At 64.3% G+C, this 111,963-nt stretch carries 106 protein-coding genes; 42 read left to right on the top strand and 64 right to left on the bottom strand.

The annotated features are described in order from the left end of the window. The coding region (locus BN1233_RS49475; RefSeq protein WP_046862522.1) for an alpha/beta fold hydrolase at positions 1 to 844 on the top strand (844 nt) is incomplete at its 5' end. 63 nt (positions 845 to 907) lie between these two features. Here BN1233_RS49475 and BN1233_RS03285 read toward each other — a convergent pair. The 4 genes from BN1233_RS03285 to BN1233_RS03300 form a co-directional block, all read right to left on the bottom strand. Then, a complete protein-coding gene (locus BN1233_RS03285; protein WP_063776678.1) occupies positions 908 to 1,453 on the bottom strand; it encodes a YkgJ family cysteine cluster protein in 546 nt (181 codons plus the stop codon). Between the two features lie 101 nt (positions 1,454 to 1,554). Beyond that, complete coding sequence (locus BN1233_RS03290; RefSeq protein ID WP_046861986.1) at positions 1,555 to 2,379, bottom strand: MipA/OmpV family protein; 825 nt, start codon at positions 2,377 to 2,379, stop codon at positions 1,555 to 1,557. Between the two features lie 217 nt (positions 2,380 to 2,596). Further along, positions 2,597 to 4,705, bottom strand: coding sequence for an ATP-binding protein (locus BN1233_RS03295; protein WP_052763684.1), 2,109 nt, complete (start codon positions 4,703 to 4,705; stop codon positions 2,597 to 2,599). A gap of 188 nt (positions 4,706 to 4,893) precedes the next feature. Then, positions 4,894 to 5,406, bottom strand: a complete 513-nt coding sequence (locus BN1233_RS03300) for a putative pterin-binding protein (protein ID WP_046861987.1) — start codon at positions 5,404 to 5,406, stop codon at positions 4,894 to 4,896. A 188-nt stretch (positions 5,407 to 5,594) separates the two neighbouring features. Here BN1233_RS03300 and BN1233_RS03305 point away from each other — a divergent pair, with 188 nt between their 5' ends. Next, a complete protein-coding gene (locus tag BN1233_RS03305) occupies positions 5,595 to 5,990 on the top strand; it encodes a 6-carboxytetrahydropterin synthase (RefSeq protein WP_046861988.1) in 396 nt (131 codons plus the stop codon). A gap of 17 nt (positions 5,991 to 6,007) precedes the next feature. Continuing rightward, positions 6,008 to 6,649, top strand: a complete 642-nt coding sequence (gene folE / locus BN1233_RS03310) for a GTP cyclohydrolase I FolE (RefSeq protein ID WP_046861989.1) — start codon at positions 6,008 to 6,010, stop codon at positions 6,647 to 6,649. Positions 6,650 to 6,786: 137 nt separating this feature from the next. Here the strand turns inward: folE and BN1233_RS03315 are convergent, their stop codons facing one another. Then, positions 6,787 to 7,725 (bottom strand): arginase family protein, encoded by a 939-nt coding sequence (locus BN1233_RS03315; RefSeq protein WP_046862442.1) that lies wholly within the window; start codon positions 7,723 to 7,725, stop codon positions 6,787 to 6,789. A gap of 525 nt (positions 7,726 to 8,250) precedes the next feature. On the opposite strand from BN1233_RS03315, the gene BN1233_RS03320 reads away from it, so the two are divergent. Then, entirely contained in the window at positions 8,251 to 9,768 is a 1,518-nt protein-coding gene (locus tag BN1233_RS03320) for a UxaA family hydrolase (protein WP_046861990.1), read from the top strand. Between the two features lie 275 nt (positions 9,769 to 10,043). Continuing rightward, on the top strand, positions 10,044 to 12,131 hold the full coding sequence (locus BN1233_RS03325; protein ID WP_048708826.1) for a PAS domain-containing sensor histidine kinase: 2,088 nt from the start codon (positions 10,044 to 10,046) through the stop codon (positions 12,129 to 12,131). Positions 12,132 to 12,138: 7 nt separating this feature from the next. Here the strand turns inward: BN1233_RS03325 and BN1233_RS03330 are convergent, their stop codons facing one another. Continuing rightward, entirely contained in the window at positions 12,139 to 12,915 is a 777-nt protein-coding gene (locus BN1233_RS03330) for an LOG family protein (RefSeq protein WP_046861991.1), read from the bottom strand. 283 nt (positions 12,916 to 13,198) lie between these two features. Continuing rightward, complete coding sequence (locus tag BN1233_RS03335; protein ID WP_046861992.1) at positions 13,199 to 13,627, bottom strand: hypothetical protein; 429 nt, start codon at positions 13,625 to 13,627, stop codon at positions 13,199 to 13,201. A gap of 376 nt (positions 13,628 to 14,003) precedes the next feature. Here BN1233_RS03335 and BN1233_RS03340 point away from each other — a divergent pair, with 376 nt between their 5' ends. From BN1233_RS03340 to BN1233_RS03365, 6 genes are read left to right on the top strand one after another with little or no spacing between them, the layout of a single operon-like run. Then, positions 14,004 to 15,149, top strand: coding sequence for an ABC transporter substrate-binding protein (locus tag BN1233_RS03340; RefSeq protein ID WP_197094576.1), 1,146 nt, complete (start codon positions 14,004 to 14,006; stop codon positions 15,147 to 15,149). Positions 15,150 to 15,205: 56 nt separating this feature from the next. Then, complete coding sequence (locus BN1233_RS03345; protein ID WP_046861993.1) at positions 15,206 to 16,060, top strand: branched-chain amino acid ABC transporter permease; 855 nt, start codon at positions 15,206 to 15,208, stop codon at positions 16,058 to 16,060. Between the two features lie 14 nt (positions 16,061 to 16,074). Continuing rightward, complete coding sequence (locus BN1233_RS03350; RefSeq protein ID WP_046861994.1) at positions 16,075 to 17,109, top strand: branched-chain amino acid ABC transporter permease; 1,035 nt, start codon at positions 16,075 to 16,077, stop codon at positions 17,107 to 17,109. After that, the gene (locus tag BN1233_RS03355) at positions 17,106 to 17,858 is read left to right on the top strand and encodes an ABC transporter ATP-binding protein (RefSeq protein WP_046861995.1); all 753 of its coding nucleotides are present in this window, start codon (positions 17,106 to 17,108) and stop codon (positions 17,856 to 17,858) included. Before BN1233_RS03350 ends, BN1233_RS03355 begins: the two co-directional genes overlap by 4 nt. Beyond that, positions 17,851 to 18,603: an ABC transporter ATP-binding protein gene (locus BN1233_RS03360; RefSeq protein WP_046861996.1), complete on the top strand. Its 753-nt coding sequence runs from the start codon at positions 17,851 to 17,853 to the stop codon at positions 18,601 to 18,603. Before BN1233_RS03355 ends, BN1233_RS03360 begins: the two co-directional genes overlap by 8 nt. Before the next feature lie 20 nt (positions 18,604 to 18,623). Then, the gene (locus BN1233_RS03365; protein ID WP_046862445.1) at positions 18,624 to 19,760 is read left to right on the top strand and encodes a 5-methyltetrahydropteroyltriglutamate--homocysteine S-methyltransferase; all 1,137 of its coding nucleotides are present in this window, start codon (positions 18,624 to 18,626) and stop codon (positions 19,758 to 19,760) included. A gap of 417 nt (positions 19,761 to 20,177) precedes the next feature. Here BN1233_RS03365 and BN1233_RS03370 read toward each other — a convergent pair whose 3' ends face one another. Continuing rightward, complete coding sequence (locus tag BN1233_RS03370) at positions 20,178 to 20,723, bottom strand: iron transporter (RefSeq protein WP_147706935.1); 546 nt, start codon at positions 20,721 to 20,723, stop codon at positions 20,178 to 20,180. A 240-nt stretch (positions 20,724 to 20,963) separates the two neighbouring features. On the opposite strand from BN1233_RS03370, the gene pcaF reads away from it, so the two are divergent. Both pcaF and BN1233_RS03380 read left to right on the top strand, forming a co-directional pair. Beyond that, entirely contained in the window at positions 20,964 to 22,169 is a 1,206-nt protein-coding gene (gene pcaF / locus BN1233_RS03375) for a 3-oxoadipyl-CoA thiolase (protein WP_046861998.1), read from the top strand. A gap of 139 nt (positions 22,170 to 22,308) precedes the next feature. After that, on the top strand, positions 22,309 to 23,412 hold the full coding sequence (locus BN1233_RS03380) for an AbrB family transcriptional regulator (RefSeq protein WP_210168209.1): 1,104 nt from the start codon (positions 22,309 to 22,311) through the stop codon (positions 23,410 to 23,412). Positions 23,413 to 23,460: 48 nt separating this feature from the next. On the opposite strand, the gene BN1233_RS46605 is transcribed toward BN1233_RS03380, so the two are convergent. Then, positions 23,461 to 23,610, bottom strand: coding sequence for a hypothetical protein (locus BN1233_RS46605; protein WP_154678248.1), 150 nt, complete (start codon positions 23,608 to 23,610; stop codon positions 23,461 to 23,463). 127 nt (positions 23,611 to 23,737) lie between these two features. Between BN1233_RS46605 and BN1233_RS03385 the strand changes: the two genes are divergently transcribed. Then, complete coding sequence (locus tag BN1233_RS03385; protein ID WP_082145166.1) at positions 23,738 to 24,571, top strand: aldo/keto reductase; 834 nt, start codon at positions 23,738 to 23,740, stop codon at positions 24,569 to 24,571. A 272-nt stretch (positions 24,572 to 24,843) separates the two neighbouring features. Here BN1233_RS03385 and BN1233_RS03390 read toward each other — a convergent pair whose 3' ends face one another. From BN1233_RS03390 to BN1233_RS03415, 6 genes are all read right to left on the bottom strand, one after another. Further along, positions 24,844 to 25,578 carry an ABC transporter ATP-binding protein gene (locus BN1233_RS03390; protein ID WP_046862000.1) on the bottom strand — a complete coding sequence of 245 codons (735 nt, stop codon included), beginning with the start codon at positions 25,576 to 25,578 and terminating at the stop codon, positions 24,844 to 24,846. After that, positions 25,575 to 26,333: an ABC transporter ATP-binding protein gene (locus tag BN1233_RS03395; protein ID WP_046862001.1), complete on the bottom strand. Its 759-nt coding sequence runs from the start codon at positions 26,331 to 26,333 to the stop codon at positions 25,575 to 25,577. The genes BN1233_RS03390 and BN1233_RS03395 overlap by 4 nt, the downstream gene beginning before the upstream one ends. Next, entirely contained in the window at positions 26,330 to 27,214 is an 885-nt protein-coding gene (locus BN1233_RS03400) for a branched-chain amino acid ABC transporter permease (protein ID WP_046862002.1), read from the bottom strand. Before BN1233_RS03400 ends, BN1233_RS03395 begins: the two co-directional genes overlap by 4 nt. Continuing rightward, positions 27,214 to 28,077, bottom strand: a complete 864-nt coding sequence (locus BN1233_RS03405) for a branched-chain amino acid ABC transporter permease (RefSeq protein WP_046862003.1) — start codon at positions 28,075 to 28,077, stop codon at positions 27,214 to 27,216. Before BN1233_RS03405 ends, BN1233_RS03400 begins: the two co-directional genes overlap by 1 nt. 102 nt (positions 28,078 to 28,179) lie before the next feature. Further along, positions 28,180 to 29,400: an ABC transporter substrate-binding protein gene (locus BN1233_RS03410; RefSeq protein ID WP_046862004.1), complete on the bottom strand. Its 1,221-nt coding sequence runs from the start codon at positions 29,398 to 29,400 to the stop codon at positions 28,180 to 28,182. Positions 29,401 to 29,421: 21 nt separating this feature from the next. Further along, complete coding sequence (locus tag BN1233_RS03415; RefSeq protein ID WP_046862005.1) at positions 29,422 to 30,660, bottom strand: metal-dependent hydrolase family protein; 1,239 nt, start codon at positions 30,658 to 30,660, stop codon at positions 29,422 to 29,424. 352 nt (positions 30,661 to 31,012) lie between these two features. Here BN1233_RS03415 and pcaD point away from each other — a divergent pair, with 352 nt between their 5' ends. The 3 genes from pcaD to BN1233_RS50465 all read left to right on the top strand — a co-directional run bounded on the left by pcaD (position 31,013) and on the right by BN1233_RS50465 (position 33,540). Continuing rightward, complete coding sequence (gene pcaD, locus BN1233_RS03420) at positions 31,013 to 31,789, top strand: 3-oxoadipate enol-lactonase (protein ID WP_046862006.1); 777 nt, start codon at positions 31,013 to 31,015, stop codon at positions 31,787 to 31,789. Positions 31,790 to 32,104: 315 nt separating this feature from the next. Beyond that, positions 32,105 to 33,328: a Zn-dependent hydrolase gene (locus BN1233_RS03425; RefSeq protein ID WP_244470836.1), complete on the top strand. Its 1,224-nt coding sequence runs from the start codon at positions 32,105 to 32,107 to the stop codon at positions 33,326 to 33,328. 89 nt (positions 33,329 to 33,417) lie between these two features. Then, on the top strand, positions 33,418 to 33,540 hold the full coding sequence (locus BN1233_RS50465) for a hypothetical protein (protein WP_280139425.1): 123 nt from the start codon (positions 33,418 to 33,420) through the stop codon (positions 33,538 to 33,540). 138 nt (positions 33,541 to 33,678) lie between these two features. Here BN1233_RS50465 and BN1233_RS03430 read toward each other — a convergent pair whose 3' ends face one another. The 9 genes from BN1233_RS03430 to BN1233_RS03470 all read right to left on the bottom strand — a co-directional run bounded on the left by BN1233_RS03430 (position 33,679) and on the right by BN1233_RS03470 (position 40,958). After that, the gene (locus BN1233_RS03430; protein ID WP_046862447.1) at positions 33,679 to 34,140 is read right to left on the bottom strand and encodes an RES family NAD+ phosphorylase; all 462 of its coding nucleotides are present in this window, start codon (positions 34,138 to 34,140) and stop codon (positions 33,679 to 33,681) included. Then, positions 34,140 to 34,577 (bottom strand): type II RES/Xre toxin-antitoxin system antitoxin, encoded by a 438-nt coding sequence (parS, locus tag BN1233_RS03435; protein WP_046862448.1) that lies wholly within the window; start codon positions 34,575 to 34,577, stop codon positions 34,140 to 34,142. Before parS ends, BN1233_RS03430 begins: the two co-directional genes overlap by 1 nt. Positions 34,578 to 34,669: 92 nt before the next feature. Next, entirely contained in the window at positions 34,670 to 35,074 is a 405-nt protein-coding gene (locus BN1233_RS03440) for a carboxymuconolactone decarboxylase family protein (protein WP_046862449.1), read from the bottom strand. A gap of 67 nt (positions 35,075 to 35,141) precedes the next feature. Then, positions 35,142 to 35,957: a cyclase family protein gene (locus tag BN1233_RS03445; RefSeq protein WP_046862008.1), complete on the bottom strand. Its 816-nt coding sequence runs from the start codon at positions 35,955 to 35,957 to the stop codon at positions 35,142 to 35,144. A 97-nt stretch (positions 35,958 to 36,054) separates the two neighbouring features. Continuing rightward, positions 36,055 to 36,966: a methylisocitrate lyase gene (gene prpB, locus BN1233_RS03450; protein ID WP_046862009.1), complete on the bottom strand. Its 912-nt coding sequence runs from the start codon at positions 36,964 to 36,966 to the stop codon at positions 36,055 to 36,057. A gap of 33 nt (positions 36,967 to 36,999) precedes the next feature. Beyond that, a complete protein-coding gene (locus BN1233_RS03455) occupies positions 37,000 to 38,532 on the bottom strand; it encodes a tripartite tricarboxylate transporter permease (RefSeq protein ID WP_046862010.1) in 1,533 nt (510 codons plus the stop codon). Next, on the bottom strand, positions 38,533 to 38,961 hold the full coding sequence (locus BN1233_RS03460; protein ID WP_046862011.1) for a tripartite tricarboxylate transporter TctB family protein: 429 nt from the start codon (positions 38,959 to 38,961) through the stop codon (positions 38,533 to 38,535). Positions 38,962 to 39,007: 46 nt separating this feature from the next. Then, positions 39,008 to 39,994: a Bug family tripartite tricarboxylate transporter substrate binding protein gene (locus BN1233_RS03465; RefSeq protein ID WP_046862012.1), complete on the bottom strand. Its 987-nt coding sequence runs from the start codon at positions 39,992 to 39,994 to the stop codon at positions 39,008 to 39,010. A gap of 190 nt (positions 39,995 to 40,184) precedes the next feature. Further along, positions 40,185 to 40,958: a ferredoxin--NADP reductase gene (locus BN1233_RS03470; protein ID WP_046862013.1), complete on the bottom strand. Its 774-nt coding sequence runs from the start codon at positions 40,956 to 40,958 to the stop codon at positions 40,185 to 40,187. Between the two features lie 215 nt (positions 40,959 to 41,173). Here BN1233_RS03470 and BN1233_RS03475 point away from each other — a divergent pair, with 215 nt between their 5' ends. From BN1233_RS03475 to BN1233_RS03505, 7 genes are all read left to right on the top strand, one after another. Then, positions 41,174 to 42,373 (top strand): amidohydrolase family protein, encoded by a 1,200-nt coding sequence (locus BN1233_RS03475; RefSeq protein WP_046862014.1) that lies wholly within the window; start codon positions 41,174 to 41,176, stop codon positions 42,371 to 42,373. 355 nt (positions 42,374 to 42,728) lie between these two features. Continuing rightward, the gene (locus tag BN1233_RS03480) at positions 42,729 to 43,388 is read left to right on the top strand and encodes a GntR family transcriptional regulator (protein WP_046862015.1); all 660 of its coding nucleotides are present in this window, start codon (positions 42,729 to 42,731) and stop codon (positions 43,386 to 43,388) included. Positions 43,389 to 43,450: 62 nt separating this feature from the next. After that, positions 43,451 to 44,449 carry a TRAP transporter substrate-binding protein gene (locus tag BN1233_RS03485; RefSeq protein ID WP_046862016.1) on the top strand — a complete coding sequence of 333 codons (999 nt, stop codon included), beginning with the start codon at positions 43,451 to 43,453 and terminating at the stop codon, positions 44,447 to 44,449. A gap of 10 nt (positions 44,450 to 44,459) precedes the next feature. Continuing rightward, the gene (locus BN1233_RS03490; RefSeq protein ID WP_048708820.1) at positions 44,460 to 44,984 is read left to right on the top strand and encodes a TRAP transporter small permease; all 525 of its coding nucleotides are present in this window, start codon (positions 44,460 to 44,462) and stop codon (positions 44,982 to 44,984) included. After that, a complete protein-coding gene (locus BN1233_RS03495; RefSeq protein WP_046862017.1) occupies positions 44,984 to 46,255 on the top strand; it encodes a TRAP transporter large permease in 1,272 nt (423 codons plus the stop codon). The genes BN1233_RS03490 and BN1233_RS03495 overlap by 1 nt, the downstream gene beginning before the upstream one ends. A gap of 84 nt (positions 46,256 to 46,339) precedes the next feature. Next, entirely contained in the window at positions 46,340 to 47,506 is a 1,167-nt protein-coding gene (locus BN1233_RS03500; RefSeq protein WP_197094574.1) for an enolase C-terminal domain-like protein, read from the top strand. Positions 47,507 to 47,523: 17 nt separating this feature from the next. After that, positions 47,524 to 48,423 (top strand): NAD(P)-dependent oxidoreductase, encoded by a 900-nt coding sequence (locus BN1233_RS03505; protein ID WP_048708819.1) that lies wholly within the window; start codon positions 47,524 to 47,526, stop codon positions 48,421 to 48,423. A 134-nt stretch (positions 48,424 to 48,557) separates the two neighbouring features. Here BN1233_RS03505 and BN1233_RS03510 read toward each other — a convergent pair whose 3' ends face one another. The 20 genes from BN1233_RS03510 to BN1233_RS44100 form a co-directional block, all read right to left on the bottom strand. Further along, complete coding sequence (locus BN1233_RS03510; RefSeq protein WP_082145123.1) at positions 48,558 to 49,079, bottom strand: MarR family winged helix-turn-helix transcriptional regulator; 522 nt, start codon at positions 49,077 to 49,079, stop codon at positions 48,558 to 48,560. After that, the gene (locus BN1233_RS03515; protein WP_046862020.1) at positions 49,060 to 49,764 is read right to left on the bottom strand and encodes an ABC transporter ATP-binding protein; all 705 of its coding nucleotides are present in this window, start codon (positions 49,762 to 49,764) and stop codon (positions 49,060 to 49,062) included. Before BN1233_RS03515 ends, BN1233_RS03510 begins: the two co-directional genes overlap by 20 nt. A gap of 61 nt (positions 49,765 to 49,825) precedes the next feature. After that, entirely contained in the window at positions 49,826 to 50,620 is a 795-nt protein-coding gene (locus BN1233_RS03520; RefSeq protein WP_046862021.1) for an ABC transporter ATP-binding protein, read from the bottom strand. Beyond that, positions 50,617 to 52,503, bottom strand: coding sequence for an ABC transporter permease (locus BN1233_RS03525; RefSeq protein ID WP_046862452.1), 1,887 nt, complete (start codon positions 52,501 to 52,503; stop codon positions 50,617 to 50,619). The genes BN1233_RS03520 and BN1233_RS03525 overlap by 4 nt, the downstream gene beginning before the upstream one ends. Before the next feature lie 175 nt (positions 52,504 to 52,678). Further along, the gene (locus tag BN1233_RS03530; RefSeq protein ID WP_046862022.1) at positions 52,679 to 53,881 is read right to left on the bottom strand and encodes an ABC transporter substrate-binding protein; all 1,203 of its coding nucleotides are present in this window, start codon (positions 53,879 to 53,881) and stop codon (positions 52,679 to 52,681) included. Positions 53,882 to 54,026: 145 nt separating this feature from the next. After that, positions 54,027 to 54,611 carry an amino acid synthesis family protein gene (locus BN1233_RS03535; RefSeq protein ID WP_046862023.1) on the bottom strand — a complete coding sequence of 195 codons (585 nt, stop codon included), beginning with the start codon at positions 54,609 to 54,611 and terminating at the stop codon, positions 54,027 to 54,029. Continuing rightward, positions 54,608 to 55,192 (bottom strand): amino acid synthesis family protein, encoded by a 585-nt coding sequence (locus tag BN1233_RS03540; protein ID WP_046862024.1) that lies wholly within the window; start codon positions 55,190 to 55,192, stop codon positions 54,608 to 54,610. The genes BN1233_RS03535 and BN1233_RS03540 overlap by 4 nt, the downstream gene beginning before the upstream one ends. 80 nt (positions 55,193 to 55,272) lie before the next feature. Beyond that, the gene (locus BN1233_RS03545) at positions 55,273 to 56,166 is read right to left on the bottom strand and encodes a UPF0280 family protein (protein ID WP_046862025.1); all 894 of its coding nucleotides are present in this window, start codon (positions 56,164 to 56,166) and stop codon (positions 55,273 to 55,275) included. Continuing rightward, positions 56,163 to 57,662 carry a 6-hydroxynicotinate reductase gene (locus BN1233_RS03550; protein ID WP_046862026.1) on the bottom strand — a complete coding sequence of 500 codons (1,500 nt, stop codon included), beginning with the start codon at positions 57,660 to 57,662 and terminating at the stop codon, positions 56,163 to 56,165. The genes BN1233_RS03545 and BN1233_RS03550 overlap by 4 nt, the downstream gene beginning before the upstream one ends. Continuing rightward, positions 57,652 to 60,441 (bottom strand): molybdopterin-dependent oxidoreductase, encoded by a 2,790-nt coding sequence (locus BN1233_RS03555; RefSeq protein WP_046862027.1) that lies wholly within the window; start codon positions 60,439 to 60,441, stop codon positions 57,652 to 57,654. Before BN1233_RS03555 ends, BN1233_RS03550 begins: the two co-directional genes overlap by 11 nt. Positions 60,442 to 60,444: 3 nt before the next feature. Then, complete coding sequence (locus tag BN1233_RS03560) at positions 60,445 to 61,278, bottom strand: FAD binding domain-containing protein (RefSeq protein ID WP_046862028.1); 834 nt, start codon at positions 61,276 to 61,278, stop codon at positions 60,445 to 60,447. 282 nt (positions 61,279 to 61,560) lie between these two features. Continuing rightward, entirely contained in the window at positions 61,561 to 61,758 is a 198-nt protein-coding gene (locus tag BN1233_RS03565; RefSeq protein WP_046862029.1) for a hypothetical protein, read from the bottom strand. Positions 61,759 to 61,968: 210 nt separating this feature from the next. After that, the gene (locus BN1233_RS03570; RefSeq protein ID WP_046862030.1) at positions 61,969 to 62,343 is read right to left on the bottom strand and encodes a DUF6481 family protein; all 375 of its coding nucleotides are present in this window, start codon (positions 62,341 to 62,343) and stop codon (positions 61,969 to 61,971) included. A 37-nt stretch (positions 62,344 to 62,380) separates the two neighbouring features. Continuing rightward, positions 62,381 to 62,581 (bottom strand): hypothetical protein, encoded by a 201-nt coding sequence (locus BN1233_RS46610; protein WP_048708817.1) that lies wholly within the window; start codon positions 62,579 to 62,581, stop codon positions 62,381 to 62,383. A gap of 188 nt (positions 62,582 to 62,769) precedes the next feature. Further along, positions 62,770 to 62,979 (bottom strand): cold-shock protein, encoded by a 210-nt coding sequence (locus BN1233_RS03575; protein WP_046862031.1) that lies wholly within the window; start codon positions 62,977 to 62,979, stop codon positions 62,770 to 62,772. A 721-nt stretch (positions 62,980 to 63,700) separates the two neighbouring features. Further along, positions 63,701 to 64,051: a hypothetical protein gene (locus tag BN1233_RS03580; RefSeq protein WP_046862032.1), complete on the bottom strand. Its 351-nt coding sequence runs from the start codon at positions 64,049 to 64,051 to the stop codon at positions 63,701 to 63,703. 140 nt (positions 64,052 to 64,191) lie between these two features. Beyond that, positions 64,192 to 64,764: a transglycosylase SLT domain-containing protein gene (locus tag BN1233_RS03585; RefSeq protein ID WP_425311672.1), complete on the bottom strand. Its 573-nt coding sequence runs from the start codon at positions 64,762 to 64,764 to the stop codon at positions 64,192 to 64,194. A gap of 698 nt (positions 64,765 to 65,462) precedes the next feature. Next, on the bottom strand, positions 65,463 to 66,485 hold the full coding sequence (locus BN1233_RS03590) for a Hint domain-containing protein (RefSeq protein ID WP_342341635.1): 1,023 nt from the start codon (positions 66,483 to 66,485) through the stop codon (positions 65,463 to 65,465). Between the two features lie 109 nt (positions 66,486 to 66,594). Then, entirely contained in the window at positions 66,595 to 67,056 is a 462-nt protein-coding gene (locus BN1233_RS03595) for an opioid growth factor receptor-related protein (RefSeq protein ID WP_046862034.1), read from the bottom strand. Positions 67,057 to 67,205: 149 nt separating this feature from the next. Continuing rightward, entirely contained in the window at positions 67,206 to 69,131 is a 1,926-nt protein-coding gene (locus tag BN1233_RS44100; RefSeq protein ID WP_063776679.1) for an OmpA family protein, read from the bottom strand. A 198-nt stretch (positions 69,132 to 69,329) separates the two neighbouring features. On the opposite strand from BN1233_RS44100, the gene BN1233_RS03605 reads away from it, so the two are divergent. Further along, positions 69,330 to 70,154 (top strand): beta-keto acid cleavage family enzyme, encoded by an 825-nt coding sequence (locus BN1233_RS03605; RefSeq protein ID WP_046862454.1) that lies wholly within the window; start codon positions 69,330 to 69,332, stop codon positions 70,152 to 70,154. Positions 70,155 to 70,322: 168 nt separating this feature from the next. Here the strand turns inward: BN1233_RS03605 and BN1233_RS03610 are convergent, their stop codons facing one another. The 5 genes from BN1233_RS03610 to corA form a co-directional block, all read right to left on the bottom strand. Further along, positions 70,323 to 72,998 (bottom strand): TRAP transporter permease, encoded by a 2,676-nt coding sequence (locus tag BN1233_RS03610; protein WP_048708814.1) that lies wholly within the window; start codon positions 72,996 to 72,998, stop codon positions 70,323 to 70,325. Between the two features lie 69 nt (positions 72,999 to 73,067). Then, positions 73,068 to 74,042 (bottom strand): TAXI family TRAP transporter solute-binding subunit, encoded by a 975-nt coding sequence (locus tag BN1233_RS03615; protein WP_046862036.1) that lies wholly within the window; start codon positions 74,040 to 74,042, stop codon positions 73,068 to 73,070. Between the two features lie 439 nt (positions 74,043 to 74,481). Beyond that, the gene (locus tag BN1233_RS03620) at positions 74,482 to 75,342 is read right to left on the bottom strand and encodes an alpha/beta hydrolase (RefSeq protein WP_147706943.1); all 861 of its coding nucleotides are present in this window, start codon (positions 75,340 to 75,342) and stop codon (positions 74,482 to 74,484) included. Further along, positions 75,320 to 76,186 carry a YihY/virulence factor BrkB family protein gene (locus tag BN1233_RS03625; protein WP_046862037.1) on the bottom strand — a complete coding sequence of 289 codons (867 nt, stop codon included), beginning with the start codon at positions 76,184 to 76,186 and terminating at the stop codon, positions 75,320 to 75,322. Before BN1233_RS03625 ends, BN1233_RS03620 begins: the two co-directional genes overlap by 23 nt. A gap of 632 nt (positions 76,187 to 76,818) precedes the next feature. Next, entirely contained in the window at positions 76,819 to 77,832 is a 1,014-nt protein-coding gene (gene corA / locus BN1233_RS03630; protein WP_046862038.1) for a magnesium/cobalt transporter CorA, read from the bottom strand. A gap of 407 nt (positions 77,833 to 78,239) precedes the next feature. Between corA and BN1233_RS03635 the strand changes: the two genes are divergently transcribed. The 12 genes from BN1233_RS03635 to BN1233_RS03690 all read left to right on the top strand — a co-directional run bounded on the left by BN1233_RS03635 (position 78,240) and on the right by BN1233_RS03690 (position 90,226). After that, the gene (locus BN1233_RS03635; RefSeq protein WP_048708809.1) at positions 78,240 to 78,554 is read left to right on the top strand and encodes a DUF6894 family protein; all 315 of its coding nucleotides are present in this window, start codon (positions 78,240 to 78,242) and stop codon (positions 78,552 to 78,554) included. Between the two features lie 327 nt (positions 78,555 to 78,881). Next, positions 78,882 to 79,190 (top strand): hypothetical protein, encoded by a 309-nt coding sequence (locus BN1233_RS03640; protein WP_046862039.1) that lies wholly within the window; start codon positions 78,882 to 78,884, stop codon positions 79,188 to 79,190. Positions 79,191 to 79,312: 122 nt separating this feature from the next. After that, positions 79,313 to 79,936, top strand: coding sequence for a PRC-barrel domain-containing protein (locus BN1233_RS03645; protein WP_046862040.1), 624 nt, complete (start codon positions 79,313 to 79,315; stop codon positions 79,934 to 79,936). Between the two features lie 32 nt (positions 79,937 to 79,968). Beyond that, on the top strand, positions 79,969 to 80,331 hold the full coding sequence (locus BN1233_RS03650; RefSeq protein WP_425311673.1) for a hypothetical protein: 363 nt from the start codon (positions 79,969 to 79,971) through the stop codon (positions 80,329 to 80,331). A gap of 297 nt (positions 80,332 to 80,628) precedes the next feature. Continuing rightward, positions 80,629 to 80,919 (top strand): hypothetical protein, encoded by a 291-nt coding sequence (locus BN1233_RS03655; RefSeq protein WP_048708828.1) that lies wholly within the window; start codon positions 80,629 to 80,631, stop codon positions 80,917 to 80,919. 432 nt (positions 80,920 to 81,351) lie between these two features. Continuing rightward, positions 81,352 to 83,085 (top strand): C1 family peptidase, encoded by a 1,734-nt coding sequence (locus BN1233_RS03660; protein ID WP_425311677.1) that lies wholly within the window; start codon positions 81,352 to 81,354, stop codon positions 83,083 to 83,085. 93 nt (positions 83,086 to 83,178) lie between these two features. Next, positions 83,179 to 83,469: a hypothetical protein gene (locus BN1233_RS03665; RefSeq protein WP_046862041.1), complete on the top strand. Its 291-nt coding sequence runs from the start codon at positions 83,179 to 83,181 to the stop codon at positions 83,467 to 83,469. 260 nt (positions 83,470 to 83,729) lie between these two features. Beyond that, a complete protein-coding gene (locus BN1233_RS03670) occupies positions 83,730 to 84,416 on the top strand; it encodes a hypothetical protein (protein ID WP_063776677.1) in 687 nt (228 codons plus the stop codon). A gap of 28 nt (positions 84,417 to 84,444) precedes the next feature. Further along, positions 84,445 to 84,909, top strand: coding sequence for a YbhB/YbcL family Raf kinase inhibitor-like protein (locus BN1233_RS03675; RefSeq protein ID WP_046862042.1), 465 nt, complete (start codon positions 84,445 to 84,447; stop codon positions 84,907 to 84,909). Positions 84,910 to 85,527: 618 nt separating this feature from the next. Continuing rightward, positions 85,528 to 85,947 (top strand): hypothetical protein, encoded by a 420-nt coding sequence (locus tag BN1233_RS03680; RefSeq protein WP_046862043.1) that lies wholly within the window; start codon positions 85,528 to 85,530, stop codon positions 85,945 to 85,947. 470 nt (positions 85,948 to 86,417) lie between these two features. Further along, the gene (locus tag BN1233_RS03685; protein ID WP_052763686.1) at positions 86,418 to 86,789 is read left to right on the top strand and encodes a YybH family protein; all 372 of its coding nucleotides are present in this window, start codon (positions 86,418 to 86,420) and stop codon (positions 86,787 to 86,789) included. A 32-nt stretch (positions 86,790 to 86,821) separates the two neighbouring features. After that, a complete protein-coding gene (locus BN1233_RS03690; RefSeq protein WP_046862044.1) occupies positions 86,822 to 90,226 on the top strand; it encodes an adenylate/guanylate cyclase domain-containing protein in 3,405 nt (1,134 codons plus the stop codon). Between the two features lie 382 nt (positions 90,227 to 90,608). Here BN1233_RS03690 and BN1233_RS03695 read toward each other — a convergent pair whose 3' ends face one another. Continuing rightward, positions 90,609 to 91,592: a LysR substrate-binding domain-containing protein gene (locus BN1233_RS03695; protein WP_046862045.1), complete on the bottom strand. Its 984-nt coding sequence runs from the start codon at positions 91,590 to 91,592 to the stop codon at positions 90,609 to 90,611. 157 nt (positions 91,593 to 91,749) lie between these two features. Between BN1233_RS03695 and BN1233_RS03700 the strand changes: the two genes are divergently transcribed. Both BN1233_RS03700 and BN1233_RS03705 read left to right on the top strand, forming a co-directional pair. After that, the gene (locus BN1233_RS03700) at positions 91,750 to 92,787 is read left to right on the top strand and encodes an aromatic ring-hydroxylating dioxygenase subunit alpha (RefSeq protein ID WP_046862046.1); all 1,038 of its coding nucleotides are present in this window, start codon (positions 91,750 to 91,752) and stop codon (positions 92,785 to 92,787) included. A gap of 72 nt (positions 92,788 to 92,859) precedes the next feature. After that, positions 92,860 to 93,984 (top strand): FAD-binding oxidoreductase, encoded by a 1,125-nt coding sequence (locus BN1233_RS03705; protein WP_342341636.1) that lies wholly within the window; start codon positions 92,860 to 92,862, stop codon positions 93,982 to 93,984. Between the two features lie 329 nt (positions 93,985 to 94,313). Here BN1233_RS03705 and BN1233_RS03710 read toward each other — a convergent pair whose 3' ends face one another. The 5 genes from BN1233_RS03710 to BN1233_RS03730 form a co-directional block, all read right to left on the bottom strand. Further along, on the bottom strand, positions 94,314 to 95,711 hold the full coding sequence (locus tag BN1233_RS03710; RefSeq protein ID WP_046862047.1) for an FAD-binding oxidoreductase: 1,398 nt from the start codon (positions 95,709 to 95,711) through the stop codon (positions 94,314 to 94,316). After that, entirely contained in the window at positions 95,711 to 96,532 is an 822-nt protein-coding gene (locus tag BN1233_RS03715; protein WP_046862048.1) for an amino acid ABC transporter ATP-binding protein, read from the bottom strand. The genes BN1233_RS03710 and BN1233_RS03715 overlap by 1 nt, the downstream gene beginning before the upstream one ends. 26 nt (positions 96,533 to 96,558) lie before the next feature. Next, positions 96,559 to 97,230, bottom strand: coding sequence for an amino acid ABC transporter permease (locus BN1233_RS03720; RefSeq protein WP_046862049.1), 672 nt, complete (start codon positions 97,228 to 97,230; stop codon positions 96,559 to 96,561). Beyond that, positions 97,227 to 97,886: an amino acid ABC transporter permease gene (locus BN1233_RS03725; protein ID WP_046862050.1), complete on the bottom strand. Its 660-nt coding sequence runs from the start codon at positions 97,884 to 97,886 to the stop codon at positions 97,227 to 97,229. Before BN1233_RS03725 ends, BN1233_RS03720 begins: the two co-directional genes overlap by 4 nt. Before the next feature lie 61 nt (positions 97,887 to 97,947). After that, positions 97,948 to 98,790, bottom strand: a complete 843-nt coding sequence (locus tag BN1233_RS03730) for a transporter substrate-binding domain-containing protein (RefSeq protein WP_046862051.1) — start codon at positions 98,788 to 98,790, stop codon at positions 97,948 to 97,950. Between the two features lie 134 nt (positions 98,791 to 98,924). Here BN1233_RS03730 and hisC point away from each other — a divergent pair, with 134 nt between their 5' ends. Beyond that, entirely contained in the window at positions 98,925 to 100,028 is a 1,104-nt protein-coding gene (gene hisC / locus BN1233_RS03735; RefSeq protein WP_046862052.1) for a histidinol-phosphate transaminase, read from the top strand. Positions 100,029 to 100,039: 11 nt separating this feature from the next. Here hisC and BN1233_RS03740 read toward each other — a convergent pair whose 3' ends face one another. From BN1233_RS03740 to hutI, 7 genes are all read right to left on the bottom strand, one after another. Continuing rightward, positions 100,040 to 100,648, bottom strand: coding sequence for a HutD/Ves family protein (locus BN1233_RS03740; RefSeq protein ID WP_046862053.1), 609 nt, complete (start codon positions 100,646 to 100,648; stop codon positions 100,040 to 100,042). A 73-nt stretch (positions 100,649 to 100,721) separates the two neighbouring features. Continuing rightward, entirely contained in the window at positions 100,722 to 101,849 is a 1,128-nt protein-coding gene (locus BN1233_RS03745; protein WP_046862054.1) for an acyl-CoA dehydrogenase family protein, read from the bottom strand. A gap of 2 nt (positions 101,850 to 101,851) precedes the next feature. Next, positions 101,852 to 103,003, bottom strand: a complete 1,152-nt coding sequence (locus BN1233_RS03750; protein ID WP_046862464.1) for a CaiB/BaiF CoA transferase family protein — start codon at positions 103,001 to 103,003, stop codon at positions 101,852 to 101,854. A gap of 27 nt (positions 103,004 to 103,030) precedes the next feature. Next, positions 103,031 to 104,695, bottom strand: coding sequence for a urocanate hydratase (gene hutU / locus BN1233_RS03755; protein WP_046862055.1), 1,665 nt, complete (start codon positions 104,693 to 104,695; stop codon positions 103,031 to 103,033). A gap of 14 nt (positions 104,696 to 104,709) precedes the next feature. Next, positions 104,710 to 105,540, bottom strand: a complete 831-nt coding sequence (gene hutG / locus BN1233_RS03760) for an N-formylglutamate deformylase (protein ID WP_046862056.1) — start codon at positions 105,538 to 105,540, stop codon at positions 104,710 to 104,712. Beyond that, a complete protein-coding gene (hutH, locus tag BN1233_RS03765; protein ID WP_046862057.1) occupies positions 105,537 to 107,084 on the bottom strand; it encodes a histidine ammonia-lyase in 1,548 nt (515 codons plus the stop codon). The genes hutG and hutH overlap by 4 nt, the downstream gene beginning before the upstream one ends. After that, positions 107,081 to 108,289: an imidazolonepropionase gene (hutI, locus tag BN1233_RS03770; RefSeq protein WP_046862058.1), complete on the bottom strand. Its 1,209-nt coding sequence runs from the start codon at positions 108,287 to 108,289 to the stop codon at positions 107,081 to 107,083. The genes hutH and hutI overlap by 4 nt, the downstream gene beginning before the upstream one ends. A 195-nt stretch (positions 108,290 to 108,484) precedes the next feature. On the opposite strand from hutI, the gene BN1233_RS03775 reads away from it, so the two are divergent. Together BN1233_RS03775 and hutC are read left to right on the top strand one after the other, a co-directional pair. Further along, positions 108,485 to 109,843, top strand: coding sequence for a formimidoylglutamate deiminase (locus BN1233_RS03775; protein WP_046862465.1), 1,359 nt, complete (start codon positions 108,485 to 108,487; stop codon positions 109,841 to 109,843). Positions 109,844 to 109,868: 25 nt separating this feature from the next. Further along, positions 109,869 to 110,606, top strand: coding sequence for a histidine utilization transcriptional repressor HutC (hutC, locus tag BN1233_RS03780; protein ID WP_046862059.1), 738 nt, complete (start codon positions 109,869 to 109,871; stop codon positions 110,604 to 110,606). 140 nt (positions 110,607 to 110,746) lie between these two features. Here the strand turns inward: hutC and BN1233_RS03785 are convergent, their stop codons facing one another. Beyond that, entirely contained in the window at positions 110,747 to 111,691 is a 945-nt protein-coding gene (locus BN1233_RS03785; protein ID WP_046862060.1) for a hypothetical protein, read from the bottom strand. A gap of 90 nt (positions 111,692 to 111,781) precedes the next feature. After that, positions 111,782 to 111,963 (bottom strand): hypothetical protein (locus BN1233_RS49050; protein WP_048708806.1); only part of this gene is annotated, 182 nt, incomplete at its 5' end.

A 111,963-nucleotide genomic window follows, 5' to 3' on the forward strand; every position in this document is an offset into this window, starting at 1 on the left:
CGCAGCCGTCGAGGAGGCGACCGGGGAATCCTCGGTGAACGCCATCGGGTATTGCGTCGGCGGTACGCTTCTGGCCGCGACCTTGGCCTATATGGCGGCGACCGGCGACGACCGAATCAAGACGGCTACCTTCTTCACTACCCAGGTCGACTTCAAGCAAGCCGGCGACCTGAAGGTTTTCTCGGACGAGGATCAGATCCGCGCCATCGAGCGTGAGATGGCGCAGCGCGGCTATCTCGACAGCAGCAAGATGGCGACGATCTTCAACCTGCTTCGCTCCAATGATCTGATCTGGCCGTATATCGTCAATGTCTACATGAAGGGTCAGGAGCCGCTGCCGTTCGACCTCCTGTACTGGAATTCCGACTCCACCCGTATGCCGGCGGCGAACCACAGCTTCTATCTCCGCCACTGCTATCTGCAGAACGATCTCTCCGAAGGGCGGATGGAATTCGGAGGGACGAAGCTCGACCTCTCGAAGGTGAAGGTCCCCATTTATCACCTCGCGGCCCGCGAGGATCACATTGCACCGCCCCGGTCCGTCTTCGTCGGGTCGCGATGCTTCGGCGGCCCGGTGAAATTCGTCCTAGCGGGATCCGGACACATCGCCGGAGTCGTCAATCCGCCGGCGAAAGGCCGCTATCAGCACTGGACGGATGGTTCGCCGGAAGGATCGCTCGAGCAGTGGATCGAAACCGCGAAGGAGCATCCCGGATCCTGGTGGCCCGACTGGCAGGCCTGGATCGAGGCGCAGGACAGTGAGCGCGTTCCGGCCCGGCGAATCGGAAGCGCGAAACTCAAGCCGATCGAGGATGCGCCGGGCCGCTACGTCCGGGCGCCCTGACATCCCGGCGCTCTTCCTAGAGCAAGACTCCAGGAGAGCGCGAGCTTGGCTGCCGCCGCTGCGTCAGGTCTCTTCTGCCGAACCGTTCGAGCGCTTCTTGCGGATTTTTCCGGCTGGCCCGCCCGTGCCACGCCGGCGGCCGGACTTCTCCCAGGTCAGGATCGGCTCCGAACCATCCTCGTCGCTGACCGTCGCGTCCTGAGTGTCCCGGAAGGTGATGCGAATCACGGGCAGCACGCTCTCGTCGCCCTGCTGCTTCCGCTCGAACTGTAGGAGGTCGTAATAGGCGCAGCGACGGGTGGGCGGATATCCGCGGCAAACCTCGGGGCGCGCCTCATAGATCGTGCATCCACGCGTCTTCTGATCAAGAAACGTGCAGGTCTCCTCGAAGAGACTGTCGGGGACGCGTTTCAGCACGCGCTCTCCGTCATGCTCCCGGGTATAGCGCCGCTCGGCTACCTCCTCGCTGACGCCGAAATGGCGCGCGAGGCGCCTGATATCCCTCCGGTTGACCTTGACGCGCTCGTAGATCGAGCAACAGAAAGCCGGGCACTTGCTGCAATTGAACAAGGCGCGGGGCTGCTCATCCTTGATGACCCGTTCCGCCATGCCACTTCCTCGAAATTCTACCTGCTCGCAACGAGCGGGTTCATGCGAATGTCTGCCTCATACGGGACATTCAAATCGGCTGGCCCGCAGCCGGGCGGAGGTCACCAGCCGCTGGTCTGGAACGAGTAGGAGACGCTGGCGCCGAACGTGAACTGGTTCTCCGACCCGAAGCGCGTCACGATCGGGCTGTCCGCAGCGTCCCCGACGAGCCGGGCATACGACACCGAGACCGTCGTTGACCAAGCCGGAGACCAATCGTAGCTCAGTGCCGTCGAGACGCCAACCGAGTACAGTCCCCCTGAAGGTTTGTAGGGCGGCACCAGTCCGTTGATGGCGGCTTCAAAGGGACGGACGCCGAAGTAGGTCTCCGTGAAGTCGGCGTCGCCGAGGCTCAGCCGAGGCCCGGCTGCAAGAGTCCACGGGCCGATGCGCGACACGATATCAAGGCCGAGATCACCGACGAAGCCGTGATACCCGTGCACCCCATGACGCAGCTCGCCGCGCAGGCGGATCATGTCCAGGGGCCACCACTCCAGAAACACTCCGGGCTCCACCGCCCATTGCACGTCTTTGAAACCGAAGAGGCGGGGGTCGGTCTCGAGATATCGGCCGCCCCGGAAACGCCCTGCAATGCCAAAGCGGATCGCAGACGTATCGTAGAGCGGGAGGCTAAAGCCATCGTCTGGGGAGCTGAAACGTTTAGGCTCGCCCACACGGCGGAGGCTGAACGACGGGAAGACGATTGCGCTGAATTCATCGGAACCGGGGAAGGAGGGCCCGATCTTGCCGTTAGCCGTCGCGGTCACGATCCAGCCCGACGAGGCGACCGGCTGCGGCGAGAACAGCAGATCCGCCGCCTGAACCGTAGCCGGGAGGAGCATTCCGGCAACAAGTGCCGGGGCGAGGAGGCGGAAGCGTGAAGACATACTTTTCCCTAGAGCAATTTCTCGATGAAGGGGATCCGTCAAATCCGAAAAGGTTCGGTAAACGCGAGCCGTGGCAGAAACCTCACACTGTCGCATCCGAGCGCGGCGAAGCGACGGCCTCACGCGAGGGGCGCAGCTCCATTGCACAGATGAAGCGCGGGCTTTTCCTGCATCTCATCCTGAAGGGGCGGCGAGATCCCGCTCTCATGGGCCGGGCTCAGGCCGCCGTCCTGAGCTCCGCGATTTCGCTGAGCACCCGGCGTCCGCCATTCTCCACTTTCACAAGAGCGGCCGTGATGTCGGAGCCCGCATGGCAGGCCTGTTCGAGCTCGCGGCAGGCTTCGGACAGCTCATGGAATCCCAGTTGGCCGGCGGTGGAAATCAATGCGTGAGCGTCTTTCGCCAGACTGTCCCGGTCGGCGGCCGAAGGGCCGTTCACCTTGGCGCTGCAGCGGGCGATCTGTTGAGCCAGCCGGTCCAGGAGGCGGATCATTCCTTCGCGTCCGATGGCCTGCAGGACCTCTCCATAGACCTCCCGGTCCAGCGACAGGCTCTGGGGCCGGCCGGCGGGGAGCCACTGCCGGATGGTGGCGAGCAGTTCCTCCCGCTTGAACGGCTTGCCGATATGGGCATTCATCCCGGCCGCCAGAAAGCTTGCGACCTGTTCCCGGTAGACGTTCGCCGTCATGGCGATGATCGGAATGTCCCTCAGCGGCGGATCGAGAGCCCGGATCAGGCGGGTGGCAGTGACGCCGTCGACGACCGGCATCTGGATGTCCATGAGGACGAGGTCGTATCGGCCAGTCTTCACGGCCTCCAGAGCGGCGGCGCCGTCGGCGACGATATCGACAGCGAGCCCGGCGCTTTCGAGCACGGCGCGCGCGATCTCCTGATTGATCTCCACGTCCTCGGCGAGCAGCAGACGGGCTGGTCCGATCTCACCGATGGGCTCTTCCGGCGCCGGAGCGGTCGCCGGGAGGACCTCGGCACAGGCCGGGAGGGGCAGGGAGAACCAGAAAGTCGATCCCTTGCCTTCCTCGCTCGAGAAGCCGATCTCTCCACCCATGAGCTCCACCAGGGAGCGCGAGATCGCGAGGCCGAGGCCCGTGCCGCCGAACTTGCGCGTGGCCGACGCATCGACCTGACTGAACCGCTGAAAGAGGCGGTCGCGCTTCTCCGTGGGAATGCCGATCCCGGTATCCTCGATCGAGAAGTGGATCCGTCCCTCGTCCTCCTGGTAATCCACGGTCAGGCTGACGGAGCCGCGGTGCGTGAACTTGATCGCGTTGTTGAGCAGATTCAGCAGGATCTGACGGAGCCGTGGCTCGTCGCCGACCACGAGCCGGGGCAAGGGCAAGCGCCGCACGACTCTCAGGTCGAGATCTTTGCTCGCGGCGAGCTCGCGGCTGATCGCGCAGCAAGTCTCGATCAACTCATCCAGATTGAAAGGCTGGCAATCGATCTCGACCGCACCGGCCTCGATCTTCGAGAAGTCGAGCACGTCGTTCACGACCGTCAGAAGGGCAGTGCCAGAGGTTCGGATGCCTTCTACGGATCGTCTAATGTCGCGCGACAAGTCCCTGCGATTCAGGATCAGGTCCGTGAAGCCCATGATGCCGTGCAGGGGCGTGCGGATCTCATGGCTCATGACGGCCAGGAACTCGGTCTTCGCGCGACTGCCGCTCTCCGCAAGAGCCTGCGCGGCCTCGGCCTCCTTCCGGGTGCGCACGAGTGTCTGGTTCTGTCGTTGCAGAGAGAACAGCAGAACGAGGCCGCTCAGGACCAGCAGGAATGTGAGACCCGAATAGGTCCAGTGCAGGCGAATCAGTTCCTGGTAGTCGGCGTAAACCTTCTCACCGCCGCTGTGGTTGGCCGCAGAGGCCAGCGCGGCCGCCAGTGTCGTGATCTCCTGCACGATCGCGAAGGCCTGCTCGGCATTTCCGGGCATCTCGATGTCGGCGACGAGCGGCGTTATAGCCTCTGTCGCCTGTTTCATCTTCTCCATGACTTCGGCATGCTCAGGCTTCTCTTCCCTGAAGCGCGTGAAGGACGCGCTGTCGAGGAGGTCGATCCGGCTCAGGAACAGCTCAAAGCGAAGCCTGACGTCTTCGGCGCTCGCGAGCCCCTCATGGACCGCGAAGGCAGCAACGACCTGGCCGAAACGGGCGAGCTCGACCGTGGTCTGCGCGGCCGTCCACGACAGGTCGTAACGGGAGGCCTTGCTCAGGGTATCCTGCCGACGGTCGATGAGGACAGACAGGTAAAGAGCCGCGAGCGCGAACAGGAGCGCGACGCCGGCGAGGACGTGTCGGATGTTGATTTTCATCGCACGGCGCACGAAAAACCCAGCCTTCCAACTTGCCTCAGGCGACAAAGCCTCTTTCCGCCTTCACGGAAAAAATCCCCAACCGGATCCGCTTGGCCTGGAAACGGTCTGGTATCCCATTTCTTTCAGGGCACGAACCCGAACCCGAGAATCGGGCCATGGCGCGTACCCTCTCGCGAGACCGGGCGCTAGGGCTGCACCTCGATCCGTTTTACCTGCCAGGCAGATCGCGCATAGTACAATTGCTGCTTCAATTCGGCATCGCTGTCGTAAGGGTAGATCACGAAGAGCGGGCCCTTGTCGCGGATCGACATGTACTTCCCGTCCCGCTTCATGGCCAGAATGACACCGTGCCGCGCGAAGTCGTCCATCGGGATCGTGACGGAATAGTCGTTCAGGGCCACGACGCGGACCGAACTGCCGTTGGCCTCGACGCTGCGGAGGAGCTTGGCAATCGACGGGCCCTCGAATGTCACCGTACCCTTGTGCCAGGGCGTCGTCGTGACGATCTTCTCCATGCCGATCGCCTCCAGCATCGCCCTGTCGAAAACTGCGGCTCCCGGCCTGTTCGTGACGCCGATCTGGCCGGTAATCTCGAGGATCGGGTCGCCCTTTGGCTGGGCGAGAGCAAGCGCCGCCACCGGCGCGAGAATCAGAGTCCAGAGCGCAAGGACGCGAATGAGCAAGGGGGTGTTTCTCATGTTTGTTTCTGTTGGATTGCCTTAGTCCTCGGCGCGGGTCGAGCCTCACTGGGATTGCGGCGGAGGTTAGTGTATAGGGCTTTCGCCGGTCCGATTAACCAATCCGTAACCTTATATTTTCACACCGTTTCGGCGGGCGTTAAAGACTGGTAAATATGTCTCTGGGTCAGGGTAGGGGAAGTCGATAAATGAAGACTTACTGCGAATTCACCTTCGAAGCGGCGCATTCGGTGCCGCCATATTCGAGGCTTCACGGCCATACCTTCGTGGTTAAACTTACCTTTGGGGGCGATCTCGACGAGACGTACGGCTGGCCGGTCAATCTCTACGAAGTCGAGAACTTCATCAGCGAGTTGAAAGGTGATCATCATCGGCCGGGCCTCGACCATTCGAACCTGGACGAGAATCCTGACATCGGGGTGGCCTCTCTCGAGAATATCAGCATGTATCTCTGGGGAGTGTTCAAGGATCGCTTCCCCGGGCTCGACGAGGTCGAGCTGAAGCGGGGCTTCCCGGGCAGTACGGAGGGTTGCATCTATCGCGGCGAGCGACACGCCTCCGCGGCCATCGACCTCGCGGCGTGACATCAGAGGTAGGGGCCATGAATGCCGTGACACTCGTCGCCGGGCGCGCCCGCCCGCCGGCCGAGCCATCGCGCCCGAGCCGGGCCGAAGCTGAATCCGCCGTCAGGACTCTCCTCGCCTTCATCGGTGAGGATCCGGATCGCGAGGGACTCCGGGACACGCCCAAGCGGGTCGTCAAGGCCTATGCCGAACTCTTCGCGGGCTATGAGCAGGACCCTGAGGAGGTGCTCGATCGAGTCTTTTCCGAGGTCGAAGGTTACCGGGATCTCGTCCTGGTCAAGGACATCCCGTTCCACTCCCATTGCGAGCACCACATGGTGCCGTTCGTCGGAAAGGCGCATATCGCCTACTACCCGAAGGGCGGGGTCGTGGGCCTGTCGAAGCTTGCGCGTCTCGTCGACCTCTACGGGCGGCGGCTGCAGACACAGGAGACGATGACGGCGCAGATCTGTACGGCGCTCGAGAGGAGTCTCGACCCGCGAGGCATCGCGGTTCTCGTCGAGGCCGAGCATATGTGCATGTCGATGCGCGGGGTCTTCAAGCAGGGGGCGTCGACGATCACCACCGAGTATCGCGGTATCTTCCGGGACGACCCGACCGAACAGGCCAAGTTCCTCTCGCTTGTCGGTGTCGGCCGAAGCTCGATCCGGTGTGCCTGACGAGCCGGCGGCCAATCCAGCCGCCGCGCCCGGGCCGTCGAATCCGGAGTGCGCGGGAGAGGACGGATGCCCGCAATGGGCACTCATCCGGTGATCGGATGCGTTCCGGATATCGACCTTGTGGTGCACCAGCCGCCTCAAGCCCGCATCAGCGTTCGCACATGGGCGGCCACGGAGCGGGCGAGGGCGTCGAGGTCGTAGCCGCCTTCCAGCAGAGAGACGATCTTCCCGCCCGTGTGGCGGTCGGCAATGCCCAGGAGCTCCTGGGTGATCCAGACGAAATCCGCCACGTCGAGGCGAATATGGGCGAGCGGATCGGCCCTATGCGCATCGAAGCCGGCGGAAACGATCAGAAGATCGGGTCGGAAATTGTCGATTGCCGGCAGAATGGTGCCGGCCCAGGCTTCGCGGAACTCCTCTGAGGTGGTTCCGGGCTGCAGCATGACGTTAACGACGTTCCCTGCGACCCCGCGTTCGGTCGGGAAGCCTGTTCCGGGATAAAGCGGATACTGGTGCGACGACCCGTAGAAGTAGTCCGGGTCCTTCTCGAGGCAGGCCTGTGTGCCCTGCCCGTGGTGAACGTCGAAGTCGGCAATCGCGATCCGCTTCACATTCCAGTGGGCCCGCGCGTGGGCCGCCGCGATGGCGGCATTGCTGAACAGGCAGAAGCCCCCGGGCGTCGAAGGTTCCGCGTGATGCCCTGGAGGACGCGTGGCTGCGAAAGCCGCGCGCGCCCAGCCTTCCATGACTGCATCGACCGCCATTACGGCGGCTCCGGCCGCACGGAGGGCTGCCTCCGCGCTCCCGTCGCTCACGACGGTCGAAGGGTCCAGGTCGATGAGCTTGCCAGGGCCGGGTTTGATCGAGAGGATCTCGTTCACATAGGAGGCGGGATGAACCCGGGTCAGCTGCTCCATCGTGGCTTCCGGAGCCTGCTCCCGGATCAGACCCGAAAACGCCTCATCCTCGAGCGCATGCAGGACGGCCCGGAGCCGCTCCGGGCGCTCGGGATGTCCGTCGCCCGTCAAATGATCCAGACATGCGAGGTGGGTAATAACGGCAGTTCGCAAGGGCATCTCGACCTCGTCGTTCAATTACATGCTGCGCTAGGGCGGTACGGCAAGGCTTCCGCCCGTTATCGGAGCAGGGCAATGCCGCGCTCCGTTCGCCGGGCAAGGCGGCGAGCCGCGGCGTGAAGAGCTCCCGGCCCGCAGGTCGGAGCAGGAGCTGCTCTTCGCGTAGTCGTATGTCTCATGCAGCCGGCTGAGTTCCTGCTCGTTCATCTCGACTCGATGGATTGAGGGCCGGAGCTGTCGAGGATGATGCAGGCCTGCCGCCGAGCCTCGGACAGGCACGATTTGCTGCAATCTTCCATGCTCCCCGGTTTGACGCAACGTCGGGCTTGGTTCCGCGTCCGGGCAGAGGCATGTCGAACGGTGCTCCGGCACGGGCGTGAGCTCGGTCCGATCGGAGGAGATCGGGGCATCGTTCGCGTCCGCACAACTCCGGAACGGCGGAAAACCTCATCACCTCCGACCGCCGGATTGTGCTATGGCTCGGGTCTCAGCTGCTGGTCACGGCCTCTCGAAGAGCACACATCCATGACGTCTCCCCGCTCCATCCGCCTTCACCCCGAAGACAATGTCGCCGTCGCGATCGATCAGATCGCGCAAGGCGACACCACGGCCGGCTTGACGGCCCGCGAACGGATCCTGCGGGGCCACAAGATGGCACTGGTCCCGATCCCGGAGGGACAGCCGATCCGCAAGTTCGGCCAGATCATCGGCTTCGCGACGCGCCACATCGCACCCGGAGAATGGGTGCACGAGCACAATGTCGGGCTCCACGAATTCGACCGGGACTACCGATTCTGTGAGGATGCGCGCGAGGATGATCTTCTGCCCGACGCGAGCCGCGCTACCTTCGAGGGCTACAGGCGACCGAGCGGACGGACGGGAACGCGCAACTATCTCGGCATCCTGACCAGCGTGAACTGCTCGGCCTCGGTCGCGCGCTTCGCAGCGACCGCTATCGAGCGCTCGGGCATTCTCGCCAATCATCCGGAGGTCGACGGAGTGGTTCCAATCGTGCACGGCACCGGTTGCGGCCATGCCGCTTATGGGGAGGGCTTCGAGGTCCTGCGCCGCACGCAGTGGGGCTATGCCAGCCATCCGAACTTCGCGGGCGTGGTCATGGTCGGGCTTGGCTGCGAGGTCTTCCAGATCGGCCGCATGAAGAAGGAATACGGCCTCGAGGAGACCGACACGTTCCGGACCCTGACCATCCAGGAAACCGGTGGAACAAAGAAGACCGTTGCTGCGATCGAGGCCGTGATTCGGGACATGCTGCCGATCGCATCCCGCGCCCGGCGCGAGACCCGCCCCGCCAGCGAGCTCGTCCTGGCGCTGCAATGCGGCGGTTCCGACGGCTATTCCGGTCTGACCGCAAATCCGGCGCTCGGCGCTGCCGCCGATCTCCTGGTGCGCCATGGCGGGACTGCGATCCTGTCCGAGACACCCGAGATCTACGGCGCGGAGCATCTCCTGACCCGGCGAGCCGCCACCCGGGAGATCGGCGAGAAGCTCGTCTCGCGGATCCGTTGGTGGGAGGATTACACCTCCCGCAACGGTGGCGAGATGAACAACAATCCCTCGCCCGGCAATAAGGCCGGCGGCTTGACGACGATCCTGGAGAAATCCCTCGGGGCAGCGGCAAAAGGCGGCCAGTCGACGCTGCGCGCCGTCTACGAATATGCCGAGCTCGTCCGCGAGCACGGCTTCGTCTACATGGATACGCCCGGCTACGACCCGGTGGCTGCGACCGGGCAGGTCGCGGGGGGAGCGAATCTCATCGCCTTCACGACCGGCCGCGGCTCGGCCTTCGGTTGCAAGCCGGCCCCCTCCCTGAAGCTCGCCACGAATTCCGAGATCTATCGCCGCATGATCGACGACATGGACATCGATTGCGGCGACATTCTCGAAGGCGCGTCCATCGAGGAGAAGGGTCGCCAGATCTTCGAGCGCCTCCTCGCCGTTGCGTCGGGCGAGAAGACCAAATCGGAGGAGCTTGGCTACGGCGACCTCGAGTTCGTTCCCTGGCAGATCGGCGCAGTGATGTAGGTAGCGCAGTGAGGCGCTGTGCTTTCAAGGTCGCGCTGCTACTCTCACCCGGCTGCTACGCCGCCTCACCTCTCCCCTGGAGGGAGAGGTCGCGCACGAAGTGAGCGGGTGAGGGGGGAACCTCCGCGCTATCATGTTGAGCGAATGGAAGTCTTACATATTCGAGTTTGCGCCGTCACCTCGGTTGACAGCGCAGCGGGTGTCCTATTGACGTAACGGCGCATGGCAACGGGCGCCGCTCGGTTTCGGGCTGCCGAGGAGCACAGGACAGAGCGTTGCACTCCCTCGATGATCTTCCTCACATCGTCGCCTACAGCGAACATGTCGGGGAGGCACTCTTTGCTGTCGATCGGGAGTGGCGCGTCCGCGCTGCGAATCGGCTGGCGCTGCATTTCGCGCATCTCACGGCCGAGCGCGCGCTCGGCCGCCTCTACTGGGATATCGTTCCGCCGCGCGGCCCGATCACGCAAACGCTCCGCGACGCGATGGCGAATGGCACGCCGATCAAGTTCGAATTCGAGTCGGAGTTTCGTCCCGAGAGCATTCTATGCGGTGTCGCAATCCCGCTTCGGGACGGACTCATCGTCTCGTTCAGGGATGTGACACAGGAGCGGAACCTCGCAAGGTCGAACGAGGAGCGCCTCCGCACCATTGCGAACAACATCCCGAACGGAATGGTCTATCAGATGGCGCGCGCGGCGGACGGTTCGGTGCGCTTCACCTATGTGAGTCAGGCCATCGAGCGTTTGCACGGCCTGAATGCCGAAGCGGTCCTGGCGAATCCGGAACTGCTCGACTCGCAAGTCCTGGATGAATATCGGCCTCAACTCGACGCTTTGCGGTTGTCGGCCGATCGCATGACGGAGGTCTCGACGGAGATCCCCATGCGCGTGCCTTCCGGAGAGGTCCGCTGGTTTCAGCGGGCCTCTGCCTGCCGGCGCCTTCCCGACGGAACGACAATCTGGGATGGTGTCGAAATCGATATTACCGATCACCGGAGAGCAGAAGCGGCCCTTCGGGACAGCGAGACGCGGCTGAAGCTTGCCCTCGAAGCCGCGCGGATGGCCGTCTTCGAATGGAATTCCGCAACGCAGGACATCACTCCTTCGCCCCAACTCAACCGGCTGCTCGGTTTCCCACCGGATTACGAACTGACCGAGAAGGAAGCGCGATCCCTCCACTTGCCGTCCGAAGACGATCGGCTTTCCGAGATTGCACGGGCGGCCTTGCAGAATGGCGAGCGCCAGTTCGAACTCGAGTATCAGGCGCTCGGGCCGGGAGGCCAGCCACGCTGGTTCGCGTTGCGCGCGCAGTTCGAGAATCCGAGCGATGGTATGCCGGAGCGTGTGATCGGCGTGCTTCTCGATATTACGACGCGCCGGCGTGCGGAGGAGGCGCTGCGTGAGCGCGAGGCCGGCCTGTGGAATGCCCTCGAGGCTGCCTCGCTCGCGACGTTCGAGGTCGACAAGCGCACGCGCGCCGTCCGATCATCACCACGGCTTGCCGAGATCTACAATTATCCACCGGATCGACCGCTGACCCTGGAGGATCTGCGGGCGCGCTGCCATCCCGAGGATCGATCCCTGATCGCGGAGCAGATCGCGCGCGCTGGAGATTCCGGACAGCAGCGTTTCGAACTGGAGTTCCGGCTCCTCCTGCTGGATGGGACGGTACGGTGGGTCAACGGCCGTGGGGAGTGGATTCGGGATGAAGATGGCATCGTAATCGGATCCCGCGGCGTCGTCCTCGATATCAGCCAACGAAAGCATGCAGAAGAGCGGCAGACTCTTCTCATCCACGAGCTGAACCACCGCGTAAAGAATACCCTCATGACGGTACAGTCGCTCGTCAGTCAGACCCTTCGCAATGCGAAAGGGCCCGGCTCTGCGCGTGAGGACATCGAAGCGCGCCTTCTGGCCTTGTCGCGCGCTCATGACGTCCTGACGCGCGAGAGCTGGGAAGGGGCCGATCTTGCCGACATCGTGGCCCAAGCGATCGGCCCCTATCGGGAAAGGAACCGGTCGCGCTTTTCGATCTCCGGGCCGCCCATTCGGCTCAAGCCTCAGGCAGCGCTGGCGCTTGCCATGGCGCTCCAGGAACTCGCGACGAATGCAGTGAAATACGGCGCGCTCTCCAATGAAGCAGGGGCGGTCTCCGTGTCATGGTCGGTCGGTGGCCGACCCGAGGAGCCTCGTCTGCTACTCGACTGGACGGAATCCGGAGGTCCGCCCGTAATCCCGCCGGCCCGGCGTGGCTTCGGATCGCGACTCATCGAACGCAGTCTCGCACAGCAGCTCGATGCCAACGTCTCGATGCGCTTTCCGACGAGCGGCCTGACCTGCACGATCGACGCACCGCTGTAACAGGCGATCAGGGCTGCGAGGTCGGCGGCTCGCCATGAGCCGCACCGAGGCCGGTCGCCGCGAGCGTGGACCAGACCGCCTCCGCATCATCCGCATAGCTGAACAGGTTCAGGTCCTCTCGGTTGATCACCGCAGCGTCGACGAGCTTCTCGAACTTAATGACCGAGTCCCAGTAGTCGCGCTCGAAGAGCACGACCGGAATCTGCGGCGCCTTTCCGGTCAGGCGCAGATTCAGGATCTCGAAGAGCTCATCGAAGGTTCCGAAGCCGCCGGGGAAAACCACGAGAGCGTTCGCTCGCATGGCGAGATGCATCTTTCGCATGGCGAAGTAGTGAAACCGGAAGGTCAGTTCCGGCGTCGCATAGGCGTTCGGTTCCTGCTCGTGCGGGAGCGTGATGTTGAAACCGATCGAGGGAGCACCCGCATCCGAGGCTCCCCGGTTGGCCGCTTCCATGAGGCCAGGGCCGCCGCCCGTCGCGATGACATTGTCGCGCTGACCGTCGGCCATGGTGAGCGCGCCGCCTCGTTCCGAAGCGATGCGGCCGAAATGCCGGGCCTCGCGATACCAATGCGCATGCCGGCCGGGACCATTCTCGTGAATCCGGGCGGAGCCGAATACCACGATGGTCGAACGGATTCCCCAAGTGCGGAGCGTCTCCTCCGCTTTCGCATATTCGAGCAGGAACCGGACACCGCGCATCGAATCACCGAGCAGGAAGTCCTGGTCGAGCGCCGGCAGGCGATAGGACGGCGAGGCGAGATGGGCCGAGTTATCCGAGACCATGGTGCTTTGCCGTTGGTCCTGTTGGGGCGAGCCGGGGGCAGGGTAGGGAGCGCGCTTTGCTCCAGGCTGTCTTTGATAAGGCACACGCCCGCAGCTTCAAGGAGTGTGTATCCTCCCCGTCCTTGCGAGCCGCAGGCGAAGCAACCTACCCGTCGACGGATGCGCTCTTGGATTGCTTCACTCCGTCCGCAATGACGGCAGTGGTTGCCTGGTAAGCTGTGACTCGCCGGCTGTGCCTCGCAACAGCAGGGCAATGCGGCAGTCTTGTTCCGGTGTGTCCGGCTCAGGCCGCCAGAGCAGCCACACCTCGCGAGACCTCGACGGCCTCGTCCGCCCAGTCGCAGGACAGGAGATCAGGGGCCATCCCGTGCGCCTCGCGCCGGATCTCCCGTGCGATCAGGGGCATGCTCGGGGCCGGATCACCGGACCCGGCCAGAACGCCCTCGAGCCAGCGCCCGGTCGCCTCTTCGACATAACCGGTCGGGCGCTCGCCCCAGACCACGAAGTCCATGATGGCAGCGACCAGCCAGGCCGCCCAGGCCGCATTTCCGGAGCCGAGCCGGCGGTCGAGGTCGAGCAGCAGTGCGACGTCATTCCTAGACTGAAGGCCGTCCGGAAGGATCTCGCATTGTAGAGCGCTGATGTCATCGACCGTAATGCTGCCTTTCGCAAGAGCGGAATTGACGAAGGAGCGTAGAGAAACCTGTGTCATCTGTTGACGCCTCCCCGGCTGATGATGGATGCCGGTGTGTTCCTGTATGGCGTCAACTTTCGCGCAACCTCGCCCTCCATCTGGTTAACGCCGAAATCTGAATCGATCTTCAGGTTAAGCGATTCTCATCGAGGCAATTTACTGTTCGGATACCTTGCCGGTCGCGGCAGGGACGAGGCCCGTGCTCGGTAGCGTAGCACTCGTCCGGGCAGACAGGCTTGAGAAGCGAAATGCTTTCTGCGACAGCATTTCGGGTGTCTGTGTCTGTTGGACGAAACGCGCCGGATGCGGCGTAAGTCCCTTCGATCAGGCCCATGAAACGATCAGGGAGGAAACCGTGCTGAGACGTCGGACCGTTCTGAAGGGGGCAGGAGCCATGGCGGCCTCCTTGGCACTGCCGGGACACGGATTCGCACAAGGGGCGGGGGTGAAGATCGGCCTGATCCTGCCCATGACGGGGCCTTTCGCCTCCACGGGGCGGCAGATCGATGCCGCCGTTCGCCTCTACATGCAGAAGAACGGAGCGGAGGTCGCCGGCCGCAAGGTCGAGGTCGTCCTGAAGGACGATACCGGCACGGCCGATGTTACCCGGCGGCTTGCCCAGGAACTCATCGTCAATGACCGCGTAAACGTGATCGCCGGCTTCGGACTCACGCCCCTGGCAATGGCGGTCGGGCCGCTCGCGACACAGGCGAAGGTGCCGGCCATCGTCATGGCCGCCGCGACGTCGAGCATCACCGAGGCATCACCCTTCATCGTCCGTTCGAGCTTCACGCTGCCACAGGTCACCGTGCCGCTTGCGGCATGGGGAGCCGAGAACGGGATCAAGAAGGTCGTGACCCTCGTGACGGATTACGGGCCGGGCATCGACGCCGAGAAGGCTTTCAAGGAGCGTTTCACCGCTTCCGGTGGCGAGGTCACTGCGGAACTGCGGGTGCCTCTGCGCAACCCGGATTTCGCGCCCTTCCTTCAGCGTGCCGCCGATGCCAAGCCCGATGCCGTGTTCGTGTTCGTGCCGTCCGGCGTCGGAGCTCAGTTCATGAAGCAATTCGTCGAGCGCGGGCTCGACAAGTCCGGCATCCAGCTCATCGCGACCGGCGACGTGACGGATGACGACATCCTCAACGAGATGGGGGATGTCGCGCTCGGCACGATCACAACCCATCACTATTCGGCGGCACACGACAGCACCGAGAACAGAGCCTTCGTCGAGGCGTTCCGCAAGGCCAACGACAATATGAGGCCGAACTTCATGGCCGTCGGCGGCTATGACGGCATGCACCTGATCTACGAAGCTCTCAGGAAGACGGGCGGCGGCACCGCCGGCGAGGGGCTCGTGAACGCCATGAAGGGCATGGCCTGGCAGAGCCCGCGGGGCCCGATCTCGATCGATCCGCAGACCCGCGACATCATCCAGAACGTCTATGTCCGGAAGGTCGAGAGGGTCGATGGCGAGCTCTACAACGTCGAATTCGCGACGATCGCCAACGTGAAGGACCCCGTGAAGGCGACGAAGAGCTGAGCAACGGCGCGCGGGCACAGGCCAGTTCCGGTGCTCGCGAGCTGCGGAGGCCGTGAATGCTGACGATTATGTTCGACGGTATCGCCTACGGCATGCTGCTGTTCGTGCTGGCCTGCGGACTTGCGGTCACGCTCGGCCTCATGAACTTCATCAATCTCGCGCATGGCGCCTTTGCCATGGCGGGCGGCTATGTCAGCTCCGTGCTCCTGAACCGGTACGGCGTTCCCTTCCTGGTCACGCTGCCGATCGCGTTCGTGGCCACCGCCGCAGCGGGGCTCGTCCTCGAACGCATGCTCTACGCACGACTCTATCACCGCAGCCACCTCGATCAGGTGCTGTTCTCGATCGGCATCGTCTTCATGGCGATAGCCGCCACCGACTACGTGATGGGATCGCAGCAGCAATTCATTCGATTGCCGGCCTTCCTGCAGGGCCGCGTCGATCTCGGCGCGCTCAGCATCGGCCTCTACCGCTCCTTCATCATCGCAATCTGCGGCGTGCTCGTCGTCGTGCTTCAGCTCATCCTCACCCGCACGCGCTTTGGCAGCCGCCTGCGCGCGGCTGTCGATGATCCGCGTGTGGCGCGTGGCCTCGGCATCGAAGTCAATGCGATTTTTGCGATCACCTTTGCGGTCGGCTCGGGCCTCGCAGGGCTCGGTGGCGCGCTTGGTGCCGAGATCTTGGGGCTCGATCCGACCTTCCCGCTCAAGTTCATGATCTACTTTCTGATCGTGGTCACGGTCGGGGGAACATCAAGCATCACGGGGCCCTTTTTCGCCTCGCTGCTCCTCGGCATCGCGGACGTGGCCGGGAAGTACTATGTGCCGCAATTCGGCGCCTTCGCGATCTATTCCCTGATGATCGTGGTGCTGCTGCTGCGACCTCAGGGGCTCTTCGCCCGCGGCCGCTGACTCGAGAGTTTTACGTGCCATCGCTTTCGCAGAGGATCTCGGCTTCTCTTGCCCGTGCATCGCGCTGGCATCTGGGTGAGGCGGTCGTCTGGATCGCGGCGCTGGCCGCCCTCCTGTTCTGGCCGACCCGCCATCTCCTCCTGAACGAGATCGCCATCATTGCGCTCTTCGCGATCTCGCTCGACCTGATCCTCGGCTATGCTGGCATCGTGTCGCTCGGCCATGCCGCCTTTCTCGGCATCGGCGCCTATACCGCGGGACTCCTCGCGAAGCACATCATCGGCGATCCGCTGATCGGCCTCGCCGCCTCGATCCTGGCGGCCGCCGTGGCGGGTTTCCTGACGAGCTTCCTTGTGCTGCGCGGCTCCGATCTGACACGACTGATGGTGACGCTCGGCGTGGCGCTCGTGTTCGGCGAGGTCGCGAACCAGGCGGCCTGGCTGACGGGCGGCGCCGACGGACTGCAGGGGATCGTGATCGGTCCTCTGGTCGGTCGCTTCGAATTCGATCTCTTCGGCACGACGGCTTTTGCGTATAGTCTCGCGATCCTGTTCATCGGCTTCCTGATCGCGAGGCGGATCGTGCATTCGCCCTTCGGCCTGTCCCTGCGAGCGATCCGCGACAACCCGCTGCGTGCCGCAGCCTTGGGGATCCCGGCGAATGCGCGGCTCGTGGCGATCTACACGGTGGCCGCAGCCTATGCCGGTGCGGCCGGAGCGCTCCTCGCTCAGACGAACCAGTTCGTTTCTCTCGACGTGTTCGACTTTCACCGCTCCGCGGATGTCCTTCTCGTCCTCGTCATTGGGGGAACCGGCTATCTTTACGGCGGAATCATCGGCGCGGTGCTGTTCAAGGTTCTTCAGGACGTTCTCGCGGGCATCACGCCGGAATACTGGCACTTCTGGATAGGCCTGATCCTCGTTCTTCTCGTCCTCGTGGGGCGTGAGCGTCTCCAGAGAGGAATCGCTGGAGTCGTTGCGTCGCTAATTCCGGGGCGAACCGGCCGGCCACGAGCCACCGCGGTGGATGCCGGGGAGGCTCGCCCATGACGGCCGTCCTGCAGACCGAGAATCTCGTCAAGCGGTTCGGCGGTCTGGTTGCGACCGACGACGTGACCTTCGGCCTTGCGCGCGGCGCACGCCATGCGCTCATCGGACCGAACGGGGCCGGCAAGACGACCTTCGTGAACCTGCTCACCGGCGTGCTTGCGCCGACGAGCGGCCGTATCCTCCTTGATGGCGCCGACATCACGCGCCTGCGGCCGGACCAGCGCGTGCGCAGGGGGATGGCCCGCACCTTCCAGATCAATCAGCTCTTCGCCGGGATGACGCCCCTCGAGACGCTCGGGCTCGCGGTCTCCGAGCGCCTCGGACAGGGGAGCGACTGGTGGCGAGCCGCAGGAACGCGGGACACCATCGTCGACGAGATCGCGGAGGTGGCGCAGCTTTTCCGTCTCGCCGACGCTCTCGACGAGCCGACTGCATCCCTTCCCTACGGCAAGCAGCGGCTTCTCGAGATCGCGATGGCCTTCGCGAGCCGACCTCGCGTGCTCCTGCTCGACGAGCCGGCAGCCGGTGTCCCCGAGGCCGAGCGCCACGAGATCCTCACGGCCATTGCAGATCTGCCGCGGGAGGTCTCGGTTCTGCTGATCGAGCACGACATGGATCTCGTGTTCAGCTTCGCCGACGAGATCACCGTTCTCGTCAATGGTGCGCTGTTCGCGCAAGGACCCCGCGAGGCGATTGCCGCCGACCCGCGCGTGCGCGCCGTCTATCTAGGGGAGAGCGTGGGTGAGTGACCTTCTCATCCTCGAGAATATCCGCGCCGGCTACGGGCAAGCCGTGGTCCTGCCGGATCTCTCGTTGCGTCTCGCACAAGGCCGCTCGCTGGCGGTGCTCGGGCGCAATGGAGTCGGCAAGACGACGCTGATCAACACCATCGTCGGCGTGACCCGACGCTTCGCCGGCACGATCCGCATCGCTGGTCAGGACGTCTCGCGGGTCCGGCCCGAGCAACGCGCGCAGGCGGGCGTGGGTTGGGTGCCGCAGGAGCGCAACATCTTCCGTTCGCTCACCGTCGAGGAGAATCTCACGGCTGTCGCGCGAAGCGGCCCGTGGGGCGTGAAGCGCGTGTTCGAGATGTTTCCGCGTCTCGCCGAACGGCGCAGCAATCTCGGGGGGCAGCTCTCCGGGGGCGAGCAGCAGATGCTCGCGATCGGACGCGCTCTCGTGCTCAATCCCAAAATCCTTCTGCTCGATGAGCCAACGGAAGGCCTCGCGCCGATCATCGTGGACGAACTGCTCAAGACCTTCGTGCGTCTTTTCCGCGACGAGGGCATGGCCGCGATCCTCGTCGAGCAGCATGCTCAGAAGGTCCTCGGCATCACGGACGAGGCACTCATCCTGGATCGCGGCACAATCGTTCATGCCGGAGCGTCCGCGACCCTGCGTGAAGATTCTGCACTGCTCGAGCGGCACCTTGGCGTCTCGCGAAAGCCGAGTGCGCCGAAACCGAAACCCGGCCGTCCGCAACCGGCTGCCTGATGATCACAGAGGAGAAGACGATGCCAGGACAGAAGCCTCCATTCCGCGCCGACATGGTGGGAAGCCTCCTGCGCCCGCAGGCTCTCAAGGAGGCGCGCGAGAAGCACGAGAAGGGCGAGATCAGCGATGCCGCCCTGAAGGACGTCGAGGATCGCGAGATCCGTTCCGTGATCAAGCGCCAGGAGGAGATCGGCCTGAAGGGCATCACCGACGGCGAGTTCCGCCGGGCTTTCTGGCACTACGATTTTCTCGAGCACCTCGACGGCGTTCAGGGGATCTGGCTCGACCACGGCGTCCAGTTCAAGGGCATCGAGCTGAAGCCGAAGGGCCTGCGGGTCGTTGGAAGGATCGGGTTCTCGGGACACCCGATGATCGAGCACTTCCGGTTCGTGAAGGAGAATGTCAGTCCGGGTCATGTCGCGAAGATGACGATTCCCGGTCCGAGCATGCTGCATTATCGAAGCGGGCGGCAGATGATCAATGCCGGCCTGTATCCGAACATGGACGAGTATTACGCTGATCTCGGCGCGGCCTACAACAAGGCCGTCCATGCCTTCTACGATGCCGGTTGCCGCTATCTGCAGCTCGACGACATTTCTTTCGCCTATCTCTGCGACCCGGAGCAGCGCGAGATGCTCAGAAAGCGCGGCGACGATCCGGAAAAGCAGCCGGAGATCTATGCCGGGATGGTGCGCGAGGCCCTGAAGGATAAGCCCGCCGACCTCACGATCACGATGCATCTGTGCCGCGGCAATTTCCGTTCGACTTTCATCGCCTCCGGAGGCTACGAGCCCGTTGCCGATATCCTCTTCAACCGGATGCCGGTCGACGGCTACTTCATGGAATGGGACACGGACCGCGCCGGCGGCTTCGAGCCGTTGCGCTTCCTCCCGAAGGGCAAGTCGGTCGTGCTCGGCCTTGTGACATCGAAGACCGGAGTCCTCGAAAACAAGGACGACATCAAGCGCCGGATCGACGAGGCGACGAAATACGCCTCTCTCGATCAGCTATGCCTCTCGCCCCAATGCGGCTTCGCCTCGACGGAGGAGGGAAACATCCTCGCGGAAGACGAGCAATGGGCCAAGCTGCGCATGATCGTCGAGATCGCCCGCGAGGTCTGGGGAGAGGACGGCACGCCGGCGAAGCAGGCGGCTTAAATTGGGCGTATCGGCGCGGGCGTGCAGCTCGCGCCGTCCGAGGTTTGGTGATGCCGTTCGGAGTGGGCCTTTACAACCCGCCAGCCTGATGCGTCACCGCTCCGTCCCTGTGCGGCACGTGTATCCAGTCCGACGCGGATCCATTTCGTAACCGCGAGCCGCGGGCGTGATGCACTGCCCGTCCCGCCACCTCCCCGTCCTTGCGAGCCGGAGGCGAAGCAATCTACCCGTCGACGGACACGCTCCTGGATTGCTTCACTTCGTTCGCAATGACGGTCAGAGTATGAGGGAGGGAAGAGCGCTATCGGGAACGGTGTAATGCCGGACCCGCTGCCGTCGTCGCGAACAAAGTGAAGCGATCCAGGAATTGTAGGCGCTAACGTCTGGATCTCTCCTGCCGAACAGCGCCGCGACGTGCTATTCCTTGCCGGTCTTGAGCTGCACGTCCTTGAACTCGACTTCCACCGTATTCGCATAGAGACGGCCGTTGACCTTGTCGTGGCGCATGAAGGTCGGCGGCGCGATGCGGACGCGGATCGTGTAGCGGCCGTCGCCCGGCAGCTTGATGTTGCGGCCGTAATGATAGAGCCCGGGGTGCCACAGGAATGGAACCGGGAAGGGGCCAATGGTATCGCCGCTCTCCGGGATCAGAGTCGCCTGGATGTCGAGGGCCGGGATGAAGCGGCGATCGGCAGCGTCGCTCACCGAGATTTCGAGGTGGCAGTTCTCGTCTTGCGGCTCGACCCATTCGAGCTTGCCTTCTCCCCGAAGCATGTACATGCCCTCGGCGCGCTCCTGTGCGAAGGCGACGATGTAGTCGCCGGCCTGCTGCTGCCCGCCGGCATCGGCAACATCATTGGCCATGTAGAGCAACGAGCGGTGATAAGCATCGCCTTCCTGGCGGGCCATCTCGAGCTGCTTGGCATCCGCCTCATCACTGGGCCGTCTCGTTGGAGCGGACATGATCGTCTCCTGTGCCGTTGGCCGTGATTCGACGCCGAGCGCCGCCGGCACGCTTTTCGGCCGGGCTGTGCGTGGGAGCAGACTTGCGCAATGCAGGCCAACGATGGAGGCGGCGCGAGAGTTCCTCGCCGCTGGCGTCGAGGGTTGTGCCGTCGTCTCTTCGAGGTTGCGCAGGAGCTCCCGGTTGCGGCGACAGGGAGCGGCTGCTACCCGCTGGCTCCCGGCTTCAGGAGGCGATGAATGACGCGCGAGGCTTTCATCTGCGATTTTGTGCGCACGCCGATCGGGCGCTACGGCGGCGCTCTCGCGGGAGTGCGTGCGGACGATCTCGCGGCCCACCCGATCAAGGTCTTGAAAGAGCGGCATGCCTCGCTCGACTGGGGCGCCGTCGACGAGGTCATCTATGGCTGCGCCAACCAAGCCGGGGAGGACAACCGCAATGTCGCGCGCATGGCCTCGCTCCTCGCAGGTCTTCCGGCCGAGGTTCCGGGTTCGACCCTCAACCGCCTGTGCGGCTCGGGGCTGGACGCCGTTGGAGGCGCGGCACGTGCGATCCGGACCGGCGAGGCGGATCTGGTGATCGCAGGCGGCGTCGAGAGCATGTCGCGAGCTCCCTTCGTGATGGGCAAGGCCACGGAGGCCTTCCAGCGCTCGGCGGAGATCCACGACACCACCATCGGGTGGCGCTTCGTGAACCCACTGATGAAAGCGCAATACGGCATCGATTCGATGCCGGAGACGGCCGAGAACGTAGCCGAAGAGTTCCAGGTTTCCCGCGCCGATCAGGACGCCTTCGCGCTCAGAAGCCAGCAGCGCGCCGCGGCAGCGCAGGAGAGCGGTTTCTTCGCGCGCGAAATCGCACCGGTAATGATCCCGGGCCGCAAGGGTGACGTTATCGTGGACCGCGACGAGCACCCGAGGGCCGACACGACCGCCGAACAGCTCGCCAAGCTCAAGACGCCGTTCCGCAACCCGGGGACCGTGACAGCCGGCAATGCCTCGGGGGTGAACGACGGGGCGGCTGCACTCATCCTGGCTTCGGAAGACGCCGCTCGCCGACATGGGCTCACCCCGCGGGCTCGGGTGGTCGGGATGGCGACGGCTGGGGTCCCGCCGCGCATCATGGGCATCGGCCCCGTCCCGGCGACCCGGAAGCTGCTCGCGCGGTGCGGCTGCCAGCTGAACGAGATCGACCTCATCGAACTCAACGAGGCCTTTGCCGCGCAGGCGCTCGCCGTCCTGCGCCAGCTCGGGCTGCCGGACGACGGCGTGCATATCAACCCGCATGGCGGAGCGATCGCGCTCGGGCATCCCCTCGGGATGTCCGGCGCGCGGCTCGCGATGACCTCGGTCAACGCGCTCGGAGCGCTCGGCCTCCGGAGGGCGATCGCCACCATGTGCATCGGCGTTGGGCAGGGGATCGCGGTTCTGATCGAGCGGGTCTGACCAAGAGGGGAGCAGGGGCGGCCTTCCGGCTCCTGCTGCACGGGCCTGCGCGTGGCACATGGCGCCTGCGCGCCTTCCGGCTTGCGAAGCCCGCCGGGGTAAGCCACACGAGGCGCATCACCCATCCCGGTCACGAGCCTTGCTGTCCCCGTTGCGCCCCTGGCGCGCTCTCCTGAACAGATCGATCCCGGCCTCGCGCCGCCGGCGCGTCTGGAGCTTTGCCGAGACGATGCTGGTCGCTGCCGTCGGCGGGGCGGCGTTCGAGGCGACCGGGCTGCCCGCCGGCCTTGTCGCCGGGTCGGTCCTCGCGGTCGCGGCCATGGCGGTCCTCGGTCGCCCCATGATGATGCCAGCGAATTTGACGCGCGCCGTGCTCGTCATCGTCGGGATCGCGCTCGGTTCAGTCATCACGCCCAGCACGATCGCGGGTCTAGCAGCCTATCCGCAAAGCATCGCGCTGCTTCTGGTCGCCAGCCTCGCGATCATGCTGTGCACCGGGTATTATCTTCGCGCCGTGCATGGCTGGAGCGGGCTGAGCGCGCTTCTCGGCGCGAGCCCGGGGGCGCTCGCGCAGGCCATCGCGCTGTCGATCGAGAACGACGTCGACATCGTCGGCGTCACGGTCGTGCAGACGATGCGGCTGGTCTTTCTGGCCGCCGGCCTGCCGATCGCTTTTGCTCTTTTCGGCATGTCGGCGCCGGTTGTCGCGAGCAGCGCAGCCGTTCACGCGGGCTCGCTGCTCGACCTTGCATTTCTGTGCAGCCTGTCGACTCTCGCGGCCGTCCTGCTCTACAAGATCGGGTTTCCCGGTGGATGGCTCTTCGGAGCCATGATTGCTTCCGCGACGCTGCACGGTTTCGGGCTGACGGAAGCCCAGTTGCCGCGGTGGATTTCCGCTGCGGCGGTCGTGGCGCTCGGAGCCGTCACGGGGTCACGCCTTGCAGGAACCGCGCCACGCCTTCTGATCCGCTACTTCGCAGCGGGGTGCGGGTCCTTTGCAGTGTCGACGGCGATTGCAGCCGCTTTCGTGCTCCTTGCCGTCTACACGTTCAGGGTGCCCGTCACCGATACCGCGGTTGCGTTCGCGCCGGGCGCGCAGGAAACCATGATGCTGCTCGCCCTGGCGCTCCGGCTCGATCCGGTCTTCGTCGGAGCGCACCATATAGCGCGCTACTTTTTCGTATCGGTGATGATCCCGGTCCTCGCGGCAGCCGTTACGCGCCGGGAGCGCCGCAAGAGCTGAACTCGCGAGAGGCGGCCAGGGCTTGCGGAATTTGGCCGGTCGGTCTTGCTATCCGATGATGCCGATCACGATGCGGCGCAGTTCCTCTCGCGTGAGGCCGGATGCCGTCATTTGAACGGGCGTCTGGCGCTCGTTCTTCGGCTCTCGTACTGCCGGGGATTTTTGCTGGATTTTCGGGGGAGTCTGGTGTGTTTTCATCGTTTCTCATTTTCGTTGGTGGGCCGCGCCACAAGCTTGGCCCTAACGCAGTAGTCAGCCGATGGTTCCCGAAGTGTTGCGCTATGGTGCATGCGGAATAGCTCTCATGCATCCGGAGGACGAATCGATGCGAACGGTGAGATTGCCTTCGGGCGACGAGGTGCCGGCTCTCGGACAGGGAACGTGGTACATGGGTGAGCAGCCGCAGATGCGTGCACAGGAGGTCGCGGCGCTCCGCCAGGGCCTCGATCTCGGCCTGACGCTGATCGACACCGCCGAGATGTACGCCGAAGGCGGCGCGGAGGAACTGGTCGGCGAGGCGATTCGCGGACGGCGCGACGGCGTTTTTCTCGTCAGCAAGGTCTACCCGCACAACGCCTCGCGCAAGGGCGTGGCCGAGGCCTGCGAACGGTCCCTGCGCCGGCTCGGCACGGACTACCTCGATCTCTATCTTCTTCACTGGCGCGGATCGATCCCGCTGTCCGCAACGATCGAGGGATTCGAGGATCTGAAACGCGTGGGAAAGATCCGGCACTGGGGCGTGAGCAATTTCGACACGGATGACATGGAGGAACTTGCTGCGCTCCATTCGGGAGGCAACTGTGCAATCAATCAGGTCCTTTACAATGTGCGCCGGCGCGGCCCCGAATTCGACCTGCTGCCCTGGATGAAGACGCAGGGCATCCCGCTGATGGCCTATAGCCCAATCGAGCAAGGGCGACTGCCGGGGCGCGGCGCGCTCACGGAGATTGCGCGCCGTCACGCAGTCACCCCATTCCAAGTGGCACTCGCCTTCACGCTGCGACGCCCGGACGTGATCGCGATCCCGAAAGCTTCAGACCTCGCGCATGTGGCCGCGAATCGGCAGGCCCTCGATCTTCAGCTCACAGATGAGGATTTGGCATTGATCGACCAGGACTTCCCGCCTCCGCGTCGCAAGGTTCGGCTCGAGATGATTTGAGCGCGGAAGTGCAACGGAGGTTCCCGTGATCGTGGGTGGAGCGAAGCGTCCAGGAGCGCATCGGGTGACGCGTAGATTGCTTCGCCTTCGGCTCGCAAGGACGAAGTGGGTCCGGCGTCACTCCGTTTCCGGCAGTGCTCCGCGCGTCCTCACGCCCTCTTCGTCATTGCGAACGAAGTGAAGCAATCCAGACCACCGCATCAGGCTGAAGCACTTCGCCTACGGCTCGCAAAGACGGAGAGTGGCCGGAGATCCGAGGGCTGAGAGCGAGCTTACAGTCTCTGTTCAACGTGTGATTGCGCCTGAGCGGAGCGCCCCAGATAAAGTTCCGCTGCGCGTTCGTCTTCGAGCAGGCTCTCTGCGTCTCCCGAAAGTGCCACACGGCCACCATCGAGAATGCAGCCTCGGTTGGAGATCGCAAGCGATTGGCGGGCCCGTTGCTCGACGACGAGGACAGAGACGCCGAGCGACGGCAGGCGCGTGATCAACTGGAAGGCTTCCGCGACTTTCGCGGGAGCGAGCGCGGCGGTCGGCTCGTCCAGGATCATGAGCCTCGGGCGAGTCATCAGAGCGCGTGCGAAAGCAAGCTGCTGGCGCTCGCCGCCGGACAGACTGCCGGCCCGCGCCCGCTTCCGCTCGCCCAGCAGGGGAAAGGCCTCGAACAGCTCCTTGATCCGCTTGCCCTGATCCCTGACGCCCACGACGACTTGCAGGTTCTCCAGGATGCTCAGCGATCCGAAAACGTTAGCGACCTGCGGCACGTAGCCGATCCCGCGAGCGACCCGTTCTTCCGTCGGGAGCGGCAACAGGTCCACGCCTTCGAACAGAATGCGTCCGGTGACGCGCGGGAGAAGTCCGACGATGGCCTTCGCGAGCGTTGATTTCCCGGCGCCGTTCGTCCCCGCAACGGTCAGGATCTCGTCCTTCTGCAGCGAGAGCGACACGCCATTGAGGATGTCGACGTCGCCATAGCCGCCACGAACGTCGTCGATCTCGAGCAGCGTCATGACACCCCTCCCAGATAGGCTTCGCGCACGAGAGGGTTGTCGAGGACGGCATCCGGCGGGCCCTCGGCCAGGACCTTGCCGCGGTCCATCACGGCGAGCCGGGGCACGAGACGGGTGAGCGCCTCCAGGTCATGCTCGATCACCAAAAATCCGATGCCGCGGGAATTGAGCTCCGCGATCCGGTCCATGATCTCGCCAATGAGAACGGGATTGACCCCCGCGAAGGGTTCGTCGAGCAGGATGAGGCGCGGCTCGACCATGAGCGCACGGCCGAGTTCGAGCAGCTTCTTCTGCCCGCCCGAGAGCTTGCCGGACGGCTCGTTCGCGACCGCCGTCAGCTTGAGGAAGCGAATCGTGCCTTCGACGCGCTCCGCGATGGCTGTCTCCTCACGGCGCACCTGACCAGGTCGAAAGAACAGGCCGATGAGGCTCTCGCCCGTCTGATCCGGTGCGGCTGCCATCAGGTTTTCGCGCACGGTGAGATGGCGGAACTCCCGCGGCACCTGGAAAGTGCGCACCATTCCCGCCCGTGCCCGTTCGGGCGGAGGCTGGGAATCGATGGGCTGCCCGTCCATCAGGATCTGTCCCGCATCGGCCGGCAGAAAGCCGGAGATCACGGAGAACAGAGTCGACTTGCCGGCGCCGTTCGGGCCGATCAGCCCGAACAACGCACCGGTCTCGACCTTCAGACAAACATTGTCGAGGGCGCGGAATCCTCCAAAGGATTTGGTGACGTCACGAACCTCGAGGCTCATCGCTTGGTGTAGTCCCCCATGAGCCCCTGCGGGCGGTAGATGATGAAGAGGATCAGGAGCAGTCCGACGACGCCGATCCGCACCGAAGCCATCTCGACTTCGGAAACGCCGGGAATGAGATCACGCAGGAAACGTGATCCTTCGAGGAAGAGCATCAGGATCGCGGAGCCGACGACCGCGCCCGACACCCGGCCGACGCCTCCCATGATGATCGCCATCCAGACATAGAATGTGACGAGCGGAATAAACTGATCGGGGACGATATAGGTGATGTAGTGGGCATAGAAGGCGCCGGCGATGCCGGCGAGCGCGGCGCCGACGACGAGAACCTGGATCTTGAAACCGGCCGGGTCCTTGCCGAGTGCCTGCACGGCCTCCTCGTTGTCGCGAATGGCTTCGATCAGGCGTCCGAACGGAGAGCGTGCGATCCGGCGGATCATCCATGCGCCTATGAGCGTCACCGCAAAGATCGTGGCGAGCACGGCTGCCTGCGCATTGAAGCCTCCGAGACTCTCGTACAAGCGGGGAATTCCGGGGATTCCCTGGACGCCGTTCGTGAGCCACTGCTCACTCGTGATGACGATCCGCACGACCTCCGAGAACCCGAGCGTGACGATCGCAAAGTAATCGTCGCGCAGGCGAAGGGAGACGAGCCCGATCGGCCAGGCCGCGAGCCCCGCCAGCAACGCGGCGGCCGCAAAACTGACCACGAGCGGCACGCCGTTCAGGGCCAGCAGCGCGCTCGTATAGGCGCCGATGGCGAAGAAGCCCACATGACCAAAATTGATGAGTCCCGTCAGGCCGTATTGGAGCGTGAGCCCGAGTGCCAGCAGGATGTAGATGAGCGCAATGATGGCGATGGCGGCGAGATAGGCTTCCATCAGCGTACACTCTCGACACGGCCGAACAGCCCGCGCGGGCGTATCAGAAGCACGGCCAGCATGATCACGAAGGCAAGGGCGATCTTGTAGGTGAAGCCGACGAAGGGCGTCGAGACTTCCTGCGCAATGCCGAGGATGAGGCCAGCGACGACGGCCCCGACCGGAGATCCGATGCCGCCGAGAATCGCCGCCGTGAACGCAGGAAGGAGCATCTCCCAGCCGAATTCGGGCGTCACGATCGTCTTGATCCCGAGCATCATGCCCGCGATGCCCGCAATGCCTCCCGCGAGCAGCCACAGCGTCACCATCACCCGGTTGGGCCGGATGCCGGAGACGCGCGCGAGATCGCGATTATCGGCAACCGCGCGCATCTGGCGGCCGATCGAGGTGAGATAGAGCAGCGCGAACACGGCCGCGAGCGCCACGAGGGCGACCAGGGCGAGTTGCAGATCGAGAGGGGTGACTCGAAGGCCGCCGAACACATAGGGACGGGACAGGGGCACCTGAAAGACCTGCTGGCTGTGCCCGAACGCGACGCCGAGGACGGCCCGGATGAAGAATGCGACGCCGATCGACGCGACGAGCAAAGCCACGACGGACCGATCGGCGAGCCGGCGGAACACGGCCCAATAGGCGAGGAGCATCGCCAAGCCCGTCATGAAGAGGGCGCTCATTCCACCGAGCACGATCGACCCGGTCGTCTTGTGCGCCGCCAGCGCAGCATAGGCGCCGAATGTCATCGCATCGCCGGTTGCTGCGTTGGGAAATCTGGCAATGCCGAAAACGAGCGTAATCGAGAGAGCCGCGAGGCCGATGACCAGTCCCTGGACAATGCCGTTGACGACGAGTTGGGCGTAAAACATGGTGAACCGACAACCACCGCCGCAGGGCGGACAGGATGATTTGCTGCATCCGGCCTGGTGTCAGGCCGGATGCAGGTCAGGCGCGTCGAGGAGTGAGCGCGCTTAGATCTTGACGACGTAGCGGCGGTTGAGTTGCCCGCCCTCGATGAAGAACACACCGAAATCCGGCGTGACGTCTCCATACTGGTCGAAGTCCAGGACCGAAGATGCGCCCTCGTAATTGATCTTCCCTTTCTTGAGCGCCTCCTTCCCCTCTGCGAAGGTATAGACCTGCTGGCCGTCAGGGTTCGAGACCTCACGGATCTTGGCATTGATGGCGGCCGTCTCGCCCGAGTTCGCGGCTTCGATGGCGAGCGCGAGGCAATTCACCATGTCCCAGGTCATGGCAGCGAAGATATTCGATTGTCCGGGCTGGCCGGTCGCCTTCCGATAGGCCTCGTCGTAGACCTTGTAGGAAGGGGCGTTCTCGTTGGAGACGGAATCGACCGAGATCACGCCCTCGACGACATCCGGGCCTACGGCCTTCACGAGATCGGGGTTTGCAGCCCAACCGGGAATGATCCACTTCACGGGCTGTCCGGTCTGGTACCATTCACGCATGATGATAGTGGTGTCGGCGAGATAGGATCCCGTCACGATCACGTCGGGATTCGCAGACAAAACCTTCTGGAGCTCGGAGCGATAGGACGGCTGGTTCGGTTCGTAGACGACGCTTGCCACCACCTTGTTGCCCTTCGCTTCCCAGGCCTTGCGGAAGCCCTCGGTGTTGCCGATGCCGGAAGCATTGTTGAAGGCCATGGTGGCCGGACGCTTGAAGCCTTCCTTGATGCAGATTTCCGCAAAGGCCTTCCCGAAGCGGTCGTTGGTCGCCTGAAACCGATAGGACAAGCCTTTGGCATTGGCCGGTGGCACCGAGAGCGCCGGTGCTCCGGAGGTGTTCATGAGAATGATGTTGGCGTCGTTCGTCAGCGGAATGACTGCCAGCGAAACGCCCGAGGACCAGGTGCCGAGGATCGCCCGGACCTTGTTGACGTCGATGAGCTTCTTCGCCGCGAGCACGCCCGCCTGCGGGCTCGTCTGCGAGTCCTCGGCGAGGATCTCGAGCTTGCGCCCGGCGGCACCGCCTGCCGCGTTCACGGCTTCGGCTGCGGCGATGATCGCCTTCTGCATGCCGGGGCCGTATGGACTTCCCGATCCGGTGACGGGACAGAGCGCTCCGATGCGGAATGTCTCCTGTCCCTGCGCGCGAAGGATGGAGGGAGCCCCGATCAGCGCCGTTGCGGCGCCAAGCGTGCCCATGAATTGGCGGCGGGTGGTGAACATCGTGAATTCCCCTTTGGCTCTCTAATTCAGCTCGTTCTTGATGAATTCGCCACCTTTCACGATGATCGGCAAGTGACGTCCCTGGCCCGTGAGAAGCGACAGATCGGCGAGCGGGTCACCGTCCACGACGACGAAATCGGCATAGGCATCCGGTGCGATCACCCCGATCTTGCCGGTCATGCCGATCAGTTCGGCGGCATGAATGGTCGTCGACCGGATCACCTCGATGGCCGGCAGCACGCGCCCGCGAATTACGAACTCCTCCGACTGGTGGCGGTGCATTGGACCAAGAAGATCGGAGCCATAGGCCATCATCACGCCGGCGTCGTGCATGATCTCGAGGGACTCGAGACCGCGCAGGCGCACATCGTCGATCTTGGCCACGGAGGCAGCCGGAAGACCGAGCGACTCGCCCTCATTCTTCAGCGCCTCGTAGGTCACGAGGGTCGGGCATGCGATGGCGCCGCGCTCCTTCATGAGGGAAGCAGTTTTTGTCTCGATCAGGTTCGCATGCTCGACCGAGCGCACGCCCAGCTCGACGGCCCGTGCGATTGCCTCGTCGGTGTAGAGATGCGCCGCCACATAGGTCTGCGCATTGTGAGCCTCCTCGACGATGGCGCGGATCTCGTCACTGGAATAGCCGAGAAACGCGATCGGATCTGTGGGGGAGGCGACGCCGCCATTGGCCATGATCTTGATGAACTGCGCGCCCTGGCGGATCTCGTCGCGTGCCGCCTCCCGGCAGGCATCGACGCCGTTGCAGATCCGCCCGAGCGCACCGAGGCGCCGGGTCTGGTAATCGGCATCGCGATTGTCGTACCGGCCGCGGAAATCCGCGTGGCCGCCGGTCTGGGATAGCGCTTTTCCGCAGACGATGAGGCGCGGCCCGGCGGTCAAGCCTTGCTCGAGGGCATCCACGAGAGCATAGGTCGCGCCGCCCACGTCGCGCACGGTGGTAAAGCCTCGCGCCAGCATCTCTCCCATGATGCGTTGTGCATGAAATGCGACCAGCGCATCCGGAAGAAGCGCATTCTGCCCGAGATTGACCAGACCGGCCACGACATGCACATGGCAGTCGATGAGGCCGGGCATCAGGGTCCTGCCCCTCAGATCGATCATGCGGGCGCCGGAATCCTGAATCGGCTTGTCGGAGATCTCCTTGATGAGTCCGCCTTCGGCGCGGACGAAACGGTCGTGCTCGCCCTCAGGGCTTCGGCCATCGAGCAGACGGGCGTTCTGGAAAATGATAGCCTGTGACACCTGGGATACCTTTCCTGTCGTAGTTCGGGGATCTCACCCGTTCCGTGCCGCAGGGGGAGAGCATCGCCGGCTGTCACCAGGTGACGGTCGGAGGAGAGCCTCGGGCGAGAGGGCCGGATGCGCTTCGTCAGCGAGCATTTGGCCAAACTCCACCCGGTCATCTCACTGTGGGAGACCCACAGATCTCGCCCGTGTCATGTGGGCCGGGCCGCTCCCGCGACAGCACTATCGGGAGAGCGATAGCGCGGCGCGAAGGCACCGGCAAGGTCGAATTGGCAGCTTCCGGCGGCGTTGGCGCCCGCCGGGAGATGGTCCAGAATGTGTCCTTGCGGCACGGCAGAGGAGGGCGTCCATGCAGACCATCCGCATCAACGGCGAGAATTTTCACGTCCGGGTGGACGGGCCGAAAGGCTACCCGGCGCTGCTGCTGTCGAATTCGCTCAGTTCCGACATGTCGATGTGGGATGACCAGATCCCCGTATGGTCGGAGCGCTTCCAGGTCATCCGCTACGATCAGCGTGGCCATGGGAGAAGCGCGGTCTCGCCCGCTCCTTATTCGATCGAGCAACTCGGCCGCGACGCCATCGGCGTGATGGATGCGCTCGGCATCGACAAGGCGCATTGGTGCGGCCTCTCGATGGGCGGAATGGTAGGGATGTGGGTCCTGACGAATGCACCTGAGCGCATCGGGAGGGCGGTGCTCGCCAATACCGCTGCCCATATGGGGCCACCGGAGCTCTGGAACGGGCGGATCAGGACGGCCGAGCGTGGAGGAATGGAGGCTCTGGTCGAGCCCACGATCGAACGCTGGTTCCCCGAGGATTTCCGTAAGTCCGCGCCGGATACAATGGATCGCATGCGCGCCATGATCCTGCATACGCCCGTGGCGGGATATATCGGATCCTGTGCAGCCATTCGCGATATGGATCAGCGCGAGTCGATCCGGGCGATCGGCAATCCCGTGCTCGTCATTATCGGATCTCGCGATCCGGCGACCAAGCCGGAGGATGGCGAGCTCATTGCCCGTGCAATTAGGAATTCGGAGACCTTCATTTTGGATGCCGCTCACATTTCCAATGTCGAACGGCCGAAAGCATTCTCGTCTGCGGTCATGAAATTCCTGGGATGAACGAGGCGAATGCTTCGCCCTTGCAAGCCGCAGGCGCAGTCCTGGATTGCTTCGCCTCCGGCTCGCAATGACGGAAGTGCAATGGGACGGTGCATCGCGCCTGCGGCGCGCAATGACACAGTGGGTCCGCATTAGGCTGGATGACTGCGGCTCGCAGTGACGGCAGTGGGTCCGGCGCTACTCCGGTTCCGGCTCTGCACCGCCTGCCCTCAGCCCCTCTTCGTCATTGCGAACGCAGTGAAGCAATCTACCCGTCGACGGATGGTTCGCCTCGCCCGCGGCTCGCAATGACAATCAATGCCAGAGGACTCACGCATGGTGAAAATCAATCCGGATCGCTTGCTGTCGGACCTTCGTACTCTCGCGTCTTTCGGGAAGTACAAGACCGGCGTTCATCGTCCGACCTATTCGGCAGACGATATGTCCGCACGTCGCTGGTTCGCCCAGCGGATCGAGGAGGCCGGACTGCGTGCGGAGATCGATGGGATCGGCAATGTTTACGGTTTCAATCCGACGAAAAGCCGACTGGCCCTCGCCGGATCGCATCTCGAATCGCAGAATCATGCCGGCTGGCTCGACGGAGCGCTCGGCGTGGTCTACGCCCTCGAGGCGGCACGTGCGATTTCCGAGGCGCCCGGCAATGCAGACGCCGGCTTGGACGTCATCGCCTTTGCGGATGAGGAAGGCCACTTCGGCAGCTTTCTGGGAAGCCGTTCCTTCATCGGCGATCTGACGGAAGCCGAAATAGATTCTGCTTTCAATCACTCGTTCGGGACCTCACTGCGGCAAGCGCTTGCGGAAGCCGGGCTTGCCGGCCGTAGCCGCCGCGTGATCGACGCGTCTCGCTATCGGGCATTCCTGGAAGCGCATATCGAGCAGGGAGACATTCTGGAATCCTCAGGCATGAAGATTGGCATCGTGACAGCGATCGTCGCCATCTGGCAGTACAGGATTGTGGTGACGGGAGAGCAGAACCACGCCGGCACGACGACGATGGCGCGCCGACGGGATGCCGGCCTGGCGCTGATACGGCTGCTTGCGGCCATCGACCGGCGATTCCCCGAGGTGGCGGGCCCGCGTTCGGTCTGGACCACGGGGCAGATCGCTCTGTCGCCCGGAGCCAAGAGCATCATCCCGGGTCAGGCGGAAGCATTGTTCCAGTTTCGTGACGCCGATGCCGACGTTCTCACGCGTCTCGAAAATGAGCTCACGACCGTCATCCGGGAGGCCAACAGTGCGGGGCCTTGCACCGTGACCCTCGAACGGATCAGCGCCAGTCGCCCCGCGCCGATGGACGCCAACGTGCAGGACGTCCTGGAGAGTGCAGCGGAGCAGTATGCCGCCGGCCAGCATGTCCGGATGCCGAGCGGCGCCGGCCATGATGCCCAGTGGCTTGCCCCGAAGCTGCCGACGGGAATGCTCTTCGTGCCGAGCATCGGCGGGATCAGCCATCACTGGACGGAGAACACCTCGGACGAGGACATCGTGCTCGGCGCACAGGTTTTCGCGGATGCAGCCATGAGGGTGTTGCGAGCTTGAGCTGCCACGGAAGGCCCTGATCGAAAGTATTTACTTGGGTACGCGTGCGCCGCCTTGGGTGCGGTGCCGTCGGAGCCTTGGAGCGGAGCATGAACGAAATCAAAGCGGTCTTTGCCGAGATCGAACGGCTACTCGGCGGCACCGATTTCCTGCCAGAGGGTCGGCCCGAGCAGCCACCGATGCCAAGTGTCGATAATGTGTCATTCGACTGAGACTTGCCCGCACACATAGGTCCAGCGATCGCACGGAGCACGGGCACGCCGATCGTCACTATAGGTTTCTGTCGCCGCTCAAGCGCATCGGCGGGAGCGTTGCTGGTGATCCCAACTTCCAGGGGTCGACACCAACACTCAAAGCAGCCGCGAATCGAGGAGAAACGGCTCGAGCGTCGCAATCTTGATGTCTGCCGATGCCGGATGACCATGATTGATCAAGACATTGACGTCTGGCGAGCCGGATAGCGGCACGATTGCGGAGGGTACGCAAAGAAGCGGCGCGGCGCGCTGCCGGTGCCATTGGTCACCCTTCTGCTGCGTCCATGCTTCCCGGTGGCGCCAGTCACTCGGCAGATCTTCAAGCCTGATCGTTTCAACCCCGAGCGTGTCAGGGACGTCATAGGTCACCATGATCAACTCGGGCAGCAGGGCGAGGTCCTCGATATGGACGAGTTTCTCCAAGACGCACAGAGAGGGGGAGGTGGCGCAATATGTAACGGCGTGACCGACGGTGTTCCATCGGCCATCGAAGAGCAGCCCGTAACCGCCGTCGAAGGCGTCCGCGTGTTGCTTGCCCGACAGCCGCCAAAGCCGCATCAGGCGGCCGCACCCCATGCGATCTTACCGAGGATCGTCTCGATGACGCGAGCCCCTGCTTCGGTCTGTGCGATGTCGAGGGGCGATTCGCCGTGGAGTTCGGTCAGCGGTCGGCGCAGCCACCGATTGGCTTTGTCCTTGTCGCCGAACGTCTCTTCGGAGAGCGTCTGAATGCGCAGGAGCCGGACGGCACGATCGGATTCATCAATGGTGAGCGGTTGCTTCTTATCGGCCCGGTGGCGTCGCGTGCGCTGCGGAATGACGAACTTCTCGATTTCCTGCTCGCTCAGTCCTGCCTGGGACAGGCCCTTGAGCGCGGTCAAAGGGAGGCGATTGCGGATCGCTCGTGCAAGATCGGCCTGCGACCGTACGACGGTCCCCAAGACTCTCTGTCCCCCGAGCTTGCGGGCAACCTCCTCAACGATCGCGATCGGCATCTGGACCTCGTGATCCGGCAACTTGCCACAAAGATAGGCGGCATATTGCCGGGCTGCAAGGGCGCGCTCCTCGGGCACAAGCCCGGCTGCCCCTACGCCTTCGAGCCCTTACCCTGGAACTGAGGATCGATCGGTACCTGGAGCGCAAAGGCCAGCTTGTTGGTCTCGTTCGCCATGCCGACGACCGCCAAAAGCTCGCCCCACATCTCCTCCGTCATGCCGGCCTTCCGGGCCGCCGCGCCATGGGACGCGATGCAGTAGCCGCATCCATTCGTGATGCTCACTGCCAGATAGAGCATTTCCTTCGTGACGGGATCGAGGGTGCCCGGCGCCATGACATCCTTGAGGCTCTCCCAGGTTCGCTTCAGGGTCGGCGGATGCGTGGCCAGAGCCTTCCAGAAGTTGTTGACGTCGGGAACGCCTCTAGTCTGCTTGATATCGTCATAGACCGCGCGAACTTCGGCGGACGCGTCCTCGTACTGCACCAGGTCAGGCATCGCTGAGTTTCTCTGTTTGCTTTCGCCGTGCATCGGGAGGGGACTGCCCCTCCCGATGCATTTGCCATCAGACGAGCGCCAGGAGCCGGCTCGGCCCTCCGGTGGCTCCCTTGATCTTCGGTCCGCCCACGATCAGCGTCGCGCCGGTCGCAGGCACCTCGCCGAGATTGGCAACCCCTTCGAGGCCCCAGCGTCCGCCACCGAGCAAGGTGATGTGAAAGGCGAAGTCCTTCGAGGCGCCGTGATCGAGCGACATCGTATCGACCGCGACGCCCGAAACGTCCCGTGTGAGCAGAGCCTTGGCGACATCCGGGTGGAAACCGGGGAAGTGCATGACGCCGGAAGCATCGGCATTGCGGAATTTGGGGCCGGAGACATGCTTGTCCCAGCCGGAGCGCAGGGCCACACAGGCACCGGCCGGCAGGGGACCGTGCTGACGCTCGTGAGCCGCGATGTCGTCCATGGTGAGTTGGTAATCGGGATTCGATTCAGCCTTCGCGGTCACGTCGATCACCACGAGAGGAACGACCAGCTTTTCGACGGGGAGCGCATCCGCAGAAAGGCCATCCTTCGTGAAGTGAAGGGGCGCGTCCATATGCGTTCCCGAGTGTTCCTGAATCACCCACTCGTAGAAATTGTAGCCGTCCTCGGCGAGGTCGAACTTCTTGTTGAGCGCGATGCCGGGCGTGCCGCCGAAGGTCGGAAAGTCCGGCGAGAGCGTATGGGTGAGATCGATGACCCGCTCGAACCGCATCGGGGCCGCGGCCGCTGCAGGCGAGACCTGTGTGGCCGCGAAAGCTGCGCCGACGGCACCGGCGCCTCGAAAGAACGCTCGCCGGGACAGGCTTCGCGCCACGATCTCCTGACATCCTGGAACACACATCGCAGAGTCCTCCTGGTGTTGGAGGATCAGGATAACAACAACTCGAATGCGGCCGCCAGCATCGTGAGCACGGGGCGAACCGAACCGTGCTCACGAATTACGGGAGATGCGGCAGGACCGTCGCGACAATCGATCTGTCGAGCGTCTCGTAATCGTGCAGGCCGATGAGCTCATAGAGTTCGGCACGGGTTTGCATCCGGGGCACCATCGACTGCGTGCCGCCCTCGCGCACAAGGGTTTCGTAGAGAATCTCCTGGGCCTTGTTGGCGACCCGCAGAGAGCTGACGGGCCAGATGACCATCCGATAGCCCATGGCCTCGAACTCGCTCGCCGCGAAGAACGGCGTTCTCCCGAACTCGGTCATGTTGGCGAGGAGCGGAACGCCGGGCATGCGTTCCGCAAAGGCCCGAAACATCTCTGCGCTCGTCAGGGCTTCGGGAAAGATCGCGTCGGCACCGGCCTCGAGATAGAGCTTCGCACGGGCCACGGCGCCGTCGATTCCTTCGCTCGCGGCTGCATCAGTGCGCGCGACGATGACCAGATCCCGCCGCGCCCTGGCGGCCGCGGCTACTTTGGCCGCCATGTCGTAGGCATCGGCAAGCTTCTTGTCGTTCAGATGGCCGCATTTCTTCGGCAGGAGCTGATCCTCGATGTGCACCGCGCCGGCGCCGGCCTCCTCAAACACGCGCACCATGTGCATGACGTTGAGCGCCTCGCCATAACCCGTGTCGCCGTCGACGAGCACGGGGAGGCCGCTGCTGCGCGCCACCTGGCGGATGAAGAACGCCACCTCGTCCACGGTGATGATGCCGAGGTCCGGCAGGCCCATCGAGGCGGTCATGGCAGCGCCCGACAGGTAGACGGCCTCAAAACCGGCAGCCTTGGCCTGGAGGGACGCCATGCCGTTATGGGCGCCCGGAATCCCGAGGATGCCCTTGCGCTCCATGAGAGAGCGGAAACGCCGTCCGGCTGAAACGGCGGGCAAATCGTCGGAAACGAGGTATGGCATATTCGCGTCTTTCGTGAACTCGCAACCCGATCGCTAATGGCGGCTCTCCGAGCCGCTCGCAGCCGATTGCTCCGGCGCGCCCGGCATTCCCGGCCGCAGCTTTCCCGCTACCAAGGGTACGATGATCGCCAAGGCGGCCAGTACCCAGAGAACGATGCTGGTCGGCGTCGACCACAGGATGGCGAAATCGCCACCCGACAGAGAGAGTGCGCGGCGGAAATTATCCTCGAGGAGTCGCGCGAGCACGAAGGCCAGCATGACCGGAATCAAGGGAATGCCGACTTTTCTCAGAGCATAGGCAACGATGCCGAAACCCGTCGTGATCAGAAGCTCCACCGGCGAGTTCGATACCGCGTAGACTCCCGCATAGGACAGAGCCAGGACGCCGGGATACAGGATCCAGGACGGAACCAGCAGCAGACGCGCAAACACACCGACGAGCGGAAGATTGAGCACGAGCAGCATCAGGTTGCCGACATACATCGATGCGATCAGGCCCCAGGCGATTTCGGGGCGCTGCGTGAACAGGAGCGGCCCGGGCGTGATCGAGTACATGAGAAAGGCGCCGAGCATCACGGCCGTCGTTCCGGAGCCGGGAATCCCCAAGGCCAGCATGGGCACCATGGACCCGGTCTGGGCCGCGTTGTCGGCTGTTTCCGGCGCCGCGAGGCCTCGCATGTCGCCTTTGCCGAAGGTTCCTCTGTCCGACAGTCGTTTCTCGGCCGTGTAGGATACGGCGGAGGCCAGGGATGCTCCCGCGCCTGGAAGCACGCCGATGAAGAAACCGATGCCGGTCGCGCGGACCATGGCCGGCAGGCAGAAGAGGATTTCCGTCAGCTTGAGGCGCGCACCCTTGCCGAGATGCGACACCGTCCCGCCAATCAGGCCTTCGACGAGGATGAGGACCTCGCTGACCGCAAACAGCCCGATGGTCAGGCTCGTGAAGTCGATCCCTCCGACGAGCTCGATCGATCCGAACGTGAAGCGTTCGACCCCGGTGCCGCCATCGACGCCGACCATGGCGAAGAGAAGCCCGAGTGAAACGGCCGCCCAGGTCTTGGCGGCATTGCCTTCGCCCATCGTGCCGAGCAGCGCAAAGGACAGAACCATGAGCGCCACGTAATCGGCAGGTCCGAAGGACAGCGCCAGCCGTGCTAGCGGAACGGCCAGGAAGGTCATCAGAACGACGGCTGCGGTACCGCCGACGAAGCTGCCGATGCCGCTGATCGCGAGGGCAGCCGCGCCGCGTCCGGCTTTGGCCAGCGGATAGCCGTCGAGCGTCGTCATCACGAGGCCGGGATCGCCCGGGATGTTCAACAGGATCGACGAGATGCGGCCGCCATAGCCGCTGCCATAGTAGAGACCCGCAAGCAGAATGAGCGCGGTTTCGGGCGGCAGCTTCAGGGCGAAGCACAAAGGCAGAAGGAGCGCGACCGCATTGATGGGCCCGATCCCTGGAAGGGCGCCGATCGCCGTGCCGAGCGCGACACCGATGAAGGCCATCGCGAGATTGAGCGGCGTCAGCGCGACCTGAAAGCCGGCCAGCAGGGAAGAAAAGGCTTCCATCTACATCCCCAGCGGTCCGCGCGGCAGCGGAAGATCGAGAAGCCGATCGAGCAGAACGAAGAACGCGACCGCCGTGATGACGGCCGACACGGCGGCGCCGACCAGAGTCGCGCGGAATGCCAGCGCGCAGACGAAGCAGAGGAGAGCCGTCGCAGGCACGAACCCGAGAGGTTGCAGCAGCAGCGGATAAACGAGCGAGGCCAGCGCGATGGCCACCGCGCGAGGCCAGGCACCGAACTCCGTCGCGACAAGGCCCGGCCTTATCATCAAGGCCAGGCCACTCAGGCCAAGGACCGCCGCAACGATCGTTGGAAATGCTCGCGGGCCGACAGGATCGGCTGCGAAGGGAACGACGAGGGTCTGCGCATGCCAAGCCGCACCAACGGCGAGCAAGATCAGCAGACCACCCAACACACGGTCGATCGTCACGGCGTATCCCGTTCAGGATGATCGAAAAAAGGCGTCGGGATCCGCTCTACTGGATCAGGCCCACTTCGCGCGCCAGGTCGCGGAAATCGGCCGTGCGCTTCTTTGCGAAGGCGTCGAATTCGGGACCGACGAGATTGAACTCGAACAATCCCTGCTCGGCGCGCGCCTTCTGCCAACGCGGATCGGAGTTGAGCTTCTTGAGCGCGTCGGTCCAGAATTGATACGAGTCCTCGGACGCCTTCGGCGGAGCATAGAAGCCGCGCACGATCGGCCATTGGACGTCGTAGCCCTGTTCCTTCGCGGTCGGGACATTGGCGAAGGCGCCCGGCAACCGCTGCTCCGAGAAGGTTGCCAGAAGCCGGATCTCGCCCGCTTCGAGCTGGCCGCGCACCTCCGACGCATCGCCTGGGAAAGCTTCGATATGGCCGCCGAGGAGAGCCCCCATGGCCTCACCGCCGCCTTCGAACGACAGATAGCGCATCTTGCGCGGATCGACGCCTGCGGCCCGCTGGACGAGGGCGGCCTTCATCCAGTCCTGGCTTCCGACGGTTCCGCCGGCGCCCACCGGCACTGAGGCAGGATCCTTCTTCAAGGCTTCCACCAGATCCTTCAAGGTCTGGAAGCGGCTGTCCTTGCGCACGGCGAGGACGCCGTAATCGGCGCCGATCGCCCCGAGCCAGCGAACGTCGTTCTCCTTGAAACGCCCAAATTTGCCCTGGGCGAGATTGACCCAGGACCCTGTCGATACGGCGATGATCACATTCGGATCGGAGGCCCGCTGCGCCTGAATGTTGTTGTAGGCCACCGCGCCGATGCCGCCGGGCATGTTGACGGTGCGGATCTGGGCATCGACGATGCCGAGCTCGTTCAGCATCCTGCTCGTTAGCCTGCAGGTCAGATCGAATCCGCCGCCGGGTGCCGCCGGAGCGATGCATTCCGGATTCTGCGGCTGGAAGCTCTGGGCCCACCCGATCCCGGGGCTGAACAGGACAAGGCTAAGGGCGAGCCCAGCGAACTTCGTTCCGATCCTCATGGCGTTTCCTATGCGACTGGTTGCAGGAGCGCCGACACAGTAAGTGACACCCCGCCATTCGCCAATGTCGCCGCTCTGTCAAAACTCGTTCGTCCGCACAAAACAAAACGCCGTGCCAACGGCACGGCGTTCGAGATCGTTCTTGTCGTGCAAGGTGCATGTCGCCGCGTGAGCGGCGGCGCAGCGGCTTCTACTTCTCGACGAAGGCTTTCTCGATCACGAAGTGACCGGGCTCACCGTGATTGCCCTCGACGAAGTCTCTCTCCTCCAGAATGATCCGCAGGTCGCCGATCATCTGGGGGCTGCCGCAGAGCATGACGCGATCCTCGGCGACATCGAGCGGTGGAAGCCCGATATCCTGGAACAGCTTGCCGCTCGTGATGAGATCGGTGACGCGTCCACGATTCTGGAAGGGTTCGCGCGTGACAGTGGGATAGTAGATCAGCTTCTCGCGGATCTCGTCGCCGAGGAACTCGTCATCGGGCAGGACCTCGGTGATCGTCTCGCCATAGGCGAGCTCGGCGACCTGGCGGCAACCGTGGACGAGAACGATCCGCTCGAAGCGCTCGTAGGTTTCCGGATCGCGGATGATGCTCATGAACGGTGCGAGGCCGGTACCCGTGCCGAACAGGTAGAGCCGCTTTCCGGGCATCAGGTTGTCGAGCACGAGAGTCCCGGTCGCCTTGCGGCTGACCATGATGGGATCGCCCTCCCTGAGGTGCTGAAGCCGGGAGGTGAGCGGACCGTCGGGAACCTTGATGCTCAGGAACTCGAGGGTATCCTCGTAATTGGGGCTCACGAGGCTGTACGCACGGAGCAAGGGCCGTCCCTCGATCGGTATGCCGATCATCGTGAACTGGCCGTTCTTGAACCGGAAAGTCGGATTGCGCGTCGTCGTGAAGCTGAAGAGCGTGTCGGTCCAGTGCCGCACGCTCAGAACGCGCTCTTCGTTCAGATTGCTCATCGAGGGCGATCCGCTATCAACCTGCGCCGAGGAACTTGGCCGGCACCGACAGGGAGAACTGGCTGAGGCCAGTCGGAACGAACTGACTTGCCGGACGCCAATTCATTCGCATACAAATGAATATGGGGTGCCCTAGGCTCTTTGTCAACGGGTCGCCTCATGCTGAATTGGCAACCTACCCTTTCCCTCCAGTCCTAACGATCGAAGGAAGCCCGATGGCCCACGACGAGTCCCAGAAGCCGAGCGGACCCACGAAGCTCGTGATCCGCAATATCGGGTTGCTCCTCAGCGGTGACCTCGAAAAGCCGATCCTCGACGCCGATACGGTGGTCGCCATTGACGGGAAGATCGCCGCCATCGGCCGCGCCAAGGACGTCGATACCGAGGGCGCCACGACCGTCGTCGATGCCCGCGGAACGGCGCTGGCGCCCGGCCTGATCGACAGCCACGTTCACCCGGTCGCCGGCGACTGGACGCCCCGCCAGAACCAGCTCGGCTGGATCGACAGCTTCCTCCATGGCGGCGTTACGACGATGATCTCGGCGGGCGAGGTGCACACGCCGGGCCGCCCCCGGGACGTGGTCGGCCTCAAGGCGATGGCGATCACGGCCCAGCGCATGTTCTCGGCCTTTCGGCCGGGCGGCGTGAAGATCCATGCCGGAGCGCCGGTGATCGAGCCCGACATGGTCGAGGAGGATTTCAAGGAGCTGGCCGCCGCTGGCGTGAAGCTTCTCGGCGAGGTCGGCCTCGGCGGCGTCAAGGACGGTCCTACGGCGCGCCGCATGGTCGGCTGGGCCCGCAAATACGGCATCCAGAGCACGATTCATACGGGCGGCCCTTCGATCCCCGGCTCGGGCCTGATCGACAAGGACGTGGTGCTCGAGGCCGACACCGACGTGGTCGGGCATATCAACGGCGGCCACACGGCCCTGCCGGACAGCCAGATTCGCTGCATCTGCGAGGGCTGCCGGCGCGGTCTCGAACTCGTGCACAACGGGAACGAGCGCGCGGCGCTCTACACCTTGCGGACCGCGCGCGAGATGAACCAGCTCGAACGCGTCATGCTCGGAACCGATGCTCCGGCCGGCTCCGGCGTGCAGCCGCTCGGGATCATGCGCATGGTGTCGCTCCTGTCCTCGCTGGGCGATCTTCCGGCGGAGATCGCGATCTGCCTCGCGACCGGCAACACGGCCCGGATGCGTTCGCTCGATTGCGGGCTCATCGAGGTGGGCCGCTCGGCCGATTTCGTCCTGATGGACAAGGCGCAGCATTCCGCCGGGCGCAATCTGCTCGACAGCATCCAGCTCGGTGACCTGCCCGGCATCGGCATGGTGATCATCGACGGGCTGGTGCGCATCCAGCGCAGCCGCAATACGCCACCGGCCACGACGGTGCCCGAGATCGTCGCACATTGAGGCTGGATCCATTCTGTCCTTGTGGGTCGCAGGCATCCAGCCTGCGACGGATCCGCCTCGTCCTTGCGAGTTGGGCACCGACCTGTGGTCGATCCGCCTGGGATGAAAGCTTGGGCGCAAGGAGCCATGACGTCCTGCGACTCGACCCGGCTTTCTTAGCCGCAGGCCGTGCGGACAACCCATCCCACCGCACTTCGTCCTTGCGAGCTGGAGGCGAAGCAATCTACCCGTCGAGGATACGCTCCTGTATTGCTTTGCTCCGCTCGCAAAGACGACGGGAGGGACGCGAGGCGCAGGTTGACTTCCGAGAACGGACAGGTTCAAATCGTGCACGATACATGATCTGGGATGCTTCGTGCCACTTTCTGCCCGCAAGGTCGAGCGCACCGCCCTCGTTGATCAGGTCTACGAGATCCTGAAGGAGCGCATTCTCGACCGGTTCTATGAGCCCGGGGCGAAACTCAACATCGACGCGCTCGGACGCGAACTCAAGGTGAGTTCGACACCGCTACGGGAGGCTCTCGCGCGGCTGACGGCCGAGAGCTTGGTGAAAGCAGAACCTTTCGTGGGCTTTGCGGTCGCGGCAATGCCCGACTCGAAATACTATCGCGATCTCTTCGATTTTCGCCTTGTTATAGAGCCCTGGGCGGCAGCGGAATCGGCGCGGCTGCGGTCGGCGCAGACTTTGCCGACTCTCGAGGCTGCGGTCCGGGCGATGGGAGGATCCTCGCTCTCGCTCAGCTATCGGCGATTCCGTGATTTCTCGGATGCTGACGACCTGTTTCACCGAACCATCATGACCGGGACCGGGAACGCACCGGCATGCAAGGCCTACGAGGATCTTCGAATCCATCTGCACATGTCGCGCTTGTATATCCATCGTGAACAGGACACGGAATCCACGCGAGCACAGCATCTTGCCATTCTCGAGGCGATCCGTTCCGGGCATGCCGAAGAGGCCGCGCAGCACATGCGCGACCACCTCATACTATCTCGAAAGAAGCTACTGGACTGAAATCACGGCAGCGCCCCGGATATCTGTGGGGCGATCACACCAGCGCTAGGGAGGCGCCCAACATGTTGAAGATGCTCACGTTCGCCGCAGCCGTCATTGGCAGTCTCGCCGTGCCGCTAACTGCCGGAGCGCAGACCTTGCGGTTCGGCCACGCAAATTCTCCGGGCGAGGTCGCGAACGACATGTTCAACGAATTCGCCGAGCGCGTGAACAAGCGTACGAACGGCGCTATGACCATCCGGGTCTTCCCGTCCGAGCAGCTCGGCAAGGAAGCCGACCTCGTGCAGCAGGTCAAAACCGGCGCTCTCGATATTTCGGCGCCCAGCATGCCGGTCATGTCGTCTCTGGTGCCCGCAATGGAAATGGCGAGCGGCCCGTTCCTCTGGAAGGATTGGAAGGAGGCCGAGACGGTCCTTCGCGGCCCGGCTTTCGAGCCACTATGGGACGAACTGCGGGACAAGCACAACATCGTGCCCCTGACCAAGATTCTTTACTGGGGCTGGCGCAATTTCACTTTCACCGACCGGGAGGTTCGCAAGCCCGAAGATATGGCCGGGCTGAAGATCCGCGTGCCCGAAAGTCCGATCTGGGTCGAGATGGTGCGTGCTCTCGGGGCGGCGCCGACGCCGATCCCGTTCGGTGAAGTCTACACCGCTTTGCAGCAGAAAACAGTGGACGGCCAGGAAAACCCGATCCCCACGATCTTTTCGCGCAAGTTCTATGAAGTCCAGGGTGTCCTGACGATGTCGCGCCACATGCTCCAGAACAACACCATCGTCATCAACAAGGCTTCGCTTGCGAAGCTCTCTCCTGAAAACCAGAAGATCCTGATCGAAGAGGCTGCGGCGGTTTCCGCCAAGAACACGGAGCTGCAGCAGGCGCGCGAGCAGAGCATGCTGGAAGACATTCGCAAGTCCGGCCGCACCAGGATCATTGATGATCCGGACCGGGCCGCCTTCCAGGCCAAGATCGAGCCGGCCTACAGCCGCCTCGAATCCCGCTGGGGCGCCGAACACACGAAGCGTCTGCGGGCCGAGATCGCGCGCGTGCGCGGCAACTGAGCGAGTCGCCATGAGCCTTGCCTGGCTGCGGCGACTCGATGACCTGCTTGGTGGCGCCGAGGATCTTTTCCTCGCCGCCACCCACGGCGTCATTGCTGCCCTCGTGATCGCTGCGGTCTTCTTTCGGTACGTGCTGAGCGATCCGCTCATCTGGACCGAAGAATTCATCGTGATCGTCTTCACCTGGATGCTCTTCATCGGCCTGTCGAGCGCATTCCGACAACGGATGCACATTCGAATCGATGCACTGCTGATCGTGCTTCCGCGCCGCGGGCGAACAGTGCTCGGCGTGATTGCGGTTGCCGTAACTGCGGCCACGCTGGTCGCCCTTGTATGGTTCGGCACGGAGCAGGCCCTCATCATGCTGGGCACCGAGACCCCCATGATGCGGATTTCCGCTGCCTGGGCGGTGAGCGCATTGCCAGTCGGGGCCGCGTTGTCCTGCATTCACATCCTGCGCCACGCACTCTGTGACGGCATGGCGGAGACCCTTTGGCCGCAGGATCTCGTCGGCGCGGCGGAAGGTGAAGTCTGATGACGCTGCTGCTGACGAGTTTCGCCGGACTCCTCCTGGTCGGAACGCCGATCGCCATCGCCATGATCGCGGCGTCCGGCCTGGTGATCTGGCTCGAAGGGGTCCCGCTCACCCTCGTGGCCCAGCGGGTTTTCGCAGGCCTGCAGTCCTTCCCTCTGCTCGCAGTGCCGCTCTTCACCCTCGCGGGCTCGCTCATGAACGAGTCCGGCATCAGCGAGCGCCTCTTCGGCTTCACGCGGGCGATGGTCGGTCACATCCGCGGTGGCCTGGCCCAGACGGCAATCGTCGGAAACGTATTTCTCGCGGGGATCTCGGGATCATCGGTGGCCGATACGGCCGCGACCACCCGCGTTCTGGTTCCCGAACTGGAACGCAATGGCTACAGCCGCGCTTTCGGGGCAGCGCTTTCCGCATGTGGCGGCACGCTCGGACCCATCATTCCACCATCGATCCTGATGGTGCTCTACGCTTGGCAGGCGAACGTTTCGCTCGGCGCTCTGTTCGTCGCCGGCATTCTGCCTGGCCTCGTCATGGCATTCGCGATGGCCATGGTTATCGCGATTGTGGCACGGCTCCGCAATTATCCCACGTCGGGATCGTTCTCCGGATCGATCCTGTGGATTCAGTTCAAGCGTGCGATCTGGGCCCTCATGATGCCGGTGATCATTATCGTCGGATTCCGCATGGGCGCGGTGACCGCGACGGAGATCGCCGGCGTGGCCGCACTCTACTCGGCCGTTGTGGGCGTTTTCGTGTATCGCACGCTGAAATGGTCGCGCCTGCCCCACATCCTGGCGACTACGGCTCGGGAAACGGCCGTGATTCTCATGATCGCCGGGGCAGCCTCCCCCTTCAGCTGGATTCTCGGCATCGAGCAGGCACCGCAACTTGTGGTCTCGACAGTGCAGTCGATCACCTCCGAGCCCTGGGCCGTGCTGCTCATCCTGAACATCGCTCTCCTCGTCGCAGGCATGTTCATGGAAACGATCGCCGTCATGATCATTCTGGTGCCGATCCTGATACCGCTGCTCCAGTCGATGCAGATCGATCTGGTTCACTTCGGCATCGTGCTTCTGGTCAATCTCGTGCTGGGCCAGCTCACTCCACCCGTGGGCGTGCTGCTGTTCGTGTCCATGACGATCGCCAAGGTTTCGATGACGAAGCTCTTGCGTGAGATCTGGCCGTTCCTGCTGGGACTCGTGATCGCGCTTCTCCTCATCACTTATGTCCCGCACCTCAGTCTCTGGCTGCCCAAGCTCATCGGCCCCTGATCCCGTCCCGGATCCAGCGCCGTCTTCTCGGGCGGCCAGGATCCTCGGCCTCCGTCCTCACCGCCCAAGCCGAAGGATATTCCCGTGAGTAAGATCCGCTCCATCGAAGTCGTCGATTTCGAATTCGACTCGCCGAACAAGGAACGGACGGGAGTTGGCCAACTCGTCACTTTCAGGCGCGGCTCCTCCATCAAGGCCGTCAAGAATGCAATCATCATCGAGACGGATGATGGGCTGCGCGGCGAATACGTGACGAATTGGGTCGCGAGTCCCGCAACCCGAGGCGAGATCGACATGCTCGCCCCGTTCATGATCGGCCGAAACGCGATGGAGCGCGAGGGTCTTTATGACGACCTGAAGCGGGAGATCCGCCAGTGGTCCGGCATGGGGCACGGCCCGCTCGATATCGCCCTTTGGGATCTAGCCGGCAAGAAGTATGGAGCCTCGGTTTCCGAGCTCATCGGCGGCTATCGCAAGCGCCTGCCTGTCTATGCCTCCACCTATCTGGGAGACGACCAGGGAGGGCTCCACAGCAAGGAGGCCTATGCCGATTTCGCGCGGGAGTGCTTCGAGCTCGGCTTCCGGGCCTTCAAGATCCACGGCTGGAACGACGGCGACGCGCGGCGCGAGGCGGAGAACGTGCTCCATGTCGCCAGGGAGGTCGGCGATCGGATGACGCTCATGCTCGATCCCGCCAACCAGCTGCGCAAGTTTTCGGATGCGCTCTATGTCGGAAAGGCCTGCGACGAGGGCAACTACTTCTGGTACGAGGATCCCTTTCGGGACAACGGCAAGTCGGCTTTCGCGCACAAGAAGCTGCGCGAGATGATCAAGACGCCGCTCCTGATCACGGAATACGTACGCGGCATCGAGCCCAAGGCGGACTTCATCGTTGCGGATGGGACGGATTTTGTCCGGGTCGATCCCGAATACGATCACGGTATCACCGGCGCCCTGAGAATCGCACATCTCGGTGAAGCCTTCGGCCTGGACGTGGAAGTGCACGCCTGCGGCCCCGCCCATCGACATCTCATGTCGGCAATGCGCAACAGCAACTTCTACGAACTCGCGCTCGTCGGCCCCGATTGCCCCAACATGGTGGCTCCGGTCTACACCTGCGGTTACACCGATCAGCTCGATTGCGTGGGCAAGGACGGTTGTGTCGAGGTCCCGTCGAAACCGGGTCTCGGCGTTACTTACGATTGGGACTTCATCCACAAGAATGCCGTAGCGACTAAACGCTACGAATGATCTGGAGCCCGAATAGGATGCACATCGGTTTCATGGGCGTCGGCTATATGGGCCATGGCGCCGCCAAGAATATCTTGGCCAAAGGGTATCCTCTCACGATTCTTGGCCACCGGAACCGCGCTCCCATTGACGATCTGGTCGCGCAGGGTGCAAAGGAAGCAAGCTCGCCGGCGGCGCTCGTGGCAAGCTGCGACGCGATGTTCCTCTGCCTTCCCTCGACAGTGGAGGTCGAGGCCACTGTTTTCGGTAATGGCTTCCTCGACGCAGTGCAGCCAGGCTTCGTCCTCGTGGACATGACCACGTCGGATCCACGCTCGACGCGCCGGATCGGCGAGCTTCTGCGTGCCCGCGGGGCCGACCTTGTCGACGCGCCAATGGGCCGGACACCCAAGGAGGCTGAGGCGGGGGAGTTGAGCACGTTTGTCGGGGGCGATCCGGAGACGGTCGCGCGGGTCTTGCCCGTCATCCAGGCCTACTCGACGACGGTCGTGGAGACAGGCCCGCTTGGCAGTGGCCATACGATGAAGTTGCTCAACAACTTCCTCGCTATTGCGACCTCCGCGGTCGTCGGTGAGGCTCTGGCAGTGGCACTCACCCTGGGCGTCGATATGCGGGTGCTGAAGCAGGTGGTCGATACGGCTGGCGGGAACAGCGTCATGTTTCAGCGTTATATGCACTGGGTGCTGGACGGCGATGACTCGCACCTCCAGGGCATGATGAGCATCGCCCACAAGGATCTCCGCTATTACCGCCGGATGACGGATGACGCGGAGGTTCCGACCACAATGGCCGAGTCCGCTGCTCAGACCTACCTGCTGGCCAACAAGCTCGGGTATGAGCGGCAGTTCATGCCTGTCCTGCCCACTATCCTCGCCAACTTCATGGATGGCGGAAAAAGATCACTGCCGGATCGATGAGCCTTGCCGACCTTTAGGATTGCATTTCTAACAGGTCGCAAGCATTTTTTAACACTGTGCAGCCCAGCAATACATAGGCTCCGCTCGCGATCACGGCGGAGGCTACAGGCACGACAACGGAAGTCGCAGCTCACTCAACGAAGCTTTCGCAGCAGCTCCATGAGGGTCTTGCGCTCCGCGGGCGACAGAGGTGCCAGCGTCTGCTCCGAGATCCGAAATGCATTCGCCCGAATGCGCTGCGCGGTATCACGTCCTGTCTTGCTCAGGGACACGACGAGCCGCCGGCCATCCTCGGGATCCGGCCCCGTCTCGATCAGGCCGCGGCGGGCGAGTCGGTCGACGACGCCCTTGATGGTCGCGACGTCCATCGCGGTCAGGCGGCCGAGCAGGTTTTGCGACGAGGGGCCGACTTCATTGAGCTTCGCGATGACTGCCCATTGTGTGGGCGTCAGATCGGCGCCGATCATCTCCGCGAAGATCGCGCTGTGGCGCTGGCTCACCTGCCGCAGGATGAATCCGACCTGATCGTCCAGAATATAGCCGCGATCAGCCTTCGCGGTGGTCTGGCGATCCGTGGACTCGGCCGTGCTCGCATCGGCTGCGGGTTCTGCGCCGAGCGCGTGAGAATGATCGTCGTCAGACCGAGAGATAGGCATCACGGATGTCCGGGTTCGCCTCCAGTTCGGCGATGGTTCCGCTGAACCGGATACGACCTTTCTCGATGATATACGCGCGATCCGAGATCAGGCGTGCGAAGTGAAGGTTCTGCTCGGAGAGGACGACGCTCAATCCCTCCCGCTTCATCGAGAGGATCGCATCGGCCATCTGCTCGACGATCTTGGGAGCCAGTCCCTCGGATGGCTCATCGAGCAGCACGAGGGATGGATTGCCCATGAGCGTCCGGCTGATCGTGAGCATCTGTTGTTCACCGCCGCTCATGCGTCCTCCGAGGCGGCCGCGCATCTCGCCGAGATTCGGAAACAAGGCGAAGAGCTTCTCGGGCGTCCAGGTCGGCGCGCCTGCACGCGGAGGCTGACGGCCGACTTCGAGGTTTTCCTCGACGGTAAGTTCCGTGAAGACGCGACGGTCTTCCGGCACGTATCCGAGGCCGCGCCGCGCGATCTCGTAGGTCGCCTCCCGCGACACGTCGACCCCTTCGAACAGGATCTGGCCTCGGCGTTGTGCGACCAGCCCGACGATCGAGCGGAACGTCGTCGACTTGCCGGCGCCGTTCCGACCAAGCAGGGCAACGACTTCTCCTTCACCGATCTCGAATCCGACGTCGAAAAGGATGTGAGCCCGCCCGTAGAAGCTGTTCAATCCCGATATGCTGAGCTTCATCGACGGACATCCCGTGGGCTGTGCGCAAGCACCCGTGCAGCCGGTTCCGAACTCTCGAACCTCATGGCATCGCCTCCTGCCGGTGGCGCGCGTCGTAGACGAGCCCCTCGCCGAGATAGGTCGCCTTGACGCGCGCATCGTTGCGCACCTCGACAGGCGTTCCTTCCGCGATGACCTCACCACGATTGAGAACCATCACGCGATCTGCATGCTCGAAGACGACATCCATGTCGTGCTCGGTGAACAGCACGCCGATATTCCGCTCGCGCGCGATCTGCGCCGTGAGGCGCATGAGCTCGACGCGCTCGCGCGGTGCCATGCCGGCCGTGGGCTCGTCCATCAGGAGAAGCTTCGGATTATTGGCGAGAGCAACCGCGAGTTCGAGCCGCTTGAGGTCGCCATAGGCAAGCTCGCCGCAGGGACGCTCCGCTGCATCCTCCATGCCGACGAGTGCGAGGAGCTCATCGGCCCGCGCGCGGTGAGCACGCCCGGCAAAGCGATGGAAGGTCGTGAGATCGCGGTGATGCGACAGGAGCGCCACCTGCACGTTCTCGCGGACCGTCATCGAGGTGAAGGTCGCGGTGATCTGGAAAGTCCGGCCGACGCCCATACGCCAGAGAATGCGGGGCCGCAGGCCCGTCGTGTCCTGGCCGTTCAGACGAACCGTGCCCGTGTCCGGTCGGATCTGCCCGTTCAGGAGATTGAAGCAGGTCGTCTTGCCGGCGCCGTTCGGGCCGATGAGGGCGAGAATCTCGCCGCTCGCGAGAGAGAAGGATACGTTCCTGACGGCCTGCACGCCGCCGTAAGACTTGCTCAATCCCTCGACGGAGAGGATGGTCGTTCCCCGACTGCTCATTCCGCTGCCCTCATGCTCGTGGTCGCAAGAGCGGATTCTCCCGCGGGTTCGCGACGCCGGGCCCGGACTTCCTCGATGAACCCGACAATCCCTTTCGGGAACGCAACGACGAGAAGCACGATCACCGCGCCGAGGATGAGCTTCGAGAGCTCCGTCTGGCTCATCAGCCAGATCGCGAGCGCCTTGTAGACGACGGCTCCGGCGATCGCTCCGGACACCGTCTCGACGCCGCCGAGCAGCACCATCACGAGCCCGTCGACGGAGAGCGGGATCGCCATGTTCTCGGGGAATACGCTGCCCTTCAGGAAAGCGAACAGCGCACCGGCGATGCCCGCGAAGGCGCCCGCAATGATGAAGGCGAGCCATTGCACGCGGCCGCGATCGATGCCGACCGATTCCGCGCGCAGGACGGAGTCGCGCGTCGCCCGCAGGCCATAGCCGAAGGGCGAGAAGACCAGGATCCGGAGAGCCGCAACGCCAAGCGCTGTCACGGCGAGCGTTAGCCAGTAGAAGGCCGCCGGGCTCGAAGCCCAGGAGGAGGGCCAGACCCCGAGAATGCCGTTGTCCCCGCCGGTGACTTCGACCCACTGGAAGGCGATGGACCACGTGATCTGCGCGAAGGCGAGCGTCAGCATGGCGAAATAGACGCCCGAGAGGCGTACGCAGAACCAGCCGAACAGCACGGCGCCTACGAGGCCGAGTAGCGGGCCAGCGAGGAGTGCGACCTCCATAGGCAGGCCCGCAGCCTTGACGATGAAGGCTGCCCCGTAAGCTCCGAGCCCGAAATAGGCGGCGTGGCCGAACGAAGCCAAGCCCCCGACGGTCATTAGGAACTGGAGGCTTGCGGCGAAGAGAACGAAGACGAGGATCTCCGATCCGACCGTGAGCACGTAGGGGCCGGCCACCAGCGGAAGGAGGGCGGCGAACACGAGGATCGCGCCCGCCGCGAGACGCTCGCCCTGCGTGAACGGGCGCCAGGGTCTGATGCTCGCACCCACCGCCTGGCGGGCAGGACCTTCCGGCCGGCCGAACAATCCCCAGGGCCGCACGACGAGAACCGCAGCCATGACGAGGAAGACGAGCACCAGCGAGATCTTCGGGAAGACCAGGATCCCGAAGGCATTGAGCTCTGAGACGATCACTGCCGCGACGAACGCGCCGAAGACGCTCCCGAGGCCCCCGATCACGACCACCACGAAGACTTCGACGATGATGCGCAAATCCATCGCGTGGTTCACGGCATCGCGCGGGATCTGCAGCGCACCGCCGAGCCCGGCCAGGAACGCGCCGAGCGCGAAGACGCTCGTGAACAACCACTTCTGATTGACGCCGAGCGCCGCCACCATGTCGCGATCCTGCGTCGCGGCGCGCACGAGAACGCCCCAGCGCGTGCGGTGAAACAGCAACCAGATGAGACCGAGTACCAGAGGGCCGAGCACGATCAGGAAGAGATCATAAAGCGGCACGGGTTGCCCCATGATCTCGATGGCCCCTTTGAGGCCGGGCGCACGCGGCCCGAGGAGGTCTTCGGGGCCCCAGATCAGCAGGACGAGATCTTGCACCATCAGGGTTACGCCGAAGGTGGCGAGAAGCTGGAACAGCTCGGGTGCCCGATAGATCCGACGCAGCAGGACGATCTCGAGAAGTGCGCCGAGAACCGCAATCGCTAGGGCGGCCGCGACGAGACCGCCCCAGAAACCGAGTGTTCCAGTCAAGCGATCGGTGAGCGTATACGCGATATAAGCGCCGAGCATGTAGAAGGCGCCATGGGCGAAATTCACGATCCGCGTCACGCCGAAAATGATCGACAGCCCGGACGCGACGAGGAACAGCGAGGAGGCGCTCGCGAGGCCCGTCAGAAACTGGACGACAAGAAATTCCACGAGGCTCGCCTCTTGTGCGGTGTGCAATCACTCGCGCCTGCAAGCGCGGCAGCGCCCTGACATTCCTCGGCCGGGCGCCGTTCAGCCAAGGGCGCGGAGTCTTGTGAGAAGAATCCTTTGCCTGGAGCTGCATCCCGGCCTCCAAGGCTCGGGATGCAGCTCCAGGCAGGGCGGCTCAGCTCTCGGGCCGCATCTTCTTCACTTCTTCCGGGCTCGGCAGGTAATCGGCCCCGTCCCGATAGCTGAAATCGACCATCACGCCCTTGCCGTCGCGCACTGCCGTCTTGCCGACGAAAGCCCCGAGCGTCGACTGGTGATCCGCGGCCCGGAACGTGATCTGGCCGAAGGGCGAGCTAAGCTCGATCCCCTTGCCGGCCTCGATCATCTTGTCGGTGTCCGTCGAACCGGCCTTCGCGATGATGGCCGCGACCGACTTCATGGTCGCATAGCCGACCACCGAGCCGAGGCGCGGATAATCATTGAACTTGGCCTGGTAGGCCTTCAGGAAGGCGTCGTGCTCGGGCGTCTTGATGCCGTACCAGGGATAGCCCGTGACGATCCAGCCCTCCGGAGTCTCGTCCTTGAGCGGATCGATATATTCAGGCTCGCCCGTGAGGAAGCTGACCACGGACCGACCCTTGAAGAGACCGCGGGTATTGCCCTCGCGCACCAGCTTTACGAGATCGGGACCGAAGGTGACGTTGAGGATCGCTTCCGGCTGCGCGGCTGCGACCGCCTGCGCGACGGCGCCGGCATCGATCCTGCCCTGCGGCGGCCATTGCTCGCTCACCCATTCGATATCCGGCCGCTTCGCGGATAACAATTGCTTGAACACCGCAACGGCCGACTGGCCGTATTCGTAGTTCGGCGCGATCGTCGCCCATTTCTTGGCCGGGAGCTTCGCAGCTTCCTCGGCGAGCATCGCGGCCTGCATGTAGTTCGAAGGCCGCAGGCGGAACGTATAGCGGTTGCCGTGGGACCACGTCATCGCGTCCGTCAGCGGCTCTGCGGCCATGAAGAAGACCTTCTTCTGCTTGGCGAAATCCGCCACCGCGAGTCCGATATGGGAGAAGAAGGTTCCGGCGAGGAGCGCGACGCCTTCGCGAGAGACGAGTTCGTTCGCCGCGGTGACGGCATCCGCCGGCTTGCCGCCGTCATCCTTCGAGATCACGACGAGCTTCTTGCCGAGAACGCCGCCAGCCGCGTTGACCTCGTCGACCGCGAGTTGCCAGCCCTTGCGATAGGGCTCTGTGAAGGCGGGCAGTCCCGAATAGCTGTTGATTTCGCCGATCTTGATCTCGCCCTGCGCCCGGGCCGCCGCTCCGGCTCCGATCGCGACGAAGACGGCCAAGGCCGTCGAAATTCCCAAGCGTCTCATCGTACTCTCCCTCACTGGTCTGGTTCTGCGCCGACCGCCCTCTGTCGTCCCGGTTCGGCAGAACTCATCGATACCCTACTGCGGTCTCCGGGGCGATCCGGCGTAGCGCGGAAGATTCCGCGCTCAACAGCTCCATCCGCCCGATCTAGCGAAGCCCGTCAACACCCTTGATCTCCTCCTTCCGGAGTCCTCCGACACGCGGCAAGGGGCGTCCGCTGTCGGTGACCGCCACGGCCACGACGATCTCGTTGGCGCGCGGCGCGTCGGTGATCCGCACCTCCATCCCGTCGAAATGGCTGCGGACGAAGGCAGCATCCTTGTGGCCAAGCGGGACGTCGAGCACCACGCCGGGGCCGCCGCGCTTCTTGGATGAGGGGATCAGCGCAGCCCCTGTGCCGAGCACCTTGCGGACCGGAGCACCCAACTTGGGGTGCAGGAGCGCGGCGGCATGTTCGAGTTCGCCGTTCTCGCCGACCGCAGCCGCCTTGCCGTAGCTTTCGGCATGGGAGCCCTCGATGCCGAGGGCCGCAACGGCTCTCTCGGCGAGCAGGCCGCCGAGTTCCTCACCGGCATCAATGAGTTGCGAGAGATCCTCCTGGTAGCGCCCGGCGAAAGGATTCTCGATGACCGCGATCGCCGCCGCGCGGCGCGTCGGGGGATCGACGGGACGTCCAATCTCGCTACGGGTTTCCTCGACGATCGTCACGATCTTGCGGATTTTCACGTTCATCGCAGCCCATCCTGTCCCTTGATCTCGCTCGCCTTGAGGCCTCCGACCCGGGCATGGATGCGGGGTCCGGTCGTCATCACGAGCACGAGCGCGATTTCGTCCGCGCGCGGGCCATCAGGCACGCCGACTTCCATGGCATCGAAGTGACTGCGCACATAGGAAGCATTGATGTGCGTAATCGGCACGTCGAGGCGCGTGCCCGGCCCACCGACCTTCTTGGCCGAGGGAACGATCGCCTTGGCGTCACCGAGCGCTTCGCGCATCGCGTAGCCGCCTGGCACGTGCCAAAGAGCGCCATGCTCGAGCTCGCCGGCTGCCCCGACGATTGCACCCTTGCCATAGCCTTCGATCATGCTCGTGTCGCCGCCGAGCGCTGACACGAGATCCTTCGCCATCTGCAGGCCGAGCGGCTTCAGGTCATCCATGAACCCTGCGATCTCTTCGACATAGCGCCCGGCGAAGGGATTGCGGATCACTGTCACGATGGCGGCACGCTTCAGCGGAGTCGCCGCTGGTGGGCCACCTTCATGAAAAATCTCCTCCACGGTGACGAGGCGTTTTCTGATCTTGATCTCGGGCATGAATCCGTCCTGGTTGGATGCGTCAGGGAGCACGAAGTGCGGACACAGAGAAGAGGATGATCCACATTCCCGTGCCGCTCTCAGGCATGGACCAGCTGTGCAGCAACACGATCCGATGCCGAAACCAACGAGGCGAAGCCGACGATGCGAGTTCCGCCCTGGAGATGGAGCGCGGCGGCGTGGATCAATCCCTCGCGAATGAGATGTTCGGCAGCTGCGACGCCCTCCCGAAGCGCTGCATCGATATCCGCAAGAGAGAGTGGACCGACATCCCGCGTGACCGCAAGGCGCCTGAGATCACTGTCCGGCTGGAGTTCGCAGGCGGGACAGCGACTCACGGCTGGATGATCCGGGAGGTCGACGGCGTTCGCGACGATGGTGGCGGCCGCATCCGCTGCGGCCGCGCCCGAAGCGAGAATCGTCACCGCGTCGGCAATGCCACGTGAAAAGCTGCGTCCGCGCCAGCCACTGGTGGCGATGCCACGCACGCCGTCGCCCGCCGATAGCGTAGCGCGCCCGAAGAGGCCAGGGCAATCCGGGCGATCGATGAGCCCGATCGTGAAGGACTCGTTTCCGGACAGGTGGAGCGCGATGTCGCCGCCGTCGTTCACATAGGCCTTGTCGAGTTCCGCAGCCTCGAGCATGGCCGCGAGAATCTCCTCCGCAACCGCGCCCGCAACCGAGGCCATCGGCGTGATGAAGGTGCGATCCGCGAACGGCATCACAGCCTTCTGCATGCGCCGAGCTACCGGCCCATCTAAGGACGGATCCTCAGGCCGTGCGCGTGCGCGAAGGGAGGTGAGCTCACCACAGAGCTCGTCCAGCAAGCCGGTGAACCGTTGCGTTGCCGCCGCATAGGCCACGCGGATCGCGTCGGATTTTCCGAACACCTCGATGATGAGATCGATTGGGCCGTCCTGCAGGTGCAGTCGGCGGCCGTCGGACAGGAGCCGAACCTGCGGCGTCCGCGTCATCCGTGCGACCTCCGCGCCTGCTGCGGAGCGAAGGGCCACGGATTGTCGAGGCGATGCGGCACCTGCCGCCTTGCCTCTCCGGGCGGGAGCGAAGTCACTGGTCGAACCTGATCGAGATGGCCGCCGAGCGCGGCATAGTCGGAGAGCCGCAGCGTGAACTCGATCGGCGCCACGAGGGCCGGCGTCGGCACATAGCCGAAGGCGTTCTCGGGGACGCGCGTGACATCGACCATGAACGTGATTCCGCCGCCCGGCCAGACATAAACCGGCGCACCGCCACAGGTCACGTAGGTGAGCGCATTCTTGACGGACCGGGTGAGCCGCACCGGGTTCTCCGTCACGCCTGCGCGAAGCGAGCCACCGGCGCCGCCCATAAACAGCACGGTCGACAGAGCGGGCTCGCAGTTCTCTTGAATCCGATCGACGGACTCCCGGAGGATGTCCGGAAGCTCGCGCTGCACGGGCACGAGTTCCTCGTCGAGCTCGTAATAGGCGTGATGCTCGCCGGTCGTCGACACCATGAGCAGGCGCAGGCCCGCCCAGGCATCCTTCTTGTTGAACGGTCCGAGGATCGAGAGCGGATCGGCGATGTTCGTCCCGCCCCAGCCGGTGCCGGGCTCCGCGACCTGGAAATAGCGGCCCGGCGTCGAACGCCGCCCTTTCATCTTGATGCCGGTGTCGCGGATTCCGAGCAACTTGCCGGCCTGATGTTCGGACAGAACGCCGGTGATGTGATCGTCGACGACGACGACCTCGTCGAGCTTACCGTTCCATTGCTTTGCGAACATGCCGATCGTTGCCGAGCCGCATCCGACGCGCATGCGCTCCTCGAGAACGCCGTTGACGATCGGCGCGCGACCGGCCTGCACGATGACCGTGACTCCCTCGTCGATCGTGAGTTCCGCGGGCTTGCCGTTGCAGAGATCAAGGAGGGTGTCGCAGGTCACGCGACCCTCCTTCTTGGATCCGCCGGTGAGGTGATTCACGCCGCCGAGCGAGAGCATCTGCGAGCCGTATTCGCCCGTCGTCACATGGCCGACCGGTTCTCCCTGCGCGCGAACGATGGAGCGCTCGGGCCCGAGGTGGCGATCCGTATCGATCTTCACCTTCACGCCGCAATAACTGAAGATGCCTTCGGTGACGACCGTCACCATGTCGACGCCATCGACTTCCGCCGAGACGATGAACGGTGCCGGCTTGTAGTCGGGATAGGTCGTTCCCGCGCCGATCGCCGTCACGAAAGTGTTGCTGTCCTGCAGGATCGAGCCGTCCCACTCGCCGCGGTGGAAGGGCACGACGGTGCCGCCCTGCGCGAGCGTCCGGTCGAGCACGACATGCGGATCGACGCGCACGAGTTCGCCATTATGATTGGCGTAGCGATCGCAGGCGCCGGTCATGCCCGGCTTGATGTAGCACATCACCGGGCAGGCATCGCAGCGGATCTTGTCGTCGCGTGCGGAATCGGCCGTCACCTCGGCCGTGATTTCAGTCGTCATGAGCAGTCTTGCTCCGAGCGTGAGCCAGGATGGCGGCGCGCACCCGATCCGGCGTCGCCGGGACCCGGCGGATGCGCACACCCGTGGCATCGTGAATAGCGTTGAGGATGGCGGGAGCCGTCGGGATCAGGGCCTGCTCGCCGATGCCTTTCGCGCCGAACGGGCCGACGCTCGAAGCATCCTCGATGAGAATGGATTCGACGGGCGGCATGTCTCCGGCCGAAGGGATCAGGTAATCATGCAGGTTCTCGCCGCGGCCGGGATGGAATTCCTCCATCAGGGCGAGGCCGAGACCCTGCGCCGCACCGCCCTCGATCTGGCCTTCGATCAGCGTCGGGTTGATCGCGCGGCCGACATCGTGCGCCGCGGTGATCTTGAGGACCTTTACGGTGCCGGTCTCGGTATCGACGGCGATCTCCACCATGTGGGCGCCGAACCCGTAGACGGCGTAAGGTTCGCCCTGGCCGTCGGAATCGAGCGGGCTCGTCGGTGGATCGAAGGTTGCCTCGCCGGTCACGGCGTAACCGTGATCGTCGAGGTCGCAGCCCTGGAGATCGATCACGCGCGTGTGCTCGCCATCGATGACGCATACGCGTCCGTTCTCGAACACGATCGCAGCGTCGTCTCCCGCATTGGCGCGGCGCAGAAGCTCGCTGCGCAGGGCGCGCCCCGCTCGCTCCGCAGCCTTGCCGGTGACGAAAGTCTGACGCGAGGCTGATGTCTTGCCGCAATCCGGCGTGAGATCGGTATCCGCGGAGACGAGATCGAACAGCGCGATCGGCGCACCGATCGCATCGGCACAGATCTGCGTGATGACGGTGTTCGAGCCCTGCCCGATATCGACGGCGCCCTGATGGAGGGCGAAACGTCCGTTCGTCTTCAGTCCGACCCGGATCGTCGAGGGGTTGGGCAACGAGGTGTTGCCGCAGCCATACCACATCCCGGCGACGCCGACGCCGCGCCGCACGGGGCCGGTCGCCATGGCGTTGAACGCATTCGCTTCCGCACAGGCGCGCTTCCAGTGCGACTCGAGTGCCTCGAAACAGGCCCGGATGCCGACGCCTTCGCCGAGCACCTGGCCGGTGATCGTCGGTAGATCCGCGCGCAATGCGTTCACGAGGCGGAACTGCAGGCGGTCCATCCCAAGCCGCAGCGCGAGTTCGTCATAGAGCTGTTCCTGCGCGATCGCGGCCTGGGGCACGCCGAAGCCCCGGAACGCGCCCGCGGGAACGAGATGGGTGTGAACGGCCCGCGTCAACGCGCGGTAATGGGGCACGTAATAGGGGCCGGATGCATGGACGGGCACGCGGTTCGCGACCGTCGGGCCCCAGGACGAATAGGCGCCGGTGTTGAAATCGCCCGCGAAATCGAGCCCGACGAGCTTGCCGTCCCGGGTTGCGCCGGCGCACGCCCGGATTCGCGCCGGATGGCGCTTCGTCGTGGTCATGATCGATTCGGGGCGGGTATAGACCATGCCGACCGGTCGTTTCAGCCGCCATGCCGCCACGGCAATGAAGGGCTGAACGGAGAGATCGAGCTTCGACCCGAAGCCGCCGCCAACCGCGGTCGGAATGATGCGCACGTCCTGCGGCGCGATCCCGAGGATGCGCGCGACGTCGTCGCGGTCCATATAGGGTGCCTGCGTGCAGGCCGCGATCTCGATGCGGTCGCCGACGCGCCGTGCATAGCCGGCCTCGGGCTCGATATAGGCGTGTTCCACGAAGCCGGTTTCGAACGCGCCCTCGACGACGACATCGGCGCTTGTGAGCGCCTGCTCGACATCGCCGCGCACGACACGGCCATGGACGAGCACGTTGCCCGCGCGGGACGCGTGCACGAGCGGCGCTCCCTCGGCGAGGGCAGTATCCATGCTCATGATCGCCGGGAGCTCCTCCCATCGGATCGGGAACGTGCCGAGATCGAGCTCCGCCATGGCGCTCGCGTCGCCCACGATGGCCGCCACCGCCTCGCCGCGAAAACGAGCTTCATCGGTTGCGAAAACCGGCTGATCGGCGAAGGGAGGGATGACGCCATAGATGTTCTCGCCCGGCACATCGGCCGCGGTGAGGACAGCGACGATTCCGGGATGCGCCGATACGAAGCCCTGGAGATCACCGAACGTGAATCGCGCGCGATGATGGGGAGAGCGGATCGCCCGCAGGACGAGCGTATCAGCGGGCCAGGCATCGGCTCCGAAATGCTCCTTCCCCTCGACCTTCCGGCGCCCGTCGAGGCGCGTGATGCGCGCGCCGACGGCGTGCCCGGGCTCGGGCAGCGTCTGCGGCTCTGGCGTAGTGCGGGCATCGAGGACCGCTTCCACGATCTTGCGGTATCCGGTGCAGCGACAGAGCACTCCGCCGATCGCATCGAGCGCTTCGCTTTCCGTGGGAGCAGGATTGGCATCGAGGAGGGCCGTTGCCGCAACGAGCATCCCCGGGGTGCAGATGCCGCACTGGGCGGCGCCGTGGCGGAGGAACGCATCCTGCAGACGCGCGGCGTTTTCGGAGGCTGCGCCGAGGCCTTCGATCGTCGTCACGGAGCGGCCTTCCGCCTGTCCGACTGCGACGAGACAGGAGCAGACCGGAGCCCCGTCGAGGAGCACCGTGCAGGCTCCGCAATCGCCCGCATCGCAGCCGAGCTTGGTGCCTGTGAGCCCGAGCTCGTCCCGCAGCACGGCACTGAGGCGTCGCGCAGGCGGAGAAGAGATCTCCACTGGGCGGCCGTTCAGGCTGAAGCAAACTCCGGTTTCCTGGGCGAGCGACGTGACGCGATCGAGCATCGTTCAGGACTCCGGGAGGCAGGCATCAAGGGCGCGGCGCACCAGCGTCAGGGCCGCATCGCGCCGGTATTCGGCAGTCGCCCGCACGTCGCCGATCGGGGTGAGGGAGGTGAGATGCTCGCGCGTCACGCGATTGCCGAGCCCGCTGCCAATGGGTGCGCCGACGAGATCCTGCTCGAGCGCGCGCAGCCGCTGCGCGACCGCCGAACAGGCTCCGACCGCGATGCGTGCCTGCGAGACGCGCCCGTCACGGTCGCTCTCGACGATCGCCGCGACCATGGCGATCGAGATCACGAGATAGCGCCGTGCCCCGAGCTTCAGAAATGCGGAGCGCCCTTCGATCGTGCGCGGAACGATGATCGCGGTGACGAGCTCGCCGGGCCGGATGGCCGTCTTGCGGTAGCCGGTGATGAATTCTTCGAGGGGCAGGTGTCGTTCGCCGGCCGTCGAGCGTAGCTCGACGACGGCATCGAGGGCGAAAAGGGGCGGAACGCCATCGGCAGCTGGTGAGGCATTGCAGAGATTGCCCGCAACGGTGCCGGCATTCTGGATCTGGATCGATCCGACTTCCCGCGCGGCTGCCTTCAGGGCATCGAAGGCGCGTGGGAGGGGTGTCGCGACGAGGGTGCTCCAAGTCGTCCGCGCCCCGATCCGTATCTCGTTGGCCGTGACCGATACACCGGCCAGCTCGCCGATGCCCGAGATGTCGATCACCGGCTCGCGGAGCGGCCTGTCGCCGAGGGTCGGAAAGAAATCCGTGCCTCCCGAGAGGACGCGGCCTCCATGCGCAGCCAGTGCCTCGACGGCCTCCCCCAAAGTTCCGGGCCGGAGATACATCGATCCCATCCTTCGGCGACCTACGGTCGGTAGGCTTTACCCTTCGGCCGCGGTTCATCCTCACCTAATTCGTTTGTATGCTAACAGGCTGCACGCCTCCATCGGACCTGTCAAGCGGGTCGCCGAGCTGCCCTGCGAGGCGCCTCGAGCGGGGCATTTGTGGAGCTGTCACGCTCAGGATGAGCGTGCCGCGAAACACTCGCGATGCGGAGATCGCTGCGCGGAACGGTGCCGGTTCCGGGCCGATCGGCTCTGTGGAGCCGTCCCGCGTTTCTCTATTGATTACTCGATGGCGGTGATTTCACTCTCGCGAACCGCGCGCTCCCCGGCCTCGGATTTGATCCGGTAGGAAGGCTCGCCCGTCTGGTCTGCCGGCATGAGCCGGATCACCTCGTAGGTATCGCTCGAGTTCAGCCGGGCGTCCGAGTAGCTCGTGCGCGTCAAGCGGACGATCTGGCGAATCTTGAACTTGTGGGCCATGGAATCTCCTCCCTCGCTACGGTGAAGCGTGGCCACACGCCGGAATTCCGCAACCAAGGCGTAACGCCGGGCTCCGCGACAGCGAAAGACGAGTAATGGTATCCGCTCTTGCGAGGGGATGCCACTCGGATCGAGACTCACGAGAGTGGACGAACGGTGCGCGGGGGAGGGGGACAGGCTGCGCCAGCAATCATATCCCCCAACCCACGGCTATTTCCGCTTCTTGGCCTTGCGCGCGGCGTAGCGCGCATCGCGGGCTGCCTTGCGTTCGGCCTCGAGAGCGGCCTCGCGGGCGAGCTTCTCTTGATGCTCCTGCTCCTCTCGGGCGAGGCGCTCCTCGAGCTCGGCTTTCTCGCGGGCGATCCGCTCGGCTTCGCGACGCTCTTCCTCGGCGCGCCGGGCGGCTTCACGCTCGGCGATGCGGGCTTCGCGCGCAGCGGCTATCGCAGCTCTTTCGGCTCGGCGCGCCACGACGGCCGGATCGTCCGCCGGTGGACGTGAGCGGAAGCGCTCGAGCATGTCCTTTCGCGCGGCCGAGGCCGCGCTCAATCGGTCACCTAATTTGTCGTTCCTGTAGCCGCCCATCTTCCTTTTTCTCGGCTCGTGATATGGCCGATCCTCGTCAGCGCACTCGTTTGATCCCTGAGATCGTTCCTTCGGGAAGGAGGCCCTGTTCCTGCTGCTCCTTCGCGATCGGCCCGACCAGGCGATCATCGATCAGCCGTCCTGTCGCATCTACCCACATATAGGCTGTTCGGCCATCGTCATAGTTGACGGCAAACATGATGGACTTCGCGGGGGCAGGTCTGCGGAATTTATACATGGCGTCCTCTCGTTTGGGCGCCCCGGGGCCGGAGCGCGTGAAAGCACTGGACAGGATCGCAGTCCAGGCTCTCAGGGTGGACGCATCTCTCATCCATTTCGGGGAGCGATGCGTGAAAGAAAAGCCGCCCTGAGGAGGGCGGCTTCGTGGGCCGTACAGCATGCATGCTACACGGCGGAATCCATCCCTTACGCGGTCTGGATGTTGTTGACGGCGATCTTGCCGGTGCGGCGGTCTTCCGCCGTGTCGAAGGATACCTTCTGGCCCTCGACGAGGCTGCGCAGACCTGCGCGCTCGAGAGCCGTCGCATGGACGAACACGTCCTTGCCGCCGTTGTCCGGCTGAATGAAGCCGTAACCCTTGGTTTCGTTGTAGAATTTCACTGTGCCAGTATTCATGGCAGAGGCCTTATCACTGCTTGGGTGCACGTGAGTGCAAGGTGCTTCGATGCAATCTCACACTCGGTTCGTCGAAATTTGGAAAGAAAGTCCAGAACGTGCGCCTGGCTGTGCCAAGGCGTAACGGCCCGATCGTCCGGCCAAAGTCGATGAACGTATATTTAGGTGCCGGGAGGTCATTTGGCAAGCCTGCCGAGGGATCAATGTTCCCATGCTGAAGGCTGGCGGCAGGAAAAAGACAACCCTTGCCGTAATCAAGATGTCAATTTTTGCAGGACTTATACAGTGCTGATCTGAATGGCATTGAGTGGTTCTGCATACTTGACTTCATCTCTGACAGGTCGATCGCGTCGTCATCCTCCACGCAATCCGGGCTTGCAAGATGGCGTGCGACTTCGCGATCCTTCCTGGCGTTGCGAGCGGAGCGATCCAGGAGTGTATCCGTCGAGGGGTAGATTGCTTCGCCTGCGGCTCGCAAGGACGGAGAGGCGGTGGAAAGGGCAGCGCATCACGTCTCCCGCTCGCAAGGACGGCAGTGGGTCCGGTGTCATTCCGCTTCCGGTGTTGCTCCTCGCTCTCACACCCTCTGCGTCATTGCGAACGAAGTGAAGCAATCTACCCCATCGACGGATGGCTCGCCTCCGGCTCGCAATGACGAAAGTAGAGACGGAACTTGCACTTCAGCAACGGAAAAACACCCGTAGCTCGGCTGCCCTCAGCGTCAGTCGCAAACCCGCACACGGCGGATGACGTGTTCGCCCCAGCGGTTGATGTGACGCCTCACGATCACGCGGCAATCGTCGAAGCGACCCCAGCCGGGCCGTCCGAAGACGGGCCGGGCGCGATGCCAATGAGGTCCCGGGCGCCCATAGGAGCCGCGCCAATCCCGGCGATCGTATTCATGCTGGCGTGGACGATCGAAATGGTCACCGCCGGAGAAGCGGTCGTCGTCGCCGACATAACGATAGTCGCCGACTCTGATCGTGACGCCAGCGTCGGAAGCCTGTGCGGCACCGCCCAGGGCGAGGAGCGCCAGCAGGCCAATCGTCGAAGTCCGAAGGGTGGCTTTCATCAGAATGATCCCGGTGCCGTCCTCACCGTGAGGCCGGCGATGGGATCAATGTGCGGCATCGCCCTTGAAGTTGGACCGAACGACTTCTTCAGCGGATGTTCAGGCGTGATGCACTGCTTCGCGCAGGGACTGAACTTGCTTCAGCGCGCGATGATGGTGAGGTCCGTGGATGCCAGCTTGCGCCGCAGCACGGCCATCCGGGCCTCGTGAGCAGCCCAGAAGGCGCGAGCCCTCGTTTTGGCCGAAAGTCGCGTGCGGGTCTCTGCAATTCGCGCCCGCTGAACCGCGATGAAGCCGGCGGTGCGGGACATGGGTCGCGATGACACGATGCGAGGTGCCTTTGCGGCGTCGGGCGCCGGAATGAAGTCCGGTTCCGGCACGGGAGCCGCCAGGACCGGATGATCGGCCCCGTAGCCGAGCAAAGCGAGATGCACCTGGACACGCCGGCAGTATTCGACGCTGAGCGGGCTCATGCGCTCCTCGCCGTGCCCGGCTCGATATTTCATCAGGGCGCGGCACAGGTCACCGCCGGCCAAGCGCCAGGCTCGGGCCAGATAGGTGACGCCGTAACGGATATTGTTCTCGGGCTGCGCCAGCTCCGCGTCCGATCCCTCGAAGCCGAGCATTGCCGCCGTGCTCGGCCTGACCTGCATGAGACCGATTTCACCGACGCCGCCGATCGCCGCCGCGTTATAACCGCTCTCGACGCTCATGACCGCGTCGGCGATCGCCGGAGGAAGACCACGCGCGGTGGCCTCGCGTGTGATGATCGGCAGATAGGTTACACGAGAGCCTGGAAGGCGAGCGAGGCCTTCGGCGGCAAGGAACGCTTGCTCGGTGAGCGGCCGGATTTGTGGAGGAAGGGGCAGCTTCGGAAATTCAGCGGCGCTCCCGCTGCTCTCTGCCCAAGCGGTGGATACGAGAAAGATCGAAAAAATCGCGCAGGATGCGACCGCCGCAGAAGATGCGCAGTTCATTGCCCCCAAGCCCCGAAAATAGTGTTCTGTCGTCAAACGAATGTCGATCTTTAAACTGGCACGGGCAGTTTGAGCAAATCAGGTTAACATTCTGCCGAGCTTCGGATCGGGCTGCGTCTGATCGAAAAATTTCTGCCACGCTTCCGGATCAGGATCGTGCGATGAGCCGATTCAGCCTGAAACATCAGCAGGTTGGCCCTAGAAACCCTAGGTCCGCCCACTACCGGAGAGGATCGGCCGGCGCGGCACCACGACGCGGCCAAAATCCTCTGTGACCGGCTCCCGAGAACATACTCAGATCTGGAGCCGCCGAGCCAAACTGCACTTGGCTCTATCGAGCAAGGCCCTACTGTGCTTTGGCATGCTCACCTAGAGCAGCGACACTGTAATCCGTCGTCACTACACCGAGGTGAACATGCAACGAGATCTACGCTCTACGTCGTGAGTTCCTCCGCGCGTGCTGCAATTCTTTCATATGCGTCCTTGAGAGGATCACGCACCTGAAGTAAGGGCGACAATCCGAGTAGCATAAGGGCTCTTAAATGCTCGCGCGCGCTGTCATAGCCCACCAGCGGCGCAAACGGCGTCATCGCCGGACGCGGCTCCTTGCTGTAGAGGCGCTCGTACTCAATAAAATTCGTGAAGCTCTCATGGTCGCTGTCTTGGAGAAGGCAGGTTTCGGCAGGCGCTCCTTCGGCCAGGATGACTTCGTGCGTGTCCAGCACGATATGGAAATACTCGATCGCCTGCAGGTCCATAGAAGGCGCAGGCGCGATCGAGATACCGTTCACGAGTTCCTTCACGGGCATGAGGACCCCGTCGATGAACAGGGCGTGGCTGGGCGAAAGATAAAGGTCTGTGTGAGGAGTCTTCTCGTCGAGGGCGAAACGCGAGATGCGGATTGGAACGACATTCTCGTTCCAGTTGGCGCCGCTCTTCTTGAAGGCATGGCGGCCGATCCATTTGATCTGCATCGCCTTGCCGCGCACCGTTTCGACGAGGTCCCCGATCTCGAGATCCTCGATGCGAACTCCGCCGGTGGGCGTCAGAATGGAGGTGCCTCGGAGAAAACAGTGATGTTCGCCTCGATGCGGGTTGCCGCGGCCAAGATCCCAGCCAAAGGCGTTACCGTTGCCTTTCTTGGCGTTTGCCGGTGATGACAGCGTTGTAGCCGCCAGTGTGCTCAGGGCTGCCACTTTGGCACTCGCCGCAGCGGCAAGACCCAGGAAATGACGCCGCGCACGATTCACAGGTCGGTAACGTTCCGTAGCTCGTGACATGGCAGACCCCCAGTCGAAAGCATTCCTCTGCCGGAGAGTAGATCGTTTCCAGATTGGCGAGAAAAGAGTGTCTACTCCCAAAAGCTGGGTACTACTTTTTGACAAGGAGGTCATTCGCGTTTTTTGACGGGTTCTGCTCTGGTGATCCTCAAAGCGCCTTCCGCTTGGATGCGCCATCGCGATTTCGCATCTCTCTCCCCGTTACAGGTTCGAACCGCGTTGCTCCGTCTGTGCCTCATGAGGCTGCTGCCGTGACGTAGCCGGTCAGGGGAGAGAGTTCGCTCGCTCAGCGAGCTCTCAGTGCATCTCGCCAATACTGAAGCGAAGTCGGGTTGACCGGCGCACCGGCGGCCTCGTGCAATGCCATCACACAGTCAAGGAAGGCCCGCGCGGAGGAATGTCCCAACAACAGCGAAACGCTCTGGAGAATGCGGGTGATCCGAAGATGGTTGTGGTCATAGCGCTGCAGCCAGTGATCCGTCCTCTCATAGAACGTGATCATCCGGTCGACTGCGCGTTCGAGCGTCGCGATGGCCACCGGGTCGGACTTGATGGCCGCGATATCCGCATCGGACAAGATGGGCGAGCCGGGAACTGCGGAACTTCGAGTCGGGAGCGGGAAGAGCCACTGGACCCAGTCGTGACTCCTCTCCAGTTCCCAATCCGAAAGAGCAATCACGTCTGCAGCCGTTCGGCCCCGGGCATCCGTCCCGCGACCCGCGAGATAGCGGACCAGTTCCGACGCCATCGAACGATCTCCCGGCAGGCAATACCAATGAACCTCGTGCTGGCGACTGCCGCGATGCCCGGTGGCGACGCGCGTAAGGCACCGCGTCGGATCTCGGCTTCACGCGCGTGCTGCAGCGGCATTCACGTTGCAGCACGCAGAATCTCACGTCATTGCTGGGCCTGCTGACGCAGCAGTGGTGTGATGTTTCGCACGGTCACGCGGCGATTCTCCCGTTCGGCCTCCTGCGTGTCGACCTTGAGGTACTGCTCGCCATAGCCCTGCGTGGTGAGATTCTCCGCAGGGATGCGGAACCGCTCCGTCAGGATGGTTGCAACCGTCTCCGCGCGCCGGTCCGACAAGGTCAGGTTATCGACGTCCGATCCGACGGCGTCCGTGTGGCCCTCGATCAGGAAGATGTCGTCGGGGCTGCGGTCGAGCGTTCGGCGGATCGCATCCGCAACGCCCCGCAAAGCTCCGACCTGATCAGGGCTCAACTGCCAGGAGCCGGAATCGAAGGTTACCGTATCGACGTCAACGCGACGGACGCGCTCGCGCACAGCCCTGCTGTAGCGCACTTCATCGAGATTGTAGCGCCGCTCGATCCGTTCGACGGGGGGAGCCGTGAAGGCTTCATAAAGATCCTCCGGCGACGCCCGCTCGACCTCGACGATATACTTGTCGCGGGGAATGGTGATCCTGGGCGGCGGAAGCTCGACGACCTCCTCCATGAAGACGCGCCGGTCGCGGGGGCGTCCGCCATACTCGTTCTCGATCAGGACCGTCTCCTGGCCTCTCGGGTCACGCCGTACGCGCCGGATCAGGTTGCCGTAGGAGTCGCGGACGGTGACGATCTCGACGCCGTTCGGACGCCGCAAAACCGTGACCTCGTCGTCGCCACGGCGCTCGACGCGCACGTCGGCATCCTCGTAGGACCGGCGGAATCGAAGCGTGTCGTCGTGGCGGATGAACTCGCGACCATCCTCGCGCACGATGAAGCGGTTGCCCGGCTCCTCGATGATGACGCGGCGTCCGCCGTCCTCGACGCGCTCTCTCCGCAACGACCGCAACTCGTCCACGCGCACGCCGCGGTCGGTCTCGATGCCCGGCGCGAAGCGGTCCGACAAGGGAGCGAGCTGCCCGGGTAGCTCCTGGCGAGGCGCCGGTGCTTGGGCCGGTGCCTGCAATTGCGGCGTCGGCTGAGTCGCCTGCGGGGCGGGAGCAGGTGCTGCCGGAGCAGGAGTCGGTGCCTGCGCGGGAGCCGGCTGGGTGGGCGCGGTAGGCTGCGCCCGTGGGGCAGGTGCAGGCTGCTCGCTGCGGGCGGGTGGCGGTGAGGCCGGAGGCTGTGCCTGCGGAGCCGGTGCGGTGGGGCGGGCAGGCGGGGCCTCCCGCTCCGGTCGAGGAGCCTGCTCGCGATGCTCTTCGCGCTGTTGATCCCGGTCACGGCGCTCGCCCCGGTCGCGCCGTTCTTCCCGATCGCGACGCTCGTCGCGCCGCGGCTGATCGGATGTCCGTTCGGTCGCATCCGGCGCGGCAGTTGCTGGTGGCCGGGCCGCAGGTGGCGTCCGCGGCGCGGGCGGGCTCTCATCCGCGGGGGTGCGTTGCGGAGATGCGGCAGGCCGTTGCGGTGCCGTGGACCGTTCCGCAGGTTCCGCATCCCGCTGCGTCGGGCGAGGAGCCGCCGGCGCTCGCTCCTCTTGCGTGCGCCGCTCGCGTGTCTCGGGAGCGGCTGGCGCGGCGCGGCGCGGTGCCGGCTCCTCGCGACCCGCTCCTTCGGGAACGCGTCCACGCTCTGCCGCTGGAGGCCGCTCGCCCTCGCGAGCTCCCGGAGGAACTCCGCGGCGGGGGGCAGATTCCTCGCGCCCGGCTCCTTCCGGAGGGCCCCGCCGTTCCGCGCCCGCGGGCCGCTCGCCCCCGCTCTCGCGGGCACCCTCCCGTGGCCGGCGCCGCTCGGGCCGTTCCGCGTCGTCACCCTGCGGCTGAGCCTGCGCGACCGTGTAGGGCGTCGGGCTTGCTGTTCCAATGGAGGTGACCAGCGGCAGCGCGGCGAGGGCCGTACCGGTGAGGAGAGATGTAAGCAGGAGCCTGGAAATCATGAACCACGCACTGACAAAACACAGGAAGCGAAGAAACTCCGCATTGGGGCGATCGTTCCTCTGCCTGCTGCGTCGATGAGGCGAAAACGAGGCAGCCGTCGTGGATCCGCAGTATCGGATGTTCCCAGGGCGGCCGCTGGCGCAGTATGGATCGCGGGCGGCCGCGGACCGGCCCGAATCCCTGGAGGCCTTGAAGTCATGTTCCAGCCGCTCGTGATCACCGTGGCCCCGAACGGCGCCCGCCGCGGCAAGTCCGACCATCCCTCCCTGCCGATGACGCCCGACGAAATCGCACGCGAGGCGGCGCGGTGCCATGAGGCCGGCGCAGCGATGATCCATCTGCATGTGCGGGACAGTACCGGCGCGCATGCGATCGATCCGGACCTCTATCGCGAAGCGATCGCGGCCGTCCGGCACGAGGCCGGGGAGGAGATGATCATCCAGGTCACGACCGAAGCCGTCGGACGGTTCACGCCTGCCGAGCAGATGGCGGCGATGCGCACGCTCCGGCCGGAGGCGTTTTCGGTCGCCGTGCGCGAACTCATCCCGGACGAGGCGACCGAGGGACCTGCCGCTTCGTTTCTCGCCGAGGAGGCCCGGCGCGGCACGCTCGTCCAGCACATCCTCTACGATGCCGAGGATGTGAGCCGTTTCATTGGGCTCGTCGACCGGGATGTGATCCCGACCTCCGGCGCGAGCGTGCTCTTCGTCCTCGGCCGCTACACCCGGGGCCAGCAATCCGCGCCCGAGGATCTCTTGCCGATGCTGGCTCGCTGGACGCTGCCGCTGCCGTGGAGCCTCTGCGCCTTCGGCCGGCGTGAAGCTGCCTGCGCCACGACGGCCGCCTGTCTGGGGGGCCATGCACGCGTCGGCTTCGAGAACAATCTCCACCGGCCCGACGGTGCTCTGGCGGCCGACAATGCGGAACTCGTTGTAGGGCTTGCGTCAGTTGCGCATGCGCTCGGCATTCCGACCGCTACGGCCGACGAGGCGCGCGCTCTGTTTGCAGCAGTCCGTGCGTGAAACCATCCGGATCCACTCCGTCACTGCGAGCCGCAGGCCGTACGCACAACCCATTCCGACACACCCGTCCTTGCGAGCCGGAGGCGAAGCAATCTACCCTTCGATGGATGCGCTGCGGGATCGCTTCGCCCCAAGCGCAACGACGGGGAGGGCGCGGGCCCGGAGACGCTACACCGTCTCCGTCGCTGCCCCTTGCGGATGACGCGGCGAGGACGTGCGCTGCACGGAAGGCATGCGCCGCCGCTGTAGCCACCAGATTAGTCCCGCGAGGGCGAGGGCGGGCAAATAGATCCACACCGCGGAGGGCCGATCGGGATTCGGCTGATAGACGGCATTGATCTTGTAGCCGGCCTCAAGGCCGAGCCGCTCGGCATAGGATCCGAACTGCACGTTCGTGATGGTGAGTTGGTCTCCAGCGCCAAGAACGGTGAGGCCTGCTGCCCGCAGGCGTTCCTGCGGTGTCGGCTTCGGATCGCCGAGCGGCAGGCTGATCGTCTTGCGGACGTCGTCCCCTTCGATGCTGATTCCTTCGACGACCAGAGCGATGCGCCGATCCGGCGGCGCCTGCTGGACTTGGTTGAGGAATTCGCGCGCAGGAAGCTCGACGTGCGCGGGGTTCACGAAATCGAGGAAGAAGTCCGGGCGGAATAGGGCGAAGCACGCGACGAGCAGTACGGCGCTTTCCCACAAGCGGCTTCGCGTTGCGAACCAGTTCATCGTCGCAGCGGAGAAGAGTAGGATTGCCGACATCGAAACCATGATGACGACCGCAAGCTGCGTCCAGCTCTCGACACCGATCAGCAGCATCTGTGGATTGAAGATGAACACGAAGGGCAGAATGGCGGTACGCAGGGCGTAGAAGCCGCCCTGCAGGCCCGTAGCGATCGGATCTTCGCGCGAGATTGCGGCCGCTGCGAAGGCAGCCAATCCCACCGGCGGCGTGATATCCGCCATGATCCCGAAGTAGAACACGAAGAGATGGACGGCGATGAGGGGAATGGCAAGCCCCGCCTGCGCGCCGAGCTCGACCACGACCGGCGCCATAAGCGTCGCGACGAGAATGTAATTGGCGGTCGTCGGAATCCCCATGCCGAGGACGAGGCTGACGGCGCCGACCATGAATAGCATCACGATCACGTTGCCGCCGGAGATGAACTCGACGAACTCCGTCATCATCAGGCCGAGGCCGGTGAGCGTCACGGTGCCGACCACGATGCCGGCCGTCGCCGTTGCGATCGCGATGCCGATCATGTTGCGGGCCCCGAGGGCGAGACCCTCGGTAAGATCACCGAGCGCGCCGCGCGCCGCCGGCACGATCGACTCTCGGCGGAAGAGAGCGAGGAGCGGGCGTCGCGTCACCACGATGCCGATGATCGAGGCCGTGGCCCAGAAGGCTGACAGGCCCGGCGACATCTCCTCCACCATCAGGCACCATAGGAGCACCACGATCGGGATGAGAAAATCGAGGCCCGTCCGGGTGACATCCCAGGCGCGGGGCAGCTGCACGATCGGCGCATTGGGGTCGTCGAGCTCGAGATCCGGATACCGGGACGAATACCACACGGTGCCGAGATAGAGAGCGAATCCCGCGATCGCGAGAATCCACGGGGCTTCCGCGCCGAAAGCCGCCTGCGCAGCCTGCACGCCGTAATAGAGCAGACACAGCACGATGACTGATCCGGCGAGTCCGAGACCGGTCCGCATGAAACGCATCTGCGCCGGCATCGGCTCGCGCGGGATCGGCTTGGAATCGATCTTCAGCGCCTCGAGATGCACGATGTAGAGGAGCGCCACATAGGACGCGACCGCCGGCAGGAAGGCATGCTTCACGATCTCGGAATAGGGGATCCCGACATACTCCACCATCAGGAAGGCCGCGGCGCCCATGACCGGCGGCATGATCTGACCGTTGATCGAGGAGGCAGCCTCGATGGCGCCGGCCTTCACACCCGATAGCCCGGTGCGTTTCATCAGCGGGATCGTGAAGATGCCGCCCGAGACCACGTTCGAGACCGAGGAGCCTGAGACGACGCCGTTCAGCGCCGACGACACGACCGCGACTTTCGCGGGTCCGCCACGCAGATGGCCGAGCAGGGCGATCGAGATCTGCATCATCCAGTTGCCGGCGCCGGCCTTGTCGAGCAGCGTCCCGAACAGGACGAAGAGGAACACGAAGCTCGTCGAGACGCCGAGCGCGATTCCAAACACGCCCTCCGTCGTGAGCCATTGATGTTGCAGAAATTTCTGCATCGAGGCGCCCTTGTGCTGAAGCACGTCGGGCATGTAGGGCCCCGCAAAGGTATAGAAGATGAAAACGCAGGCAACGACCACCATCGGGAGCCCGAGTGTCCGGCGCGTCGCCTCGAGCAGCAGAATGATGCCGATCCCTGCAGTGACGAGATCTATCATGATCGGCTGGCCTGGACGAGTCGCGAGCTCGCGGTAGAACAGGAACAGATAGGCGCCAGCGAAGGCGCCGAGCACCGCCAGTACCCAATCGGCTGCAGGGATATAGCTGCGGGGCGAGGAGCCGAAGGCCGGGTAGGCAGTGAACGCGAGGAGGAGACCGAAGCCGAGATGGATCGCGCGTGCCTCGGTGTCGTTGAGGATGCCGAAGCCGAAGATGAACGGCAGCGGCGACGCATACCAGAGCTGGAAGAGCGACCAGGCGATTGCGACACCGGTGAGTGCGGTTGCGAGTGCTCCGGTCGGCTTGCGGCCGCCGGTATCCGCCTCAGCGACGAGTTGCTCGAGCTCGGCGGACCGGGCGAGCGGTGCCTTCTGATCTGGCGCAGCGGGCGTATATCCCGGTTGCTTCGCGAAGCGATCCGCGTGCGTGGTCATCGCGCAGCTCCTTATCCGGTATCCGGCATGGCGCAGGGCGGCCTGTGGGCCGCCCTGTTGGCAGGCTGCTTACTGGATCCAGCCCTTTTCCTTGTAGTACTTGGCTGCGCCGGGATGCATCGGGGCCGAGTTCCCGTCCTTGATCATCTTCGTGGGCTCGAGATTCGCGAAGGCCGGGTGCAGCGACTTGAACTCGTTGAAGTTCTCGAACACCGCTTTAACGACCTGATAGACGGTCTCGTCAGACACCTTCGCCGAGGTCACCATCGTGGCGAGTACACCGTAGGTTTCGGTCGGGTCCGGGTTGCCGGCGTAGAGCTTCCCGGGAATTGTGGCCTTTGCGTAGTAGGGGTTGTCGGCGACGAGCTTGTCGACGTCCGGACCCGTGATCGAGACGAGCTTCGCCCCGCAGGTGGTCGTCGGATCTTGGATGTTCGCGGAAGGATGGCCGACACCGTAGAAGAAGGCGTCGATCTTGTTGTCGCAGAGGGCGGGGCCGTGCTCGTCCGCCTTGAGCTCCGAGGCGAGGGAGAAGTCAGCCAGTTTCCAGCCCAGTGCCCCAAGCAACTGCTCCATGGAGGCCCGGGTGCCGGAGCCCGGATTGCCGACATTCACGCGCTTGCCCTTGAGCTCCTGGAACTTCGTGACGTTGGCCTCCTTGCGGGCCAGAACCGTGAATGGCTCCGGGTGGACCGAGAACACGGTGCGCAACTCATTGAACGAGCCGCTCTCCTTGAAGGCGGCAAGGCCTTTGAGAGAATTGTATTGCACGTCGGACTGAGCCAACCCGAAATCGAGCTCACCCGCGCGGATCGTGTTCACGTTGAAGGCGGAACCGCCGGTCGATTCCACCGAGCAACGGATGCCGTGACTCTTGCGATCCTTGTTCACGAGGCGGCATACGGCGCCGCCGACCGCGTAATAGACGCCCGTGACGCCGCCCGTTCCGATCGTGACGAATTTCTGCTGCGCCTGCGCGGCACCTGCCGTGAGAAGGGCGATGCCGATCGAGACGGTCGTCGCGAGCAAACCAGAACGCTTCATCAAGACTCCTCCTTGGACTGTTCCGGCACGATGGCCGGTTTTCCCCGATCTATTCCGACTGCCCCCGGTGGGCCGGAGATCGTCGATGCGCAACCATCGGGGGAACAGCCCAGTTTGTCCAGTTGCCGGATGTAAGGTGGCTCTTGCCGTGATGAGGGCTTGGCTCTTGCGCCCCTCGCCTGATGGCAATCGGGCGCTATGCCAGGAGGGTACAGCCCCTTCCATTGCACTGCCGTCATGGCGAGCCGGAGGCGGCGCGCACAGCCCTTTCCGCCGCACTTCCGTCATTGCGAGCCGCAGGCGAAGCAATCTACCCCTCGACGGATGCGCTTTTGGATTTCTCCTTGGGCTCGCCATGACGAAGAGGGAATGAACTTCAGGCGCGCTTCCGTCATTGCGAGCCTAAGGAGAAGTCCAGTTTGTCTTAGAATACAGTCTTCTACGGAGAATGCGCCGCCTCGACCTGCATCAGCGCTTCACGCATGAGTCCTCGAAATTCAGGGTGATCATAAAGGTCGTTATGACCAGCATCATCCAATGTGCGATCGAAAACCAGGTTCCGGCTTGCGCTGCGCAGCGGCTCCGTGCGGGACGGCGGCACGACCGTGTCGCGGCCCGCCGCGAGGATAGCAATTGGCACCGAGGCCTCGCGCAGGAAGTCGATCGTCGGCATACGGTGCTGTAGCAGCAACCGGACGGGCGCCCACGGGAAATGATCGCGCGCGAGAGCCTCGAGCGAGTCGAACGGCGTCACCAGGACCGCGCCGGAGATCGGACGATGTCGCGCGAGATAGGCTGCCGCGCCGCTCCCGATGCTGAAGCCGACCGCGACGATTCCGGGCGGACGATCGCGCTGAAGGAAATCGAAGAGGGTGAGCGAATCCTCCAGCATTGCCTGCGCGCTCGGCCGTCCACCACTCGGCGCATAACCCCGATAGTGAAATGTGACGATCTCGTATTCCGGAAAGACACCGCGCAGGTAGAGTGCCGCCGTTTCCGCATTCCACGCGTTTCCACCGAATCCCAGAATGAGGGGTTGAATGCCGGAAACTCGACTTGGCCGCAGCCTCACGCCCGCGAGGCGAATGCCGTCCTGCGTCTCGACCTCGAGACGTTCGGCGTCGCGTGGGAGAGCGGGTCTTTCGCCGCCGACGACGTGGGCCGGGAACAGCATTCTCGTCTGCCCGAGCGAGAGTACCGAAATCAGTCCCGCATAGGCGAGAGGAATGCCGAGGAGGAGATAGACGATCCACATGGTGTGAACTGAAGTGCGGGAACTACTCCGGAGCCGGGCGAGCATTCATCCTCCGGCTTCCGCGACTTTCCGCGAAGACCTTGGTGAACTCGGCGCCGAGGAGAAGGATGAGAGAGGAGTAATAGACCCAGAGCATGATCGTGATGAGCGAGGCCGCTGCGCCATAGGCCGATGCGAGATTGCTTCGCCCGAGATACCACCCGATCAGGAATTTGCCGATCGTGAACAGGACGCCTGTCACGACCGCGCCCATCGCGACGTCGCGCCATGTGAGGTCCACCTGCGGCAGAATCTTGAAGATCATCGCAAAGAGGAGCACCGAGATTCCGAATCCGACGATGCTGTTGAGGATCGCGAGAATCGTGGCTGCACCCGTGAAGGCCGCCTCGAGATAGGCGCTGAGTGCCGACAATCCCGCGTCGATGACGAGCGAGACGAGAAGAAGGAATCCGAAGCCGAGAACCAGAACCATGCTCAGGATGCGAGCCCGGATGAACTCCGAGAAGCCGCCACCTTCCGGGAACTTCACCTTCCAGATGATGTTGAGATCGTCCTGCAGCTCAATGATGGCGCCGGTCACGAGAACCAGGAATGTCAGCACTCCCACCGTCGTCCCGATGATTCCCGACTCGACATTGCGGGCGCTGGCGAGCATCTGCTCGAGCATGGAGGCCGATGTGCCGCCCACGAGCCCTCCGAGTTCGGTTACGATCGCGCCCTGCGCCGCCTCCCGTCCGAAGGCGAGTCCCGCGACGGCGATGGTGGCGAGGAGCATCGGCGCAAGGGAGAAGGTCGTAAAGAAGGCGATCGCCGCACCAAGGCTCATGGCGCGATCGTTCCACCATCCGAGCGACGCCTCCCGCAGCAGCCGCCAGAATTCCGTCAGCATGGCCTACCCAGTTGGTTGCAGTGACACGATGGGCGCATGCGTTCCCATGTAGCGCTGCCATTCCCACTCGGCTGCCGTGCAGATGAATTTTTCAGTCGGAAAGAGTTGCTGGCGGCGTGCGCTTCAGTCAGGCGCATTGATGTGCAGTACTTGCGACGTTGGCGCCGCCACCCTCACCCACCGCCCTTCGAGGGTCGGCCTTTCCCATCGAAGGGAGAGGTCAGGCGGCGCGGCCCGCTCTTCGTCTCTCCCCTAGCGGGAGAGGTCGGATGCAGAGCGTCCGGGTGAGGGGGAAACGCTGCGTTATTCGAGAGCAGCCGGCACGGGCGCCGCAAACCAGGACGCGTCAGCCGATCGTTTCGTGTGTTGCTCGGCTCGTCTGCGCGAGGCGCGGCCTGATCGGCAGCGTGATCGTGACGGTCTGCCCTGTTCGCGGATCGAGAATGGTCATCGGCTGTCCCTCCTGGGACCGACAATATCCTTCATAGGCCATCGTGGCCGGCGATGACGTGATTTGACGCACGCGGAGTAAAGGATCCGTTGACGGGCTTCGGCCGCGAATACTGTATGCGGGCGCGTTTCGACTGCGTCGTTGCGCTGGCTTGATTGGGAGAACACCAGGAAAGCCGCCTTCACAGCCAGCCGTTTCGGTGGAAGCACCAGTAGAGGGTGCCGCAGATGAAAGCCATGATGCCCAGGAGGACGTAGTATCCATAGCGCCAGCTCAGCTCCGGCATGAATTGGAAGTTCATGCCGTAGATACCTGCGATTGCGGTCGGGACGGCGAGAATGGCCGCCCAGGCCGCGAGCTGGCGGGTGATCTCGGTCTGCTGCGCCTGTCCGGTCATCAGACTGGTCTCGAATGCGAAGGCGAGGACTTCCCGCAGGGACTCGATCTCTTCCTGGACCCTGCGGATATGGTCGGAAACGTCACGGAAGAGGGGCTGCATTGCGGGATCGATCCCCGGCAGGCCTGGCTGCTCGAGCCGCCGGCACACCTCGACGAGAGGCACGGCCGCGTTGCGAAGACGCAGCAGGTCGCGCCGGAGCTGGTAGAGACGGGTGACCTCGGCCTGCGTCGCGCTGGCGGCCAGGATATTGTCTTCGATCTTCTCGACCTGCATCTGGATCGCCTCGAGGACCGGTATGTAATTGTCGACCACGAAATCCAGGATTGCATAGAGGATATAATCCTCTCCGGCCGACAGCGCGGTCGGCGACGCCTCGCAGCGCTCCCGCACCGGCGTGTAGGTGGTCGATGCGCCGTGACGGACCGAGACCACGTAGCCGCGCCCGACGAACAGGTGCGTCTCGCCGAAGGAGATGCGACCCTCGACCATCTGGGCCGTCCGCGTCACGACGAAGAGGGCCTCCCCGTACTGTTCGAGCTTGGGGCGCTGGTGGGCCTTGAGTGCATCTTCGATGGCGAGTTCGTGCAGGCCGAACGCCGCCTGAAGGCGCCTCAGCAAATCGAGCTCGGGCTCGTGAAGCCCGATCCAGACCACATGGCCTGGCCTGCGCGACCATTCACCAGCCTGGTCGACAGTAATATCGGCCGTGCGCCGCCCGCCCGAATAGACTGCTGCCGCGACCACTCCGGGTTCATGTCCCGGTGACGGAGAAACGAGCCTGAGCGTCGGTGCCATGAACGATAACGCCGATAGCCGCCCGGCGTTGCCGGACCCGACGTCCTGTTCATGCAGGCAACTCTCTCGGCGGGCATGTCACGGCTTCGCATGCCTCACGCGGTGCGCCCCGGTGAATCGAAGAGCTCGATTGGTTGGAGCCGGGAACGATCTCGAGCGGTTCGAGTTTCGCCAAATGGGTGATTTCGCCCTCATCCCATGGATGCACGGTTCTGCAATCGTCCTCAGGCGAATTGTGGCACTGTAGTTGCTCGTGACGGCCTCGGAGCTGGTGGTGTATGCAAGGTGACGGAAACGGGTTGAAATCGAGGCTTTCTTGAGGCAGATATAATTAGTCGTGTATGCATTATTCAGATTTGGCCGGGGTGCCCGTTGCGGGCGCATGGATGGGAGCTTCGGTATCGGAAATGCTCGCGCCGCCCGGAATCATTGCAGACCAGAAGGGCAAGATCGGTATCGTGAAGCGCTACTACTTCCATCTGGTGGATGGAAACGACATCATCCCGGATCACGTCGGCGTCGAGGCGACCGATCTCGAGGAAGCTCGCAGAGAGGCCCTCAAGGCCATCCATGAGTTCCGTCGGGAGAGCCCTGATTCTGCCGCCGAGTGGAAGGATTGGCGAATCGACGTGGCCGATGCTTCGGGAACCACGCTGTTGTCGATTAATCTCAGCGACCTCTCCGTCTGGGAGAACGAGCGAAAACGAATCTCGCTCATGTAATCCCAAGAGAAAGCCGGCCGGCTGCAGCACGGAAGTCCCGGGCCCGACTTCTCAGGGTCCATATCGGAACACAATCCCGACTCGAGCGCCTCGACCGGATGTGTGCAGCCACCGGTCTCCTTCGTCACGGGTTCGTGCACGGTCTGATCGCAAGCCGTGCGAGTTGCGCTGAAAGTGGTAGGCCGAGCTTGCTCAGCGCTTCCTTTGGCGAACTGGGCTCCGGGGCGCGCCGGGTGGAAGATCGGGTGTCTCCTCGGTGATCTGGCCGGACCATCGCAAAGCAGACTCTGCCTGCCGGCAATCCGGGCAGGCTGACGGAGGGCGGGGATGCCGCGGATGTACCGGCGCCCCGCCTTCTGCTTGCCCGGCACGTTTCGGAGTAGCGCTCGGGCCGAGGTCGATCTTCATCAAAGATTAACCATGCGGGTGCTGATTGCCGCCATGCGTGCTGTTCCCTCGAAGTCTCCCGATCTCCTCCAGGAAGCCCGTATCTTGCAGACGCAGATCGGGACCTTGCGCGTCCTCCTCGACCTGCAGCTGTCACAGATCCGGGCGCTGGATCGGCGGTTCGCGCCATCGACTCCGGCAGGAATGGCCGCGCATCGTCTGCTGGTTCTCAAGCAGGACCGTTGCTGAGCCCGGCCGTTCCGCATGCGCTCCCGCGAGAGCGAGACGTCCATGACACCTGAACCGGGGGCCGTGTCGGTCGTTGTCGTGGCATCTGTTTCTCGACCGGCGGGATACGCCAGGAGGATGCGATGCCGAAACTTCCCTTCGCTCTTGCTCTCCTCACGATGGCTCTCCCGCTCGGCCCTGCTGTCGCTCAGAGCGGGCAGGCGCCGGCCGCTGCACCCGATGCGAACGTCCGGAACGGGGTCCCCCAAACCGCCTTGCGGCTCTCGAAGCTGGTCGGTGTGAGCGTTATCGGCCTCGATCACAACAGGATCGGCGAGATCGAGGAGGTGCTGGTGGACCGGGAGGGCAAGGCCCGGGCCGCCGTGATTGGGGTCGGAGGGTTCCTGGGAATCGGGGAGAAGAGCGTCGCGGTGCCGTTCGATACGATCCTGTGGAACACCGGCGAAGTTTCGGACGTCGCCTCTCCCAGCGCGAGCCTGAAGCCTTCCGAAGCGCCCCCGCCGCGTGCCTCTGGCGGGGCTGAACACATGCCCGGTGCACGGGTGAGCACCGATGCCCTGCAGGCCTCGAACGAGCGGGAGGGCGGACAGGTCAACCCGCAGACCGGTCCCGTGACGACAGGCGCGACCGAGCGGGCAACTGTTCAGGTGGTGGATCCGGACGAAGCTCCGAAGCAGGCCATGGTGCGCCTCACGAAGGCGCAGCTCGAACAGGCGCCCGCTTTCCGCTACAATGGGCGGCAATGATCGCGTGACCGGCTCGTGCACAGGAGGGTGGATTGGCTCCCCGCTTCGACGTGCCCCCAACCTATACCATTAAGCCGATGGCTCCTCCGCCGGACTCGGACCGCCCGACTGCAGCGATGCTCAAGGCCGATATTGACAGCGGTCTCACCGGCGACAAGAACGACGTCTTTGATCCGGCTTTGTCCCCGCTCGGGACAGACGATGAAGCCGCCGGGCACCCGCCCAGCACTTTCCAGATCGCGCTGGCGCGCCAGCTGGAGACGATCGAGCGTTGGAGACATGGTGCACGGATGACTGGCGTCATGGAGTACAGAAGCGGCGGCTTCCCGGTGCTTTTCGTCAGCTTCATCCTGGCTGTCGGCCTCATACTGGTGCTCGGAATCTGGAAGTTCTGACCTTCGAGTTGGAGCGGCATGATGCCGGACCTCGCGCTGCCACCTCTTCACCTCTCCCGTGAAGGGAGAGGTCGCGCGCGACAGCGCGCGGGTGAGGGGGGAAACACCGCGATTTTTCTGTTGAGGGCAGCAACACGCTGTGCTTGCAGGCGTAGCGCCGCCACCCTCACCCGGCTGCTTTCGCAGCCGACCTCTCACATCGAAGGAGAGGTGGAGACTTCGGCGCTGCAGCACATCACCTCTCCCCTTGTGAGAGAGGTCGCCCCGAAAGGGCGGGTGAGGGGTGAACCACCGTGCTTGATAGTACTCCCTCTCGCTGCCTACCTCATAGCCTTCTGCACCCCGGCTCTCGCGCAAGTCGGCCCCTCCACCCTGACCATGTCGTGTCAACAAGCCCATGCGCTCGTCGCGTCGCAGGGCGCCATCGTGTTGCGCACCGGGCCGATCACCTATGATCGCTACGTAATCAGTCCTGCCTTCTGCATGCGGGCCGAGACGACCGAGCCGACCTGGGTCCCAACGGCGGACACGCCGCAATGCTTCATAGGCTATGTCTGCCGGCAAACGGATGTCGAACGCGGCAACTAAGTTTCGCCGCGTACTTCGGCATTGCCTATCGAAAACGCCTCTTCCTTCCCGGCCCGGAATCCCGCAGCCTAAGTCCCTGAATAACGCTGCTGAAACGGGGAGGCGGATATGGCGAGGCGCGCGCAGAAATCGCCGAGGCAAGGCTCGCGTGCGGGCAAGTCCACGAAGCAGGACAAGACGCCGCGAACGACGGCCGAGGCGCACGTCATCGACCAGCCGGTGAATCAGAGGATTCCCACGGATGCGATCGGGCGCTCGGTGGGAGAAGGGAAGTCGATCCGGATCAGCAACCGCGCCTTCGCGGCACGGCCCTCCAGGATCGGCAAGCACAGGCTCGACATCCTGCCGGACATGCCGGACATCCGCGATCGCCTCTATCAGCCGCACCTGCGCGCGCTGGAGCCAGGCATCTATCCGCGCATCGCGTTTCCGGTGCGCAATCAGGGTGAGGATTCGAGCTGCACGGGATATTCCCTGGCCCATGTCGTCGATTTTCTGCTTTCTCGCGAGATCAGCGCCGATTCTCCGCGACGCGTGAGCGCGCGCATGCTCTACGAGATGGCAAAGCGCAACGACGAATGGTCCGGCAGCGCCTATGAGGGATCGAGTATCAGGGGCGCCATCAAGGGTTTCTTTCGCAATGGCGTCTGCAGCGAGGAAACCGCCCCGGATGCGCCGGGCGTGACGCACTGGGCGCTGACCTATGCCATGGCGAAAGAAGCGCGCGAAACACGGCTCGGCGCCTATTTTCGCCTGGAGCCCGACCTCAGCGATTATCATGCCGCGCTCAACGAAATCGGCATCATCTATGCGTCGGCCCAGATTCATTCGAACTGGGAGTCTCCGAAGGACGGGCGTATCGAGCCGGGCGGCGAACCGGCGGGCGGCCATGCCTTCGCGATCGTCGGATATGACGACAAGGGCTTCTGGATCCTGAATTCCTGGGGACCCACCTGGGGTGCGAACGGCGTCGCGCATTGGTCCTACGGCGACTGGGCCGCGACGGTCATGGATGCCTGGGTCCTGCAGCTCGGCGTTCGTGCCCCTGACGCCTTCGGAGCGGTTCCACGCGCGACGCCGTCGAGCGCCACGGGCCTGTTCGGCTTCCGCGAACCCAACCGCGGCGACATCATCGGGCATTTCGTCAACATCGATGACGGCCGCCTTGTCACCGACGGCAAATACGGGTCGCCCAATCCGCTCGAAATGCAGGAGACCGTGCAACGTATCACCCTGCCGGACGCCAACGACGGCAAGGGGTACGACCATCTCGTGATCTATTCGCATGGCGGACTCAACACGCTCGGCGCCGAAGCCGAACGGATCGCGACCTGGAAGCGGAACGACATTTTCGGGCGCAACCGCCTCTACAATTTCCACCTCATGTGGGGCTCCGGTTTCATCGACGAGGTCTTCGGCCAATTGTCCGAATCCCCTGTGGTCGGTCGCGCCGGCGGGCGCCTCACGGATTGGCTGTTCGAAGCCGGCTTCGGCCGCGAAATCGGCTCCTATGCGTGGCGGAACATGAAGCAGGACGCGCAGGCCGCCTTCGGGGGGCAACCGGATTATGATGGGGGCTTTCGTGGCTTGATGCCGCTGTTCGACGGACTCGACCGGGCGGCGAAGCGGCCGAAGCTGCATCTCGTCGGACACAGCGCAGGCGCCGTCGTGCTTGGCCGCCTGCTGTCAGCGCTCGGCCGGTTCAAGATTCGCGAGCTCGACCTCGGCAGCATCCATCTGATGGCGCCGGCCTGCACGGTGGATTTCTTCAAGGAGCACTATGGCCCTTATCTCACGGGACGAGGCGCGATGAAGCTGCAGGACAAGATCTATCTCTACAACCTGACCGATGAACTCGAGGAAGCCGATACCGTATCGGCCAATATTCCTGTGTTGCCGACCTACAGCCGCTCGCTCCTCTATCTCGTGTCGCGTGCTTACGAGGATGTGCCCGGTACTCCTCTTGCGGGAATGCAGATTTATGCAGACAAGATGCCGTCCGGCGCGAAGATCGACATCGCCTATTCCGGCCCGCGGAGTGGCACTGCGTCGCGAACCCATGGCGGCTTCGACAACGACCCCGTGACGCTCACGACGATCATGTCGCGCATTCTCGGCAGGAGGGTGCCGTTGCCGCCGACAGCCGACGAGCTGACCGGATATTGAGAGATCGCTCGCCGGCATTGATATTTCGCAAGGCAACACCCGAAATCTGTGGCATGCTTGGCCTTGGCGAAACGCAAGGCCTGCGAGGCAGCCATGAGGTGCGAAGCCATTGGTACCGTGCTGGCCGGTTTCCTGCTCCTCGCGAGCGCGCATCCGGCGGCGGCCTGCTACGACCACTTCGCGGGAGGCGTGCCGACGATCGGCATCGCAGAAACTAATCTTGACGAATGCTCGCCCTTCTGGAAGCCGCGGGTGATGATCTACACCGATCGCGCACCAGCGCGGCAAGCGCCGATAGTCGCTCCATCGAAGGAGCCGGGATGTCCGACACGAACCTTCGAGCTCGGCGTACACAAGGTCACAGTATTTCGCTGCCAAGGTTGAGGGCGTGTTGTTCCGTCCTTTCGAGCTGGAGGGGAGGCTATCCATTCTGAGGCGGTGACCTGGATCGCTTCGCTGTGCTCGCGATGACAAGGAGGGCATGAGAGTGGGTGAAGCCCAGTCACTCGCCGATTACATCGACGCGTATCCGATGAACGAAGCTGTATTCGTCCGGTCACACGACGGTCGTTCGGAACAGAACTCCACCGGAACCAAGTCATGGCCGGCTCGTTCGACCGCTATCGGACGAAGAGGAGCCCGAGATGGCGGAATATCGCGGAATGGATGAGCGCGACAGCGTCCTGGCCGATATCCTGAAAGGCGCCGTAGCCGGCGGGATTGCCGTCTGGGTCATGGAGCAGGTCGACTGGTACATGTACAACCACGAAGCCACCGAAGCGCGGCGGCGCACGCAGCGTGTCCGCCCCGGCGGACTGGATCCTGCCCACGTCATGGCGAACAGGGGCGCGCATGCCGTCGGCACCGAGCTGTCGCCCCCTCAGCCGCATCCGGCAGGCATTGCCATGCACTACATATTCGGCATCGCGCCGGGTGCTCTTTATGGCGCCCTGCAGGATCGCGTTCCGGGACTCGGCGTCGGGCGTGGCGCTCTCTTCGGCTTGGGCATGTTCCTGATGCAGGACGAATTCGCCAATGCCGCAAGTGGCCTTTCCGCACGTCCGAGCCAGTATCCCTGGCAGGCTCATGCGCGGGGCCTTGTCGCCCATCTTATCTATGGCGTCGTGACCGACACGCTGCTGCGGATTCTCAAGGGACCAGGACGCCTGACGAAATACGCGCCCGAGGAGCGTGCCCAGTTCCGGCGCAGCCGCAGCGCCTCGACGGCGGCTTATGCCGGAGACTGGCGTCTGGACGATGATTACCAGCGAACTGTGCCGCCGCGATCACCCGTCGTCGAGACCGCAAGAATGGACCATCTCGCCCGCTGAATGCGGCGATTCCCGGCAGGAGGAACCAATGGTTTTCTCACTGAGCAGCCCTGCCTTCCCGAACGGCCAGCCGATCCCTCCCAAATACAGCCGGCTCGGCGGCAATGCCTCGCCGTCTCTGGATTGGCGTGATGCGCCGCCGGAGACGAGAAGCTACGCACTGATCGTCGAGGATCCGGATGCGCCGCGAGGCACCTTCCGTCACTGGGCGATCTACGACATTCCGGCAGATCGGACGCAACTCGACGAGAATGCCGGCTCCGGCGCGGAAGCCTCAGGTCTGAAGCACGGCGTCAACGATTTCGGCAACCACCGCTACGACGGTCCGCAGCCTCCGGAGGGACATGGCCCGCACCACTATCACTTCAAGCTTGCGGCGCTAAACGTCGAACATCTCGATGTCCCGAAAGGGTCCAAGGTGCTGGAGATCTGGCAGGCCGCACGACCGCACATCATCGCCGAGGCGGAGACGGTCGGGACCTTCGAGCGCTGACATGCTGCAGGTCATGTGTGACGTGAGGGAGTGCGTTTCTATCGAGCGCAGTGTTGCACTACGCTTGTGAACGTGGCGCTCCCATCTTCACCTGGCTTGCGCAACGGACTTCTCCCATCGAAGGGCCAGGTGAAGACGGCGCGACCTACACATCACCTCGCCCTTATGGGAGAGGTCGGCTGCGAAGCAGCCGGGTGAGGGGTGTTGGCTCTACATCGAAATGCAAGCACCTGCCTGAGTTTCTGCAGAATACTGGGTCATAGCGCGACACTTCCGGTCCTGCACTGGCGCGGCTTGGATTCGCTCCTCGCGAGCGCCATAGCGGAGAGCGTCCAACCGGGCTTGTATCGAGTGCCTTTCATGGCGTCGGCCAAGGTAATCTTTGTCACAGATGATGTTGGTGTTTATGCCCTGCTTTGCTTGTACTGCGAAACCGATGTTGCTGATTTTCGGCAAGTAAGGTCAAGCTATATCAATAGTGTAGCTCGACGAGTCTTCTGTGCTGTTCTCGTTGCCGTGCGGCGAAGGGTCGGAGAACAATATTTTGGGGCGCGTTTAGGCTCTGTGTGGCCTGCGCGTGGCCGGCCGAATATTCCGTAGAGCAATGGAGAGAAAACTATGAAGTTCCTTGCCGTCTTTGCTGGCGCCGGTCTCATGGCGCTCGGCACCGTGGGGGCTGCCGGAGCGCAGCCGCTGTCCGGAACACCAAATTCGCCCTTCCCCTACGCTGCGCCTCACGAGATTCAGATGATCAATGGTCGGGCTTGCCGGACGGTGTACGACTACCGGACCCAGTCACGGGTACCTGTGGCATGTGTAGAGCCTGTGACCACAGCCAGCATCATGCATATGCATCCCAGCCGCCGCATGATGGCTGTGGAGACGACTGGATCTGTTGGAACCGCGAAGTCCGGAACGCCAAACTCACCGTTCCCCTACGCTGCTCCACATGAGGTTCAGACGATCAGCGGCCGGACCTGCCGGACCGTGTACGACTACCGGACCCAGTCCCGTGTGCTCGTGGAATGCGTGCAGTAACTTATCCGATCTGTCCAAGGGTGCGGGTTCTTGGACCCGCACCCTTGGAAGTGCGTCGCCTTGATCCTGGTCTGAGCCGACCTGATGGTCGGGCCAAAGGTCCTGCACATCCGAAACTGTGGCGACGCTCGATCCAGCCAAGCTGATTTCCAGAGCGCAATGGAACTGCCGGAGAGCCTTAAGGGTGATGGACTCATCATAGCGCAGTGATTGCGGCACCCGAGGAGGTTCGCCATGCCGGATGGCTCTGAAAATCGCCGCGATGGCTGTCTTGACCGCGTTTTGCACGCCAAGATGGCGGATGGAGCCGGGAGATAGTGCAGAACACGGGCTGGCGTCTCACTGGGCGTCCCGTCATGGGTGGGGCAGGGGATAGACCTCTAAAATGCAAACCCCAGCCGACGCAGTTTCGGTCGAGTCCTCGCGCAATCCGTGCTAAGCTCTGCCACCTGTCGAGAGGGAGGGACTCGATGCACCCGACTGACGACGTGGCCAAAGCCTATCTGGCGTGGGATGAATGCTTCAACAAAGGCGATGCAGCCGCTCTCGCTGGCACCTATCTCCCGGATGCCAAACTGCTCCCGCCGACCCATTCCGTCGTGTCCGGCACGGCGGAGATTGAGCGGTTCTTCGCCAGCCTGTTCCAAAGCGGAGTGACCAACCACAGACTCGACATGATCGAGACGGGTGGCGACGGCAGGTTCGTCTATGGTACTGCCCGCTGGAGCGCTGCCGGTGAGGGGACGGATGGCAGCCCGCAATCCTTGGGTGGTTTTGCGACTCATGTCTTTGAGCGTCAAGGCGACGGCTCGCTCAAGCTGAGGCTGCACACCTTCAACTGATCCGGTCGAGGCGAAATCGCGGGTCGGACGTCATGCAGGACGATGTTTCCGACGTCGTAAACTTGCTGCGGGATCTGGGTCTGGAGCGCTATGCGCAAGCCTTCCTGGACGCGGAGATCACGCGTGACGTCCTGCCGGAACTGACCGAAGAGGATCTGCGCGAGCTGGGGCTTCCTCTCGGCCCGCGAAAGCTCGTCCTGAAGGCCGTCCAGGCGCTCACCGGACCGTCGAAGCCGCCACCGCTGCAGGCCGCGGCTCCATCGTCGGAGTCCAAGGATTCTGTCCCCCAGGCCGGTGCGGAGCGGCGGCAACTCACCGTGATGTTCGTCGATCTCGTCGGATCGACTGCTCTCTCCTCACAATTCGACCCCGAGGAGATGCGCGAGCTGATACGGGGCTATCAGCAGACGGTTGCCGCCGAGATTGCGCGCTTCGAGGGGCACATCGCCAAGTTCCTCGGCGATGGCGTGCTCGCTTATTTCGGCTGGCCCCGCGCGCATGAAGACGATGCGGAGCGCGCCGTCCGGGCTGGCCTGCGCGTCACCGAGATGGTCAAGACCCTCAAGACACCGGCGGGTGAGGCGCTCTCGGCTCGGATCGGAATCGCGACTGGACTGGTCGTCGTCGGGGATCTCGTAGGTGAGGGCGAAGCACGCGAACGGTCCGTCGTCGGCGAGACTCCGAATCTCGCTGCGCGACTGCAGGGGCTCGCCGAGCCTGGATGCATCGTGATCGCCGACGCGACGCGGCGCCTTTTGGGTGATCTCTTCGTGTACCGGGATCTCGGCGAAATTCATGTGAAGGGATTTCGAGCACCGGTGCAGGCCTGGAGCATTGCCGGAGAAAGCGAGGCGGAGAGTCGGTTCGAGGCCCATCACGGGCCATCCTGGACGGCCCTGGTGGGCAGGGATCAGGAACTCGCCCTGTTGCTCGATCGCTGGGAGAGGGCGAAGGAAGGCGAGGGGCAGGTCGTCCTGCTGGCGGGACAGCCCGGCATCGGGAAGTCCCGCCTCGTTCGCGCCCTGCGTGAGCATGTGGGCAGCGTTCCCCATTTTCCGCTCACCCACTTCTGCTCGCCCTATCATACGAACACGGCGCTCTACCCGGTCGTCGGCCTCATCGAGCGAGGCGCCGAGCTGCGCCGTGGAGATCCTCCGGAGCATCAGCTCGACCAGATCGAAGCCATGCTGGCGCTTGCTGTCGACGATGTTGGAGAAAGCACGCAATTGCTCGCCGATCTCCTCGCCATCCCGGCGAGCGGGCGCTATCCGCCCCTCGACCTGAGCCCGAATCTCAAGAAGGAGAAGACCTTTCAGGTTCTCCTCGAGCAGCTGGCAGGATTGGCGCGCAAGCGGCCGGTGCTCGCTGTCTACGAAGATGTGCACTGGAGCGACCCGACCACACTCGAATTGTTGGACCGGGCCGTCGAGTGGGTTCAGCGCCTGCCCGTGCTGGCGATCATCACCTTCCGGCCGGAATTCACGCCGCCCTGGGGCGGCTACGGTCACATCACGTCGCTATCGCTCAGCAGGCTCGGGCGCCGGGAAGGGGTCTCGATGATCGACTGGGTCACCCAGGGAAAGCGGCTCCCGAGGGAAGTGCTCGAGCAGATTCTTGCCAAGACCGATGGCGTACCTCTCTTCGTCGAGGAGTTGACCAAGGCGGTTCTCGAATCCGGTCTGCTCAGGGAAGCCGGCGACCGTTTCGAACTTGCTGGTCCTCTCCCGTCTCTTGCGATCCCATCCACCTTGCAGGACTCGCTCATGGCGCGGCTCGATCGGCTCGCGCCGGTCAAGGAGGTGGCCCAGATCGCGGCCTGCATCGGACGCGAATTCAGACGTGACCTGCTCGAGGCCGTCGCATCACTCGACGAGGACGCACTCGACGACGCTCTCGACCGTCTGGTCGATGCGGAACTCATCTTTCGCAAGGGTGTGCCGCCGGATATTGGCTACAGCTTCAAGCATGCCCTCGTTCAGGACGTCGCCCGTGAGAGTCTCCTGAAGAGCAAGCGCCAGCAGGTCCATGCGCGCATCGCCGGCGTCCTGGAACTTCGCTCTCCCGAAACGATCCAGGCCGAACCGGAGACGCTGGCTTATCATTTGACGGAGGCCGGCCTGCCCGACAGGGCGGTTCCATACTGGCTCCGCGCAGGGAGAACCGCAGCCGAGCGTTCGGCGAACCTGGAGGCGATCAGTCATCTCTCGAAAGGTCTGGAAATCTTGAGCGCGCTTCCTGAGAGCTCCGATCGGGACCGACTGGAACTCGCGTTCCAGACGGCCATCGGTGGTCCGCTCATCGCGACATACGGATATGCGGCCCCGCAGACGGGCGCTGCGTACAGCAGGGCTCATGTCCTGTGCGACCAACTCGGCGACAACAGTGCATTGCTCGCGACCCTCAGCGGCGAGTTTATCTACCAGTTCGTGCGCGGTGATTACCGCACGATGGAAAGCCTCACGGAGGAGGCACGCTGCGCAGCCGAGCGCACCCGGGACGAGCCCCTCGCACTCGCGGCGCATCGACTCTGCGCCCTGACGGCAATGCATTCCGGAGCCTTTCTCAAGGCCCGGTCCGAGTTCGAGACGATCCTGAGCGTGTATGAGCCAACGCGGCATCGTCCCCCTCCGATCCACTATGTTCATGATCCGAAGGTCTCGGCCTTGGCCTATCTTGCGCCGGTTCTCTGGATTCTCGGCTATCCGGAGCAGGCGGGCCGCTTCAGCGAGGAAGCCTCCCGGTGCGCCGCGGAGTTGAACCAGACGAATCTTACGGCTCACGTCGGCGTCTATGGGAGAGCAGGTCTGGCCGAACTGCTCGACGACGTCGCAACTGTGCGCGCGAACGCCGACGCCATCATCGACCTCGCCGAGCAGCATAGTCTCAATTACTGGCGTTTGAGCGGCGTCATTCTCAACGGCTGGGCGATGGCCCGGGACGGCGTCGGCGAGGGAATCACGATCATGCGCGACGGCCTCGACAGCCGGGGCGCGCTCGGAGTGTCCTGGTACCAGGCCCGTTATCTGTGCCTGCTCGCGGAGCTTTATCTTCAGCGCGGTGAGGCCGCGGCCGGCCTGCAGGCCATCTCAGAAGCCAGGGAGCTCGCGACGCTCAATCACGAACACATGTGGGACGCGGAGTTCGGACGGTTGAACGGCGAGCTGCAATGGGTTGCCGGAGCATCAGCGAGTCACGTCGAAGCGCAACTGCGAAAGGCCCTGGCTCGAGCGCGCGATCAGAGCGCCCGATCATTCGAGCTTCGCGCCGCGCATAGCCTGGCGCGCCTGCTGCGTGAGCAGAATCGCATCCAGGAGGCACGCGAGCTTCTGGAGACAGTCTATCGCTCCTTTACGGAAGGCTTTGAGACACCGGACCTCAGGCGTGCGAAAGGCCTGCTCGATGCACTCGGGAGTGTCGGGCGCCAGGCAGCACAGTGACTGCGCACAGTTGTTGATTTGATCCTGACGTAGAGCAGGACAGCACCGCTGGACTGCTTCGCCCTCGGATCGCAGTGACGACGTGGAGTAACTGCCCTCGTTGTTATCGCGAGCGCAGCGAAGCGATCCAGTCTCGCGCCCGAAAATCCCAACCGAAAGCGACCGAGGCCGTAAAGTTTTGCGCTGTCGTTATCAGCATGACCAAGGTCGGCGGTGCTATGCGACCAACATGATCCTGCGCGAAGCTGCTTCCGCCACAGCGGATCTTCTGGATTCAATCGACAGCGTGCAGGTCCTCAACGAGAGCGTCGGCCAGATCAGCCGGCGCAGCGCTGACGATCACTGACCGGCTTGGTCACGTGGAGCCGTCGGTCTTCACGGATCATCGAATAGGCGAGCGGGCGGGTGCCGCCACGCGGGATTGGCCATCGGCGCTTCCCATAAGCTCGTTCGAGAGTTCCTGCCGGCGCGCGCGGCCGATGATCCAGCGGTGGAATTCCCGCGCGCCGCTCTTGTCGAAGACGGCGCTGCTCCAGGCTAGGATATAAGGCGCGGACAGGCGCAGCTTCTGCGGGAACGGGGCAATCAGGCGTCCCGCCCGCAGGTCCTCCGCAACCATCGCGCATTGCGCCAGCGTCACGCCGTGCCCCTCGACCGCCGCGTCGATGGCAAGACCCGAGAGGGAGAATACGAAGCTGTTGCGCAGATCCCCGCAATCGACTCCCACGTGCCGGAACCAGTCCTGCCAGGTCGGAGGGGACTCGAATTGCGGCTTCCATTCGATGCTCAGGAGCGGATAGCCCAGGAGGTCGGCAGGGGTTCTGAGCGGCGGGGCGGATTCCAGCAGCCGGGGGCTGCAGACCGGCATCACGCTGTCGGTGAAGAGCACGACCGATCCGTCGAAGTCGCGGAACCGGTCGCCGTAGGTGAGGCGGAAATCGGCGTCGCCCTGATCGAGGCGCGGCTCGCGATGAGTTCCTTCGAGATGGATGCTCAGACCCGGGTGATGATGCTGCCATTCGAAGATCAGCGTCGCCAGCCATTTGCTCGCCAGCGAAGGCAGTGCGCTGATGACGAGCCCGCCTGCGCCCGTCCGGCGCGTCCGCTCGATGTCGCTCTGGGCCCGCCGGAGTTCCTCGAAGCCCTTCATGATGGCGGCATGGTAGCGCTTGCCGATCTCCGTCAGAGCCAGGCCGCTGGCACTCCGGGAGATCAGCCGCAGGCCGAGCGTTTCCTCGAGGAGCTTGATCTGCTGGCTAATGGCACCCGGGGAGACGTTCAGCTCCCGCGAAGCTTTCGTCATGCTGCCGCAGCGGCCGACCGCCTCGAAAACCTGAAGGGCGCGCAGGGAGGGAAGCTCGGCCATCGAAGCTCGGATACGGGTTCCGCCCTGAAGGGTGGCGCTGAAAGGCGCTCATTCTGCTCTTTAGAAAAACTAAAGACAATGGCAGCCCTTGACCCGTTGTTCCGAAAGCAGGGTGCGGTCATTGTCGCGGCTCCCAACAGGTAAGGGATCCGCCGCGATGTTTCTCAGGAATGCTTGGTACGTGGCCGCATGGGGCCACGAGGTGACCCGCTCCCTCTTCCCCGTGGAGATGCTGGGCGAGAAGATCGTTCTCTACCGCAAGGAGAACGGCGAACCCGCCGCCCTCGAGGACGCCTGCCCGCATCGCAAGCTGCCCCTGTCCATGGGCCGCCTGAAGGGCGATCAGGTCGAGTGCGGCTATCACGGCCTGACCTTCGACTGCACCGGCACCTGCACGCGCGTGCCCGGAGCCGAGCGCGTCCCGCATGTCGCGCGCGTCCAGAGCTACCCGATCGTCGAGCGCTACGGCCTGCTCTGGGTCTGGATGGGCCAGCCGGAGTTCGCCGACCCGGCAACGATCTTCCAGGTCGAGCATTGGGGCGATCCCGCCTGGGGCGTGAACTATGGCGAGTCGATGGTGGTCGACTGCAACTACCTCTACATGACCGACAACCTGCTCGACCCGTCGCACGTCGCCTGGGTGCATCAATCGTCCTTCGGCAGCGCCGCTTGCGAGGAGGTGCCTCTGCAGACGGAAGTGACCCAGGACGGCGTGATCGTGTCGCGTTGGATGATGGATACCGAAGTCGCGCCGTTCTACGCCAAATTCGTGAAGTTCAAGGGCAATTGCGACCGCAAGCAGCACTATGAAGTGCGCTATCCGAGCAATGCCATCATCAAGGCGATCTTCACCCCGGCCGGCACCGGCGGGCCGGAGGGGCCGCTCCACAAGGACGTGTTCCTGATGGATTCCTACAACTTCATGACGCCGATCGATGAGAACCGGACGCGCTATTTCTGGTTCCAGATGCGCAACTTCGACGCGAACAACGAAGAGACATCGCGCGAATTCGCGAAGTCGGTGCGCGGCGCCTTCGAAGAGGACCGCGTGGTGCTGGCCGCCGTCCATCAGGGCATGGCGAACAAGCGCACGCCCAATCTCGATCTCCAGATTGACGTGGGACCGCTGCGCTTCCGCAAGCGCCTGGCGCAGCTCATCGCCCAGGAGACCGCGGTGCCCGCGGCCGCCGAGTAACGGCGACCGATCGAAACGACATCCAGGGCTCGATCTCGATCGAGCCCCGCAACACGCGAAGCAACCAGCGGAATGATGAACGGGACCTCGGCCAAAGACCCCTTCGCGGGCTTTCGCGTCGTCGCGAAACGGCGTGAGAGCGAAACCATCACGTCGTTCGAGCTCGCACCCCCCGATGAGGCGCAGGCGCCGGGCTTCGTTCCGGGGCAGTTCCTGGTCGTGCGCCTGCCGACCGGCAACGGACATGGGCCTATCCTGCGGAACTACAGCATCTCGAGCAGCCCGCACGACAGCAGCCGGTTGCGCATCACGGTGAAGCGGGAGCCTCCGCCGGCCGACCGCGCGGACCTGCCACCGGGCGAGGGCTCGAACTATCTCCACGAGCAGGTCGATGTCGGCGACGTGATTCACGTCAACGGGCCGCGCGGCGATTTCCAGCTCGACCCGGATTCCACGCGGCCAGTGGTCCTGCTCAGCGGCGGAGTCGGGTTGACGCCGCTCGTGAGCATGCTGCACAGCCTTGCGACGGTGGGCGACCGGCGCGTCTATTTCATCCATGCCTGCGACAGCGGGCGGGTGCATGCCCTGAAGGACGAGGTGCTGGAACTGGCGGCGCGCCGGCCCGGGATCTCGACACATTTCTGCTATCGTTTCCCGACCGACGAGGACATCGCGAGCGCCGGCTTCCATAGCCGCGGCATGATCTCACGCGAGGTCCTGCAGTCGATCCTGCCGCTCGACGACTACGACATCTACATGTGCGGTCCGCCGGCTTTCATGCAGGCGAATTACCGCCTCCTCCGCGGCCTCGGCGTGCCGAAGGAACGCATCCGCTACGAGTTCTTCGGCCCGGCCACCGTGCTCGATCCGGATGACGTCGAGCCGGCTGTGACGCAGACAGAGCCTTCGCCCTCCGTTCAAGGTGAGGCTCTGCAGGAGGAGGGCGTTCGGGTCGTCTTCCGCAAGTCCGGCAAGACGGCCGTCTGGGACGAAAAGGCGAAGTCACTGCTCGATTTCGCCGAGTCGCTCGGCATCGACGCCCCGTTCAGTTGTCGCGCCGGCGTGTGCAGCACCTGCCTGAGCACCCTCGTCAGAGGCGAGGTGGAGTATTTCGAAGAGCCGCTGAGCGAGCCAGGCCCCGGCGAGGTTCTGCTGTGCTGCTCAAGGCCAAAGACGACGGTCGAAGTGGACGTGTGAGTGCATCACCTATCCCGTCATCGCGGGTGGAGTGAAGCAATCCGGGTGCGCATCCGTCGAGGGGTAGATTGCTTAACCTGTGGCTCGCAAGGACGGAAGTGGGTCCGCATCAGGCTGGATGACTGTGGCCCGCCATGACGGCAGTGGGTCCGGCGCTACTCCGGTTCCGGCCCTGCACCTCCCGCTCTTACGCTCTCTTCGTCATTGCGAACGCAGTGAAGCAATCTACCCGTCGACGGATGGATTGCCCCGCCTTCGGCTCACAATGACAAAAAGGGCGTGCATCCCTTGACGGACAATAGCATCCGCAACGGGCAGTCGCCCCACGCTCAAGAAGCCGGATCGACAATCTTGCCCGGATTGAGCAGCCCCTCCGGATCGATGATCGTCTTCACGGCTTGCGCGAGCTGGCGCTTGACCGGATCGGCGTAGCGCTCGAAGGCAGCGCGCTTCTTCCTGCCGACGCCGTGTTCCGCCGAGAAGCTGCCGCCGACCGCGCTGAGGTCGGTATAGAGCACGCGCTCGACCGCTTCGTTTGTCGCAGCCGGCAGCGGTCCTTCGACATTGAAGACGATGTGCAGGTTGCCGTCGGCGAGATGGCCGAAGACATAGGGCGCGAAGCCGGCATCGATCGCCTTCAGATCGGCCTGGATGCGCGCCACGTAATCGTCGATGGCGCCGGCCGGCACCGAGACGTCGAAGGATGGCGCGCGCGGATGCAGCCGGTATAGCACATCCGTATCCTCGCGGACCCGCCAGATCCGCTCGGCCTGCTGCATCGAGTTCGCGACGAGACCGTCGATGATCTGCGCCTCGTCCCAGATCGCCGCAAGGCCGCTTTCGAGAGCAGCCGAAGCCTGCTCGAACGTGTCCGCGGCGAGTTCCAGAGCCAGAAGACAGGGCGCGTCGAGGGGCAGTTGCCCGGGCGTGAAACCGAGAGCCCGGCTCGTCGTGAGCGCATAGCTGCGCCACATGATTTCCGCGGCGCGCAGGCTCGTGCCGCCCTGCGCGAGGAAATAGCGGATGGCGCGCTGCGCGCTTGCGGCATCGTTCAGTCCGACGAGTGCCGTCGCGCCCGCTCCGGTGAGCGGATCGAGCTTGATCACGGCGCGCGTCACGATCCCGAGGGTGCCTTCCGCGCCGATGAAGAGATGCTTGAGATCGTAGCCCGCACTCGTCTTCACCACACGGGTCAGGTCGCAGAACACCTGCCCGTCCGGCAGCACGACCTCGAGGCCGAGCACGCGGTGGCGCATGACGCCGTTGCGGAACGCCATGATGCCGCCGGCATTGGTGGAAATCATGCCGCCGATCGTTGCAGATCCGCGCGCCGCGAGATCGATCCCGGGCTCGAGCCCATGTGCGCGCGCGGCTTCCTGCAGAGCGTTCAGCGTCACGCCGGCCTGCACGACGGCGACGCGGGTCTGCGGATCGATCTCCTCGATGCGATCGAGCGCGCCGAGATCGCAGATGATCTCTTCGGGACCGGTGATCGCGCCGCCCACCAGTCCGGTGCGGCCGCCGTGCGGCACGAGGGCGATCTTCGCTTCCCGGCACCAAGCGACGAGTTTGGCGACATCGGCCGTCGTTACGGGGCGCACGAGGGCGGCGGCGCCGAGATTGCCGGTATCCCAACCTGGATCGCGTCCGGCGAGATCGTCGGGCGACAGGACGGCCTGCGCACCGACGCGTTCGCGCAGATTATCGAGAAGTGCGATCCGATCCATCACGCCGCTCCCACGATGCAGCGTCCGGCATCGTCCTGCCAGAAGTTGTTGCGCTCGAAATAGTTCTGCAGGAACTGGCGCAGTCGTGGATTCTGCTCTTCGTTGAATACGTGATGCGGCGATCCCTCCGCGACGATCACGCCGTAATCGATGAACAGGACCTTGTCGGCGACCTGCGCCGCGAAGCCCATCTCGTGGGTCACGACGGCCATGGTCATGCCCTCGGCCGCGAGATCGCGCATCACCTGCAGGACCTCGCCGACGAGCTCGGGATCGAGGGCCGAGGTCGGCTCGTCGAAGAGCATGATATGCGGCTCCATCGCGAGCGCACGGGCGATCGCCACGCGCTGCTGCTGACCGCCCGAGAGCTGTGCGGGATAAGCGTCGCCTTTGTGGGCGAGGCCGACCTTGCCGAGCATGGCATGAGCACGCTCTTCCGCCTCGGCACGCGGGATGTTGCGTGCGAGAACGAGCGGCGTGGCCACGTTGGCGAGCGCAGTCATGTGCGGCCACAGGTTGAACTGCTGAAATACGAAGCCGACATTGCGCCGCACGCGCGCGATCTCGCGGTCGCTGGCATTTCGCCGTTTGCCGCGCTCGTCCACGTAGCCGAGCAGCTCGCCCTCGATGAAGATCTCGCCCGCGTCGTATTTCTCCAGGAACGCGATGCAGCGCAGGAGCGTGCTCTTGCCCGAGCCAGAGGGCCCGATGATGCAGGTCACCTGCGACTGCTCGATCCCGAGGGAAACATCCTTGAGCACCTCGACCGCGCCGAAACGCTTGTGGACCCCGCGGACGTCGATGATCGGTTGACCCTTCATAATGTGAATTCCTGAATGATCGGCGGTCAGGCCGGGGCACGGGTGGTGAAGCGGCCGAGACGCTTCTCGAGAGCGCGGCCAGCGGTGGAGGCGAGCTCGATGAGCACCCAATAGGTCAGCGCCAGGAACAGCAGCGTCTCGGCAAAGGCGAAGGTGGTCGATCCGATCGAGGAGACCACGGCCGTCAGCTCGCCGACGGTGATCACCGACAGGACGGCCGTTTCCTTGCTCAGGATGATGACCATGTTGGCGAGCGCCGGCAGAATGATCACGAGCATCTGCGGGAACTGCACGTGAAGCGCGATCTGCATCTGCGTAAAGCCGGCCATGCGCGCCGCTTCGATCTGTCCGACCGGCACCGACTGGAATCCGGTGCGGAAGATCTCGGCGAAATAGGCGCCGCCATAGAGCAGAAGCCCCAAAATCCCGGCCGTCATGGGCGACAGATCGAGGCCGTAGAACGGGCCGCCATAGTAGAGAACGAAGAGCTGGATGAGAAACGGCGTGCCGCGGATCAGCCCGATATAGGCCTGGAGCACGGCACGCACGGCCGCTCCCAGGAAGAGTTGCGCGAGAGCGACGACGAGGCCCAGGAGCATGCCGAGGGCGGATCCGACGATCCAGATGAAAATCGTGAGGCCAAGTCCCTGGAGCAGCGCGCGCCACTCGTTGGTCAGGACCGAGATGTCGAAACTCATCGGATCGCCTCCGTATTGAATCTGCGCTCGACCAGGGCGCCCAAGCTGGTGACGATGCCGATGCACAGGAGATAGATCACGCCGGCGGCTACGTAGAGCTCGAGCGGCTGGAACGAGCTCGTCGCGATGTTTTGAGCCATTCGCGTGAGTTCCAGGACGCCGACGACCGAGACGAGCGACGACGCCTTGATCATCATCGTCGTCTCGTTCACGAGCGCCGGCAGGGTCAGGCGAACCGCCTGCGGGACTTCGATATGGCGGAGAATGTGCCAGCGCGAGAACCCGAGCATCCGGGCCGCTTCGATCTGCCCGTTCGGGATACCCAGAAAGCCGCCGCGCAGGATCTCCGCGAGATAGGCCGCCGTGCAGAGCGAGAGGGTCGCCACCGCGGCAACAACCGACGAGACGTTGATGCCGATCAGCGGCAGACAGTAATAGGCGACGAGAAGCTGGACGATGAGCGGGACGCCGCGGAAGAAGCTCACATAGACGGCGGCGACGCCACGTCCGAACCGGCTGCGGCCGAGCCGCATGGAACAGATCGCCGTGCCGATGACGAAGCCGATCGCCACGGACGCAAGCGAGTAGGCGATGGTGTTAACGGCGCCTTGCAGAAGATCGGGCAGGGACGCCCAAACTATGCTGAAGTCCAGCACGCGCTCATCCCTCCTTGTGATCCGGCCGCGTCGAGCGGCCGGATCGGTGATGAATTGCGATTCAGGCGTTCGGCTCGGTGACGCTGTCCGGCACGTCCATGGTGGTGCCGAACCACTTCTTCTGGATCTCACCCAGACGTCCGTCCTTCTTGATCTTCAGAAGGGCGGCATCGACCGCATCCATGAGCGATTTCGCCTCGTCATCCTTTCGGCCCACATAAGCGAAATACACGGGCTTGCCGAAGGGTGGCATCACGACGCTGAAGACGTTCGGCCGCTGCTTCGCGACATAGGCGATGTTGGGGAGCGAATTGCCGACGGCCGCGATGCGCCCGGCCGCGAGATCAGCATAGGCCTGGTTGTTGTCGACGTATTCGCGGACCTCGGTCTCACCCGGGAGTGTCTTCACGAATTCCTGCAACTGCGCGAGCTGCGCCGAAGCCTTGCCGCCGCCGATCTTCTTGCCGGCGATGTCCTGCGGGGTCTTGATGCTGTCGTCCTTGGCGCTCTTGAGGAGAGCGACGGTCGCGTCGGCGATCGGGGGCGTGAAGCGGTAGCGCTCCATGCGCTGCTTGGTGATGATGAGCGGCCCGGCGACGATGTCGAATTTTTGTGCCTCGAGGCCAGGCAGCACGCTCGGCCAGGGCAGATCGATGAAGCGCGCCTTGACGCCGAGCTCCTTGGCGATCTCGGTATAGAGATCGAGGTTGAGCCCGGCCTGCTTGCCGTTCTCGATGAAATCGAAGGGCGCGAACTGAAATTCCGTCCCGATCACGAGCTCGCCGCGCTCCTTGACGGTTGCGAGCAGATCCTTCGCTTGGGCCTTTGCTGCCAAGCTCACCGCCGAGAGCGCCGTGATCGCAGCGACGGCCGCAACGGCGGCACGTTTCTTGATTCTGAGCATCGGTTTTCCTTTCCACCCTGGAGATTGACCGATCGATCCCGGTCACAGCGTCGACCTATATCTTGACAGGATATGTCTAGACAAGTCAAAAAGCGCGCAACAATGCTTCAAGTGTAGGCGCGGTGAACGAAACAATGGCAACGCGGATCGGATTCAATCCTCATGTGACGGCGCTGCCGGCCTATAATGCCGGTTTGAATCTCGCTGTCGCGCAACGCATCAGCGGTCGCGACGATATCGCGCGCCTCGCCAGCAACGAGAATCCGGACGGCTGTTCGCCCGAGGTTCTTGCGGCTCTCGCTCCGGCCGTGGTGGAACCGTGGCGCTACGCCGATCCCGCCTGCGCGGCGTTGCGCGAGGCTCTGGGCGCGCATCTCGGCATCGCTCCGGATTGCATCGTGGCCGGCAACGGTTCGGAAGAAATGATTGCGGCGGTCTCGCGAGCCGTTCTCCAGCCCGGTCAAGAAGTCCTGACCGTCGTGCCGAGCTTCGGGCTGCACGAAATCGAACCGCTGGCGGTCGGCGCGCGCGTCACCAAGGTGGCGATGACCGCCGACCTCGACTTCGATCTCGATGCGCTCGTTGCGGCGCTCGCGTGGGCGCCGCGTCTCTTCATGCTGAGCTCGCCCTGGAATCCCGTCGGTCCTGCATTGTCGCGCGAGGCCCTGATGCGGCTCGTCGGCGCGATGTCGCCCGACACGCTCCTGGTGTTCGACGAAGCCTACTTCGAATACGCGGACGGCAGCGATGTGCCGGATGTCATCGCATTGCTGTCCGGAGCCGGCGTGCGTTTCGTGGTTCTGCGAACCTTCTCGAAGGCCTATGGTCTCGCAGGCCTTCGCGTCGGCTACGCGGCCTGCTCCGATGCGGAACTTGCGGCGGCTCTCTCCAAGGCCAAGACGCCGTTCAACGTCAATGCCGCCGCGCAGGCAGCCGCAATGGCGGCGCTTCAGGATCAGGCCTGGATGAAAGCGTCCGTGGCCCGCACCAGAGTCGAACGCGAGCGCGTCGCGGTTGCGCTGCGCGCCATGGGCTTCGCACCGGCACGGTCGCAAACCAACTTCCTGTTCTTCGATTGCGGGCGGAGCAGCACGCAAGTCGCCGAAGGACTCCTGCACGAGGGCATCATCGTCAAGCCGTGGCGCGAGCCGGGATACGAGCAGTTCCTGCGCGTGACCATCGGACACGCGGGAGACAACGACCGTTTCCTCGCGGCCCTGCATCGGCTGACCGCCTGAATCCCGTCGGATCACTCGCCCTCGACCCGGCGGGTCTGCTCGGACCCCCAGAGATCGACGACGTAGAGTGTCAGAGGCGCATCGGGCCGGATGTCGACGGAGGCCGGCCCGGTGCGCGTGAGCAGCAGCGTATCGCCATCACCGGCGTGCACGTTCGTGTCGGCCGTGCGGGCAGCGGCGCCGGCGCCACGCACGAGGACGAGCATGACGTCGCCATCGCGTGGCAGTGTGACGGCCTTATCAGCTTTCAGTCGCGCCACGCGATGCGTGAACCGCCCACGACGCGTCATGACGTTCAGATCCTCGATCGGGCCCTCGACGAGATCGGCCTCGACCGGCAGATCGGCCGGGAAGGCGAAAGGCATGCTGCCGCTGTCGAGACGAACATTGCCGCGGCCCTTCAAGGCGAGATCGAGGCCTTTGCCTTCGAGCACGGTCAGCGTGCGGTCGACGCCCGGGAAGAGCGAGAACGGCCCGGCGGACGCCACCTTCGCCATGCTCACGCGCCAGTCGAACTGATCCAGCGCCGCGCCAGCCGGCGAGACGAGAATTTCCGTCGTCTCGCCGCCGCCGTTCTTCCACGGCATGTGCCGATACTCGCTTGTCCGGATCAGGCGCATGATCCCCTCCCGTGATCGGTTCAGCGGATGCAGGCGATGATGTCACGGTGATGGCACATAGCCATCATCACGATCAGGCCAGCACGGTCCGTGCAATGATGTTGCGCTGGATCTCCGAGGAGCCCTCGTAGATCCGGAAGATGCGAGCGTCGCGCGCATAGCGCTCGATCGGCAGGTCGCGCGTGTAGCCGTAGCCGCCGTGGATCTGGATCGCCTTGTCGGTCACGCGGCCGACCATCTCGGAGGCATAGAGCTTCGCCATGGCGGACTCGCGCGAATAGCGCTCCCCGGATTCGCGCTTTCGTGCGGCGGCGAGGCTCAGAAGGCGCGCCGCCTCGATATCGGTCGCCATGTCGGCGAGCATCCATTGCAGGCCCTGGAACTCGGCGATGAGCGCACCACCCACCTTGCGCTGCTTGGCCCATTCGGTTGCCGCGGTGAGCGCGGCCTCGGCGATGCCGACCGAGCAGGCGGCGATCTCGACACGGCCGCCGTCGAGCACCTTCATGGCCGTGCGAAAGCCCGAGCCTTCGGCACCAAGCCGGTTCTCTTCCGGCACGTAACAGTCGAGCGCAACCTCGAAGACATGGCCGCCTTTCAGGCCCATGGTGCGCTCGGGCGACGAGGTGCGCACGCCACCGGCCTTCGGATCGACCACGAAAGCGGAGATCCCGCGGGCGCCGGCAGCGGGATCGGTCTTGGCATAGACGACGATGAAGTCCGCCTCTCCGGCATTGGAGATGAAGTGCTTGGTCCCGGTAATGCGATAGCCGCTGCCCTCGCGCGTCGCGCGCGTCGACATGTCAGCCGGGTTGGAGCCGGCGCCCGGCTCGGTCAACGCGAAGGCGCCGAGGCTCTTGCCCGCGGCTGGCGGCAGATAGCGCGTACGCTGCGCCTCGTCGCCGCCGTAGAGAATCGAATCCGTCGCGAGCCAATGAGCCGTGATCATCGAGGCCGTCGAGCCGCAGGCGCCTGCAATGGCCGCGACCGCATCGAACAGCACGGTCGGCCGCAGACCGAGGCCGCCATGAGCTTCCGGAATCGGAAGGCCCATCAGGCCCATTTCGGCGAGGCTGTCGAGATGTATCGTGGCGGAGCGGCCGGTCTCGTCGATCTCCGCCGCAGAGGGAGCCAGGACTTCCGCCGCATAACGCCGGATCGCGTCGAGCAGGGCGATATCGTCGTCGCTGTGGGTCACCATGATCATCCCTCGAGTCCGAGTTCGGTCAGAATCGCTCGCCTGTCGGCATCGAGCGCTGGAGCCGCGGCAATGCCGCCGCGCGACGTGCCGCCGAAGCGCGCCGGTTGTTCCGGAACCTGCACCGGTCCGAGCGTTGCATGATGCGTGTCCTGCAGCAGGCCCCGCTCCGTGGCCTGCGGAGAAGTGAGCGCCTCCGCCATGTCCTGGATCTCGGCGGCGGGCACACCGGCCGCGACGAGCGCGGCGACCGCCTCCGACGCCGTGAGCGAAGCCGACCATCCCTCGATGACGGCGCGCAGATCCGCCTCGTTGGCGAGACGGTCGGAATCGCTTCCGAAACGCGCATCCTCGGCAAGCTCCGGACAGCCGATGCACTCCGCGAGCTTCCCGAACAACTTCTCGTTGAGCACGGCGAGCACGAACATGCCGTCACGTGCCCGGAAGGCGCCGAACGGAGCGGAGAGCGGATGGCGGTTGCCGACGCGCTGCGGCGCCGTGCCGGAAGCGAGATAGCGCGCCACGACGAGCGGCTGAACCGCGATCATCGCGTCGAACATCGCAAGATCGATGTATCGGCCTGCACCGGTGCGTTGCCGCTCGACGAGGGCCGCGAGGATCGACCAGGATGCGAACAGGCCGGCGACGACATCGGCGATCGACTCGCCGACGAGCATCGGCGGTCCGTCGGGAGAGCCGGTGACCGACATGATGCCGGTCATCGCCTGCAGGATGATGTCGTAGGCCGGCCGACCGGCAAACTGCCCGTCCTGGCCGAAGCCCGAGATCGACGCATAGACCAGGCGCGGATTGAGCTGCGAGAGCTCGTTCCATCCGATCCCGAGCTTGTCGGCGACCCCGGGCCTGAAGTTCTCCACGACGACGTCCGCGCGTGCCGCCAGAGCCTGCACGATCGCGCGGTCTTCCGCCTTGTTGAGGTCGAGCGCGATGCTGCGCTTGCCACGGTTGATCGTCAGGAAGAGCGCGCTTTCGCCGTCGATGAACGGACCGACATGGCGGTAGTCGTCGCCCGTCGGGGGCTCGACCTTGATCACGTCGGCGCCGAGATCGGCCAGCAATGCGGTGCAATAGGGTCCGGCGAGCACGCGGCTGAAATCGAGCACACGCACTCCCGAGAGCGGACGATTATCCGTCACGCGGGCCTCCTCGTTTCTCGTCACGTTTCAGCGCAGGCTCGGCAGGTCGAGGCCGTGCTCACGGGCGCAGTCGATGGCGATCTCGTAGCCGGCATCCGCGTGCCGCATCACGCCCGTGGCCGGATCGTTCCAGAGCACGCGCTCGATGCGCTTCGCGGCTTCCGGCGTGCCGTCGCAGACGATGACCATTCCCGAATGCTGCGAGAAGCCCATCCCGACGCCGCCGCCGTGATGCAGTGACACCCAGGTGGCGCCCGACGCGCAATTGAGAAGCGCGTTGAGCAGCGGCCAATCCGACACGGCGTCCGAGCCATCCCGCATTGCCTCGGTTTCGCGGTTCGGCGAGGCGACCGAGCCGCTGTCGAGGTGGTCTCGGCCGATGACGATCGGCGCCTTCAACTCGCCCTTGGCGACCATCTCGTTGAAGGCGAGGCCGAGACGGTGACGGTCGCCGAGGCCGACCCAGCAGATCCGGGCCGGCAGGCCCTGGAACTTGATCCGCGTCTTGGCCATGTCGAGCCAGTTGTGCAGGTGCTTGTTGTCGGGCAGCAGTTCCTTCACCTTGGCATCGGTGCGGTAGATGTCCTCCGGATCACCCGACAAAGCCGCCCAGCGGAACGGGCCGATGCCGCGGCAGAAGAGCGGGCGGATATAGGCCGGCACGAATCCCGGAAAGTCGAAGGCGTCGGCGACCCCTTCCTCGAGCGCCATCTGGCGGATGTTGTTGCCGTAATCGACGGTCGGCACGCCCATCTTGTGGAAGTCCAGCATGGCGCGCACGTGCTCCGCCATGGAGCGTTTGGCGGCCTGCGTCACGGCCTTGGGATCGCTCTCGCGCTTTGCCTCCCACTCGGCGAGAGTCCAGCCTTTCGGCAGATAGCCGTTGACCGGATCATGCGCCGAGGTCTGGTCGGTGACGCAGTCGGGGCGCACGCCACGGCGCACGAGTTCGGGCAGGATCTCGCCGGCATTGCCGAGAAGGGCAACCGAGATCGGCTTCTTCTCTTCGCAGGACCGCCTGATGATCTCGAGCGCATCGTCGAGGTCCTGCGCCTGCACGTCCACGTAGCCGGTGCGGAGGCGGAATTCGATGCGGCTCGGCTGGCATTCGATGGCAAGGCACGAGGCTCCGGCCATGGTGGCGGCCAGCGGTTGCGCGCCGCCCATGCCGCCGAGGCCCGCCGTGAGAATCCACTTGCCGGACAGATCGCCATCGTAGTGGCGGCGGCCCATTTCAACAAAGGTCTCGTAGGTTCCCTGAACGATGCCCTGCGTGCCGATGTAGATCCAGGATCCGGCCGTCATCTGGCCGTACATCATAAGCCCCTTGCGATCGAGCTCGTTGAAGTGATCCCAGGTCGCCCAATGCGGGACGAGATTGGAATTGGCGATCAGCACGCGCGGAGCATCGGGGTGCGTGCGGAACACACCGACCGGCTTGCCGGATTGAACCAGGAGAGTTTCATCGGCTTCGAGCTTCTTGAGCGCTGCGACCATGCGGTCGAAGCTTTCCCAGTCACGGGCGGCGCGCCCGATTCCGCCGTAGACGACGAGCTCGCCCGGCCGTTCGGCGACGTCCGGATCGAGATTGTTCATCAGCATGCGGAGCGGCGCTTCCGTGAGCCAGCTCTTGGCCGAGATTTCGGGGCCGCGGGGCGCGCGGATCACGCGGGCGTTGTCGATGCGGGTCATGGATTTTTCCTCGATCAGGCTTTGACGGTGGCGAAGCGCAGGCAGGCTTCGATGATGCGGGTGAGCGCCGTGCGCATCGGCGCGGCGTAGGATTCGTCGTAAGGAGTCGGCCACTGGCCTTCGGCAACGGCGCCGAGCGGCTCCTGCATGTAGCCGCGGCAGGCGAGCTCCATCTGCACGGCGTGGATGCCCGCTTCCGGCCGGCCGAGGCTGCGCGTGATGTAGCCCCCCTTGAAACGGCCATTGGCGACGCGGCTGAACGTAGTCTCGCCGCAGATGGCTTCGATCATGGATGTCAGCGCAGGATCGCAGCTCGCGCCGGAATTGGTGCCGATGTTGAAGTTCGGCAGGGTGCCTTCGAACAGGCGCGGGATCACCGACCGGATCGAGTGGCAATCATAGACCACGATTCTGTCGTGCTTTGCCTGCAGGCGCTCGATCTCGCTCCGAAGCGCCGCGTGATAGGGCTCGAAGAAACGCGTGCGCCGTTCCGAAATCGTGGCGGCATCCGGTTCCCCGCCCGCCCTGTAGAGCGGCTCGCCGTCGAAGGTCGTGGTCGGGCAGAGCTCGGTGGTGGCCTGTCCGGGATAGAGGGACGCGCCCGACGGATCACGGTTCACGTCGATGACCGTGCGCGAGATCGCGGTGTGCACGACCGTCGCACCGAGATCGGCAGCGAAATCGTAGAGTCGGTCGATCCACCAATCGGCATCCTTGCGGGCGAGCCAGGGCGAGACGAGCCTGGACTCGAACTCGGCCGGGATCTCAGTTCCCGTATGCGGCAGGCTCACGACGAGCGGCGCCTCTCCGCGCCGCACGCTGAGCCAGGATGGAGCGGCACTCATGCGTGGGCCTCGGCAATTGCCGGCAGGACGTCATCACCGGCGACTTCCGTGAGCTTGCCGGAGACGACGAGCGCCGTGGCCTGCTCCATGTCGGGTGCGAAATGCCGGTCGTCCTCGAGAGACGGCACCGCATCGCGCAAGGCGGCGCGCACGCGCTCGAGCCGGGCGCTCGACTTCATCGGCGCATGGAAGTCACAACCCTGTGCCGCAGCCAAAAGCTCGATCCCGATGACGTTCGCGGCATTCGCTGCCATGGCGAGAAGCCGCCGCGCCCCATGCGCGGCCATCGAGACATGATCCTCCTGGTTGGCCGAGGTCGGGATCGAGTCGACGCTTGCCGGATAGGCGCGCTGCTTGTTCTCGGAAACGAGAGCGGCAGCGGTGACCTGCGGGATCATGAATCCGGAATTGAGGCCCGGCTTCGGCGTCAGGAAGGCAGGCAGGCCGGAGAGCGCCGGGTCGACCAGCATCGCGATGCGACGCTCGGCCAGCGAGCCGATCTCGCACAAAGCCATGGCGATCATGTCGGCCGCGAAGGCGACCGGTTCGGCGTGGAAATTGCCGCCGGAGATGACCTCGCCCGTGTCGGAGAAGACGAGCGGATTGTCGGAAACGCCGTTCGCTTCGGTACCGAGCGTTTCACCGGCTTGGCGCAGGAGATCGAGAACCGCGCCCATCACCTGCGGCTGGCAGCGCAGGCAATAGGGATCCTGCACGCGGTCGTCATTCGTCAGGTGCGAGGCGCGGATCGCGCTGCCCTGCATCAGCGCCCGCAGCGACGCGGCGACTTCGACCTGCCCGCGATGGCGGCGCAGATTTTGAATGCGCGCGTCGAACGGACCGTCCGAGCCCTTGGCGGCGTCGGTCGCGAGCGCCCCGGTGACGAGCGCCGCCTGGAAGACCCGCTCGGTCTCGAACAGGCCCGCGAGGGCGAGCGCCGTCGAAACCTGCGTGCCGTTGAGCAGCGCGAGCCCCTCCTTGGGACCGAGCGCGAGCGGCGCGAGGCCCGCATCGGCGAGCGCCTTGGAGGCGGGCACCCGTGCACCGTCGACGAAGAACTCGCCGACGCCCATCATGGACGCCGTCATATGCGCAAGGGGAGCGAGATCGCCCGAAGCGCCGACCGAGCCCTGGCCGGGAATGACCGGCACGAGGTCCTTGCGCAGGCAGGCGGCGAGATGCTCGACGGTCGACCAGCGCACGCCGGACGCGCCTTGTGCCAGGCTCGCGAGCTTGAGCGCCATGATGAGGCGCACGACCGGCACCGGCAGCGGCTCGCCGACACCGGCGGCATGCGAGAGAACGATGTTGCGCTGGAGCGTGGCGAGGTCGGCCGCATCGATGCGGACGCTCGCGAGCTTTCCGAAACCGGTATTGATCCCGTAGACCGGCTCGCCCTTGGCGATGATGGCGCGAATCGTCTCGGCGCCGGCCTCGATGCCGGCGCGGCAGCCCTCATCAAGGGCGACGTCACCACCGAAATAGATCTTGCGCCAGCTCGCGAGCGAAACGGAGCCGGGATTGAGCACGACGGTTCGGGTCACTGTCCTCTCCAGATGCGGGTATGCAAGGGGTTGAAGCCGATGCGGTAGACGAGCTCGGCGGGGCGCTCGACGTTCCAGATTGCTAGATCGCACCATTTGCCGGGCTCGAGCGTGCCGATCTCGTCGAGACGGCCGAGCGCGCGGGCGGCTTCGCGGGTCACGCCGGCCAGACATTCCTCGACGGTCAGGCGGAACAGCGTCGCGCCCATGTTCATCGTGAGCAGCAACGACGTCAGCGGCGAGGTGCCGGGATTGCAATCGGTGGCGAGTGCGATGCGTGTGCCGTGCTTGCGGAAATGCTCGACCGGCGGCTTCTGGGTTTCGCGGATGAAGTAGAAGGCTCCAGGCAGAAGCACCGCGACCGTGCCGGCCTTCGCCATCGCGGCCGCGCCATCCTCGTCCGTAAATTCGAGATGATCGGCGGAAAGGGCGCTGTGCTCGGCCGCGAGGCGCGCGCCGTGCAGATTGGAGAGCTGGTCGGCATGCAGCTTTACGGGCAGGCCGGCCGTACGGGCGGCCGCGAAGACGCGTGCAGTCTGTTCGGAAGAAAAGGCAATCCCTTCGCAGAAAGCATCGGCCGCATCGGCAAGCTCCGCCTTTGCGATCGCGGGCAGCATCTCCTCGCAGACGCGGGTGATGAAAGCATCCTTGTCGCCGTTCGCTTCCGGCGGGAGAGCATGAGCACCGAGGAACGTCGTCGTAACGGAGACGGGACGCTCGCCGCCGAGGCGCCGCGCGGCGCGCAACAGGCGGGATTCGCTGTCGAGGTCGAGGCCGTAGCCGGACTTAACCTCGATCGTCGTCACGCCTTCCCGGATCAGATGGTCGAGGCGGGGCAGGGCGCTCGACACGAGATCGTTTTCACTCGCGGCACGTGTTGCCTTGACGGTCGATGCGATGCCGCCGCCGGCACGCGCGATCTCCTCGTAGCTCGCGCCTTGCAGGCGTAACTCGAACTCGTGCGCGCGATCGCCGCCGAAGACGAGGTGGGTGTGGCAATCCACGAGGCCGGGTGTGATCCAGCGGCCCTCGCAGTCGATTCTGCTCTTTGCATCCCAGCCGGACGGCAGATCGCTCATCGCTCCCGCGAAGGCGATGCGCCCGTCCTTGGCTGCAACCGCGCCATGCTCGACGATGCCGAGGCCGTCCGCGTTCCGGGACAGCGTGGCAAGCCTTGCATTGAACCAGATCGTGTCGAAGCTCATGGCGCCTCCTCGGGTTCGCTCCCCTATTAATGTCTATACATAAAAGCCGTGAAAGGGTATGTCTAGACAAAAGTGGCGGGCCCGATGAGAAGCGGAGCCTGCCCTGAAATGCGGTGGGCCGTCCATCCGGAATGCCCTTGCAAAGGCCGGACCGGTTCCCCGGCAGATTGGGTCGAGTCACGAACGGTGTCGATGATGCGCAAGCTCTTTTTCGATCATGCCCTGCTTCCCTCCGGCTGGGCGACGGACGTCGCAATCGACGTCAAGGAAGGCGTCATTCGCGCCATCCACGCGAATGCCGCGTCTGACGGCCGTGAGCATATCGCCGGCATCGCGCTGCCCGGCCTGCCGAACCTGCACAGCCACACCTTCCAGCGCGGCATGGCCGGCTTGGCCGAGATCCGGGGCCCGGAAGGGGACAGCTTCTGGACGTGGCGTCAGGTCATGTACCGCTTCCTGGGCCATCTCACGCCCGACGACGTCGAAGCGATCGCAGCCTTCGCGATGATGGAGATGCTCGAGGGCGGTTTCACGGCGCTCGCCGAATTCCACTATCTCCATCATGACTTCGATGGCCGGCCCTATGCGGATCTCGCCGAGCTGTCGGGACGCATCGCGGCTGCCGCTGTCGAGACCGGCATCGGGCTGACGCTCCTGCCCGTGCTTTACGCACAGGGCGGCTTCGGAGGCACCGCGCCGAACGAGGGACAGCGCCGCTTCGTCAACGATGTCGAGCGCTATCTGCGGCTCGTCGAAGCCGCGCGCGAACGCGTGAGGAACCTCGACGATGCCGTCGTTGGCATCGCGCCGCACAGTCTGCGCGCCGTGACGCCCGAAGCACTCACGCAGGTGCTCGCGGCCGTGCCGCAGAGCCCGGTCCACATCCACGTCGCCGAACAGGTGAAGGAGGTCGAGGATTGCATCGCCTGGTCGGGTCGGCGCCCGGTCGAGTGGCTGCTCGATCATGCGCCGGTCAACGCGCGCTGGTGCTTGATTCACGCCACGCATCTCACGCCGGACGAGACGCATCGCTTCGCGCGGACCGGCGCGGCGGCGGGATTGTGCCCGATCACCGAGGCCAATCTCGGCGACGGCATCTTCGAAGGCGTCGATTTCCTGGCGGCCGGAGGATCCTTCGGCGTCGGCTCGGATTCGAACATCGATATCGATGCGCCGGCAGAGCTGAGGCAGTTCGAATACAGCCAGCGCCTGAAGCACCATGCGCGCAACGTGCTGGCGCGGCGCGAAGGCGAGTCGACCGGACGTGCTCTCTACGAGGGAGCGCTCGCGGGCGGCACGCGCGCCCTGGGACGGCAGATCGGTGCGCTCGCGACCGGCCACCGCGCCGATATCGTGGTGCTCGATTCGGCTCATCCCGACCTCGCATCCATCTCCGGCGACCGCTGGCTCGATTCTTTTGTCTTCGTCGCTGGCAAGGCCGCGATCGACAGCGTCATCGTTTCGGGCCGTTCCGTGGTAACGAAAGGCCGTCACCACCGCCGCGATGCCATCACGGCCCGGTATTCCGGCGCGATCGCGCGGCTGACGGCTTGAGAGCACTGGGGGGCAACGCGTCGGCATGAGTCATCTGCATCAGCGTATTCGAGACGACATCGAGGGGCGCATCATGTCTGGGGAGTGGCCGCCGGGCCATCGCATCCCTTTCGAGCACGAGCTGATGGCGCAGTATGGCTGCTCGCGCATGACCGTGAACAAGGTCCTGTCGACGCTCGCGGCCAACGGGCTTATCACGCGGCGGCGACGGACGGGCTCCGTCGTCGCGGTGCCGAGCACCGAGCGCGCCGTTCTCGAGATCCAGGATTTCGCGCTTGAGGCGGCGCGCACGGGCACGATTTACCGCTTCGAGGTACAGCGCTGTGTCGTCGAGCCGCTCGACATTGCTGCCGCGCAACGCATCGGGCTCCCTACGGGAGCCGAGATGCTCTGCATCAACACGCTTCACCTGATGGACGAGGTGCCGGGCGCCTACGAGCAGCGTCTGATCAATCTCGCGGCGGTTCCCGAGGCGCGCGACGAGCGCTTCGAGGACGATGTGCCGCCGGGCACTTGGCTGCTGCGGAGGGTGCCGTGGACCGATGCCGAGCACGTCATTCGCGCCGTCAATGCCGATGCCGCATTGGCGAAGCGGCTGCAGACCGAGATGGGCGCAGCCTGCCTCATGCTGGAGCGGCGCACCTGGCAGGCGGGCGCTTTCATCACCGAGGCACGGATCACCTATCCGGGTGATCGGCATCACCTCGTCGGGCGGTTTTCACCGGCTGGGGATGGCGGGATCTTCGGCGGAACCACGGAGTGAAAATATCGCCGTGCGGAAGGCGGGGCGTGAGCAGTGGCAAAGGCCCTCTTTTTCTACCGAGCGCGAAAGCGGCAGCGCCGGCGATCAGCACGGAGCCAGGGACGTTATATGGCGTGTCGTGCCCTGGAGACTCATTCCATTCAAGTAGTGTAAGTTTTCTGGCCGCTCGCATTGTAGACGTGCGCGCCACGAACCTCGAAGTCATCGAAGCGAGAGCCGTCGAAGAAGATCCGCTTCGCAGCGCTGCCCTGCGGGTCACTGCCATCGTAGGCGATGCAGGCCTTTCCCGGCAGTTCGGGACACTTGTAGCCGAGATCGAGCGTCACGGTTTTTGCGCTCGTCGTATGCCGCTCCGATCCGCCCTTGGTGCCCCATTCGGCGATCGACAACTGTGCTTCGAGCCGATCACCTTTGCGGCCTCCGAGCGTGCAGTCCTGGACGACGGCGATATGGCGCCACCGGTTGCCATTCTTATCGGGTGAGCCGAAGGTGAGGAGCAGCGTGCCGGTCTTGATCGCATCGGGGCTCGTGACCGGCGGAATCGGAACCAGGCCCCGGCTCGTCCTCACGTCCTCGGTTGCTCCGTTCTTGAGCGCCGCATCCGTGTAGCCCCGTGCATAGGCCGCGATGCTGGTTGAGGGCGAGATCCCGCAGTAATTCCCCGCGAAGCTGTTGCAGTCGATCCCGAACCAGGTGCTCGCATAGGCCGGGCCGGACACCGGCGTCCGCACGCGCCCGGCGAGAAATGCAACGCGTGTCGCGTCGCGGATCTCGTCCGGCGCGGCTCGCCCCTCGAAGGCGCGCCGGATGCTCGCCTTGTGGAACACTTGACCCTTGTATTCGAAATCGAGTGGAACGCTGCTCGGGCCCTGGACCGTCTTGTCGGTCGCGCGCAGCGCCTGCGCGACGATGCCGAGGATCGTCCAGTATTCCGTGTTCTTGTCGGCTTGCCAGCCCGAGACATAGGCCGTGATGTCGGCCGTCCCGAACAGTCCGATCGCGGGATCGTCGAGCGAAATGTTGTGATAGCTCCATTCGTAGACGAAGGGGTCCATCCACCACGGACTGAAGCCGATCCCGAACATCACAACGCCTTTCCGCTTGCCTTGGCGGCAATGGTGCCATTTCGTCAGGTCCGGAGTCCGTGCGCAGGCGCACCGGCTGCGTGTGCCTTGTCACCCGGAGGTCAGATGGAACTGCATCTCGCCATCCGTTCCGAGCAGGGAGAATGCCAAGTAAGCCCCTGCAGTGTAGCGTGACCGTAACCGCCGAGATGGGCCATGGTGATCGACTGGAGGCCCGTCCCTGACCAGCCGCAGCGATCCGGGCGACCGCGGCATCACCTCGTCGGACGGTT

The organism is Microvirga massiliensis, assembly GCF_001006805.1.
Classification (GTDB): Bacteria; Pseudomonadota; Alphaproteobacteria; order Rhizobiales; family Beijerinckiaceae; genus Microvirga; species Microvirga massiliensis.

What these genes read in the sequence shown, in the direction of transcription:
- BN1233_RS03285 (WP_063776678.1), bottom strand. Translation starts at nt 1,453, where the DNA reads ATGGCGGAACGGGTCATCAAGGATGAGCAGCCCCGCGCCTTGTTCAAT.
- BN1233_RS03290 (WP_046861986.1), bottom strand. Translation starts at nt 2,379, where the DNA reads ATGTCTTCACGCTTCCGCCTCCTCGCCCCGGCACTTGTTGCCGGAATG.
- BN1233_RS03295 (WP_052763684.1), bottom strand. Translation starts at nt 4,705, where the DNA reads ATGAAAATCAACATCCGACACGTCCTCGCCGGCGTCGCGCTCCTGTTC.
- BN1233_RS03300 (WP_046861987.1), bottom strand. Translation starts at nt 5,406, where the DNA reads ATGAGAAACACCCCCTTGCTCATTCGCGTCCTTGCGCTCTGGACTCTG.
- BN1233_RS03305 (WP_046861988.1), top strand. Translation starts at nt 5,595, where the DNA reads ATGAAGACTTACTGCGAATTCACCTTCGAAGCGGCGCATTCGGTGCCG.
- folE (WP_046861989.1), top strand. Translation starts at nt 6,008, where the DNA reads ATGAATGCCGTGACACTCGTCGCCGGGCGCGCCCGCCCGCCGGCCGAG.
- BN1233_RS03315 (WP_046862442.1), bottom strand. Translation starts at nt 7,725, where the DNA reads ATGCCCTTGCGAACTGCCGTTATTACCCACCTCGCATGTCTGGATCAT.
- BN1233_RS03320 (WP_046861990.1), top strand. Translation starts at nt 8,251, where the DNA reads ATGACGTCTCCCCGCTCCATCCGCCTTCACCCCGAAGACAATGTCGCC.
- BN1233_RS03330 (WP_046861991.1), bottom strand. Translation starts at nt 12,915, where the DNA reads ATGGTCTCGGATAACTCGGCCCATCTCGCCTCGCCGTCCTATCGCCTG.
- BN1233_RS03335 (WP_046861992.1), bottom strand. Translation starts at nt 13,627, where the DNA reads ATGACACAGGTTTCTCTACGCTCCTTCGTCAATTCCGCTCTTGCGAAA.
- BN1233_RS03340 (WP_197094576.1), top strand. Translation starts at nt 14,004, where the DNA reads ATGGCGGCCTCCTTGGCACTGCCGGGACACGGATTCGCACAAGGGGCG.
- BN1233_RS03345 (WP_046861993.1), top strand. Translation starts at nt 15,206, where the DNA reads ATGCTGACGATTATGTTCGACGGTATCGCCTACGGCATGCTGCTGTTC.
- BN1233_RS03355 (WP_046861995.1), top strand. Translation starts at nt 17,106, where the DNA reads ATGACGGCCGTCCTGCAGACCGAGAATCTCGTCAAGCGGTTCGGCGGT.
- BN1233_RS03365 (WP_046862445.1), top strand. Translation starts at nt 18,624, where the DNA reads ATGCCAGGACAGAAGCCTCCATTCCGCGCCGACATGGTGGGAAGCCTC.
- BN1233_RS03370 (WP_147706935.1), bottom strand. Translation starts at nt 20,723, where the DNA reads ATGTCCGCTCCAACGAGACGGCCCAGTGATGAGGCGGATGCCAAGCAG.
- pcaF (WP_046861998.1), top strand. Translation starts at nt 20,964, where the DNA reads ATGACGCGCGAGGCTTTCATCTGCGATTTTGTGCGCACGCCGATCGGG.
- BN1233_RS46605 (WP_154678248.1), bottom strand. Translation starts at nt 23,610, where the DNA reads ATGAAAACACACCAGACTCCCCCGAAAATCCAGCAAAAATCCCCGGCA.
- BN1233_RS03385 (WP_082145166.1), top strand. Translation starts at nt 23,738, where the DNA reads ATGCGAACGGTGAGATTGCCTTCGGGCGACGAGGTGCCGGCTCTCGGA.
- BN1233_RS03390 (WP_046862000.1), bottom strand. Translation starts at nt 25,578, where the DNA reads ATGACGCTGCTCGAGATCGACGACGTTCGTGGCGGCTATGGCGACGTC.
- BN1233_RS03395 (WP_046862001.1), bottom strand. Translation starts at nt 26,333, where the DNA reads ATGAGCCTCGAGGTTCGTGACGTCACCAAATCCTTTGGAGGATTCCGC.
- BN1233_RS03400 (WP_046862002.1), bottom strand. Translation starts at nt 27,214, where the DNA reads ATGGAAGCCTATCTCGCCGCCATCGCCATCATTGCGCTCATCTACATC.
- BN1233_RS03405 (WP_046862003.1), bottom strand. Translation starts at nt 28,077, where the DNA reads ATGTTTTACGCCCAACTCGTCGTCAACGGCATTGTCCAGGGACTGGTC.
- BN1233_RS03410 (WP_046862004.1), bottom strand. Translation starts at nt 29,400, where the DNA reads ATGTTCACCACCCGCCGCCAATTCATGGGCACGCTTGGCGCCGCAACG.
- pcaD (WP_046862006.1), top strand. Translation starts at nt 31,013, where the DNA reads ATGCAGACCATCCGCATCAACGGCGAGAATTTTCACGTCCGGGTGGAC.
- BN1233_RS03425 (WP_244470836.1), top strand. Translation starts at nt 32,105, where the DNA reads ATGGTGAAAATCAATCCGGATCGCTTGCTGTCGGACCTTCGTACTCTC.
- BN1233_RS50465 (WP_280139425.1), top strand. Translation starts at nt 33,418, where the DNA reads ATGAACGAAATCAAAGCGGTCTTTGCCGAGATCGAACGGCTACTCGGC.
- BN1233_RS03430 (WP_046862447.1), bottom strand. Translation starts at nt 34,140, where the DNA reads ATGCGGCTTTGGCGGCTGTCGGGCAAGCAACACGCGGACGCCTTCGAC.
- parS (WP_046862448.1), bottom strand. Translation starts at nt 34,577, where the DNA reads ATGCCGATCGCGATCGTTGAGGAGGTTGCCCGCAAGCTCGGGGGACAG.
- BN1233_RS03440 (WP_046862449.1), bottom strand. Translation starts at nt 35,074, where the DNA reads ATGCCTGACCTGGTGCAGTACGAGGACGCGTCCGCCGAAGTTCGCGCG.
- BN1233_RS03445 (WP_046862008.1), bottom strand. Translation starts at nt 35,957, where the DNA reads ATGTGTGTTCCAGGATGTCAGGAGATCGTGGCGCGAAGCCTGTCCCGG.
- prpB (WP_046862009.1), bottom strand. Translation starts at nt 36,966, where the DNA reads ATGCCATACCTCGTTTCCGACGATTTGCCCGCCGTTTCAGCCGGACGG.
- BN1233_RS03455 (WP_046862010.1), bottom strand. Translation starts at nt 38,532, where the DNA reads ATGGAAGCCTTTTCTTCCCTGCTGGCCGGCTTTCAGGTCGCGCTGACG.
- BN1233_RS03465 (WP_046862012.1), bottom strand. Translation starts at nt 39,994, where the DNA reads ATGAGGATCGGAACGAAGTTCGCTGGGCTCGCCCTTAGCCTTGTCCTG.
- BN1233_RS03470 (WP_046862013.1), bottom strand. Translation starts at nt 40,958, where the DNA reads ATGAGCAATCTGAACGAAGAGCGCGTTCTGAGCGTGCGGCACTGGACC.
- BN1233_RS03475 (WP_046862014.1), top strand. Translation starts at nt 41,174, where the DNA reads ATGGCCCACGACGAGTCCCAGAAGCCGAGCGGACCCACGAAGCTCGTG.
- BN1233_RS03485 (WP_046862016.1), top strand. Translation starts at nt 43,451, where the DNA reads ATGTTGAAGATGCTCACGTTCGCCGCAGCCGTCATTGGCAGTCTCGCC.
- BN1233_RS03490 (WP_048708820.1), top strand. Translation starts at nt 44,460, where the DNA reads ATGAGCCTTGCCTGGCTGCGGCGACTCGATGACCTGCTTGGTGGCGCC.
- BN1233_RS03495 (WP_046862017.1), top strand. Translation starts at nt 44,984, where the DNA reads ATGACGCTGCTGCTGACGAGTTTCGCCGGACTCCTCCTGGTCGGAACG.
- BN1233_RS03505 (WP_048708819.1), top strand. Translation starts at nt 47,524, where the DNA reads ATGCACATCGGTTTCATGGGCGTCGGCTATATGGGCCATGGCGCCGCC.
- BN1233_RS03510 (WP_082145123.1), bottom strand. Translation starts at nt 49,079, where the DNA reads ATGCCTATCTCTCGGTCTGACGACGATCATTCTCACGCGCTCGGCGCA.
- BN1233_RS03515 (WP_046862020.1), bottom strand. Translation starts at nt 49,764, where the DNA reads ATGAAGCTCAGCATATCGGGATTGAACAGCTTCTACGGGCGGGCTCAC.
- BN1233_RS03520 (WP_046862021.1), bottom strand. Translation starts at nt 50,620, where the DNA reads ATGAGCAGTCGGGGAACGACCATCCTCTCCGTCGAGGGATTGAGCAAG.
- BN1233_RS03530 (WP_046862022.1), bottom strand. Translation starts at nt 53,881, where the DNA reads ATGAGACGCTTGGGAATTTCGACGGCCTTGGCCGTCTTCGTCGCGATC.
- BN1233_RS03535 (WP_046862023.1), bottom strand. Translation starts at nt 54,611, where the DNA reads ATGAACGTGAAAATCCGCAAGATCGTGACGATCGTCGAGGAAACCCGT.
- BN1233_RS03540 (WP_046862024.1), bottom strand. Translation starts at nt 55,192, where the DNA reads ATGCCCGAGATCAAGATCAGAAAACGCCTCGTCACCGTGGAGGAGATT.
- BN1233_RS03545 (WP_046862025.1), bottom strand. Translation starts at nt 56,166, where the DNA reads ATGACGCGGACGCCGCAGGTTCGGCTCCTGTCCGACGGCCGCCGACTG.
- BN1233_RS03550 (WP_046862026.1), bottom strand. Translation starts at nt 57,662, where the DNA reads ATGACGACTGAAATCACGGCCGAGGTGACGGCCGATTCCGCACGCGAC.
- BN1233_RS03555 (WP_046862027.1), bottom strand. Translation starts at nt 60,441, where the DNA reads ATGCTCGATCGCGTCACGTCGCTCGCCCAGGAAACCGGAGTTTGCTTC.
- BN1233_RS03560 (WP_046862028.1), bottom strand. Translation starts at nt 61,278, where the DNA reads ATGTATCTCCGGCCCGGAACTTTGGGGGAGGCCGTCGAGGCACTGGCT.
- BN1233_RS03565 (WP_046862029.1), bottom strand. Translation starts at nt 61,758, where the DNA reads ATGGCCCACAAGTTCAAGATTCGCCAGATCGTCCGCTTGACGCGCACG.
- BN1233_RS03570 (WP_046862030.1), bottom strand. Translation starts at nt 62,343, where the DNA reads ATGGGCGGCTACAGGAACGACAAATTAGGTGACCGATTGAGCGCGGCC.
- BN1233_RS46610 (WP_048708817.1), bottom strand. Translation starts at nt 62,581, where the DNA reads ATGTATAAATTCCGCAGACCTGCCCCCGCGAAGTCCATCATGTTTGCC.
- BN1233_RS03575 (WP_046862031.1), bottom strand. Translation starts at nt 62,979, where the DNA reads ATGAATACTGGCACAGTGAAATTCTACAACGAAACCAAGGGTTACGGC.
- BN1233_RS03580 (WP_046862032.1), bottom strand. Translation starts at nt 64,051, where the DNA reads ATGAAAGCCACCCTTCGGACTTCGACGATTGGCCTGCTGGCGCTCCTC.
- BN1233_RS03585 (WP_425311672.1), bottom strand. Translation starts at nt 64,764, where the DNA reads ATGAGCGTCGAGAGCGGTTATAACGCGGCGGCGATCGGCGGCGTCGGT.
- BN1233_RS03590 (WP_342341635.1), bottom strand. Translation starts at nt 66,485, where the DNA reads ATGGCGCATCCAAGCGGAAGGCGCTTTGAGGATCACCAGAGCAGAACC.
- BN1233_RS03595 (WP_046862034.1), bottom strand. Translation starts at nt 67,056, where the DNA reads ATGGCGTCGGAACTGGTCCGCTATCTCGCGGGTCGCGGGACGGATGCC.
- BN1233_RS44100 (WP_063776679.1), bottom strand. Translation starts at nt 69,131, where the DNA reads ATGATTTCCAGGCTCCTGCTTACATCTCTCCTCACCGGTACGGCCCTC.
- BN1233_RS03605 (WP_046862454.1), top strand. Translation starts at nt 69,330, where the DNA reads ATGTTCCAGCCGCTCGTGATCACCGTGGCCCCGAACGGCGCCCGCCGC.
- BN1233_RS03610 (WP_048708814.1), bottom strand. Translation starts at nt 72,998, where the DNA reads ATGACCACGCACGCGGATCGCTTCGCGAAGCAACCGGGATATACGCCC.
- BN1233_RS03615 (WP_046862036.1), bottom strand. Translation starts at nt 74,042, where the DNA reads ATGAAGCGTTCTGGTTTGCTCGCGACGACCGTCTCGATCGGCATCGCC.
- BN1233_RS03620 (WP_147706943.1), bottom strand. Translation starts at nt 75,342, where the DNA reads ATGCTCGCCCGGCTCCGGAGTAGTTCCCGCACTTCAGTTCACACCATG.
- BN1233_RS03625 (WP_046862037.1), bottom strand. Translation starts at nt 76,186, where the DNA reads ATGCTGACGGAATTCTGGCGGCTGCTGCGGGAGGCGTCGCTCGGATGG.
- corA (WP_046862038.1), bottom strand. Translation starts at nt 77,832, where the DNA reads ATGGCACCGACGCTCAGGCTCGTTTCTCCGTCACCGGGACATGAACCC.
- BN1233_RS03635 (WP_048708809.1), top strand. Translation starts at nt 78,240, where the DNA reads ATGCTCGCGCCGCCCGGAATCATTGCAGACCAGAAGGGCAAGATCGGT.
- BN1233_RS03640 (WP_046862039.1), top strand. Translation starts at nt 78,882, where the DNA reads ATGCCGCGGATGTACCGGCGCCCCGCCTTCTGCTTGCCCGGCACGTTT.
- BN1233_RS03645 (WP_046862040.1), top strand. Translation starts at nt 79,313, where the DNA reads ATGCCGAAACTTCCCTTCGCTCTTGCTCTCCTCACGATGGCTCTCCCG.
- BN1233_RS03665 (WP_046862041.1), top strand. Translation starts at nt 83,179, where the DNA reads ATGAGGTGCGAAGCCATTGGTACCGTGCTGGCCGGTTTCCTGCTCCTC.
- BN1233_RS03670 (WP_063776677.1), top strand. Translation starts at nt 83,730, where the DNA reads ATGGCGGAATATCGCGGAATGGATGAGCGCGACAGCGTCCTGGCCGAT.
- BN1233_RS03675 (WP_046862042.1), top strand. Translation starts at nt 84,445, where the DNA reads ATGGTTTTCTCACTGAGCAGCCCTGCCTTCCCGAACGGCCAGCCGATC.
- BN1233_RS03680 (WP_046862043.1), top strand. Translation starts at nt 85,528, where the DNA reads ATGAAGTTCCTTGCCGTCTTTGCTGGCGCCGGTCTCATGGCGCTCGGC.
- BN1233_RS03685 (WP_052763686.1), top strand. Translation starts at nt 86,418, where the DNA reads ATGCACCCGACTGACGACGTGGCCAAAGCCTATCTGGCGTGGGATGAA.
- BN1233_RS03690 (WP_046862044.1), top strand. Translation starts at nt 86,822, where the DNA reads ATGCAGGACGATGTTTCCGACGTCGTAAACTTGCTGCGGGATCTGGGT.
- BN1233_RS03695 (WP_046862045.1), bottom strand. Translation starts at nt 91,592, where the DNA reads ATGGCCGAGCTTCCCTCCCTGCGCGCCCTTCAGGTTTTCGAGGCGGTC.
- BN1233_RS03700 (WP_046862046.1), top strand. Translation starts at nt 91,750, where the DNA reads ATGTTTCTCAGGAATGCTTGGTACGTGGCCGCATGGGGCCACGAGGTG.
- BN1233_RS03705 (WP_342341636.1), top strand. Translation starts at nt 92,860, where the DNA reads ATGATGAACGGGACCTCGGCCAAAGACCCCTTCGCGGGCTTTCGCGTC.
- BN1233_RS03710 (WP_046862047.1), bottom strand. Translation starts at nt 95,711, where the DNA reads ATGGATCGGATCGCACTTCTCGATAATCTGCGCGAACGCGTCGGTGCG.
- BN1233_RS03715 (WP_046862048.1), bottom strand. Translation starts at nt 96,532, where the DNA reads ATGAAGGGTCAACCGATCATCGACGTCCGCGGGGTCCACAAGCGTTTC.
- BN1233_RS03720 (WP_046862049.1), bottom strand. Translation starts at nt 97,230, where the DNA reads ATGAGTTTCGACATCTCGGTCCTGACCAACGAGTGGCGCGCGCTGCTC.
- BN1233_RS03730 (WP_046862051.1), bottom strand. Translation starts at nt 98,790, where the DNA reads ATGCTCAGAATCAAGAAACGTGCCGCCGTTGCGGCCGTCGCTGCGATC.
- hisC (WP_046862052.1), top strand. Translation starts at nt 98,925, where the DNA reads ATGGCAACGCGGATCGGATTCAATCCTCATGTGACGGCGCTGCCGGCC.
- BN1233_RS03740 (WP_046862053.1), bottom strand. Translation starts at nt 100,648, where the DNA reads ATGCGCCTGATCCGGACAAGCGAGTATCGGCACATGCCGTGGAAGAAC.
- BN1233_RS03745 (WP_046862054.1), bottom strand. Translation starts at nt 101,849, where the DNA reads ATGGTGACCCACAGCGACGACGATATCGCCCTGCTCGACGCGATCCGG.
- hutU (WP_046862055.1), bottom strand. Translation starts at nt 104,695, where the DNA reads ATGACCCGCATCGACAACGCCCGCGTGATCCGCGCGCCCCGCGGCCCC.
- hutG (WP_046862056.1), bottom strand. Translation starts at nt 105,540, where the DNA reads ATGAGTGCCGCTCCATCCTGGCTCAGCGTGCGGCGCGGAGAGGCGCCG.
- hutI (WP_046862058.1), bottom strand. Translation starts at nt 108,289, where the DNA reads ATGAGCTTCGACACGATCTGGTTCAATGCAAGGCTTGCCACGCTGTCC.
- BN1233_RS03775 (WP_046862465.1), top strand. Translation starts at nt 108,485, where the DNA reads ATGCGCAAGCTCTTTTTCGATCATGCCCTGCTTCCCTCCGGCTGGGCG.
- hutC (WP_046862059.1), top strand. Translation starts at nt 109,869, where the DNA reads ATGAGTCATCTGCATCAGCGTATTCGAGACGACATCGAGGGGCGCATC.
- BN1233_RS03785 (WP_046862060.1), bottom strand. Translation starts at nt 111,691, where the DNA reads ATGTTCGGGATCGGCTTCAGTCCGTGGTGGATGGACCCCTTCGTCTAC.